The 113,359-nt window shown below is 69.9% G+C and carries 101 protein-coding genes and 2 pseudogenes (1 of these 103 cut by a window edge); 38 read left to right on the plus strand and 65 right to left on the minus strand.

The window, feature by feature from the left end; genetic code table 11:
* The 4 genes from ACIPSA_RS06670 to ACIPSA_RS06685 form a co-directional block, all read left to right on the plus strand.
* A partial coding sequence (locus tag ACIPSA_RS06670; protein ID WP_402629566.1) for an alpha-glucosidase C-terminal domain-containing protein occupies nucleotides 1-246 on the plus strand: 246 nt, incomplete at its 5' end.
* 286 nt (nucleotides 247-532) lie between these two features.
* The gene (locus ACIPSA_RS06675; RefSeq protein WP_402629568.1) at nucleotides 533-1,918 is read left to right on the plus strand and encodes a maltokinase; all 1,386 of its coding nucleotides are present in this window, start codon (nucleotides 533-535) and stop codon (nucleotides 1,916-1,918) included.
* 27 nt (nucleotides 1,919-1,945) lie between these two features.
* Nucleotides 1,946-4,468 (plus strand): 1,4-alpha-glucan branching enzyme, encoded by a 2,523-nt coding sequence (gene glgB / locus ACIPSA_RS06680; protein WP_402629571.1) that lies wholly within the window; start codon nucleotides 1,946-1,948, stop codon nucleotides 4,466-4,468.
* Between the two features lie 26 nt (nucleotides 4,469-4,494).
* Nucleotides 4,495-4,947, plus strand: coding sequence for a hypothetical protein (locus tag ACIPSA_RS06685; protein ID WP_402629574.1), 453 nt, complete (start codon nucleotides 4,495-4,497; stop codon nucleotides 4,945-4,947).
* A gap of 122 nt (nucleotides 4,948-5,069) precedes the next feature.
* Here the strand turns inward: ACIPSA_RS06685 and ACIPSA_RS06690 are convergent, their stop codons facing one another.
* The 4 genes from ACIPSA_RS06690 to ACIPSA_RS06705 form a co-directional block, all read right to left on the minus strand.
* Nucleotides 5,070-7,340, minus strand: coding sequence for a HelD family protein (locus ACIPSA_RS06690; RefSeq protein ID WP_402631636.1), 2,271 nt, complete (start codon nucleotides 7,338-7,340; stop codon nucleotides 5,070-5,072).
* Between the two features lie 120 nt (nucleotides 7,341-7,460).
* A complete protein-coding gene (locus ACIPSA_RS06695) occupies nucleotides 7,461-7,775 on the minus strand; it encodes a thioredoxin family protein (protein WP_402631639.1) in 315 nt (104 codons plus the stop codon).
* Between the two features lie 20 nt (nucleotides 7,776-7,795).
* Nucleotides 7,796-8,218 carry a MerR family transcriptional regulator gene (locus ACIPSA_RS06700; protein WP_402629577.1) on the minus strand — a complete coding sequence of 141 codons (423 nt, stop codon included), beginning with the start codon at nucleotides 8,216-8,218 and terminating at the stop codon, nucleotides 7,796-7,798.
* Nucleotides 8,219-8,247: 29 nt separating this feature from the next.
* Nucleotides 8,248-8,769, minus strand: a complete 522-nt coding sequence (locus ACIPSA_RS06705) for an Lrp/AsnC family transcriptional regulator (protein WP_402629580.1) — start codon at nucleotides 8,767-8,769, stop codon at nucleotides 8,248-8,250.
* Nucleotides 8,770-8,814: 45 nt separating this feature from the next.
* Here ACIPSA_RS06705 and ACIPSA_RS06710 point away from each other — a divergent pair, with 45 nt between their 5' ends.
* Together ACIPSA_RS06710 and ACIPSA_RS06715 are read left to right on the plus strand one after the other, a co-directional pair.
* Complete coding sequence (locus ACIPSA_RS06710) at nucleotides 8,815-9,726, plus strand: NAD-dependent epimerase/dehydratase family protein (RefSeq protein WP_402629583.1); 912 nt, start codon at nucleotides 8,815-8,817, stop codon at nucleotides 9,724-9,726.
* A gap of 1 nt (nucleotide 9,727) precedes the next feature.
* Nucleotides 9,728-10,726, plus strand: a complete 999-nt coding sequence (locus ACIPSA_RS06715; protein ID WP_402629586.1) for an aldo/keto reductase — start codon at nucleotides 9,728-9,730, stop codon at nucleotides 10,724-10,726.
* Between the two features lie 42 nt (nucleotides 10,727-10,768).
* Here ACIPSA_RS06715 and ACIPSA_RS06720 read toward each other — a convergent pair whose 3' ends face one another.
* Both ACIPSA_RS06720 and ACIPSA_RS06725 read right to left on the minus strand, forming a co-directional pair.
* Entirely contained in the window at nucleotides 10,769-11,533 is a 765-nt protein-coding gene (locus ACIPSA_RS06720) for a DUF2127 domain-containing protein (protein WP_402629589.1), read from the minus strand.
* Nucleotides 11,534-11,672: 139 nt separating this feature from the next.
* Nucleotides 11,673-13,352 carry an MFS transporter gene (locus tag ACIPSA_RS06725; RefSeq protein ID WP_402629592.1) on the minus strand — a complete coding sequence of 560 codons (1,680 nt, stop codon included), beginning with the start codon at nucleotides 13,350-13,352 and terminating at the stop codon, nucleotides 11,673-11,675.
* 178 nt (nucleotides 13,353-13,530) lie between these two features.
* Between ACIPSA_RS06725 and ACIPSA_RS06730 the strand changes: the two genes are divergently transcribed.
* Nucleotides 13,531-14,148: a TetR/AcrR family transcriptional regulator gene (locus ACIPSA_RS06730; RefSeq protein ID WP_402629594.1), complete on the plus strand. Its 618-nt coding sequence runs from the start codon at nucleotides 13,531-13,533 to the stop codon at nucleotides 14,146-14,148.
* Between the two features lie 127 nt (nucleotides 14,149-14,275).
* Here ACIPSA_RS06730 and ACIPSA_RS06735 read toward each other — a convergent pair whose 3' ends face one another.
* A complete protein-coding gene (locus tag ACIPSA_RS06735) occupies nucleotides 14,276-15,652 on the minus strand; it encodes a cation:dicarboxylate symporter family transporter (protein WP_402631642.1) in 1,377 nt (458 codons plus the stop codon).
* 244 nt (nucleotides 15,653-15,896) lie between these two features.
* Between ACIPSA_RS06735 and ACIPSA_RS06740 the strand changes: the two genes are divergently transcribed.
* The 4 genes from ACIPSA_RS06740 (at nucleotide 15,897) to ACIPSA_RS06755 (ending at nucleotide 20,493) form a co-directional block, all read left to right on the plus strand.
* Nucleotides 15,897-17,147: an RNA-guided endonuclease InsQ/TnpB family protein gene (locus ACIPSA_RS06740; protein ID WP_402629597.1), complete on the plus strand. Its 1,251-nt coding sequence runs from the start codon at nucleotides 15,897-15,899 to the stop codon at nucleotides 17,145-17,147.
* Between the two features lie 182 nt (nucleotides 17,148-17,329).
* A complete protein-coding gene (locus tag ACIPSA_RS06745; protein WP_402629600.1) occupies nucleotides 17,330-18,970 on the plus strand; it encodes an ATP-binding protein in 1,641 nt (546 codons plus the stop codon).
* Nucleotides 18,967-19,668 (plus strand): response regulator, encoded by a 702-nt coding sequence (locus tag ACIPSA_RS06750; RefSeq protein WP_402629603.1) that lies wholly within the window; start codon nucleotides 18,967-18,969, stop codon nucleotides 19,666-19,668. The genes ACIPSA_RS06745 and ACIPSA_RS06750 overlap by 4 nt, the downstream gene beginning before the upstream one ends.
* Before the next feature lie 111 nt (nucleotides 19,669-19,779).
* Entirely contained in the window at nucleotides 19,780-20,493 is a 714-nt protein-coding gene (locus ACIPSA_RS06755) for a helix-turn-helix domain-containing protein (RefSeq protein ID WP_402629605.1), read from the plus strand.
* A 67-nt stretch (nucleotides 20,494-20,560) separates the two neighbouring features.
* On the opposite strand, the gene ACIPSA_RS06760 is transcribed toward ACIPSA_RS06755, so the two are convergent.
* Complete coding sequence (locus tag ACIPSA_RS06760; RefSeq protein ID WP_402629608.1) at nucleotides 20,561-21,586, minus strand: ATP-dependent 6-phosphofructokinase; 1,026 nt, start codon at nucleotides 21,584-21,586, stop codon at nucleotides 20,561-20,563.
* Nucleotides 21,587-21,785: 199 nt separating this feature from the next.
* Here ACIPSA_RS06760 and pta point away from each other — a divergent pair, with 199 nt between their 5' ends.
* The 3 genes from pta to pyk all read left to right on the plus strand — a co-directional run bounded on the left by pta (nucleotide 21,786) and on the right by pyk (nucleotide 26,749).
* The gene (pta, locus tag ACIPSA_RS06765) at nucleotides 21,786-23,930 is read left to right on the plus strand and encodes a phosphate acetyltransferase (RefSeq protein ID WP_402629611.1); all 2,145 of its coding nucleotides are present in this window, start codon (nucleotides 21,786-21,788) and stop codon (nucleotides 23,928-23,930) included.
* A 38-nt stretch (nucleotides 23,931-23,968) separates the two neighbouring features.
* The gene (locus ACIPSA_RS06770) at nucleotides 23,969-25,201 is read left to right on the plus strand and encodes an acetate kinase (protein WP_402631645.1); all 1,233 of its coding nucleotides are present in this window, start codon (nucleotides 23,969-23,971) and stop codon (nucleotides 25,199-25,201) included.
* Between the two features lie 120 nt (nucleotides 25,202-25,321).
* Entirely contained in the window at nucleotides 25,322-26,749 is a 1,428-nt protein-coding gene (gene pyk / locus ACIPSA_RS06775) for a pyruvate kinase (RefSeq protein WP_402629614.1), read from the plus strand.
* A 552-nt stretch (nucleotides 26,750-27,301) separates the two neighbouring features.
* Here the strand turns inward: pyk and ACIPSA_RS06780 are convergent.
* The 4 genes and pseudogenes from ACIPSA_RS06780 to ACIPSA_RS06795 form a co-directional block, all read right to left on the minus strand.
* Nucleotides 27,302-28,639, minus strand: coding sequence for a hypothetical protein (locus tag ACIPSA_RS06780; protein ID WP_402629617.1), 1,338 nt, complete (start codon nucleotides 28,637-28,639; stop codon nucleotides 27,302-27,304).
* A gap of 120 nt (nucleotides 28,640-28,759) precedes the next feature.
* A pseudogene (locus tag ACIPSA_RS06785) lies at nucleotides 28,760-31,642 on the minus strand (polymorphic toxin-type HINT domain-containing protein); the annotation flags it as partial.
* A 354-nt stretch (nucleotides 31,643-31,996) separates the two neighbouring features.
* Nucleotides 31,997-32,296 (minus strand): hypothetical protein, encoded by a 300-nt coding sequence (locus tag ACIPSA_RS06790; RefSeq protein WP_402629620.1) that lies wholly within the window; start codon nucleotides 32,294-32,296, stop codon nucleotides 31,997-31,999.
* A gap of 316 nt (nucleotides 32,297-32,612) precedes the next feature.
* Nucleotides 32,613-36,992, minus strand: a complete 4,380-nt coding sequence (locus ACIPSA_RS06795) for an RICIN domain-containing protein (protein WP_402629622.1) — start codon at nucleotides 36,990-36,992, stop codon at nucleotides 32,613-32,615.
* 650 nt (nucleotides 36,993-37,642) lie between these two features.
* On the opposite strand from ACIPSA_RS06795, the gene ACIPSA_RS06800 reads away from it, so the two are divergent.
* The gene (locus ACIPSA_RS06800) at nucleotides 37,643-38,080 is read left to right on the plus strand and encodes a glutaredoxin domain-containing protein (RefSeq protein WP_402631648.1); all 438 of its coding nucleotides are present in this window, start codon (nucleotides 37,643-37,645) and stop codon (nucleotides 38,078-38,080) included.
* Here the strand turns inward: ACIPSA_RS06800 and ACIPSA_RS06805 are convergent.
* The gene (locus tag ACIPSA_RS06805; protein ID WP_402629625.1) at nucleotides 38,031-38,447 is read right to left on the minus strand and encodes an ATP-binding protein; all 417 of its coding nucleotides are present in this window, start codon (nucleotides 38,445-38,447) and stop codon (nucleotides 38,031-38,033) included. The genes ACIPSA_RS06800 and ACIPSA_RS06805 overlap by 50 nt on opposite strands.
* Nucleotides 38,447-38,677, minus strand: a complete 231-nt coding sequence (locus ACIPSA_RS06810) for a hypothetical protein (RefSeq protein ID WP_402629628.1) — start codon at nucleotides 38,675-38,677, stop codon at nucleotides 38,447-38,449. The genes ACIPSA_RS06805 and ACIPSA_RS06810 overlap by 1 nt, the downstream gene beginning before the upstream one ends.
* Nucleotides 38,678-38,803: 126 nt before the next feature.
* Between ACIPSA_RS06810 and ACIPSA_RS06815 the strand changes: the two are divergent.
* Nucleotides 38,804-39,490, plus strand: a pseudogene (locus ACIPSA_RS06815) (helix-turn-helix domain-containing protein); the annotation flags it as partial.
* Nucleotides 39,491-39,707: 217 nt separating this feature from the next.
* Here the strand turns inward: ACIPSA_RS06815 and ACIPSA_RS06820 are convergent.
* The 6 genes from ACIPSA_RS06820 to ACIPSA_RS06845 all read right to left on the minus strand — a co-directional run bounded on the left by ACIPSA_RS06820 (nucleotide 39,708) and on the right by ACIPSA_RS06845 (nucleotide 45,039).
* Nucleotides 39,708-39,845, minus strand: a complete 138-nt coding sequence (locus ACIPSA_RS06820; protein WP_402629631.1) for a hypothetical protein — start codon at nucleotides 39,843-39,845, stop codon at nucleotides 39,708-39,710.
* Nucleotides 39,846-40,040: 195 nt separating this feature from the next.
* The gene (locus tag ACIPSA_RS06825) at nucleotides 40,041-40,544 is read right to left on the minus strand and encodes an AAA family ATPase (RefSeq protein WP_402629633.1); all 504 of its coding nucleotides are present in this window, start codon (nucleotides 40,542-40,544) and stop codon (nucleotides 40,041-40,043) included.
* A gap of 203 nt (nucleotides 40,545-40,747) precedes the next feature.
* On the minus strand, nucleotides 40,748-42,073 hold the full coding sequence (locus ACIPSA_RS06830) for a hypothetical protein (protein WP_402629635.1): 1,326 nt from the start codon (nucleotides 42,071-42,073) through the stop codon (nucleotides 40,748-40,750).
* Complete coding sequence (locus tag ACIPSA_RS06835; RefSeq protein WP_402629637.1) at nucleotides 42,063-42,638, minus strand: DUF6114 domain-containing protein; 576 nt, start codon at nucleotides 42,636-42,638, stop codon at nucleotides 42,063-42,065. The genes ACIPSA_RS06830 and ACIPSA_RS06835 overlap by 11 nt, the downstream gene beginning before the upstream one ends.
* Nucleotides 42,639-42,756: 118 nt before the next feature.
* The gene (locus tag ACIPSA_RS06840) at nucleotides 42,757-43,407 is read right to left on the minus strand and encodes a DUF6230 family protein (RefSeq protein ID WP_402629639.1); all 651 of its coding nucleotides are present in this window, start codon (nucleotides 43,405-43,407) and stop codon (nucleotides 42,757-42,759) included.
* Nucleotides 43,408-44,067: 660 nt separating this feature from the next.
* Nucleotides 44,068-45,039 (minus strand): tetratricopeptide repeat protein, encoded by a 972-nt coding sequence (locus tag ACIPSA_RS06845; RefSeq protein ID WP_402629642.1) that lies wholly within the window; start codon nucleotides 45,037-45,039, stop codon nucleotides 44,068-44,070.
* Between the two features lie 221 nt (nucleotides 45,040-45,260).
* Here ACIPSA_RS06845 and ACIPSA_RS06850 point away from each other — a divergent pair, with 221 nt between their 5' ends.
* Entirely contained in the window at nucleotides 45,261-45,887 is a 627-nt protein-coding gene (locus tag ACIPSA_RS06850; protein WP_402629645.1) for a TetR/AcrR family transcriptional regulator, read from the plus strand.
* A gap of 62 nt (nucleotides 45,888-45,949) precedes the next feature.
* Here the strand turns inward: ACIPSA_RS06850 and ACIPSA_RS06855 are convergent, their stop codons facing one another.
* The 5 genes from ACIPSA_RS06855 to ACIPSA_RS06875 form a co-directional block, all read right to left on the minus strand.
* A complete protein-coding gene (locus ACIPSA_RS06855) occupies nucleotides 45,950-46,342 on the minus strand; it encodes a DUF6086 family protein (RefSeq protein WP_402629648.1) in 393 nt (130 codons plus the stop codon).
* Nucleotides 46,343-46,458: 116 nt separating this feature from the next.
* Nucleotides 46,459-48,159 carry a methylmalonyl-CoA mutase gene (locus ACIPSA_RS06860; RefSeq protein WP_402629650.1) on the minus strand — a complete coding sequence of 567 codons (1,701 nt, stop codon included), beginning with the start codon at nucleotides 48,157-48,159 and terminating at the stop codon, nucleotides 46,459-46,461.
* A gap of 75 nt (nucleotides 48,160-48,234) precedes the next feature.
* Nucleotides 48,235-48,573, minus strand: a complete 339-nt coding sequence (locus tag ACIPSA_RS06865; RefSeq protein WP_402629653.1) for a DUF3817 domain-containing protein — start codon at nucleotides 48,571-48,573, stop codon at nucleotides 48,235-48,237.
* Between the two features lie 43 nt (nucleotides 48,574-48,616).
* Nucleotides 48,617-49,126, minus strand: coding sequence for a MarR family winged helix-turn-helix transcriptional regulator (locus ACIPSA_RS06870; protein ID WP_402629656.1), 510 nt, complete (start codon nucleotides 49,124-49,126; stop codon nucleotides 48,617-48,619).
* Nucleotides 49,127-49,136: 10 nt separating this feature from the next.
* Nucleotides 49,137-50,375, minus strand: a complete 1,239-nt coding sequence (locus ACIPSA_RS06875) for an MFS transporter (RefSeq protein ID WP_402629658.1) — start codon at nucleotides 50,373-50,375, stop codon at nucleotides 49,137-49,139.
* A gap of 200 nt (nucleotides 50,376-50,575) precedes the next feature.
* Here ACIPSA_RS06875 and ACIPSA_RS06880 point away from each other — a divergent pair, with 200 nt between their 5' ends.
* Entirely contained in the window at nucleotides 50,576-51,556 is a 981-nt protein-coding gene (locus ACIPSA_RS06880; RefSeq protein WP_402629660.1) for a DUF5937 family protein, read from the plus strand.
* 246 nt (nucleotides 51,557-51,802) lie between these two features.
* Here the strand turns inward: ACIPSA_RS06880 and ACIPSA_RS06885 are convergent, their stop codons facing one another.
* From ACIPSA_RS06885 to ACIPSA_RS06905, 5 genes are all read right to left on the minus strand, one after another.
* Nucleotides 51,803-52,453 carry a TetR/AcrR family transcriptional regulator gene (locus tag ACIPSA_RS06885; RefSeq protein ID WP_402629663.1) on the minus strand — a complete coding sequence of 217 codons (651 nt, stop codon included), beginning with the start codon at nucleotides 52,451-52,453 and terminating at the stop codon, nucleotides 51,803-51,805.
* Nucleotides 52,450-53,130, minus strand: a complete 681-nt coding sequence (locus tag ACIPSA_RS06890) for a DUF4166 domain-containing protein (RefSeq protein ID WP_402629666.1) — start codon at nucleotides 53,128-53,130, stop codon at nucleotides 52,450-52,452. Before ACIPSA_RS06890 ends, ACIPSA_RS06885 begins: the two co-directional genes overlap by 4 nt.
* Nucleotides 53,127-53,888, minus strand: a complete 762-nt coding sequence (locus ACIPSA_RS06895) for a hypothetical protein (RefSeq protein WP_402629668.1) — start codon at nucleotides 53,886-53,888, stop codon at nucleotides 53,127-53,129. The genes ACIPSA_RS06890 and ACIPSA_RS06895 overlap by 4 nt, the downstream gene beginning before the upstream one ends.
* 149 nt (nucleotides 53,889-54,037) lie before the next feature.
* Nucleotides 54,038-54,331, minus strand: a complete 294-nt coding sequence (locus tag ACIPSA_RS06900) for an MTH1187 family thiamine-binding protein (RefSeq protein WP_402629671.1) — start codon at nucleotides 54,329-54,331, stop codon at nucleotides 54,038-54,040.
* Nucleotides 54,328-54,678, minus strand: a complete 351-nt coding sequence (locus ACIPSA_RS06905) for a DUF3817 domain-containing protein (protein WP_402629673.1) — start codon at nucleotides 54,676-54,678, stop codon at nucleotides 54,328-54,330. The genes ACIPSA_RS06900 and ACIPSA_RS06905 overlap by 4 nt, the downstream gene beginning before the upstream one ends.
* 139 nt (nucleotides 54,679-54,817) lie before the next feature.
* Here ACIPSA_RS06905 and ACIPSA_RS06910 point away from each other — a divergent pair, with 139 nt between their 5' ends.
* The 4 genes from ACIPSA_RS06910 to ACIPSA_RS06925 all read left to right on the plus strand — a co-directional run bounded on the left by ACIPSA_RS06910 (nucleotide 54,818) and on the right by ACIPSA_RS06925 (nucleotide 57,471).
* A complete protein-coding gene (locus tag ACIPSA_RS06910) occupies nucleotides 54,818-55,450 on the plus strand; it encodes an AIM24 family protein (protein ID WP_402631651.1) in 633 nt (210 codons plus the stop codon).
* Between the two features lies 1 nt (nucleotide 55,451).
* Nucleotides 55,452-56,102 (plus strand): AIM24 family protein, encoded by a 651-nt coding sequence (locus tag ACIPSA_RS06915; protein ID WP_402629675.1) that lies wholly within the window; start codon nucleotides 55,452-55,454, stop codon nucleotides 56,100-56,102.
* A 44-nt stretch (nucleotides 56,103-56,146) separates the two neighbouring features.
* Nucleotides 56,147-56,902 carry an AIM24 family protein gene (locus tag ACIPSA_RS06920; protein WP_402629678.1) on the plus strand — a complete coding sequence of 252 codons (756 nt, stop codon included), beginning with the start codon at nucleotides 56,147-56,149 and terminating at the stop codon, nucleotides 56,900-56,902.
* A 92-nt stretch (nucleotides 56,903-56,994) separates the two neighbouring features.
* Entirely contained in the window at nucleotides 56,995-57,471 is a 477-nt protein-coding gene (locus ACIPSA_RS06925; protein WP_402629680.1) for a MarR family winged helix-turn-helix transcriptional regulator, read from the plus strand.
* Nucleotides 57,472-57,536: 65 nt separating this feature from the next.
* On the opposite strand, the gene ACIPSA_RS06930 is transcribed toward ACIPSA_RS06925, so the two are convergent.
* From ACIPSA_RS06930 to ACIPSA_RS06940, 3 genes are all read right to left on the minus strand, one after another.
* Nucleotides 57,537-58,748, minus strand: a complete 1,212-nt coding sequence (locus ACIPSA_RS06930) for an MFS transporter (protein ID WP_402629683.1) — start codon at nucleotides 58,746-58,748, stop codon at nucleotides 57,537-57,539.
* A gap of 338 nt (nucleotides 58,749-59,086) precedes the next feature.
* Nucleotides 59,087-60,043: a methylmalonyl Co-A mutase-associated GTPase MeaB gene (gene meaB / locus ACIPSA_RS06935; protein WP_402629686.1), complete on the minus strand. Its 957-nt coding sequence runs from the start codon at nucleotides 60,041-60,043 to the stop codon at nucleotides 59,087-59,089.
* A gap of 50 nt (nucleotides 60,044-60,093) precedes the next feature.
* Nucleotides 60,094-61,296 carry an acetyl-CoA C-acetyltransferase gene (locus ACIPSA_RS06940; protein ID WP_402629689.1) on the minus strand — a complete coding sequence of 401 codons (1,203 nt, stop codon included), beginning with the start codon at nucleotides 61,294-61,296 and terminating at the stop codon, nucleotides 60,094-60,096.
* A gap of 149 nt (nucleotides 61,297-61,445) precedes the next feature.
* Here ACIPSA_RS06940 and mce point away from each other — a divergent pair, with 149 nt between their 5' ends.
* From mce to ACIPSA_RS06975, 7 genes are all read left to right on the plus strand, one after another.
* Nucleotides 61,446-61,886, plus strand: a complete 441-nt coding sequence (gene mce, locus ACIPSA_RS06945) for a methylmalonyl-CoA epimerase (protein ID WP_402629691.1) — start codon at nucleotides 61,446-61,448, stop codon at nucleotides 61,884-61,886.
* Nucleotides 61,887-62,097: 211 nt separating this feature from the next.
* Nucleotides 62,098-65,946 carry a polarized growth protein Scy gene (gene scy / locus ACIPSA_RS06950; protein WP_402629694.1) on the plus strand — a complete coding sequence of 1,283 codons (3,849 nt, stop codon included), beginning with the start codon at nucleotides 62,098-62,100 and terminating at the stop codon, nucleotides 65,944-65,946.
* Nucleotides 65,947-66,130: 184 nt separating this feature from the next.
* A complete protein-coding gene (locus ACIPSA_RS06955) occupies nucleotides 66,131-67,066 on the plus strand; it encodes a cellulose-binding protein (protein ID WP_352224681.1) in 936 nt (311 codons plus the stop codon).
* Between the two features lie 77 nt (nucleotides 67,067-67,143).
* On the plus strand, nucleotides 67,144-68,100 hold the full coding sequence (locus ACIPSA_RS06960) for an ABC transporter ATP-binding protein (RefSeq protein WP_402629697.1): 957 nt from the start codon (nucleotides 67,144-67,146) through the stop codon (nucleotides 68,098-68,100).
* Between the two features lie 3 nt (nucleotides 68,101-68,103).
* Nucleotides 68,104-68,874, plus strand: a complete 771-nt coding sequence (locus tag ACIPSA_RS06965) for an ABC transporter permease (protein ID WP_402629700.1) — start codon at nucleotides 68,104-68,106, stop codon at nucleotides 68,872-68,874.
* A 137-nt stretch (nucleotides 68,875-69,011) separates the two neighbouring features.
* Complete coding sequence (locus tag ACIPSA_RS06970) at nucleotides 69,012-70,343, plus strand: ABC transporter ATP-binding protein (RefSeq protein ID WP_402629703.1); 1,332 nt, start codon at nucleotides 69,012-69,014, stop codon at nucleotides 70,341-70,343.
* The gene (locus ACIPSA_RS06975) at nucleotides 70,340-71,221 is read left to right on the plus strand and encodes an ABC transporter permease (protein WP_402629705.1); all 882 of its coding nucleotides are present in this window, start codon (nucleotides 70,340-70,342) and stop codon (nucleotides 71,219-71,221) included. Before ACIPSA_RS06970 ends, ACIPSA_RS06975 begins: the two co-directional genes overlap by 4 nt.
* Nucleotides 71,222-71,261: 40 nt before the next feature.
* Here the strand turns inward: ACIPSA_RS06975 and ACIPSA_RS06980 are convergent, their stop codons facing one another.
* A complete protein-coding gene (locus ACIPSA_RS06980) occupies nucleotides 71,262-71,603 on the minus strand; it encodes an ATP/GTP-binding protein (protein ID WP_402629707.1) in 342 nt (113 codons plus the stop codon).
* 224 nt (nucleotides 71,604-71,827) lie between these two features.
* Between ACIPSA_RS06980 and ACIPSA_RS06985 the strand changes: the two genes are divergently transcribed.
* Nucleotides 71,828-72,856, plus strand: a complete 1,029-nt coding sequence (locus tag ACIPSA_RS06985) for an LLM class flavin-dependent oxidoreductase (RefSeq protein WP_402629709.1) — start codon at nucleotides 71,828-71,830, stop codon at nucleotides 72,854-72,856.
* 130 nt (nucleotides 72,857-72,986) lie between these two features.
* On the opposite strand, the gene ACIPSA_RS06990 is transcribed toward ACIPSA_RS06985, so the two are convergent.
* Nucleotides 72,987-73,379, minus strand: coding sequence for an SCO5389 family protein (locus tag ACIPSA_RS06990; RefSeq protein ID WP_402629712.1), 393 nt, complete (start codon nucleotides 73,377-73,379; stop codon nucleotides 72,987-72,989).
* A 298-nt stretch (nucleotides 73,380-73,677) separates the two neighbouring features.
* Between ACIPSA_RS06990 and nucS the strand changes: the two genes are divergently transcribed.
* The gene (gene nucS, locus ACIPSA_RS06995; RefSeq protein ID WP_402629715.1) at nucleotides 73,678-74,349 is read left to right on the plus strand and encodes an endonuclease NucS; all 672 of its coding nucleotides are present in this window, start codon (nucleotides 73,678-73,680) and stop codon (nucleotides 74,347-74,349) included.
* A 74-nt stretch (nucleotides 74,350-74,423) separates the two neighbouring features.
* On the opposite strand, the gene ACIPSA_RS07000 is transcribed toward nucS, so the two are convergent.
* The 4 genes from ACIPSA_RS07000 to ACIPSA_RS07015 form a co-directional block, all read right to left on the minus strand.
* On the minus strand, nucleotides 74,424-76,925 hold the full coding sequence (locus ACIPSA_RS07000) for an ATP-binding protein (protein ID WP_402629718.1): 2,502 nt from the start codon (nucleotides 76,923-76,925) through the stop codon (nucleotides 74,424-74,426).
* 271 nt (nucleotides 76,926-77,196) lie between these two features.
* Complete coding sequence (locus tag ACIPSA_RS07005; protein ID WP_402629720.1) at nucleotides 77,197-77,520, minus strand: STAS domain-containing protein; 324 nt, start codon at nucleotides 77,518-77,520, stop codon at nucleotides 77,197-77,199.
* Between the two features lie 177 nt (nucleotides 77,521-77,697).
* Nucleotides 77,698-78,546, minus strand: coding sequence for a 3-hydroxyacyl-CoA dehydrogenase family protein (locus ACIPSA_RS07010; protein ID WP_402629723.1), 849 nt, complete (start codon nucleotides 78,544-78,546; stop codon nucleotides 77,698-77,700).
* A gap of 127 nt (nucleotides 78,547-78,673) precedes the next feature.
* Nucleotides 78,674-79,312, minus strand: a complete 639-nt coding sequence (locus tag ACIPSA_RS07015; protein WP_402629726.1) for a TetR/AcrR family transcriptional regulator — start codon at nucleotides 79,310-79,312, stop codon at nucleotides 78,674-78,676.
* A gap of 92 nt (nucleotides 79,313-79,404) precedes the next feature.
* On the opposite strand from ACIPSA_RS07015, the gene ACIPSA_RS07020 reads away from it, so the two are divergent.
* From ACIPSA_RS07020 to ACIPSA_RS07030, 3 genes are read left to right on the plus strand one after another with little or no spacing between them, the layout of a single operon-like run.
* Complete coding sequence (locus tag ACIPSA_RS07020) at nucleotides 79,405-80,190, plus strand: ATP-binding cassette domain-containing protein (RefSeq protein ID WP_402629728.1); 786 nt, start codon at nucleotides 79,405-79,407, stop codon at nucleotides 80,188-80,190.
* A 19-nt stretch (nucleotides 80,191-80,209) separates the two neighbouring features.
* Nucleotides 80,210-80,959, plus strand: a complete 750-nt coding sequence (locus tag ACIPSA_RS07025; protein ID WP_402629731.1) for an ABC transporter permease — start codon at nucleotides 80,210-80,212, stop codon at nucleotides 80,957-80,959.
* Nucleotides 80,960-80,972: 13 nt separating this feature from the next.
* Entirely contained in the window at nucleotides 80,973-81,545 is a 573-nt protein-coding gene (locus tag ACIPSA_RS07030; RefSeq protein WP_402629734.1) for a cob(I)yrinic acid a,c-diamide adenosyltransferase, read from the plus strand.
* Nucleotides 81,546-81,566: 21 nt separating this feature from the next.
* On the opposite strand, the gene ACIPSA_RS07035 is transcribed toward ACIPSA_RS07030, so the two are convergent.
* Nucleotides 81,567-82,112: a hypothetical protein gene (locus ACIPSA_RS07035; RefSeq protein ID WP_402629737.1), complete on the minus strand. Its 546-nt coding sequence runs from the start codon at nucleotides 82,110-82,112 to the stop codon at nucleotides 81,567-81,569.
* A 152-nt stretch (nucleotides 82,113-82,264) separates the two neighbouring features.
* On the opposite strand from ACIPSA_RS07035, the gene ACIPSA_RS07040 reads away from it, so the two are divergent.
* The 3 genes from ACIPSA_RS07040 to ACIPSA_RS07050 all read left to right on the plus strand — a co-directional run bounded on the left by ACIPSA_RS07040 (nucleotide 82,265) and on the right by ACIPSA_RS07050 (nucleotide 86,020).
* A complete protein-coding gene (locus ACIPSA_RS07040; protein ID WP_402629740.1) occupies nucleotides 82,265-83,437 on the plus strand; it encodes a sensor histidine kinase in 1,173 nt (390 codons plus the stop codon).
* Nucleotides 83,434-84,075: a response regulator gene (locus tag ACIPSA_RS07045; protein WP_402629743.1), complete on the plus strand. Its 642-nt coding sequence runs from the start codon at nucleotides 83,434-83,436 to the stop codon at nucleotides 84,073-84,075. The genes ACIPSA_RS07040 and ACIPSA_RS07045 overlap by 4 nt, the downstream gene beginning before the upstream one ends.
* A gap of 124 nt (nucleotides 84,076-84,199) precedes the next feature.
* Nucleotides 84,200-86,020 carry a glycosyl hydrolase family 18 protein gene (locus ACIPSA_RS07050; protein ID WP_402629745.1) on the plus strand — a complete coding sequence of 607 codons (1,821 nt, stop codon included), beginning with the start codon at nucleotides 84,200-84,202 and terminating at the stop codon, nucleotides 86,018-86,020.
* Nucleotides 86,021-86,087: 67 nt separating this feature from the next.
* On the opposite strand, the gene ACIPSA_RS07055 is transcribed toward ACIPSA_RS07050, so the two are convergent.
* The 17 genes from ACIPSA_RS07055 to rpmE all read right to left on the minus strand — a co-directional run bounded on the left by ACIPSA_RS07055 (nucleotide 86,088) and on the right by rpmE (nucleotide 101,387).
* A complete protein-coding gene (locus tag ACIPSA_RS07055) occupies nucleotides 86,088-86,534 on the minus strand; it encodes a DUF2550 domain-containing protein (protein ID WP_402629747.1) in 447 nt (148 codons plus the stop codon).
* A gap of 143 nt (nucleotides 86,535-86,677) precedes the next feature.
* On the minus strand, nucleotides 86,678-87,052 hold the full coding sequence (locus ACIPSA_RS07060; protein WP_402629750.1) for a F0F1 ATP synthase subunit epsilon: 375 nt from the start codon (nucleotides 87,050-87,052) through the stop codon (nucleotides 86,678-86,680).
* A gap of 110 nt (nucleotides 87,053-87,162) precedes the next feature.
* On the minus strand, nucleotides 87,163-88,599 hold the full coding sequence (gene atpD, locus ACIPSA_RS07065) for a F0F1 ATP synthase subunit beta (protein WP_402629752.1): 1,437 nt from the start codon (nucleotides 88,597-88,599) through the stop codon (nucleotides 87,163-87,165).
* Nucleotides 88,599-89,513, minus strand: coding sequence for a F0F1 ATP synthase subunit gamma (locus tag ACIPSA_RS07070; protein WP_402629755.1), 915 nt, complete (start codon nucleotides 89,511-89,513; stop codon nucleotides 88,599-88,601). Before ACIPSA_RS07070 ends, atpD begins: the two co-directional genes overlap by 1 nt.
* Before the next feature lie 21 nt (nucleotides 89,514-89,534).
* Nucleotides 89,535-91,130, minus strand: coding sequence for a F0F1 ATP synthase subunit alpha (gene atpA, locus ACIPSA_RS07075; protein ID WP_402629758.1), 1,596 nt, complete (start codon nucleotides 91,128-91,130; stop codon nucleotides 89,535-89,537).
* Between the two features lie 135 nt (nucleotides 91,131-91,265).
* On the minus strand, nucleotides 91,266-92,081 hold the full coding sequence (locus ACIPSA_RS07080; protein ID WP_402629760.1) for a F0F1 ATP synthase subunit delta: 816 nt from the start codon (nucleotides 92,079-92,081) through the stop codon (nucleotides 91,266-91,268).
* Nucleotides 92,078-92,620 (minus strand): F0F1 ATP synthase subunit B, encoded by a 543-nt coding sequence (locus ACIPSA_RS07085; protein ID WP_402629763.1) that lies wholly within the window; start codon nucleotides 92,618-92,620, stop codon nucleotides 92,078-92,080. Before ACIPSA_RS07085 ends, ACIPSA_RS07080 begins: the two co-directional genes overlap by 4 nt.
* 42 nt (nucleotides 92,621-92,662) lie before the next feature.
* Nucleotides 92,663-92,893, minus strand: a complete 231-nt coding sequence (atpE, locus tag ACIPSA_RS07090; protein ID WP_055525659.1) for an ATP synthase F0 subunit C — start codon at nucleotides 92,891-92,893, stop codon at nucleotides 92,663-92,665.
* Between the two features lie 77 nt (nucleotides 92,894-92,970).
* The gene (gene atpB / locus ACIPSA_RS07095) at nucleotides 92,971-93,807 is read right to left on the minus strand and encodes a F0F1 ATP synthase subunit A (RefSeq protein WP_402629767.1); all 837 of its coding nucleotides are present in this window, start codon (nucleotides 93,805-93,807) and stop codon (nucleotides 92,971-92,973) included.
* Nucleotides 93,808-94,032: 225 nt separating this feature from the next.
* The gene (locus ACIPSA_RS07100; protein ID WP_402631654.1) at nucleotides 94,033-94,455 is read right to left on the minus strand and encodes a TspO/MBR family protein; all 423 of its coding nucleotides are present in this window, start codon (nucleotides 94,453-94,455) and stop codon (nucleotides 94,033-94,035) included.
* A gap of 301 nt (nucleotides 94,456-94,756) precedes the next feature.
* Entirely contained in the window at nucleotides 94,757-96,115 is a 1,359-nt protein-coding gene (locus tag ACIPSA_RS07105; RefSeq protein ID WP_402629769.1) for an MraY family glycosyltransferase, read from the minus strand.
* 139 nt (nucleotides 96,116-96,254) lie between these two features.
* Nucleotides 96,255-97,493, minus strand: a complete 1,239-nt coding sequence (glyA, locus tag ACIPSA_RS07110; RefSeq protein ID WP_402629772.1) for a serine hydroxymethyltransferase — start codon at nucleotides 97,491-97,493, stop codon at nucleotides 96,255-96,257.
* 226 nt (nucleotides 97,494-97,719) lie between these two features.
* Nucleotides 97,720-98,400 (minus strand): protein-tyrosine-phosphatase, encoded by a 681-nt coding sequence (locus ACIPSA_RS07115; protein WP_402629774.1) that lies wholly within the window; start codon nucleotides 98,398-98,400, stop codon nucleotides 97,720-97,722.
* On the minus strand, nucleotides 98,397-99,044 hold the full coding sequence (locus ACIPSA_RS07120) for an L-threonylcarbamoyladenylate synthase (RefSeq protein WP_402629777.1): 648 nt from the start codon (nucleotides 99,042-99,044) through the stop codon (nucleotides 98,397-98,399). The genes ACIPSA_RS07115 and ACIPSA_RS07120 overlap by 4 nt, the downstream gene beginning before the upstream one ends.
* A 52-nt stretch (nucleotides 99,045-99,096) precedes the next feature.
* Nucleotides 99,097-99,942 (minus strand): peptide chain release factor N(5)-glutamine methyltransferase, encoded by an 846-nt coding sequence (gene prmC / locus ACIPSA_RS07125; RefSeq protein ID WP_402629780.1) that lies wholly within the window; start codon nucleotides 99,940-99,942, stop codon nucleotides 99,097-99,099.
* Nucleotides 99,943-99,983: 41 nt separating this feature from the next.
* Nucleotides 99,984-101,060: a peptide chain release factor 1 gene (gene prfA, locus ACIPSA_RS07130; RefSeq protein WP_402629783.1), complete on the minus strand. Its 1,077-nt coding sequence runs from the start codon at nucleotides 101,058-101,060 to the stop codon at nucleotides 99,984-99,986.
* 105 nt (nucleotides 101,061-101,165) lie between these two features.
* Complete coding sequence (gene rpmE, locus ACIPSA_RS07135) at nucleotides 101,166-101,387, minus strand: 50S ribosomal protein L31 (protein WP_402629786.1); 222 nt, start codon at nucleotides 101,385-101,387, stop codon at nucleotides 101,166-101,168.
* A 155-nt stretch (nucleotides 101,388-101,542) separates the two neighbouring features.
* Between rpmE and ACIPSA_RS07140 the strand changes: the two genes are divergently transcribed.
* The gene (locus ACIPSA_RS07140) at nucleotides 101,543-101,938 is read left to right on the plus strand and encodes a hypothetical protein (RefSeq protein WP_402629788.1); all 396 of its coding nucleotides are present in this window, start codon (nucleotides 101,543-101,545) and stop codon (nucleotides 101,936-101,938) included.
* Nucleotides 101,939-102,009: 71 nt separating this feature from the next.
* Here ACIPSA_RS07140 and ACIPSA_RS07145 read toward each other — a convergent pair whose 3' ends face one another.
* The 8 genes from ACIPSA_RS07145 to nrtL all read right to left on the minus strand — a co-directional run.
* Nucleotides 102,010-103,161, minus strand: a complete 1,152-nt coding sequence (locus ACIPSA_RS07145) for an LCP family protein (RefSeq protein ID WP_402629791.1) — start codon at nucleotides 103,159-103,161, stop codon at nucleotides 102,010-102,012.
* 215 nt (nucleotides 103,162-103,376) lie between these two features.
* Nucleotides 103,377-105,170 (minus strand): trypsin-like serine protease, encoded by a 1,794-nt coding sequence (locus tag ACIPSA_RS07150; protein ID WP_402631657.1) that lies wholly within the window; start codon nucleotides 105,168-105,170, stop codon nucleotides 103,377-103,379.
* Between the two features lie 162 nt (nucleotides 105,171-105,332).
* On the minus strand, nucleotides 105,333-107,390 hold the full coding sequence (gene rho, locus ACIPSA_RS07155) for a transcription termination factor Rho (protein WP_402629794.1): 2,058 nt from the start codon (nucleotides 107,388-107,390) through the stop codon (nucleotides 105,333-105,335).
* A 405-nt stretch (nucleotides 107,391-107,795) separates the two neighbouring features.
* A complete protein-coding gene (gene thrB / locus ACIPSA_RS07160; RefSeq protein WP_402629797.1) occupies nucleotides 107,796-108,713 on the minus strand; it encodes a homoserine kinase in 918 nt (305 codons plus the stop codon).
* A gap of 352 nt (nucleotides 108,714-109,065) precedes the next feature.
* Nucleotides 109,066-110,124: a threonine synthase gene (thrC, locus tag ACIPSA_RS07165; protein ID WP_402629799.1), complete on the minus strand. Its 1,059-nt coding sequence runs from the start codon at nucleotides 110,122-110,124 to the stop codon at nucleotides 109,066-109,068.
* Between the two features lie 6 nt (nucleotides 110,125-110,130).
* Nucleotides 110,131-111,423 (minus strand): homoserine dehydrogenase, encoded by a 1,293-nt coding sequence (locus ACIPSA_RS07170; RefSeq protein WP_402629801.1) that lies wholly within the window; start codon nucleotides 111,421-111,423, stop codon nucleotides 110,131-110,133.
* A gap of 270 nt (nucleotides 111,424-111,693) precedes the next feature.
* Complete coding sequence (lysA, locus tag ACIPSA_RS07175) at nucleotides 111,694-113,085, minus strand: diaminopimelate decarboxylase (RefSeq protein ID WP_402629803.1); 1,392 nt, start codon at nucleotides 113,083-113,085, stop codon at nucleotides 111,694-111,696.
* A 76-nt stretch (nucleotides 113,086-113,161) separates the two neighbouring features.
* A protein-coding gene (nrtL, locus tag ACIPSA_RS07180; RefSeq protein ID WP_402629805.1) for an ArgS-related anticodon-binding protein NrtL crosses the window boundary here: on the minus strand, nucleotides 113,162-113,359 show its final stretch. Its footprint extends 801 nt past the window's final position; only the last 198 of its 999 coding nucleotides appear in the window; its start codon lies beyond the right edge, outside the window; its stop codon occupies nucleotides 113,162-113,164.

Consider the following 113,359-nt stretch of genomic DNA (forward strand, 5'->3'; position numbering starts at 1 on the left):
CAGTCGTCGAACCCCTCGGTCCTCGCCTTCCTGCGCGAGCACGAGGACGACCTGGTCCTGTGCGTGCACAACTTCTCCCGCTTCGCACAGCCGACGGAGCTCGACCTGCGGCGGTTCAACGGGAGGAATCCCGTCGAACTGTTCGGCGGTGTGCGCTTCCCGGCGATCGGGGAGCTGCCGTACCTGCTGACCCTGGCGGGGCACGGCTTCTACTGGTTCAGACTTCGACGGGAGCACGTTGAGTAGTGATACGGTTACGCCGTTCTGGTGATCAGAACCCGAGCCCGCCGGGCGGGCGGCTCGGTTATCAATCGCGCGCGCCTGTCGCGTGAAACCCTTCCGAGCGATCGGAAAGGACATGCCATCGATGCAGGTGGCGTGAGCGCCAATGGTTCAGGTTCCGCAATTCGATTCGCTGGTCGGAGCCCCAAGCCACAATTGAGGGTGGGACGGTTTCCTCCGTCCCACCCTGGGCACCCTTCAACGCAACCCGACGCTCCTCCGCCTCGTGACGCGGAAAGGACGCACGCCCATGTCGGAAGCTGTCATCCAGCCCACAACCAGCCCAGCCCTCCTCGCGTCCCTGGACCCACTGCTGCGCGAGTGGCTGCCGAGGCAGCGGTGGTTCGCGGGCAAGGGCCGCCCGGTGACCGGCTTCTCCCTGGTCTCGGCCACCGAACTGCTGCCCTCCGACGCCCGGCTGGGCCTGCACCATCTGCTCGTCCGTGCCCACCAGCCACCCGCCCCGGGCACCGCGCCACGGCCCGGCGACTGCTACCAGCTCCTCATAGGCGTGCGCGAGGCGCTGCCACCCCGGCTGGCGCCCGCGCTCATCGGACATGTGGAGGGGGGGCCGCTCGCCGGACGCACGGTGTACGACGCCCTGTACGACCCCCGGCCCGCCGAGGTGCTCCTGGAGGCCCTGCGCACCCAGGCCCGCATCGGCGGGCTGCGCTTCGAACGGGACCGGCGCCAGGAGATCCGGGACGGACTCGCGGCCCGTCTGCTGACCGCCGAGCAGTCCAACTCGTCGGTCGTCTACGGGGACACCTTCATCCTGAAGCTGCTGCGCCGGATCGTGCCCGGCGACAACCCTGACCTGGAGATACCGCTCGCCCTGGCCCGTGAGGGCTGCGCCCGGGTGCCCGCGCCGACGGCGTGGCTGCTGGCCGAGCTGGGGGGCGACGCGTATGTGCTGGGCGTGCTCCAGCCCTTCGTGCGGGGCGCGACGGACGGCTGGGAGCTGGCCCTGCGCGAGCTGGCCAAGGGCGAGGACTTCACCGCCGAGGCGCGGGCGCTGGGCCGGGCCACCGCCGAGGTGCACACGGCGCTCGCCCGCGCCCTGCCCGTGGTCACCCTGGGCCACGGTCAGCTGCGGCACCTGGTCGACGGCATGGTCGAACGGCTGGCGGCGGCCGCGCAGGCGGTGCCCGCGTTACGCCCGTACGAGCCCGGACTGCGCTCCGCCTACGAGGCGCTGGCCGACCTGGCCGCCGAGGGCCGCACCTGGACCGCCCAGCGCATCCACGGCGATCTGCACCTCGGCCAGTGCCTGCGCTCGCCCTCCGGGCAGTGGTCGCTGATCGACTTCGAGGGCGAGCCGGCCCGCCCGCTCGCCGAGCGGCGCATGCCGCAGCCGACGGTGCGGGACATCGCGGGGATGCTCCGCTCGTTCGACTACGCGGCGCACTCGGTGACCCCGCCGGCGCCGGGCTGGGCGGCCGCGTGCCAGGCCGCGTACTGCTCCGGGTACGCCGAGGCCGCCGACCGCGACCCGCGTACCGACCCCGTGCTGCTGCGGGCCTACGAGACCGACAAGGCGGTCTACGAGGTCGTCTACGAGGCCCGCCACCGCCCCGACTGGCTCCCCGTGCCGCTGTCGGCGGTACGCCGCCTCGCCATGTCCGACCAGCTCTGATCTCACCCTTGCCCAGGAGGCTCGTCCGTGACCCCCAGCCCCCCGTCCAGCGGTTCGGATCCGAAGAACCCACAGAAGACGGCGGCCAAGAAGGCAGCGAAGAAAGCAACAGCCAAGGGAGCAACAACAAAGGGAGCGGCAGCCGAAGGGGCAGCAGCCGAGGAAACGCCGGTCAGGAGGAAGGCCGTCGCGAAGAAGACGACCGCCGAGAAGGCCGCCACGAAGAAGGCCACGCCCAAGAAGACCACTGCCAAGAAGACCACGGCGAAGAAGACCACCGCCAAGAAAGCACCGGCCAAGAAATCGGCCCCGCGCAAGGCGGCCGCGAAGAAGGTCCCTCCCGTCGAGGTCGCCGTGTCGGTGTCCCCCGCCGTGGACGCCGCCGACCGCGAACGGCTGCTCGTCGGGACGCACCACGCCCCGCACTCCGTCCTCGGCGCCCACCCGGTGACCGGCGGGGTCGCCTTCCGGGCCTTCCGCCCGTACGCGCGGTCCGTAACCGTCGTGTCGGGCAGTCTGCGGGCCGAGCTGCACGACGACGGCGACGGCTTCTTCGCCGGGCTGCTGCCCCTGCGCGAGGTCCCGGAGTACCGGCTGCTCGTGGAGTACGAGGGGTCGGTCCAGGAGACCGAGGACGCGTACCGCTTCCTGCCCACCCTCGGTGACCTCGACCTGCATCTGATCGGCGAGGGCCGGCACGAGCAGCTGTGGAAGGTGCTGGGCGCCGAGCCGATGACGCACCAGGGCGTGACCGGCACCCGTTTCTCGGTATGGGCGCCGAACGCGCGCGGCGTACGGGTGGCCGGCGGCTTCAACTTCTGGGACGGCACAGGACACCCGATGCGGTCCCTGGGCTCCTCGGGGGTGTGGGAGCTGTTCCTGCCGGGCGTCGGCGAGGGCGAGCTGTACAAGTTCGAGATCACCCGCCCGGACGGTTCCCGGACCCTGCGCGCCGACCCGATGGCGCGGCGCACGGAGACCCCGCCGAACACCTCCTCCATCGTGCACGCCTCGCGCTACGAGTGGGGCGACGGGACATGGCTGGCGCACCGCGCGGACATACCGGTCCACGAGGCCCCCTTCTCGGTCTACGAGGTCCACCTCCCCTCCTGGCGGCCCGGCCTGACCTACCGCCAACTCGCCGACCAGCTCCCGGCCTACGTCAAGGACCTCGGCTTCACCCACGTCGAGCTGATGCCCGTCGCCGAGCATCCCTTCGGCGGCTCCTGGGGCTACCAGGTCACCGGCTTCTACGCCCCCACCGCCCGCCTCGGCACCCCCGACGACTTCAAGTACCTGGTCGACGCCCTCCACCGGGCCGGCATCGGCGTGATCATGGACTGGGTGCCCGCCCATTTCCCGCGTGACGACTGGGCGTTGGCCGAGTTCGACGGACGCCCGCTGTACGAGCACGAGGACCCGTTGCGCGCCGCCCACCCCGACTGGGGCACGCTCGAGTTCGACTTCGGCCGCCGCGAGGTGCGCAACTTCCTGGTGGCGAACGCCGTGTACTGGTGCGAGGAGTTCCACATCGACGGCCTGCGGGTCGACGCGGTCGCCTCGATGCTCTACCTCGACTACTCCCGTGAGCCCGGCCAGTGGTCGCCGAACGAGCACGGGGGCCGGGAGAACCTGGACGCGGTGGCGTTCCTCCAGGAGATGAACGCCACGGTCTACCGCCGCGCCCCGGGCGTGGTGACGATCGCCGAGGAGTCGACCGCCTGGGACGGCGTCACGCGCCCGACGCACCACAGGGGCCCGAGCGGCTTCGGCGGCCTGGGCTTCGGGCTGAAGTGGAACATGGGCTGGATGCACGACTCGCTGGAGTACATGAGCCACGAGCCGGTCCATCGCAAGTACCACCACCACGAGATGACCTTCTCGATGGTCTACGCCTACAGCGAGAACTACGTCCTGCCCATCTCGCACGACGAGGTCGTCCACGGCAAGCGGTCACTGGTGTCGAAGATGCCGGGCGACTGGTGGCAGCAACGCGCCAACCTCCGTGCCTACCTGGGCTTCATGTGGGCCCACCCCGGCAAGCAGCTCCTGTTCATGGGCCAGGAGTTCGCCCAGGGCGCCGAATGGTCCGAGGCGCACGGCCCCGACTGGTGGCTGCTCGACCCGTCGTACGGCGCGGCGGCCGACCACCGCGGCGTGCGGGACCTCGTACGGGATCTGAACGCGCTGTACCGGGCCAACCCGCCGCTGTGGCAGCGGGACACCGACCCGGCCGGCTTCCAGTGGATCACCGGGGACGCTGCGGACGACAACGTCTTCGCGTTCCTGCGCCACGACGCGGACGGCACCCCGCTCCTCGCGGTCTCCCACATGGCGCCGGTGGTCCGGCACGACTACCGCATCGGTGTGCCCGAGGACGTACCGGCCTGGCTGGAGGTGCTCAACACCGACGCCGACGACTACGGCGGCAGCGGCGTCACCAACCCGGACGTCGTCAAGCCAGAACCCCAGCCCTGGCACGGCCGCCCGGCGAGCATCCGCCTCACCCTGCCACCACTGGCGACGGTGTGGCTGCGACCGGCCTGGTGACCGGCACTTGAGTGCAGACTGGACGGATGCGCCACGCCCTTCTCACCCCGTTTCTCCTGGTGGCCCTGACCGGTTGCTCGCTGTTCGGCCAGGACACGCCGTGCGCCCAGGCCGACGCGGACTCGCACGTCTCCGTCGTGTGGCGGCCGTCCGACTTCGGCGGTCCGGACGCGGCGAGGATCCGGCTGTGCGTGGACGGCACCTGCAAGGAGCGGGCGTCGGGCGACCCCGGCGACCCGTTCGGCGCGGTGACGGTCCGGCTGTCCGACGGCATCGGCGCGTCGACCGTGCCGGTGAAGCTCACCGTGACGTCCGCGAGGACCGGTGACCCGGTCGTCCAGGACAGCGCCTGGGCCAGGCTGACCGAGCAGCACCCCAACGGCACGTCCTGCCCGCCCACCGTCCGGACGGCGACGTACCGCGCCGATCCCGGCAAGGGACTCACCTCACCGAAGGGGATGTCCCTGCGGGGGAAGTGATCGACGGGAGCCTCAGCGCCGGACAGCGGAATTCGGGCCGTCCGACGCTGAGGACGAGGCCGTTCCGGCCGAGGCGGGGGTCCGGGGCGGGGGTCCGGGGCGGCAGCTCCCGGACCCCCGCCTCACTCGGAGTCGGCCAAGCCCAGCGGCAGCGCCCCCGTGTGCAGCACGCCCAGCCGCTGCGTCGCCCGGGTCAGTGCCACGTACAGGTCGCTCGTGCCGTACCGGCCCGGCTCGACCACCAGTACCGAGTCGAACTCCAGGCCCTTCGACTGGCGCGGGTCCAGGAGTACGACCGTCCGGGTCAGGTCGGGCTCGGCACCCGCCGTCACCCCGTCCAGCCGGGCGGCCAGCCCGCGGTGCAGCTCGCGCGGGGCGATCACCGCCAGTCGGCCCTCCTCGGGGGTCAGTTCGGCGACCGCCTTCTCCACCGCGCCGGGCAGGTCGTCGGCCACGTGCCGCACCCAGGGCCGTACACCGGTGGAGCGGACCGAGCTCGGCGGTTCGAAGTCCGGGTTCTCGGCGCGGACCACGGCCGCGGCGAGATCCATGATCTCGGACGGCGTGCGGTAGTTGACGCCCAGGCGGGTGTGCTCCCAGCGGTCCTCGACATACGGGGAGAGGATGTCCGCCCACGAGCCGACGCCCGCCGCCTCCGCCGTCTGGGCCGGGTCGCCGACCAGGGTCATCGAGCGGGTCGGGCTGCGCCGCATGAGCAGCCGCCACGCCATCGGGGACAGCTCCTGGGCCTCGTCGACGATGATGTGCCCGAACGCCCAGGTCCGGTCGGCCGCCGCACGCTCGGCGGCGCTGCGGAGGTCCTCCTCCTCCTGCCGCTCGGCGAACCGCTCGGCGTCGATGATGTCGTGCGCGGACAGCACCTCGGAATCCTCGTCCTGCTTGTCCTCGAACTCGTAGGTCCTGGAGGCGTACGACACGTCGAGGACGCCCTGGGCATAAGCCACCTGCGTCTCCCGCTCCCGTTCGGCCCGTTCCCTGGCCACTCGCTCGTCCACGCCGAGCAGCTCGGCCGCCTCGTCCAGCAGCGGTACGTCCGCCACCGTCCACGCCCGGGTGACCGGGCGGCGGATCGCGGCCGCGTCCTCGTCGCTCACATAGCCCTCGGGATCGGCCAGGAAGTCGGCGACCAGCCGACGCGGGGTCAGACGGGGCCACAACTGGTCGATGGCGGCCCACACTTCGGGGTTCTCGGCGAGTTCGTCGCGGATCTGGGTGATGTCGGCGGGGTCCAGCAGGCTGGTGCCGTCGTAGGGATCGGTGCCCACGCGCTCGGCGTACAGCTCGGTGAGCGTGTTGAGGATGTGGCCCTCGAAGTACTCACGGGCCACGTTGTGCGGCAGCCCGGCGGCCCTGGTCCGCTCGCGGGCGACGCCCACCAGGCCGTCGTCGAGCATCAGGATCTCGCGGTCGTGCCCGACGGCGATGACCGGGTCGGGCAGCGCCTGCCGGTCGCGTACGACGGCGGCGAGGACGTCGGCCATGCCGGCGCGGCCCTTCACAGCGGCCGCCTCCGGAGTGTCCCGGTCCGTGGCCTTCACACCGGGGAACAGCTCGCCGACCGTCGCGAGGAGCACGCCCGTCTCCCCCAGGGAGGGCAGCACCTCGCCGATGTAGCCGAGGAACGCGGGGTTGGGTCCGACGATGAGGACGGCCCGCTTGGCGAGCAGCTCCCGGTACTCGTAGAGGAGATACGCGGCGCGGTGCAGGGCGACCGCCGTCTTGCCGGTGCCGGGGCCGCCCTCCACCACCAGCACCCCGCGGTACGGCGCCCGGATGATCTCGTCCTGCTCGGCCTGGATGGTCTGCACGATGTCGGTCATGCGGCCGGTGCGCGCGGAGTTGAGCGCGGCGAGCAGCACGGCGTCCCCGGAGGGGTCCTCGTGGCCGGTGCGGGTGGCGTCGCCGAGGTCGAGGATCTCGTCGTGCAGGGAGGTGACCCGGCGGCCGTCGGTGGCGATGTGCCGACGCCTGCGCAGCCCCAACGGGGTGTGCCCGGTGGCCAGGTAGAAGGGGCGGGCGACATCGGCCCGCCAGTCGATGAGGACCGGTGTGCGCTCGGCGTCGTCGGCGCGCAGGCCGATGCGGCCGATGTGGTGGCCGACCCCGGAGGTCAGGTCGATGCGGCCGAAGCAGAGCGAGCCGTCCACGGCGTTCAGCGCGGCAAGCAGCCCGGAACGCTCGGCGACCAGGATGTCCCGTTCGAGCCGGGCCTGCATGGGCTTGTCGCCCTGCGCGAGGGCGTCCGTGACGGAGACCTCGGTCTCGCCGCGCAGGGCGTCCACGCGCGCGTAGAGTCCGTCGATGAATTCCTGCTCGTGCCGCAATTCATCGTCCGGAAATTCGGTGTTTGACAATTCCGCTCCCGCCCGGATATACTGTGCCCACTGGACTTCTCCGCGACTAATACCGTCTCAAGTCGCGAACCATCGAATATACGCAAAGAAATCCCCCGAGCGCAATTGCTCGGGGGATTTCTTTGTACCCGGGTGCCGTCAGAGCACGTCGGAGAGCTCCTCCAGGAGCCGGCGCCTGGGCCGGGCGCCCACCATCGCCTTCACGGGCTCACCGCCGCGGAAGACCATGAACGTCGGCATGGACAGCACCTTGTAGGCGTTCGTGGTCGTCGGGTTGGTGTCGACGTCCAGCTGCACGACCTTCAGGCGGTCGCCCGCCTCTTCGGCCAGCGCGCTGAGCACCGGCCCCATCTGCCGGCACGGCGGGCACCAGTCGGCGGTGAACTCCACCAGTACGGGCAGGTCCGAGCCGATCACCTCCGCCGCGAAGTCCGCGTCCGTCACCTCGGTCACACCGGCCGTCTTGATCACCGCTACCGCCCTCCCAGTTCGCACAGGGGTTCCGGACCTCCCGGAACCAGCGCCTCGGCGTCCAGCTCGTCCCGCGCCCGCTCGGCCCGGATCAGCTGCCCGGCGACCTTCTCGCGCACCGCCCGCAGTTCCCCGATGAGCGCGTCCAGCTCGTCCAGCTTGCGCCGGTAGACCGCGAGCGACGCGGGGCACGAGTCGCCCTCCGGGTGCCCGGCCCGCAGGCACTCCACGAACGGCCGCGTCTCCTCCAGGTCGAACCCGAAGTCCTGCAGCGTCCGTATCTGCCTGAGCAGCCTGAGGTCGGCCTCGTCGTACGACCGGTACCCCTTGTCGTCGCGCCGCGCGGGCAGCAGCCCCCGCGACTCGTAGTAGCGCAGCGCCCGCGTGGTGGTCCCGGCCCGTGCGGCCAGCTCGCCGATTCGCATGGGTACGACCGTAGGTGTTGACGTCGGCGTCAAGGCAAGGCCGGCGGGAGCAGCGGCTTGCGGGGCACCGGCGTCGACAGCACGACCGACGTGGTCGTACGGCCGAGCGCCGAGGTCTGCTCCAGGATCTCCTCCAGGTGGACGGTGTCCGTGACGGCGATCTTGAGGATCCAGCAGTCCTCGCCGACCACGTGGTGGACCTCGACCACCTCGGGGCGGTCCAGCAGCTCCAGGGTGCGGGGATGCTTGAGGGTGTATCCGCCGTGCGGGTCGACCCGGACGAAGGCCTGGATGCCGTAGCCGAGGCGGGCCGGGGCGACCTGGGCGCCGTACCCCGTGATCGCGCCCGCGGCCTCCAGCCGTCGTACCCGCTCGGCCACGGCGGCCGGGCTCAGGCTGACCCGCCGCCCCAGCTCGCTGAGCTTGATCCGCCCGTCGGTCTGGAGGAGTTCCAGGAGCTGTCGGTCCACCGTGTCGAAGGCCACTGATGTTTCGTTGGCGACGGCCCGCAGATGCCGTTGTTCTTTCGGTGCGGCAACCGTATCTCCCATGTCTCCCCCTTCAGGAACGGATGTGACGCCCGGAGAATTATGGTCATGCGAAAGGCACGAGAGGTACTGGTCATCGGCGGTAGCCGCTATTTCGGCAAGCGGCTGATCGCCCGGCTGGTGGCGGCCGGCGATCGGGTCACGGTCCTGAATCGGGGTTCTTCCCCTCCGCCGCCGGGTGTGGTGCAGCTGGTGGCCGACCGCGACGACGAAGAGGCCCTGCGCGAGGCCGTCGGCACCCGCGTGTTCGACGTGGTCCTCGACCAGGTCTGCTACACCCCGCGCCAGGCGGCGATCGCCCGCCGTGTCCTCGCGGGGCGCGCCGGCCGCTATGTGATGACCTCGACGGTGGAGGTGTACGAGCACGAGGACTCCGAACTGCTCGTACCGGAGGGCGCGGTGGACCCGGGCACGGTCGCCGTGGACCTGGAACTCCCCTGGGACGACCCGGATTTCCTCGACTCCCACTACGGCGAGGGCAAGCGTCAGGCGGAGGCGGTGTTCTCGGCGGAACCGGCGTTCCCGTACGTGTCCGTCCGGGTGGCCCATGTCCTGGGCGGTACCGACGACTTCACGGGCCGCCTCCGGCACTACGCCGACCGCATCCGCACCGGCGCCCCCATCGCCGTGGCACCGGTCACGCATCCGGCGACGTACATCCACGTCGAGGAGATCGCCGACTTCCTGTTCTGGGCGGCGGGCGAGGACTTCACGGGCCCGGTGAACGCCGCCTCGGACGGCCTGCTGACGCTGGACGAGCTGGGTACGGCGGTGGCGGCGCGGCTCCCCGGGGGCAGGGCGGTGTTCGAGGTGACCGAGTCCGCCGAGGTCTCCCCCTTCGCCTTCCGCCGCCGCTACGGCATGGACAACTCCCGGGCCGCGCGGCTCGGTTTCGCCTTCGGAGACGTGCGGCGGTGGCTGCCGGAGGCGGTCGCCGAGACGCTCGGAAAGGACGACTGACATGCGTTACCGGATGCTCGGCGGGGTCCGGGTGAGCGCGGTCGGGCTCGGGACCATGCCGCTGTCGATCGAGGGCCGGCCGGACGAGGCACGTGCCCTGGCCACGGTGCACGCGGCCCTGGACGCGGGCGTGACCCTGCTGGACACGGCCGACTCCTACCATCTGCCCGGACAGGACCCCGGGCACAACGAACTCCTCGTGGCCCGCGCCCTCGCCGCCTACGGTGGCGACACGGACGACGTGCTCGTGGCCACCAAGGGCGGCCGCGGCCGCCCGGCCGACGGCAGCTGGACGGTGACCGGCTCCCCACGCCATCTCAAGGCGGCCGCCGAGGCCTCGCTGAAGAGGCTCGGAGTGGAGGCGATCGACCTGTACCAGCTCCACAAGCCGGATCCGGCGGTGCCCTTCGAGGAGTCGGCCGGCGCGCTGCGCGAACTGCTCGACGAGGGCAAGATCCGTCTGGCGGGCGTCTCCAACACGGATGTGGAGCAGATCCGCACGGCCCGCCGCGTCCTCGGGGACCGTCTGGTCTCGGTGCAGAACCAGTACTCGCCCGCCGTCCGTGACAGCGAGGCCGAACTGCGGCTGTGCGCGGAGCTGGGGCTGGCGTTCCTCCCCTGGAGCCCGCTGGGCGGCATCTCCCGCAGCTCCCTGGACGGGCCGTCGAGGATGACGGGCGAGGTGCGCTTCGGCGCCTTCCACACGGTGGCCGCCGAGCGCGGGGCGAGCCCCCATCAGGTCTGTCTGGCCTGGCTGTCGGCCAAGTCGCCGGCCGTCGTCCCGATTCCGGGAGCGAGCCGTCCGGAGACGGTCCGGGACTCGGCGGCCGCGGCGGACCTGGCGCTCGACGCGACGGAGCTGGCCCGGCTGGACGCATCGGTCACGACGGCTCGCCCGGCCGAGGAGTCCGGCGAGCCGTCGCGACCGCCGGTCAGCGCCCCCCGTACCCGTGCTCTTCTTGTTCCTCCTCCTGCGACAGCCACCGTTCCTGAGGACTGAGCGGGAGTGAGCCCGATCAGCCGCACGCCCCGAACGGTCACATCAGGCGGCGACCCCGGCCGACTCCTCCACCTCCATCAGCGAGGCGCTGTGCCGCTCCTCGTCGAAGGCCTTCCGTCCGCCCCGCAACCCGAACAGCCGCTTGGTGACGGCGATGTAGAGGACGGCGAGGATGTTGAGGACGAGGGTCGCGATCTTCAACCAGCTGATGTGCTCGGTGAGTTCGTAGACCTCCAGGGGGAGGAAGGCGGCGGTGGCGACCACCGTCAGGTACTCCGCCCAGCGCTTCGCGTACCAGAGCCCGACCGCCTCGACCAGCTCGATCACCGCGTACGCCAGCAGCAGGGCGGCCACCAGCATCAGCGTGGAGTGCTTGTAGCCGAAGGCCTTCTGGATGGAGCCGACGACCGGTGAGTGGTCGAGGTCGTAGTGGAAGTGCCGGAAGACCGGGCGGAAGACATCGAGGTTCTCGTTGAAGAGCCGCCGCACCGCGTCCTGGCTGTTGCTGAACTTCCACACCGCCACCGCGACCAGCACGATGAAGACCCCGCGCACGGCCCGCTCGATCGCCAGGAACCGCAGGATGAACAGGTCCCTGAGCACCTTCCCGCGCGGCACCAGCGGAGCGTCGGCGGCCGGTCCCGAGCCGTGCGGCTCGCCGAGCACGAAGTCGCCGCAGCGCAGGCAGCGCCACACCTCCCCGAGGGCGGTTTCGGCGTGCAGCCGCACCCGCAGCCGGGGGTCGTCCGGCGCGTAGGTCACATGCCCCTTGCGTGCGCAGTGCCGCCGGTCCCAGTCGATCTTCATCCCCCGTGCCTCCATACATACATACATGCGAGCTGACGAGCATACGGACACGCACGAAGACGCACGAACACGAACGTGCCGTTCCGGTTGATCCGGCACGGCACGTTAGTCGATGTGAGTGACAAAGGGGCGAGAAGGGTCAGCGCGTGCCGCTGTCCACCAGCTCCTTCTCCTCGGCCGGCTCCTCCGGTTCCGGTGCGGCGGCCTCCCGGCCCGGCAGCAGCAGTGCGACCAGAAGCGTGCCCACGCCCAGGATCACCGCGCCGACCAGGCTGGTGTGGGCCACCGCGTCGGAGAAGGAGGACCCGACCGCGTCGGCCATCTGCCGTGCGCCGGTGGCGAGTTGGGCGGCCTGCCCCTTCAGCTGCGCGGCCTGCTGCGGGTCGGCCGTCCGCGCCGCCTGCGCCGCGAGCTGCTGCGCCTTCTCCCCGATGCCCTGCGCGACGGCGTATCCGGCGCCGACCGAGTCCTGCGCGGTGGCCAGGGCGCCCGCCGGGAGCTTGCTGCCGGCGGTGGCGTCCGTGAGGTGGTCACCGTACGACGTCGACAGCAGCGAGCCGAGGATCGCGATGCCGAGCGAGCCGCCGAGCTCCAGCGAGGTGTCGTTCACCGCGCCGCCGACGCCCAGTTCGGACTCGGGGAACGCGCCCATGATGGCGTCCGTGCAGGGCGAGAGCGCGAGGCCGATGGCCAGGCCGAGGACGATGAGCGGGGCGACGAAATCGCCGTACGAGGAACTCGCGTCCACCTGGGTGAGCAGCGCCAGCGCCGCCGTGCCGCCGACCATGCCCGCGGTGACCGTCCACTTCATGCCGACGCGCGGGGTGAGCCAGGCGGTGAGCGCAGAGCCGGCGAAGACGGCGCCGGCGAGCGGGAGCATGCGCAGTCCGGTGTCGAGGGCGTCGTAGCCGAGCACGAACTGGAGATGCTGGGTGAGGTAGTAGAAGGCTCCGAAGACGGCCAGGAAGAACAGGGCCACGGCGAGGTTGGAACCCGCGAACCGGCGGTCGGCGAACCGGCGCACGTCCAGGACCGGGCGCGGGTGGCGCAGCTGCCACAGGACGAAGGCGACGAGTGCCACACCCGCGACGACCGCGGCCGTGACGGCCTTGACGCCCCACCCGAAGTGCGGCCCCTCGATGATCATGTAGACCAGGGCGCCGACCCACACCACAGACAGCAGCCCGCCGACGTAGTCGATCCGGTCGTGGTGGCCGGCCTTGGACGGCGGCACGAGGACGAGGGCGCCGACGATCGCGACGGCGGCGATGGGCACGTTGATCAGGAAGGTCGACGACCAGCCGTGGTCGCGCAGCAGCGCACCCGCGACGACCGGACCGGCCGCGATGGCGAGCCCCGCCGTGGCGGTCCACAGGGTGATGGCCTTGGCCCGCTCGGCGCGCGGGAAGGTCGCGGCGAGCAGGGAGAGCGTGGCCGGCATGATCAGCGCGGCGCCGACGCCCATCACGGCACGGGCGGCGATCACGGCCGTGGCCGAGTCGGCCAGGTAGCCGGAGACGGCCCCGCCGCCGAAGACCAGGAGTCCCAGCAGGAGCGCGCCGCGGCGGCTGTACTTGTCGCCGATCGCGCCGAGCAGCAGCATCAGCGCGGCGTACGGGACCGTGTAGCCGTCGATCACCCATTGCAGGTCGGCGCTGGACAGGCCGAGGTCCTTGGTCATGTCGGGCGCCGCGACCGTGAGGGCCGTGTTGGCCATCACGATGATCAGCAGGCTCAGGCAGAGCACGAGGAGCGCCCACCAGCGCCGGGCGTAGGGGCGGTCCATCCTCTCGACCGGTTCGTTCATGACGAGTCGCATGGGCAGGGGTCGCCTTCCTCACAGATGCGCACGACGGGACTTGCTTGCACCCTGAACTTGCACAGTGGCGCGCAATTGCACAAGCATGTGCAATGTACGGCCACTGCACAGCGTTGTGCAAATAGAGGAGGTGAAGCCCTTGCGGAAGGGCCGTGAGACCCGCCGCGGGGCAGGCAGAATGGCACCCATGACCACGGGTAACAGCTCTCGCGCCGACACCAACCGGCGCCGCATCCTCGACGTGGCGCTCACCGAACTGCTGCGCGACCCCGACGCCTCCATGGACCAGATCGCGCGCGCCGCGGGGGTCGTACGGCGGACGGTGTACGGGCACTTCCCCAGCCGTGAGGCGCTGATCAGCACACTGGTCGACGGGGCGGTGGAGGCACTGGCGGCCGCGCACGCGGCGGGGCGCGAGGGGGTCGAGGACCCGGCCGAGGCGGTGGCCCGGTCGGTGCTCGCGGTCTGGGAGATCGCCGACCGCTACCGGCTGCTGGTCGCGCTGGCCCAGCGCACGGTCACCATGGAGGGCATCCGCGAGCGCCTCACACCGGTGCGCGAGTCCTGCGCCGAGTTGCTGCGAAAGGGCCTGGAACAGGGGACGTTCAGCTCACCGCTCCCGGCGCCGGCGCTGGCGTACGTGCACGAGCAGATGCTGTTCGCGGTGATGGAGACCGTGAACGACGGTCTGCTGACAGCGGAGGAGGCGGGCCGCTCCGCCGCGGTCGCCGTACTCACCGCGGCGGGCGTACCCGCCTCTCTGGCCACCGCGCTGGTGGCGAAGCTGAGCGACTAGACGCCCCTCGACGAACAAGACCGGGCGGCCGAGGTACGGGGGAGTCCTCAGCCGCCCGGGGCGGTGGACCGGGCGGCCGGCTCCGGTTCAGGCGGAGCCGGCCGCCCGGTGGTCGGAAGAGGCCTGGTCAGGCCTTGGCGAGTTCCTTGTCGCCGTTGCCGCCCTGCTCCGGCAGCTCGGCCTCCGGGGCGGCCTGGTGCTCGTCCAGCAGGGTCGTCTCGTCGAACGGCAGCTCGCCGGCGAGGACCCGCTGGACGCGGTCCTTGTCGATCTCCTTGGTCCAGGTGCCGATCAGGACGGTGGCGACGGAGTTGCCCGCGAAGTTCGTCAGGGCGCGCGCCTCGCTCATGAAGCGGTCGATGCCGACGATCAGGCCGACGCCGTCGACCAGCGCGGGCTTGTGCGACTGCAGACCACCGGCCAGGGTCGCCAGACCGGCGCCGCTGACGCCCGCCGCGCCCTTGGAGGCGAGGAGCAGGAAGAGCAGCAGCGGGATCTGCTCGCCGACGGACATCGGCGTACCGAGCGCGTCGGCGATGTAGAGGGACGCCATGGTCATGTAGATCATGGTGCCGTCGAGGTTGAAGGAGTAACCGGTCGGGACCGTGATGCCGACGACCGGCTTGCTGACGCCCAGGTGCTCCATCTTCGCGATGAGCCGCGGCAGCGCGGACTCGGAGGAGGAGGTCGACAGGATCAGCAGGAACTCCCGGCCCAGGTACTTGAACAGCGAGAAGATGTTCAGCCCGGTGACGACCCGCAGCAGGGCGCCGAGGACGATGAAGACGAAGAGGAAGCAGGTTACGTAGAAGCCGAGCATCAGCACGGCCAGGCTCTTGAGCGCGTCCAGACCGGCGGAACCGACCACGGCGGCGATGGCGCCGAAGGCACCGATCGGGGCGGCCCACATGACCATGGCGAGGATGCGGAAGACGAGCCGCTGGATGTGCTCGACGCCGCGCAGCACCGGCTGACCGACCGGCCCCATGGCCTGCAGCGCGAACCCGGTGAGCAGCGCCACGAGCAGCGTCTGCAGGACCTGCCCCTCGGTGAAGGCGGAGACGAAGGTCAGCGGAATGATCGACAGTACGAAGTCGACGGGCGGCAGCGCGTCGGGCGACACCTGGTCGTGCCCGGTCGCCTTGAGCGCGGCGGTGAGGTGCAGCCCTTCGCCCGGGTGCAGGATGTTGCCGACGACGAGACCGATGCTCAGCGCGACCAGCGACATCACGAGGAAGTAGCCGAGTGCGATACCGCCGACGGCGCCGACCTTGGCGGCCTTCCGGACGGATCCGATGCCGAGCACGATCGTGCAGAAGATGATCGGGGAGATCATCATCTTGATCAGGTTCACGAAGCCCGTACCGAGGGGCTTCAGCTCGACCCCGAGGTCGGGCCAGATCAGGCCGACCGCGATACCGAGCGCCACCGCGGCGATCACCGCTATATAGAGGTAATGGGTGCGGTCTCTCTTAACGGCGGGTGCGGCTGGTGCCGTAGGCATCGTCGTCACGGCTCGCCTCCTTGACGTCTTCGTCGGCTTGACCGGCGTGCGGCTCACGTCCGGGGGGATCTGGGGTGCGGCTCTCGAGGACCGGAAGTGCTGGCCGAAACCGGGTGTCCGACTTCCGCACGTTCCTCGATGCGGTGACTATCTCTTGGCCTGTGAGGGCGGTCACCCTTGTGTTCATTGAGTACATCGGACAGTGAACAGGGTGCTTCACACACCAGGGTGCTAGTTTGTGAGCATGCTGGCGCATGTGAAGCGGGCCTTCAGGTACCGCTTCTACCCGAGCGACACCCAGGCTGCCGAGTTGACGCGCACCTTCGGCTGCGTACGAACGGTCTACAATCTGGCCCTCCAGGCCCGCACCACCGCCTGGTTCACAGAGCGGCGCAGGATCAACTACGTCCAGACGTCGACGCTGCTGACCGAGTGGAAGAAGACCGACGAGTACGCCTACCTGGCCGAAGTCTCATCGGTTCCGCTGCAACAGACGCTGCGTCACCTTCAGAGCGCCTTCACCAACTTCTTCGAGAAGCGCTCCTCCTACCCTCGGTTCAAGTCGCGCAAGAAGTCCCGTAACAGCGCGGAATACACTCGTTCGGCATTCACCTACCGCGACGGCCGACTGACCCTGGCGAAGATGCGGGAGCCGCTGAACATCGCATGGTCCAGGCCCCTGCCGCAGGGGCAACAGCCTTCGACGGTGACGGTGTCGCGGGACAGCGCGGGACGTTGGTTCGTCTCGATGTTGTGCGAAGACGCTTCGGTGAAGGCGCTCCCGGCCAGCGGCACGGCAGTGGGTATCGATGCGGGCATCACCTCGCTGGTGACCCTGTCGACCGGAGAAAAGGTCACCAATCCGAAGTTCGAGAAGAAGGACCGGGCAAGGCTCGCCCATGCCCAACAAGAACTTTCCCGCAAGGAGAAGGGTTCCAGAAACCGCGAAAAGGCCCGCGCCCGAGTCGCGCGCATCCATGCCCGGATCACCGACCGGCGCCGGGATTTCCTGCACAAGCTGTCCACACGTCTCGTTCGTGAGAACCAAACGATCGTGATCGAGGACCTCGCCGTCCGGAACATGCTGAAGAACCGCACACTCGGCCGTGCGATCTCCGATGCGTCATGGGCCGAACTGCGCCGTATGTTGGAGTACAAGGCCCAGTGGTACGGCCGTGAACTGATCGCGGTCGACCGCTGGTACCCGTCGAGCAGGACCTGTTCGGCCTGCGGCCACATGGTCGCAAAACTTCCGCTGAGCATCCGGGAATGGACCTGCGCCGCGTGCGGGGCTATCCACGACCGGGACGAGAACGCAGCGAAGAACGTTCTGGCCGCCGGGCTGGCGGTGTCGGCCTGTGGAGCCGGCGTAAGACCTCAACGGAGAAACTCCGGGCGGGCTGTCGGCGTTGAAGCAGGAAATCTTCGAAGGAGCTCCGGACCACGGAGCGGAGTCGGAGAATCCCCCTCTTCGGAGTGGGGAGAGGTCAATTAGTTCATGCTTACCCGAACCCCCGAACCCGAACCCGAACCCGAACCGCGAACCGAACCCAAACCCGAACCGACCACCACCGGCGCGCGCATACACATACATAAACACGTCCAAATACAACGGACGAAGCAATACAGCAGCCACCGGAAGGTAGGCCACCGAGCCGGGCGCGGCACACTGAGTCCATGCACATCCCCCGTATCCCGAGACCCCGCAGCCTGGCCGGCCAGCTCTTCGCCATGCAGGCCGTGCTGATAGCGGTGGTCGTGGCCGGGTACGCGCTGTTCACCTACGTCAGCGACCAGCGGCAGGCCGAGGACGCGGCGACCCGTCACGCCGAGGCCGTGGCCCGCTCGATCGCGGACTCCCCCTCGGTCCGCTCGGCCATCCACACCGCCGACCCCACCGCGGAGCTGCAGCCCTACGCCCTCCAGGTGATGCGGGACGCGGACGTCGACTTCGTGACGATCATGAACCCGTCCGGCATCCGCTGGACCCACCCCGACAAGAAGCAGATCGGCAAGCACTTCCTCGGCCGCATCGGCCCCGCCCAGCACGGCCGCACCTTCACCGAGACGTACACCGGCACGCTCGGAGCCTCCGTCCGCGCGGTCACGCCCGTGAAGGAGAACGGCCGCATCATCGGCCTGGTCAGCGCCGGCATCAAGGTCGAGGCGATCAGCAAGCGGGTCCAGGACCAGGTCACGGCACTGCTCGCGGTGGCGGGCGGCGCCCTGCTGCTGGGCGCGGTCGGTACGTACGTCGTCAACGCCCGCCTGCGCCGCCACACCCACGGCATGAACGCGACCGAGCTGAGCCAGGTGCACGACTACCACGAGGCCACGCTGCACGCGGTGCGCGAGGGGCTGCTGATGCTGGACGGCCAGTACCGGGTGGCGCTCATCAACGACGGGGGCCGGGAGCTGCTGGGCGTGTCGTCCGAGGAGGAGGACGTGATCGGCAGGTCGGTGGCGGACCTCGGGCTGCCGGCCCCGCTGACGGGTGCGCTGCTCGCCTCCGAACCCCGGGTGGACGAGGTGTATCTGACGGCGGACCGGGTGCTGGCGGTCAACACGTCGCCGGTGTCGGGCGGCGAGCGCCGAGGCACGGTCGTGACTCTCCGGGACGTGACCGAACTCCAGTCACTGATGGGCGAGTTGGACTCCGAACGCGGCTTCACCCAGGCGCTGCGCTCCCAGGCGCACGAGGCGGCGAACCGGCTGCACACGGTCGTCTCCCTGATCGAACTGGGCCGCGCGGAGGAGGCGGTCGACTTCGCCACGGCGGAACTGGAACTGGCGCAGGCCCTGACGGACCAGGTGGTGGCGGCGGTGAGCGAGCCGGTGCTGGCCGCCCTGCTGCTCGGCAAGACGGCGCAGGCGAACGAGCGGGGCGTGGAACTGGTGGTCTCCGAGGAAAGCCGCCTGGACGACGGTGTCCTGCCGCCCGGTCTCCCGGCCCGCGACCTGGTGACCATCCTCGGCAACCTGATCGACAACGCGGTGGACGCGGCGCAGGGCAGCGTACCGGCGCGGGTGACGGTGACGGCGTACACCCAGGGCCCGGAGCTGGTCCTGCGGGTGGCGGACACCGGCAGCGGTGTGGATCCGGCCCACGCCGAACTGGTATTCCAGCGGGGGTTCTCCACCAAGCCGGCGGGACCGGGCGGGCGCGGGCTCGGCCTGGCCCTGGTCCGGCAGGCCGTGCACCGCCAGCAGGGGACGCTGACGGTGACGGAGGCCGACGGTGGTGGGGCGGAGTTCGAGGTGCGGTTGCCGTTGCACACGGCAACGGGGCCCTCCCCGGCGTCTGGAGGCGACGCATGACGAACGAGCAGTCCATCCGCGTCCTGGTGGTGGAGGACGACCCGGTGGCGGCGGACGCGCATGTGATGTACGTCGGCCGGGTGCCCGGGTTCGTCGCCGTGGGCAAGGCGCACACGGGGGCGGAGGCGCGGCGCCTCCTGGACCGTACGCCGGTGGACCTGCTCCTGCTCGATCTGCATCTGCCCGATGTGCACGGCCTGCAGTTCGCACGCTCCTTGCGGGCGGCCGGTCATCACGCCGACGTCATCGCGGTGACGTCGGCCCGGGATCTGACCGTGGTCCGGGAAGGGGTCTCACTCGGGGTCGTGCAGTACGTCCTGAAGCCGTTCACCTTCGCGACGTTGCGGGACCGGCTGGTGCGGTACGCCGAGTTCCGCGCGGCGGTGGGCGAGGCGAGCGGTCAGGACGAGGTGGACCGGGCACTGGCTTCGCTCCGGGCGCCGGGGCCGGCGGCGCTTCCGAAGGGGTTGAGCGCGCCGACGCTGGAACGGGTGACGTCCGCCTTGCGGCAGGCGGAGGCGGGTCTCACCGCGGCCGGGGTTGCCGAGGCCGTGGGAATTTCCCGGATCACTGCCCGGCGGTACCTGGAGCATCTGGTGGAGGCGGGGAGGGCCGAGCGGAAGCCTGTTTATGGGCAGGTGGGGAGGCCCGAGTTGGTTTACCGGTGGGTTCGGGGGGTTTCGGGTTCCGGGCGGTGAAGGGTTCGGCTGCACCGCGCAGCCGAACTCCGAAGCCGTACGTTCCTACAATCCGTGTTTGTGGCCGAACAGACCGTAGTCAGTCCAGCCCCGCGGCCCTAGCTTGTGCCCGTGCGCCGACCCCGAGCCTTACCGAACCAGCCAGGCCCTCCGTTCAACGCCCCCGCCGCCCGCGGACTCCGTGCCGCTCTCGGCATGGGACCCGAGCACGTCGCCCACGGCATGCGCGTCTCGTACGGGCTGCCGTACGTCACCGCTGATCTCGTCATCGCCTGGGAGCGCGGGACCGCCGCCCCCAGCAGTCCCGAACTCACCGCGCTCGCCCGGGTGTTGTGGTGTTCGCCGGGCGAACTCGTCGGCAGGCCGCGGACCCTGCGGGAGCACCGCGTCGCCCGCGGCCTCGCGCCGGAGGACGTCGCCCTCACCGTCGGGCTCGAACTTCTCGCCTATCTGCGGATGGAGGAGAACGACGAGTGGCGCGGCACCGAGCGGCAGTCCGCCGCCCTCGCGGACCTGCTGGAACTGAACCTGCCCGACTTCGTCACCGCCACCGGCCGCAACGGGAAGCTGGCCGAACTGCTGCGCGGTGCGGTCACCACGCGCTGGCAGGCCTATGTGCGGCCGGTGAGCCGCATGGTGCCGCTGAACCGGCGGCTCCTGGAAGGCACCCTCCAGGAGTTGCACCGGGACTACCAGGGGCAGATGGCGGCCACGCCGAGTTGGGGCGGCACCAGTGCCGCGGAGAACTCGAGCGGCGACGGCCGGGACTTCCTCGACCGGATCGTGGAGCACTTCTGGTCGCGGGTGGAGGCCAGTACGGCCTGAAGCCACAAGGCCTGGAAGGGTCCGGAACGGCCTGGAAGGCTTAGAAGGCTTAGAAGGCCTAGAAGGCCTAGAAGACGGACTCCGTCTCGTCCATCCGGTCCTTCGGGACCGTCTTCAGCTCGGTCACCGCCTCCGCGAGCGGCACCATCACGACGTCGGTGCCGCGCAGCGCGGTCATCCTGCCGAACTCGCCCCGGTGCGCGGCCTCCACCGCGTGCCAGCCGAAGCGGGTGGCCAGGACGCGGTCGTACGCGGTCGGGGTGCCGCCTCGCTGGATGTGGCCGAGGATGACGGGCTTGGCCTCCTTGCCGAGCCGCCTCTCCAGCTCGTACGCCAGGGCCGTACCGATGCCCTGGAAGCGCTCGTGACCGAACTGGTCGATCTCGCCCTTGCTGTAGTCCATGGTGCCCTCGGCGGGGTGGGCGCCCTCGGCGACGCAGACGACGGCGAACTTCTTGCCGCGGGCGAAGCGCTCCTCGACCATCTTGACCAGGTCGGCGGGGTCGAAGGGGCGCTCGGGCAGGCAGATGCCGTGGGCGCCGCCGGCCATGCCGGACTCCAGGGCGATCCAGCCCGCGTGACGGCCCATGACCTCGACGACCATCACCCGCTGGTGGGACTCGGCGGTCGTCTTCAGGCGGTCCATGGCCTCCGTGGCCACGCCGACCGCCGTGTCGAAGCCGAAGGTGCGGTCCGTGGAGGAGATGTCGTTGTCGATCGTCTTCGGCACGCCCACGACCGGCAGTCCGGCGTCGGAGAGCATCCGGGCCGCGGTCAGGGTGCCCTCGCCGCCGATCGGGATCAGCACGTCGATGCCGAACTCGGCGGCCATGTCGGTGGCCTTCTCGCAGGCCTCGCGCAGCCGGTCGCGCTGCAGACGGGAGGAGCCGAGGATGGTGCCGCCGCGGGCCAGGATGCCGCTGACCGCGTCCAGGTCGAGGGTGCGGTAGTGGCCGTCGAGCAGCCCGCGGTAACCGTCCTCGAAGCCGATGACCTCGTCGCCGTACTGCGTCACGGCCCGGTGCACGACCGACCGGATCACTGCGTTCAGGCCGGGGCAGTCGCCGCCTGCGGTGAGAACTCCGATGCGCATCGTGCTGTGTCTCCTGGTCGATGTTGATACCGGTGAGCAAGTCCGATTGTTTCATGTCCGGGAGGTGCGTGCTGCCCCCGACCTGACGGGCGCCTTATCCGCGCCCAGGGGTACTGTCAAGAGGGTTCTGCTCACCTTGGTGGGCGATTTTTGTGCACGGCCGACCCCTTGTCGGACATGGACGGAACGGAGAGCACGCGTGACGCGCAGCGTGTACGTGACCGGGATCGACCGCGGCGACGGCCGCCAGGTCGTCGAGCTGGGAGTCATGGAGCTCCTGACCCGGCAGGTCGACCGGGTGGGCGTGTTCCGCCCACTCGTCCACCACAGCCCCGATCGCCTGTTCGAGCTACTGCGTGCCCGCTACCGGCTCACCCAGGACCCGGCGACCGTGTACGGCATGGACTACCACGAGGCGTCCGCACTGCAGGCCGAACAGGGGACGGACGAACTGCTGTCCATCCTCGTCGACCGGTTCCATCTGGTCGCCCGGGAGTACGACGTCGTCCTGGTCCTCGGCACCGACTTCGCCGACACCCAGCTCCCCGACGAGCTGTCCCTCAACGCCCGGCTCGCCAACGAGTTCGGCGCGTCCGTGATCCCGGTCGTGGGCGGCCGCAAGCAGACCGCCGGATCCGTGCTCGCCGAGACGGCCAACGCGTACCGGGCGTACGAGAGCCTGGGCTGCGACGTCATCGCCATGGTCGCCAACCGGGTGGCCCGCGAGGACCGCGACGAGATCGCCGGGCGCCTCGACAACCGGCTGCCGGTCCCCTGTTACGTGCTGCCCGACGAGCCCGCGCTGTCCGCGCCGACGGTCGCCCAGATCACCCAGACTCTGGGCGGCAAGGTGCTGCTCGGGGACGACTCGGGGCTGGCCCGGGACGCGCTCGGCTTCGTCTTCGGCGGTGCCATGCTGCCGAACTTCCTGACCGCCCTGACCCCGGGCTGCCTGGTGGTGACCCCGGGCGACCGCGCCGATCTGGTCATCGGCTCGCTCGCCGCGCACAGCGCCGGCACCCCGCCGATAGCCGGCGTGCTGCTCACCCTGAACGAACGGCCCACCGACGAGGTCCTCACCCTCGCCGGCCGGCTCGCCCCGGGCACCCCGGTCATATCCGTGCCCGGCACCAGCTTCCCCACCGCCGAGCAGCTGTTCTCCCTGGAGGGCAAGCTGAGCGCGGCCACCCCGCGCAAGGCGGAGACCGCGCTCGGTCTGTTCGAGCGGTACGTCGACACCGGCGACCTCCTCAAGCGGGTCTCCGCGCCGAGCAGCGACCGGGTCACCCCGATGATGTTCGAGCACAAGCTGCTCGAACAGGCCCGCTCCGACAAGCGCCGTGTCGTCCTCCCGGAGGGCACCGAGGAGCGCGTGCTGCACGCCGCCGAGGTGCTGCTGCGCCGGGGTGTGTGCGACCTGACCCTGCTCGGTCCGGTCGACCGGATCCGCAAGACGGCCGCCGACCTGGGCATCGACCTCGGCGACGCCCAGCTGATCGACCCGGCCACCTCCGAGCTGCGCGACTCCTTCGCCGAGAGGTACGCCCAGCTGCGGGCCCACAGGGGCGTGACGGTGGAGCTGGCGTACGACGTCGTCTCGGACGTGAACTACTTCGGCACCCTGATGGTCCAGGAGGGGCTGGCGGACGGCATGGTCTCCGGGTCCGTGCACTCCACGGCCGCCACCATCCGGCCCGCCTTCGAGATCATAAGAGCAAAGGGGGCCGCGCGAAGCGCGTCAGGCAGGGCGGTGGTGGGCGACGGGAGGGCAGAGCCGGGCTCCTCGATCGTGTCGTCCGTGTTCTTCATGTGCCTCGCCGACAAGGTGCTGGTCTACGGCGACTGCGCGGTCAACCCGGACCCGAACGCCGAGCAGCTGGCCGACATCGCCATCCAGTCCGCCGCCACCGCCCAGCAGTTCGGTGTGGAGCCGCGGATCGCGATGCTGTCGTACTCCACCGGCACCTCCGGCTCGGGCGCCGACGTCGACAAGGTGCGCGAGGCGACCGAGCTGGCGCGCTCACGGCGGCCCGATTTGAAGATCGAGGGACCGATCCAGTACGACGCGGCCGTGGAGCCGTCGGTCGCGGCCACCAAGCTGCCGGGCTCCGAGGTGGCCGGGCAGGCCAGTGTGCTGATCTTCCCCGACCTCAACACCGGCAACAACACGTACAAGGCCGTGCAGCGCTCGGCCGGCGCCATCGCCGTCGGCCCGGTCCTGCAGGGTCTGCGCAAGCCGGTCAACGACCTGTCCCGGGGTGCCCTCGTCCAGGACATCGTCAACACCGTCGCCATCACGGCCATCCAGGCCCAGAACCCGAGCGAGAAGGCAACCGCCCAGTGACATCCCACCCGTCGCCCACCACCGCCCTGTCCGACGAGCTGCGCTCGGCCCCCCTTGCTTCTCGCGTCCTCGTCCTCAACTCCGGCTCCTCGTCCTTGAAGTACCAGCTGCTGGACATGCGCGACAGCACCCGGCTGGCGACGGGCCTCGTCGAGCGCATCGGCGAGCAGACCTCCCGGCTGAAGCACACCTGCCTCGTCTCGGGCCGTACCCACGAGCTGAACGGGCCGATCGCCGACCACGACGCCGCCCTGAAGGCCGCCGGCGAGGAGCTGGTCAAGGACGGTCTCGGCCTGGACTCGCCGGAGCTGGCCGCGATCGGGCACCGCGTGGTGCACGGCGGCATGTTCTTCACCGAGCCCACCCTCGTCGACGACGCCGTGCTCACCGAGATCGAGCGGCTGATCCCCATCGCGCCGCTGCACAACCCGGCGAACCTCACCGGCATCCGCACCGCGCAGGCGCTGCGCCCCGACCTGCCCCAGGTCGCCGTCTTCGACACGGCGTTCCACACGACGATGCCGGAGTCCGCGTCGCGCTACGCGATCGACGTCAAGATCGCCGACCGGCACCGGGTCCGGCGCTACGGGTTCCACGGGACGTCGCACGCGTACGTCTCCCGGGCGACCGCCCAGCTGCTCGGCAAGGCACCCTCGGAGGTGAACGTCATCGTGCTGCACCTGGGCAACGGGGCGTCCGCCTCGGCGGTGCGGGGCGGCCGGTGCGTGGACACCTCGATGGGGCTCACTCCGCTGGAGGGGCTCGTGATGGGGACGCGCTCCGGCGACCTGGATCCCGCCGTCATCTTCCATTTGCAGCGTGTTGGCGGAATGTCCATGGACGAGATCGACACTCTTCTCAACAAGGGAAGCGGTCTGTTCGGCCTGTGCGGTGACAACGACATGCGGGAGATCCGCCGCCGCATCGACGAGGGTGACGAAGAGGCACAGTTGGCCTTCGACATCTACATTCACCGCTTGAAGAAGTACATCGGCGCCTATTACGCGGTGCTCGGCCGGGTGGACGCGGTCGCCTTCACAGCGGGAGTCGGGGAAAACGCGAGTCCTGTGCGAGAGGCTGCCCTGTCGGGCCTGGAGGAGCTGGGCCTGGTGGTGGACAGCGAGCTGAACGCCGTACGCGGCGACGGGCCGCGGCTCATCTCGCCCGAGCACGCGAGGGTGGCCGTCGCCGTGGTGCCCACCGACGAGGAACTGGAGATCGCCACGCAGACCTACGCACTTGTCGGAAAGAACAGCCGAGTGAACAGCTGAGCATTTAGGCGAACAGCTGAGCAATTACACGGCGGTAACACGACTGAGCGCACGGCCGCCCATTTGTATCTTCCGCCAGACGGAATATTCCGGAGCGAAACAAACCGATAGGATCGCCCCATGCGCCGTTCGAAAATCGTCTGTACTCTCGGCCCCGCGGTCGACTCCCACGAGATGCTCGTCTCCATGATCGAGGCCGGCATGAACGTGGCCCGGTTCAATTTCAGCCACGGCACGCAGGCCGAGCACCAGGCGCGGTACGACCGCGTCCGGGCCGCCGCCAAGGAGACCGGCCGTGCCATCGGTGTCCTGGCCGACCTGCAGGGCCCGAAGATCCGTCTGGAGACCTTCGCCGAGGGTCCGGTCGAGCTCGAACGCGGTGACGAGTTCGTCATCACGACCGAGGACGTGCCGGGCGACAAGCACGTCTGCGGTACGACGTACAAGGGGCTGCCGGGCGACGTCTCGCGCGGCGACCAGATCCTGATCAACGACGGCAACGTCGAGCTGAAGGTGCTGGACGTCGAGGGCCCGCGGGTGCGGTCGATCGTCATCGAGGGCGGTGTCGTCTCCGACCACAAGGGCATCAACCTGCCCGGCACGGCCGTGAACGTGCCCGCGCTGAGCGAGAAAGACATCGAGGACCTGAGGTTCGCGCTGCGCATGGGCTGCGACATGGTCGCCCTGTCCTTCGTCCGCGACGCCAAGGACGTGAACGACGTCCACCGGGTCATGGACGAGGAGGGCCGCCGCGTCCCGGTCATCGCCAAGGTGGAGAAGCCTCAGGCGGTGGAGAACATGGAGGACGTCGTGATGGCGTTCGACGGCGTGATGGTCGCGCGCGGCGACCTGGCCGTCGAGTACCCGCTCGAGAAGGTCCCCATGGTGCAGAAGCGCCTGATCGAGCTGTGCCGGCGCAACGCCAAGCCGGTGATCGTGGCGACCCAGATGATGGAGTCGATGATCACCAACTCCCGCCCGACCCGCGCCGAGGCCTCCGACGTGGCCAACGCGATCCTGGACGGCGCCGACGCGGTCATGCTGTCGGCCGAGTCGAGCGTGGGCGCGTACCCGGTCGAGACCGTCAAGACGATGTCGAAGATCGTGCAGGCGGCCGAGGAGGAGCTGCTCAGCAAGGGCCTGCAGCCGCTCGTGCCGGGCAAGAAGCCGCGTACGCAGGGTGGTTCGGTCGCCCGTGCCGCCTGTGAGATCGCGGACTTCCTGGGCGGCAAGGGCCTGATCGCCTTCACCAAGTCCGGCGACACCGCCCGCCGGCTGTGCCGCTACCGCGCGGCCCAGCCGATCCTGGCCTTCACCACGGACGAGGGCACCCGCAACCAGCTGTCGCTCAGCTGGGGTGTGGAGTCCCACGTCGTGCCGTTCGTGAACACCACGGACGAGATGGTCGACATGGTCGACCAGGAGCTGGCCAAGCTCAACCGCTTCACCCCGGGCGACACGGTGATCATCACCGCCGGCTCGCCCCCCGGCGTCCCCGGCACGACCAACATGGTCCGCGTCCACCACGTCGGCGGCGACGGCAAGTGACGGCCCACTGAAGGGTCTTGTACGACGCTGAGGGCGCCTCCTGTGATCAGTGGGCGCCCTCAGTTTCTCTTCGTAGCTTGTGCCCCATCCTCTGTGCCTGCTCGCCCTCCCACTTGCTGAGCTCCTGCAGGTGCTTCGGGCTGTGCTCGAGCCACTGGGTAATGGCCTTGTTGACAGCATCCTGGGCGATGTCGGCACTGAACCAACGGGTGGCCACACCCCTCGTGGTCCTCGGGTCGAGAGCCTTCGCCTCCATCTGGGCGCTGGACTTCTGCCCTTAAGGGCTTCACCCCTTCGACCCCGCCAGGGCTGTGCCTCGGGACCGCTGTGGGGCTTTGCCCTTGCGCCCCAGTGGGGGCTTCGCTCTCGGATCCTCTGCTGGGGCTGCGCCCCCGCAGTCCGTGGGGCCTCGCCCCTTGGCCCGGGGCCTGTGCTGGCTCCGCTCTCTGCCCACCCGTCCTGGTTGGTTCAGGGGGCGGGGTGGGGTGCGTCTCGTGGAGTTACGGCCCGGGTAGCCGGGCCGCTCACGGGGTACATGCGTCGTCTGCTCCCTCAGGGAGTGACGTGAAGCTGTTCCAGTGCCTCGGTGACGTGGTCCTCGCCGTAGCCGAACCGCCTCCCGAGTGCCTGGAAGTGGCCGTACTGCTCCTCGGTGAGAGTAGGGGAGGCCACATGGAGCAACCGCAGCAACAGCCGGAAGCCCAGGTCGGCGTCCACATCGGTGACGACCTCCTCGACGGCGGCCAGCGCGCTCGTACCGGGAATCGGCTCCCAGTGCGGGCTGATGCTCACATCCGCCAGGAGCGGTGTCGCCTCTCGCACCACCCGCAGCACGGCGTCCCGCAGATCGGTCCGGGGAGGCGAGGCGGCACGGCGGTACCGGGGGGCGACCTGCCTCAGATGCTCTTCGCACACGTCCTCGATCAGCCGGAGCCAGTCCCTCGCGTCGATTCCGATCCGGTCGATGTTGTAGCCCCGGCCCGTGGCGGAGAGCCACAGCACCTCGATCGTCTCGCTGGGCAACGAGGAGTCGAGCAGGCGGTGTGTGTCCGCGAGCAGCAGTGCCGCCGCCGATCCCGGGGTCTGGGCGCTGTCGTCGGCGGCCGCGGCTCGCCGGACACGTTCGCGTGCGGTGTCCTCCTGCCAGGCCCGCTCGAACCACGACGAGAGCGCTGAGAGACCGAAATCGCCCGCGGCCTCGCGGCGCAACGGGTCGATGGGGGGCCACATCACGTTGAGGCCGTCGTACACCAGCGGTCCGGGAAAGCCGAGGGCGGTGTCCAAGGCCATGAGACGGTCGAACTGTTCCTTGCCGACCGGTACGCCGTACACCTTCAACACGCGCAGGAAGAGCCGGAGTCCGAGGTCACCGTCGCCTTGTCGGGTGACAGCCTCCAGCGATGCGGCGACCGCGCCGGACGGCAGTGTGACGTGGTCGCTCTGGGCAACGCGCTGGCCGAGTGGCCCCGCCGATGCGCGGATCTCCGCGACGACGGCCGTGCGGAGTTCCTCCTCGTCGATGCTCGGTCGGACGCCCCACTGCCCGGGGGCCCGCTTGCGCTCGGGTTCCGGCCAGCGCTCGGCGAGCCGGCGCAGCCAGCCTCGGACGCCCGACTCGCACTCCGCCGGATCGAAGCGCCCGTGCGTGGCAGCGAGCCACGCTGTGCGGATGATGTCGTCCGGCAACGGGGAGTCCAGGAGACAGCGCACGTCGACGCCCAGCTCGACCGCGCCCTCGCCCTCGGCGACAGCGGCGACCTCGCACGCGAGGCCCAGCGACTGTGCCTCGCCGGGGCCGCGGTCCGTCACGGACAGCAGTTTTCCGGCGAGCGCGCTGAGGCCGAAGTCGCCCTCGTAGAGAATGCCGTACTGCTCACGCTGTCTCGCCATGGTGAGTTGCCCTGCCTTCGAAAGACGTCGACGGGTGGGTCCGTCCCGTTGCCAGGACGGACCCACCCGCGGTGGATGTCAGCCGTTCACGCCGTGTGTCTCAGTGCCCGTCGGGCTCCGTTACTTGGGTTGCTTGGGCAACGGATACGCGTCGTACACGATGAAGCCCCCATGGCCCTTCTTACCCGGAAACCTCTTCAGGACCACTCGTACCTCGTTCCCCGCGGCCTCCGGGGGACCACTCGCCTTGTATACGGTGCCCAGTGATTCGTACATGTCCCACTTGCCGGGGATCGGGAACTCGGTCACCTCTTTCCACTTTCCCCGCTTGGCCAGGAAGTTGTCCAGCGCCGCTTGCCTGGCGGCATTCTTCTTGCCGTTGGGGAAGAAGTACTGGGAGAGGACCCGGTCGACGGCCTGCTGAGCGATGTCGGCGCTGGTCCACAGCGTGCTGATCGGGGCCAGGCCCATTTCCAGGTTCTTCTGGGCGTCCTCGACAGCCCCTGCGGGGGAGCGCTCGACGTGCTTCTCGAGGGTGTGCGCACCCGTTTCCGGGTAGTCCTTCTCGTCCTGCAGGTTCACGCAGTTGTGGACCAGCAGGTCCGCCGCGTGCCGCCCCTCGGAGTGCACGTAGAACGTGTGCAGGTCCTCGACGGTCAGGTCATAGACCCGTTGGGAGGCCACGCCGACCCGGTCGTGCAGAGCGGTCACGGTCTGCAGGGAGCCGTCGGCTGCTCGCAGTTGTTCCCCGACGCGCAGCTCGGAGACGCGGACCCAGCCACGGCCGGCCACGTAGACACGGTGTCCGATCGTGCTCGTCAGCGTGCCGTCGCCGGCCAGGGTGATGTCGACCAGATGGTTCGTGTCATGCCGGAAGGTATCGGTGACCGGTTCCGGCCGTGCCTTGCCGGAGGCAGGGTCGGTGGCCAGCACCAGGTCTCCGACGCCGACGTCCTCGATCGGCCTGCGTGTCCCGTCGGCCATCAGCACCTGGGTACCGCCCGGGAAGCTGTTCCGGGAGCACGAGGTCGCGACCTCCTCGTAGAGTTCGACCTCCCTCTCGATCGCGGCGACCGCCGCCGCGTCTATGCCGTCGATGGCCTTGAGCGCCTTGAACGCGTCCCGGACGCCGATGCCGGTGACGAACGCGGCGTCCACAGCGCGCAGCGCTTCCGCAATGGGCCGGATGATCTTGCCCGCGAACAGGCTCGCGACGTCCAGGGACGCCCAGGCGCAGCCGCCCCAGCTTCCGCTCTCGAAGCCGGAGGTGAACTTCTGGGCGCACTTGATCCAGCTGCCGAAGAGGATGTCGATGGGATCGACGCCGTCCTGCCACTCGGCGATCGTGATGGTGTGCGTGACCTCCTGGGACAGTTCGTCGGTCTTGACCTCGCCCAGATACGTCGTGGCTTCGGTCGGGCACATGAGCTTCTGCGGGTCGATGCCCTCGGCGGCGCACAGGTACAGGCTGAGAACGGCCTTGTACCGGATCTTTGAGGTGATCGTGCAGTTGCCCCGGTAGGCGAGGTGGTCCCACCAGTGGTCGCAGCCGCCCGACTTGCTGACGACCTCCGGATCGCCGATCTTCTCGATGTGATCGACGACGTAGAAGACGTTCCCGATGGAGCCGCGCTCGTCGGTGATGGTTCCGTCGTCGATCTGCTTGGCCTTGGCCGCCTTCTCGGCCCGGTCGGCCGCTTCCTGGGCTTCCGTGGCGTACTTGTCAGCGTCCTTGGCGGCTTGTTCGGCTTCGGTCGCTGCCGTGTCGGCGCGGGTGGCGGCCGCGCGGGCGTCCTTGGCGTCCTGTTCGGCCTGGGCGGCTGCGGAGCGGGCGGCTGCGGCGTCGAGTTCGGCTGCGTCGGCGGAGTCGCGGGCGTCCTTGGCATAGCCCTCGGCGTTGCCGGCTGCCTTGTCGGCGGCTGCGGCGTCCTCGGTGGCCTGCTTGTCGTACTCGATGGTGCGGGCCAGGGAGGCCTGCGCCGCTGAGGCGGCATTGGCGGCGTCGGCGGCGTAGCCGAGGGCTTCCTTGGAGTAGGTGCGGGCGTCGGCCGCGTACTGGGCGGCGTTGGCCGCGTGCTGGTAGGCCTCCTTGGCGTCGCCCTTGGCCTGGTCGGCGAGGTTCTTGGCGGCCTGGGCCTCGGCGGCGGCGTTCTTGGCGTGCGCGTCGGCGACGGCCTGCTGCTGGTCGGCGATGGACTTCGACGCCTGCCCGGTCAGGACCACCAGGCCGGCGGCGGAGTCGGTGTCGACGTAGGCCGAGCCGAGTTGGATGGCGTCGTTGGCCGGGTTGGCGACCTGCTTGGCCGCTTCCCCGGCGTCCACGGCGGCCTGGGCGGTGACGTGGGCGAACCCGGCCGCCTTCGCCGCGGCCGCCAGTGCCTTGCCAGCCTCCGCGTTCGCCGCGTTCGCCTGGGACTTTGCATCCTTGGCGTGCTGCTCGGCCTCGTCGGCGAGCTTGACGGCCGACTTGGCCTCGGCTGAGGCGTCCTGGGACGCCTTGATGGCGTCCGCGGCGGCGCTGGTGGCCGTCCTGACGGCCGCGTCCGCCTTCAGCTTGTCGGCCTGGGCGGCGTCCGCGTCGGAGCGGGCCCGCTTGGCCGCGGCTTCCGCGCGGGTCGCTGCCGCATCGGCGTCGGCTGCCGCCTGGGTGGCGGCGTCGGCCTCGGAGCGGGATCTGTCGGCGGCGGCTTCGGCGTCGTCGGCGGCGCTGTCCGCCTCGTTCGCCGCCGCGCGGGCGTCCTCGGCTGCGGAACCGGAGCTGAGCTTGTCGGCGTAAGCCTCCTTGGCGTCGGCCTTCGCCCGTTTGGCGTTGGCTTCCTGCCGCGCGTCCCAAGCGTCGTCGCGCATGGCCTTGGCGTGATCCTTGGCCTTGACCGCGTCGTCGCGCCGGTCCTCAGCGGTCTTCTCCGCCGTCTCGGCCCGGGACTTGGCGTCGCTGGCCTTGGTGGCCTCAGACTCGGCGTTCTTGCGGTGCTCGGCGGCCTCGGCCTGCTTGGCCGCGGCGTTCAGGGTCCAGCAGTTCTTCCGCGGCAGGTCCGACAGCAGCCCAAGCACCAACGCCGTTGCGCGACGTCGGGGTTCGACCCGAGCGAACCGGCCCGCCACGCGGCCCATCAGTTGGTCGAACATTGCCCGCCACCGGGCAGGCACTACGCTGTGCCCTGCGGCCACCGCCTGATCTTCGTTTGTCCACACAACTCACGATGATCAACGGTGGCCGCAGCCATCTCCGCGCCAGCCCTGACCAGCAAGATCACGATCTACGGCTGGAATACTAATGGCCCTTCGCGCGCTTGAGCACAACCCGGTAGGCGGCCAATTCGGGGTCAGCGAGCATGTCCTGGATCATGAGGGTGTTCACGAAGACGAGGGCGTATCGGCGTAGACGTACACATCACCCTTGGCGATGTCGTCGACCTCCTCGGCTCGTACGGCGGAGAAGCCGGCCAGCCGCAGGATCCCGATCAATGCCGTCTGCATGAGGACAATGACCTCGGCGTAGCGCTTCCACTCCGGCGCCGCCGGGTCCTGCCGTTCTGCCACTGACCGCGCAGCGGCCTCCGCCAGTTCTGGAGCGCTCCAGCGTACGTAGAGGCCGCCGGCGTATTCCCCGTGGCTGTCGTTGACCTCCACCCCGACGCCGGGCTGACTCGGCACCTCCGGACGCTGGACATGCGCGGGAAGACCGGCTCGGTGGAGTTCTCGGCAGACCCGGTCTGCCAGTTCGTACCCAGCAGCGATGACTTCCTCCGAAGCATACAGATGACCGTGGGCCTCAGCTTTGGCTCGAGTCTCGGGGTCTATGTACGTCACTAAGCATCTCCTGGTGTGAGGTCATATCTGATGTCACGGACGTCGGAAGCCGCAGTGCCTACGGTTGGCCAGGAGCTTAGTTCCATGGCCAACCGTGATGCATATATACACATAAGGGGGCCCGCCGGCGTTTAGGCTTTCCGGTGGCCCCCCTTCTGCGTCACTCAGACAGGCTCAGTTGTGTGGAGCGAGCGAACTTTCCACGCTCGAACGTGTCGAGCATGTACTGGAGCATATAGTATGCGCCAGGTCCGTCTGGAGTTGAGTAGGTTACCGGGATGCCTTCCACGAGAGGAGAGCAGATTTCCTTGCAAGGGCTGCGTTCGCTGTAGAGTTCCGCGATCTGGCTCTTGCTGAATCCCTTTTCTTCCAGCTTTTTTACGATCAATTGCTCGGAGTGAAGCCCCTCGGGGATATTCGCAAAGACGACAAAGTCGTCCTTCGCGCCGGTGGCCTTGGCCCATCCCGGAACCCTTGCGACCGCGACGTTCCGTCCGAACTTGTACCTGAGTCCGCTGGCTATCCGGAACTTGTAGGCAACAACAGCCAATTCCGAACCGGCGTACGGAATCATGCCCTCGCACGCGCTGCCTGCAGAGAGTGCGAATGCTGCCCTGCTGCGCTTCGTGCACGTCTCGTACAGCTGTCGGAGGACCTTGGCGCCGATTCCTTCCTTTGCCAGCGGTGACAGACCCTCCAGGCTGCGTAGTGCCTTGAAGGCGTCTTCGAACCCGATGCCTGTCCTTGCGGCGGCGTCGAGTGCTTTGACGGCGCGCGCGATCGGGGCGAGCAGGCTTTCGACCGGAACGTACGTGACGAGGCTCCAGGCGCAGGCGGTTTTGCTGCCGTGCCAGCAGTCCATCAGGTCTTCGGCGAAGAAGGAGAACAGGATCGATCCGGCCACATCACCGAAGAGGCTCTGCCATCCGGCGCGGACGATGTCCTTGCCGGAGAACTTGTGCGTCCAGCCGTCGATCTTGATGTTCTTCAGAGTCGCCCGCTGAAGGAACTCCCACGCCGCCTTCGGGCACCCGTCCGCCGTGGCCTGGGCCTGGTCGTCGGTGCACAGGTAGAAGTCGGCCTCGTAGGTGACGACCAGGTCGTACATCGCGTTGCAGCCTTGGAAGGCCGCCTCCGGCATCCCCGGGCACGTGCCGATCTGCTTGGAGCTGACGATCTCGACGGTGGACTCGTCCGGAACGGCGAACACACCGGGAATGCCCGTACCGGACCCCTCGGAGCGTCCCTTGTTGGCCTCCGCCTTTTCCGCCCTGTCGGCGGCGTCCTGGGCTTCCTTGGCGTACTTGTCGGCGTCCTTCGCCGCCTGTTCCGCCTCGGTCGCGGCTGCGTCGGCGCGGTCAGCGGCGGCGCGGGCGTCCTTGGCGTCCTGTTCGGCCTGGGCGGCGGCGGAGCGGGCGGCTTCGGCGTCGAGTTCGGCGGCGTCGGCGGAGTCGCGGGCGTCCTTGGCGTAGCCCTCGGCGTTGCCGGCGGCCTTGTCGGCGGCTGCGGCGTCCTCGCTGGCCTGCTGGTCGTAGTCGACGGTGCGGGCCAGGGAGGCGGCGGCGGCTGAGGCGGCCTTGGCTGCGTCCGCTGCGTAGCCGAGGGCTTCCTTGGAGTAGGTGCGGGCGTCGGCGGCGTACTGGGCGGCGTTGGCCGCGTGCTGGTAGGCCTCCTTGGCGTCGCCCTTGGCCTGGTCGGCGAGGTTCTTGGCGGCTTGTGCCTCGGCGGCGGCGTTCTTGGCGTGGGCGTCGGCGACGGCCTGCTGCTGGTCGGCGATGGACTTCGACGCCTGTCCGGTCAGCACGACCAGGCCGGCCACCGAGTCGGTGTCGACGTAGGGGGAGCCGAGCTGGACGGCGTCATTGGCGGGGGCGGCGACCTGCTCGGCCGCCTTGCCGGCGTCCACGGCGGCCTGGGCGGTGACGTGGGCGAACCCGGCTGCCTTCGCCGCGGCCGCCAGTGCCTTGCCGGCCTCCGCGTTCGCCGCGTCGGCCTGCGCCTTGGAGTCCTTGGCGTGCTGTTCGGCCTCGTCGGCGAGCTTGACCGCGGTCTTGGCCTCGGCGGAGGCGTCCTGGGAGGCCTTGATGGCGTCGGCGACGGCGCTGGTCGCGGTCTTCACCGCCGCGTCGGCCTTCAGCTTGTCGGCCTGGGCGGCGTCCGCGTCGGAGCGGGCCCGCTTGGCCGCGGCTTCCGCGCGGGTCGCTGCCGCATCGGCGTCGGCGGCTGCCTGGGTGGCCGCGTCGGCTTCGGAGCGTGCCTTCGTGGCGGCGGCTTCGGCGTCGTCGGCTGCCTTGTCGGCGTCGTTGGCGGCGGCGCGGGCGGCGTCGGCGGCGTCACCGGAGTCGAGGGAGTCGGCGTAGGCATCCTCGGCGTCGGCCTTGGCGCGGGCCGCGTCCGCCTTCTGCTTGGCGTCCCAGGCATCGTCCCGCATGGCCTTGGCGTGGTCCTTGGCCGTGACCGCGTCGTCGCGCTTGCTCTCGGCGGTCTTCTCCGCCGTCTCGGCCTTGTCCTTGGCGTCCTTCGCCTTCGTCGCCTCGGATTCGGCGTTCTTGCGGTGCTCGGCGGCTTCGGCCTGCTTGGCCGCGGCCGTCTCCTTCTCCGCCTTGGCCGTCTTCTCCTCGGCCTCGGCCGCGAGCCGCTTGGCGTGCGCGTCGGCGGCAGCCGCCTTCGCGTCGCCCTCCGCCTTCAGCGCGTCGGTGAGCTTGGCCTCCGCTATCTCCTTGTCCTTCTTGGCGTTGTCCCGGTGGATCTTCGCGGCGTCGGCGGCTGCCTTCGCCTGCCATTCCGCCCGGGCGGCTGCCTCCTTGCGGAACTCCGCGTTGGACTGGGCGGCTTGGGCCAGGGCACGCTGCGTGATGGTCTGGCTGTCGCCGGCGGAAGCGCGGGTGGCGGCCTCGGCGGTCTCGGCGGCCTTCTCCGTCGCCGTCAGCGCGGCGACCGACCCCTTGGTCACCTGGTCCTTCTGCTGACCGACCAGCAGACCCCGGCCGCGGGGCGCGCCGTTGGTGTCGGCGATGCCGTAGGCGGCCTGGAGCGCCGTGTCCGAGGTGGTCGCGGCCTTCTGCGCCGTGGCGAGCTGCGCCTTGACGACGGCGAGCTGCTTCTTCGCCTCCGACTGCGCGTTCGTGACGTTCGCCTTGGCCTTGTCCACGTCGGCCTTCGCCGGCGCGGTGCCGGTGTGGCCCTTGGGGACGATGCGGATCTTCTGCGCGGTGGAGCCGTTGCACGTATTGAGCAGGGCGTCCTTGCCGTTGTCGAACGCGGCCAGGTCCAGACACTTGTCCGTGGCGATGTTGCGCAGCTCGCCCGCGGCGCGCACGTTGAACGTCCACTGCTGCGCCTTACTGCTGCCGCAGTCCCGAATCTGGATCTTTGTGCCGTTGGCGTTGGCGCCGTTCAGCACCTCCAGACACTTCTGCGCGTTGACGTTGAGCAGGGTGTAGTGGCCGTCGTAGACCCCCCACAACTGCCACTTCTGCGCCTCGGAGCCGTTGCACGTGTAGATCTGGACCGGGGTGCCGTTGGTCTTGCCGGCTCCCTGGGCCTCCAGGCACTTGCCGGTAGCGCCCGGCACCTGGATCTCCAACGGAGCGTCGCCGATCCAGTTGAGGCCGCCCTCGGTGTAGTGGTCCAGCCAGCGGGTGGAGTAGTCCGCGATCCACGACTGGCCCAGGACCTTGCCCAGGGCGAACGTGCCGTCCTGCAACGCCTTCGTGGCGCTGACGTTGGCCGTCAGGATCTGCTGCCGCTGCGTGGCCTGGGAAGCGATCTCCTGCTGCCATTCGGTGGATGCCTGGGCCACTTCCTTGCCGAGAACCCGGTCCGGGTCGATCGGGTCGTGCCACGCACATGCGGCGAAGCGGGTCTTCAAGTCCTCGACCGCGATACGGAACTCCGGGCTGTCCGGAGCCGGGGCCGTGCGCGGGAATCCGCCCGAGGACAGGAAGACACGGGCGTCATCGGCGAACACCCGGGGAACGAACAACTGATTGGGTTCGATCTTGCCGGAGTTCTTCTTCCACAGCGCCCACGCCTGCTGCTCCTCCGGAGTCCCCCCGGTGGTGTACAGCTGGTCGCCGATCGCGAGCGCGGCAGCCTTCGTGCCGTCGTCAGCGGTGGGCGATGTCTCGTAGAACGGGGAGAAGAGGTCGACCGACTTGAAGTACGACTGGTACAGCCACGGAAGCAGCCCGACCTGGTCGAAGATCTTGTTCGCTCCCTGCGGTGCGCCAGGGTAGGAGTCCAGGCCGCTGACCGTGCTGGACCAGGCCTGTCCCTGGTCACCGACCTTCTTCACCCACTGGTCGCTGTTGGTGTCGTCCGCGTAGAACGCCTGGTGCAGGGGGGTGTTGTTGTTGGAGAGGTCCCGGTCGAGTTTTTGGTGGAGCTGATCGGGCGGCAGTCCGATGGAGTTCTGCGCCAGGGCGAACAAGTTGGGCCCGCCCTTGCGCAGGGCATCAGCGGCCACGCACTGATCCCCGCGCAGCTGTTCAGCCGCCTTGGTGTCGTAGCCGTCGTAGGAATTCCCGACCAGGCTCATATCGTCCCGGTCGGTGAGGCCCGCGAGGTCGGGCCGGACAGCAAGGCCGGCGATGACCGCAACTGCGGTCAGGAGAAGCAGGACCCTTGCAACCAGCCCTGAACGTCCGGGTCTTGGTATGAAAGATCCTGGTGGTCTGGAACGCAAAACCGTATCCCCCTCTTCGATGACGGTGGTGTGGGCCGGATGGACGGCCGGACAGCAGCGGTGGGGGTTCGGTGTCCTGAGGGCTCAGAAGCCCGGACGCCCGGTGGGGTTGACGCGTACGGACGGCCGGTACGACGGCATGGCGATGCAACCTCCCCCGTGAGCGACGGCGTTCCCCCGGTCGCTGACTGACGCGCGTGGGCGAAGTGGTCAGGCTCCGCCATGCGCGCGCGACACACTACGCAGGCGTGACCCATTTCGCACAGGAGTTCACCTTTGAGCGGGCGGCACGGTGGCGTGAATCCTCCGGGTGGTCGGTCCGCCGCGAGGCTGCACAATGTCCGGCCTGTTGCGAGGCATTCATGTTTTTCTTGTGCGTTTCTTGTGCGTGCGGACGGTCGGCGGGCTGTGGCAGTCGATCAGGGATGGCTGATTTCCGATCCCGACGTGCCGCGCCGCCGGGCGTGACGGCTGTCTCCGGCCGGGCGGTAGCCTTCGTCTTCGTGACCCGGGCTTGGATCCTGCCGATGCTGTTCGTCCTCTGTGGCTCAGTCGTTGCGGCTGGGCTGGTCTTCAGGGGGAGTACCGGCACAGCCGCAGTTCTTCTCCTGATCTTTGCGCTGCTCGGAGGCCTGAACTCGCCTCTTGTCTTCCCTCGGTCGATCGGTGCGCTGGAGGCGGAACGCCGTAGTGCGGCCGATGGCCGACCGGTCGTCTTCTGGCGGCCGGGCTGTGCGTACTGTCTGCGCCTGCGCATTCGGCTGGGCCGTCGCGCCCGCCAGTTGCACTGGGTCAACATCTGGCGTGACCCGGCCGGAGCCGCGGCGGTGAGGGCGGCCAACGACGACAACGAGACCGTGCCGACCGTCGTCGTGGCCGGCCGGTCTCACGTCAATCCCGATCCCGCATGGGTGCGCGAACAGCTTTCTCGTTCCGCGTGACCGACTGCTGCCCGGGTTCGGCCAGCTCGCACCAGACCGTCTTGCGGTCCGCTCCCTGGTCCACGCCCCAACGCCGGGCGAGTACGTCGACCAGTGTCAGGCCGCGGCCGGACTCGGCCGTTTCGGAGGCGGGCAGGAGGGTGGGCAGCGTGCGTGGGTCCGGATCGGTGACCTCGATACGGGTGAGGCCGAGGTCCGTGCCGGTGACGCGGACGGTCACCGGGGTGCCCTCGCCGAGGTGGTCGATCACGTTGGTCAGCAACTCCGTCGCACACAGGCGGACGTCGAAGTCGTGGTCGCGGAGCTGGGAGCGCAGCTTCGGTGCGGCCTTGGGCGTGGCGAGCAGACGGAATTCCAGCGGCGTCATCACCCGGCCGCCGACTTCCTGAGCACTGCGGCGAGAGCGCGTGCCGTGGCCGTATTGCAGTTCCCGAGCGTGACGAGTCCGGCGGGCGGTGCGTACGTACCCGCGAAGCCCGGCAGGTCCACGCGGAGTGAGGGCAGCGTGATGCCGTGCAGGGCGAGGGCGGAGCGGAGGCCCTCGACGCAGAGGGTGACGTGCAGGCGGTAGGGGAGGGGTGGTCGGGCATGGGGCATTTCAGCCTTCTGTGCACTGCGTGACGAATCGCTCACAGAATGTCGCCGGACTCGCTAGCGTGGAAGACGGTTCGCGTCCGCGACGTGAACCGTGGAAACGGGACGGTGAGTTTCGGCGGTGAGCGCGTGGTCCGACGCAAGGACATCGACGGTTCGATGAGCGTCCCCGACTTCTACGGCAAGGAGTTGCGGTGGAAGAGGGAGGTGGCGGGTCTGTCGTTGGAGAAGCTGGTCGAGGGCAGCTTCTACGGCAAGTCACACCTCAGCGACATCGAGCACGGCAAGCGGCGCATGCCCATCGATCTGGCTCGGCACGTGGATCAGGTGCTGGGCACCGACGGTTACTTCGAGCGGCACTGTGACGACGTGCGGCGGGCGCGGAGGGCTGGGCACGCCGAGTACTTCGAGAAAGTGCTGGAAGCGGAGAAGCACGCCAGGTCCATCGAGGAGTGGAGTCCCACCGTGTTTCCGGGGTTACTCCAGACACCGGAGTACGCGCGGGCCGTCGTGCGGGCCACGCACCCCCTGTCGCTCGATGATGAGGTGGAGCAGAAGGTCAGCGCACGGATGGCGCGCGCCGCGCTTTTCGAGAAGGATCACCACACCCCGTCGTACTGGGTGATCCTGCACGAGTTGCTGCTCACCGACGCGATCCTGCCCCCGCCCGAGATGGCCGAACAGCTTGCGCGAGTTGTGGAGTTGGTCGAACGCCGGCGCATCGTTACGCAGATCATTTTGCGGAAGTGCAGCCCGCATCCGTTCATGCTCGGCAATGCCCTGCTCATGACCTTCCCGGACGCCCCGCCCCTCGTGCGTAGTCCAACATGAGCGCGATATCGACCACAGGCTTCCCAGCAGGCGCACACTGAGGTCCACGCCGTGGACGACGAGCCGCAGATCTGCCTTGAAGTACTTCAGGCAGAAGTCCGAGGAGTTCAGGTCTGAATTCTCCGGCCGCCAGTCCGACGACCAGGAGACGTCATCCGCGCGGGGCTCGAAAGAGAAGATGATCAACTGTCCTCCCTTCCAACTACCAGACGTTCTTGGACATCGCGGTGTCTAGGTTGCCGATCGCGTCGACAACGGCGTGCGCCAGGGTGTCGAAGTTCTCCCGGTAGAAGCCCAGCCGGATGTGGAACGGCTCCTCCGCGAACACGCCCGCGCGCACGAGGAACATGGTGGGCGCGGCGGTCAGCGGCGGCTCAGCGGGTGGCCGGGCAGCCGGACCCGGCGGCCCGGGCGGCCCCGCACGCCCGACATCCTGACGTCCTCGCCGCGCAGAGGAAGGAGCGCGCTCGCATCCGCAGTGAGAGGGGCATCCGCTGGGGCGGGCGACCCCTCTCGACCGAAGGGCTTCAGATCCTCAAGTCGAGGACTGCATGACGACCTGCTCGCCCTCTCCGTTCGGTTCCTCGAAGTTGGCCAGGTAACGGCTGAACAGCGTGTCATCCACGGTGATGGAGTTGGCGCCTTCCTCGCTGTTCCGCACTTCGAGGCGACGTTCCAGTGTCGTCCGATCGGCCTTGAGATGGACCAGTTCCCAGCGGCAACCGTGGCTTTCAATCAGCGCCTTGTAGTCGTCGCGGGCGGCGCGACTCCAGAAGCTGTAGTCCACCACCACGTCGCGCCCGGCCAGCATCAGTTCGACCAGTTCCTGCCGCTGCTGGCGGCGGACCTCTTCCTTGAGCTGGTCAAACGCCTTAGCCCCCAGTACCAGGCCGGCGTCGCGTTGCCCGAGTCGTTGCCAGACCACCTCGTCGATCGACAGCCGAGCGAAACCGCGTCGCACCAGCTCCATCGCATAGGTGGTCTTGCCCGCTCCCGGAAGACCGCACATCAGCACCACCGTGCTCAATCGCTGCGTCACGCAGCCAGGTTAGACCCGAAAGCACGCTCTCCTCCGTGGCTACAAGGCCGCCGAGTGGCAGCGGACATGCCGCGGCCTCCAGACCCGGCGAACCTATGTGGTCAGAGCACTAGCCCATGTAGACCCATGGCCGTGGCCCGGCCCTCACAGATGGAGGGCCGGGCCACGGTGTTGCGGCTCCCGAACGGGCTTCGGGTGGTTGTTCAGTCGGTCGTGTACACGTGCATCCCTGGTATGTGCAGGTTTCCGCCGAACTGGCCGGCCTGCGTCACCTTCACCTTGGTCATGTAGATCTCGGGGAGGTTGAGCGGTGGCGGGCTGTCCGGGGTGAACGTCAAGGGGATCAGGCCGAGCAGGTTGCCGGAGATGCTCTCGGTGTACATCACCGTCGTACCGCCGGTGATCGTGGACTCCGAGTCGGGGGCCGCCTGCACGTGGTAGGTCTTGCCCGACTGCTTGTCCTTCACCGTCTGGTGCAGGTCACCGATCTTGGTGCCGCCGGAGATGACGAACTTCAGCACCTTCTTCTTGGTGCCGTTGGCCGTCTTCACCTCGACGACGCCCTTGTAGTCGGCGCCCTTCAGCGTCAGCGAACTCGCGCTCAGGTACCAGGGGTCGTCCGCCACCAGCGTCTTGTTGTCGACGCCGCTCTCGTCGTCGGTGGAGGCCGGGCAGTCGTCCGCGGCCGTAGTGGAGCTCGCCGACGGGCTCGGCGTGGCGGTGGCCGTCCCGGCCGCCGTGGTCGCCGTGTCCGTGGCGTCCTTCGCGGTGCTCTCGGCCGCCTTGGTGGCCGTGTCGACCGTGTCCTTGACGGTGTCGGTGGCGCTGCTCCCGGACGTCTTGCTGTCGCTCGACGAAGACGACGAGGACGAAGAAGACGACGACGTGGACTCGGAGGCCGACGGCGTGGGGCTCGCGCTCGCGGTGGCGGTCGAGTCGTCGCTGCCGCCGGTCAAGACGTCCTTGATCGCGTCACCGATCGTGTCGAGCAGGTTCCCACTGCTCGCGGACGCCGACGGAGTCGCGGTGGCCGTGTCGCCGCCACCGGAGGACGACGTGTCCGACGAGCCCGACGAGGACGTGGCGGACGGCGTGGGCGTGGCCTTGTCGCCGGAACCCGAATCCGACGAGGAGGTCTTGCCGGACGACGAGTCCTGCGCGGTGGTGGACGCCGTGGGGGTCGGCGTGGCCTCGTCCGCGGACGTGCTCGGGCTCGGGCTCGCGCTCTCCGAGGCGGAGGGCGACGGCGTGGCCGAGGACTCGTCCAGGGCCTTGACGCAGTCCTTGTACTCGTCGGCCGTCAGGCTCTTCGAGGAGGACGGCGTCGAGTTGTTGTCGGCGAGGGCCAGGCTGGACGTGAACCCCATGCCCATGAGGACCGCGGTCGGCATCGCCACCGTGGCTATCGCCTTGCCTGCCGGCATCTGGAACCTGGTGAACAGCGGCTTCTTGGGTGCCGCATGGCGCGGCCCGGTTCTCACACGGGACTCGTCCACATCAGTCCCGTGGGTCACCTCGTCAGCCGGCACTTTGCCTCCCGTTCGCCCCGTTCACCGGGCTCGTTCCTGACAGGTCGTTCGACTCGCTCACGCCGTCCGTGTCCTTGACGAGCGCGACCTCGGGCGCCGGCTCGCGGACAGCCTCGGGCGCGCCGCCCTCACCCGGGACGACCCCCTGCGCCGGCTCCGGCTGCGGGGGCACACCCGGCACCCACGCCACGGCCATCGCTCCACCGACGAGGGCGAGCAGGAAGCCCATGAGGAAGCCGCCGAAGTTGGCGACGGGGAGGGACACCAGCCCCAGCAGGATCGCGGCGACACCCGCGAAGGTGCGCACGTGCTGCTGGAACCAGAGGCTGATGCCCAGTACGACGAGCAGAACGCCGATGATCAGGGAGCCGGCCCCGGCCGTGGTCGACATCGCCAGCGTCAGATGCCCGACCTGGAGGTTGAAGTACGGGAAGTAGATGACCGGAAATCCGCTGAGCAGGACGAACAGACCGGCCCAGAACGGACGAGTGCCCCGCCAGGCGCGGAACTGCAGCCTCCGGCGGGTGAACTGGCCGGCTACGACGGCAGGAGTCTCGGCGCTCATGGAAAACAGCTCCCTGGTACGGCGTTGCTGTGGTGGTGATGTGTGCCGCGCGTGGAGGCGCGGCCCGAGGGTGGAGCGGGCGGGGGCGCCGTCGGCTCCCCCGCCCGTCAGCGAGTGACTAGTAGCACTCGATTCCGTCGCCGCTGCCCTTCTTAAGGGCCATGTGCAGACCGCTGAGCTTGAAGGTTCCGGCGGTGGTCGCCCACGCCGTCTGCTTCACGTTGGTCAGCACCGCCGAGTCCGCCTGCTGGGCGAAGCCGAACGGGTTGGCCTGCTCACCGTTGCCCTTCATGCCCGGACCCTTGCTGGCGTCCTTGGCGGCCACACCGATGTCGATGTTGGAGAAGGTGGCGTCGGCGTCGAGGGTGTCGACGTCGATGTACAGCTTGTCCGCGTGGACCTGCTTGGCCTCGTCGGTACTGTCACCCGCCTCCAGCCGCAGCGTGAAGTCGCCGAGGACCGGGACCGAGGTGACGACCGACTGGCACATCTTCTGGATCCTGGCCGACTGGAAGGCCGAGACCGCGACGGCGTGAGCCGTCTTGCCGCCGGACAGGGTGTAGCCCTGGTCGATCGCCCCGTACTGCGCGAAGCCCTCACCGTGGAGCTCCTGCGCCGTCACCTTGAACGACTGACCCGAAACGCTGAACGACGCGGCCAGAGCGCCCTGCGCGAGGGCGACACCTATACACGCCGTGGCGGCGACGCTGGGCACCATGACCACAGCGAACCGCTTCCATCTGGTCCCGCCACGCACCTGGGACTCCATATTTCCTCCTTCTCGGACGTACATCTCCTGGCCCTGACTAGCCTCCAGACGGCGGCCCAGCCGGGCAGGGATGGGAGAAGTGCTACGTCCTCGGAAGGGGAGCGCCCGCACTCGGTGGCGCGAACCGCGCCCGAATCACCGGCGATCACCCCCGAGCGACAACCACTGGTCGCGCCTGACACGCATCACGCACAACCCTGCTGGACAGGCTTCGCCTTGATGGCGAAGACCCCCCTGTCCAAGAGCCGGCGCCACTGCCGCCGGCTCTGCTCGGTGGGGACCCAGATGAACCCGTGCGCCCGACCGGCTGTCGGGGTGGGGGAATGGACCGAGCGTGGCCGATCGTGGTGCATTCTCGCCGCCGACACAAGGGGGTTCGTTACTGGCTAGTAACGGCCGGATAACCGAACAACGACCCGCCGGTCTCGGAACGCGACGCTCGGTGGCTTTCAGGGGCGGAACAAAACTATTGATTCTTGGACAGAACCAGACAGATCAGAGCCCAGAATGTACTCCGAGTAACAGCGGCCGCGATTACCAAGATTTGGTAAAGCGCGGCCGCTCTGACGCCCCGTGGGCAAATCTTTCACTTGGGCATCACATTGCGTGGCGTTTAGCAACTGGTCAGAACCGGCCCGCCACCCTGGTCGAGGCCCCCTGTCAGAACAGCGCGCGGGCCAGCGCCCGGCGCGCCCCGATCACCCGTGGGTCCTCGGCCCCGACCAGCTCGAAGAGGTCCAGAAGGCGACGACGTACGGCATCCCGGTCGTCACCCGCCGTACGCGACACGGTCTCGATGAGCCGGCCGAAGGCGTCCTCCACATGCCCGCCGACCAGATCCAGGTCGGCGGCGGCGATCTGCGCCTGCGCGTCCGCCAGCTTCTCGGCCGCGTCCTTGCGTACCTGCTTCGGGTCCAGACCCTGCACCCGTTGGAGCAACTCGGCCTGCGCCAGACCCAGTTTGGCCTCGCTGTTGCCCGGGTCGTCGCTCAGTACGTTCTTGTACGCCTGGATCGCCCCGCCCAGATCACCGGCGTCCAGGGCCTCCACGGCGGCTTCGAGGAGCGCGTCGTACGGCCCGGCCGGCACCTCGGGGGCCGTACGCCCGCCCGGCTCGGCATCGGGATCGACGATCAGGCCGGTCAGGCCGAAGCGCTGCTCGGCGACCTGCACCAGCTGGTCGAGGGTCTCCCGGATCTGCTGCTCGCCGGCGGCCCCCTGGAAGAGCGGCAGGGCCTGCCCCGCGACGACGGCGAAGACAGCCGGGATTCCCTGCACCCCGAACTGCTGCATCAGCATCTGGTTGGCGTCGACGTCGATCTTGGCAAGCAGAAAGCGCCCGTTGTACTCGACCGCGAGCCGCTCCAGGACGGGGCTCAACTGCTTGCAGGGCTGACACCACTCGGCCCAGAAGTCGATGACGACGGGCACCTCGGCGGAGCGCTGCAGGACATCGAGTTCGAAGGTGGCCTCGTCGACGTCGATGACGAGATCGGCCGGGGAGACGGCCCCCGCCCCACCCTGGCGGGCCGCTTGGGCGCGCGTCTGCTCGGCCTTGGTCTTGGCCTCCTGGGCCGCCTTCACCGCGGCGAGGTCGACGACGCCGCTCATGGACATGTTCCGTGGCTGCATGCGTCTATCCTCCCCCGTTCCCGCGCGTGAGTGAAAAACGATCCGAGGGCGCCGGGTCCCCACCCCACGCCACGTGGTCGTCGTGCGTGTGCGTCACCCGCGCACGTCCCGCGCAGGCTTTCGCTACGACTCGTAGCGTAATACCCTCCGGGGCTCCCGCGACACCACGCCCCGGTGATCTCCCTCACGGCCTCACAGGAACCGCCGGTTATCGTCATGGGATGCAGAGCCGCACCCCCGCCAGCCGTACCGGACGCCCGCGCAGCGCCGCCGCGGACACCGCGATCCTGGCCGCCACGCGCGAGGCGCTGGTGGAACTGGGGTGGTCCGGACTCACCCTGGGAGATGTGGCGACGCGGGCCGGGGTTGCGAAGACGACGCTGTACCGCCGCTGGGCGGGGAAGCACGAGCTGGTGGTGGACGCGGTCGCCGAACTCTTCGACGAACTGGAGCTGCCCGACCGCGGCAGCCTGGCCGCCGACATCGAGGGCGTGGTCCTCCAGTTCGCCGCGATCCTGGCCCGACCGGAGGCCAAGAGCGGCCTGATGGCGGTGGTCGCGGAGTCCACCCGCGACGACGCCCTGCGCGAGCGCATCCGCGACTCCATCGTGGACCGCCAGAAGTGCCTGGTCCTGGAGGGCCGCGCGCGGGCCCAGAGGCGCGGCGAGCTGCCCCCTGAGGCCGAACCGGAGGAGGCCGCCCGCACGGTGGACCTCATCTTCGACATGGTGGCGGGCGCGGTGGTGCACCGCACCCTGGTCAGCGCGGAGCCGGCGGACGAGGAGTGGGTGCACAGCTTCACGCGGGTGCTGCTGCTGGGCCTGGCGGGAGCGTCGCAGGACGCCTAGCGGCAGGGGTACAGCGCGGATGCGGTGCCCTGCCGGCTTTCTGACGTACCGGCGTCAAGGGATCACGTCTTGCGAAGGCCTCGCTGTCCGAACGGCTGGTTGCGGGCCCACTCCACGTAGGAACGCTTCTCCTGGGTGTCGGCGTTCAGCCGGACCCCCACGTTGTCGGCCAGCATGATCATCAGCGGAACGACACCGCCCAGCAGACAGCCCAGCTCGCCGTGGGGTCTGTCGCACTTCAGGTCCAGGGCCGCGTCGACGAACGCGGCGTACGGGCCGGGGTCGACCTTGACCCAGTTGATCGGCACCTCTTGCAGCCCGGTCGGCATGTTCAGGACCGAACCGAGCGTGGTGGCGGCTCCCATGAACAGCTCGCCCGTCATCGCACCCGGCCACCACACCCACTCGTCGTCGTCCTCACGGGAGGTGAACTCGTACCCCACTACAACCCCCACAGCTTGATCTCGTTGTCGAGCGCACCGGCGGCGTCGCTCCCGGCGAACGTCACACAAGGGTGCGCGCTGCACACGAGTCGGTGTGCAGCGCGCGTTCCCCATGCCGCTCGGGCGCCTCAGAAGCCCGCGGGCTCCGTGTAGACACCCCACTCGTCCCGCAGCACCCCGCAGATCTCGCCCAGGGTCGCCTCGGCGCGTACGGCGTCCAGCATGGGCTCGATCATGTTCGAGCCGTTCCGGGCGGCGGCGAGCATCGCGTCCAGGGCCGTACGGACGCGGGCCTCGTCGCGCGCGGTCCTGCGCGTGCCCAGCGCCCGGACCTGCTCCCGCTCCACCTCGTGGCTGACGCGCAGGATCTCCAGGTCCCCGGTGACGGAGCCGGTGTTGACGTTGACGCCGACGACCTTCTTGTCGCCCTTCTCCAGGGACTGCTGGTAGCGGAACGCGGACTCCGCGATCTCGCCCGTGAACCAGCCGTCCTCGATCCCGCGCAGGATCCCGGAGGTGATCGGACCGATCGGGTGCCGCCCGTCGGGGTGGGCGCGCAGCCCGCGCTCCTTGATCTGGTCGAAGATCTTCTCCGCGTCGGCCTCGATCCGGTCCGTCAGCTGCTCGACGTACCAGGAACCGCCCAGCGGGTCGGCCACGTTGGCGACGCCGGTCTCCTCCATGAGCACCTGCTGGGTGCGCAGGGCGATCTCGGCGGCCTGCTCGCTCGGCAGCGCGAGGGTCTCGTCCAGGGCGTTGGTGTGCAGCGAGTTGGTCCCGCCGAGCACCGCCGCGAGCGCCTCCACAGCCGTGCGCACCACGTTGTTGTACGGCTGCTGGGCGGTCAGCGAGACACCGGCGGTCTGGGTGTGGAAGCGCAGCCACTGGGCCTTGTCGGTCTTCGCGCCGTACACGTCCCGCATCCAGCGGGCCCAGATCCGGCGCGCCGCGCGGAACTTGGCGATCTCCTCGAAGAAGTCGAGGTGGGCGTCGAAGAAGAAGGACAGGCCGGGGGCGAAGACGTCCACGTCGAGTCCGCGCGACAGGCCCAGCTCCACGTAACCGAAGCCGTCCGCGAGCGTGTACGCCAGCTCCTGGGCGGCCGTCGCCCCGGCCTCGCGGATGTGGTAGCCGGAGACGGACAGCGGCTTGTAGGCGGGGATGCCGGCCGCGCAGTACTCCATCAGGTCGCCGATCAGCCGCAGATGGGGCTCGGGCTGGAAGAGCCACTCCTTCTGGGCGATGTACTCCTTGAAGATGTCCGTCTGGAGCGTGCCGTTGAGGACGGACGGGTCGACGCCCTGGCGCTCGGCGGCCACGAGGTACATGCAGAAGACGGGGACCGCCGGTCCGCTGATCGTCATCGACGTCGTGACGTCACCCAGCGGGATGTCCTTGAACAGGACCTCCATGTCCGCCGCCGAGTCGATCGCCACCCCGCAGTGCCCGACCTCGCCCAGCGAGCGCGGGTCGTCGGAGTCGCGCCCCATGAGCGTGGGCATGTCGAAGGCCACGGACAGGCCGCCGCCGCCGGCGGCCAGGATCATCTTGTACCGCTCATTGGTCTGCTCGGCGTTCCCGAACCCGGCGAACTGCCGGATCGTCCAGGTGCGGCCCCGGTAGCCGGTCGGATACAGCCCGCGGGTGAAGGGGTACTCACCGGGCCAGCCGATCCGCTCGAAGCCCTCGTACCTGTCCCCGGGTCGGGGTCCGTACACCGGCTCCACGGGGTCTCCGGAGAGCGTGGTGAAGTCAGCGTCGCGCTTGCGCGCGGCGTCGTACCGGGCCTGCCAGCGGTTGCGGCCCTCATCGATGGCGTCAGCGTCCATACCGTCGAATTTACTAGGACGTCCTAGTAAATGTCGATGGCAAACCGCCGCGCGGGAGTCGCGCGGCGGTGGAGCCTACGCCTTGGCGACGGCCGGGACCTGGTCGGCGACCTTGGCCTCCAGCTCGCGGCTGACCTTCCGCTCGACGAAGAACGCGGCGGTCGGGATGGTGCCCGCGAGCAGCACCCACAGCTGCTTGCCGACCGGCCACTTCGCCTTGGAGCCCAGGTCGAAGGCGAAGACGAGGTACACGACGTACAGCCAGCCGTGTGCGATGGCCACGACCCGGGTGAAGTCCGCCGCTCCGTCGACGTCCATCCCGTACTTGGCGATCATGCTCAGGCACAACAGCACGAGCAGCACACCGGTGACGTAGGCCAGGACGCGGTAGCGGGTCAGCACGCTCTTTTTCATGCCGAAGAGCGTAACCGCCCGTTCCGGGAGATCTCGTCCCGGGTCACTCGTCGGTGAAGTCGTGTGCCGCGACGCGCAGCGGGCGCAGCATCGCGAAGATCTCCGCGCACTCCTCCGCGTCGTACACCCCGAGCCCGAAGTCCATCCCCATCAGGTCGCGGGTGGCGGCCTCGACCACCTCGCGGCCCTTCTCCGTGATGACGGCGAGCGTGCCGCGCCCGTCGTTGGGGTTGGGCCGCTTGGTCACCAGGCCCGAGCTCACCAGCCGGTCCACGGTGTTCGTCACGGACGTGGGATGCACCATGAGCCGCTCACCGATCTTCGACATCGGCAGCTCGCCGGCCTTGGAGAAGGTGAGCAGCACCAGCGCCTCGTAGCGCGCGAACGTCAGTCCGTACGGCTTCACCACGGAGTCGACCTCGCCGAGCAGGATCTGGTGCGCGCGCATGATCGAGGTGATCGCGGCCATCGACGGCACGTTTCCCCAGCGCTGCTTCCACAGGTCGTCGGCACGGGCGATGGGGTCGAAGGGAAGACTGAGAGGCTTCGGCACGCCATCGACCCTACCGGCCGGTCACAACCTGTTCAGCCCTGTCTCGGCTTTCGGTCCGGCGGACCGCGGCGGCCAGGACGCAGCAGCACAGGACGCCCAGCGCTCCGGCCCCCGCGACGGTGGCGGGCACGCCGACGGCCTCGGCCGCCACGCCCGCCAGAGCCATGCCCACGCCCTGGAGCGTCATCAGGCCCGCGCTGAGCACGGTCATGGTCCGTCCGCGCAGCTCATCGGGTACGGCCCGGACGAGCCACTGGTCCAGGCCCAGGGTGTACGCGGATCCGGCGCCGGACAGCAGCAGGAGGAGCAGCGAGGTCGCGAGGCCGGGGTGCAGCACGTACCCGAGGTACGGCAGGAGCGTGAGGCAGACGAGCGGGAGCGTGATCCGCTCCCGGGTCACGGGCCGCAGCCGTGACCCGGCGAGCACCTCGCCCGCGACCGTACCGACGGGCAGGGCGCACATCAGCAGGCCGAGGCCGGTGGATCCGGCGCCGAGCTCGTCGGCGTACGGGGCTACCAGTGCCTCCGGCGCGACGGCGAACATGGGCGGCACCCAGAAGAGGAGCAGCAGGACCCGGATCCGCCGGTCGGCGAACACCTGCCGGGTGCCCGTGGGGCCTTGGTACTCCCCGGCCCGGGCGGGCCGCCGCCGGGTGCCGAAGCGCAGCAGCGCGGCCGAGGCCAGGAAGGTGCCCACGGTGATCAGCAGCGCATGCCGTGGTGCCACGACGGTGAGCAGCAGCCCGCCGAATCCGTACCCCACCAGCAGCGCGCTCTGCGAGACGATCCGCAGCAGGGAACGGCCCAGCACGAACAGCTCGCCCCCGCCCAGGACGTCGGCGAGGGTCGCCATGCGCGTCCCGGCGAACGCCGGGGAGACGAGCGCGAGGAGGCAGCGGAGCGTGAGCAGTACGGCGATGTCCGCACCGGGGAGCACCATCAGCGCGACACACCCCGCGCACACCAGGTCGCACACCACCAGCACGCGCCGGGCGGGGAAGCGGTCGGAGACGCCCGCGAGGAGCGTGCCGCCGATCAGGTAGGGCAGGAAGCCGAGCGCGAAGGCGAGCGCGCTCATCAGGGGCGAGCCGGTGAGGTCGTAGACGAGCACGGACAGCACGATCTCGCTGACCATCACACCGAGCATGGACAGGGTGTGGGCGGCGAACACGGCCCGGAACTCGCGGACGGCGAAGACGCGGGCATAGCCGGTGGGCTGCGCCACCGGGGCCTCTGGGACGACTGACATGGACGGCAGCGTGCACGCGCGGGTGCCGGTGACTGTAGAGATTCGGACCGAGCCGAATCCCGAGCCGGAACTGCTGGGTGACCGCCACGACGGTGATCGCGGCCCAGGTCACGTCCCGCTCGTCCGCGCGTGCGAAACAGCAGTCGTACTGTCGTCCCACCGGTATGTCCGCATAGTTGTACGAGAGGAAGAGGTCCCCTGTGCCGTCGCGCCTGTATTTCGGGGAGGGCGACTTCCTCAGGTGCCGGTTCGCCGTGTCCCCCCTGTGGGAGACGCAGGAGGCGGTGCGCACGCTCAAGCGGCCGGACCGGCAGGGCTATCACGCGCCCTGGCTGCGCCGGATCCGTACGGCGGCCACCGGACTGGACCTGGCGCCGCTGTGGCTGCTGATGCCGCGGCACGGCCACTCCCCCGACTGGCTCGGCGCGCCCCCGATCGGCCCGGCGGCCACGTTCGAGGAGGAGATCGCCGCGGTGCGCGCGGCCGATCCGGAGGCGGCCCGCGAGGACACGGCCCGTTCGCTCGCGGACACCCCGGGCGCGGAGGACTCGCCGTACGCCCGTGCCTGGCTGGCCGACCCCGAGCGGATGATCAGGAATCTGGCGGACGCGATGGAGGAGGCCTGGCACGTCCTCGTCGAACCGGACTGGCCCCGGCTGCGCGCCCTGCTCGAAGCGGACGTCGCCTTCCACTCCCGGCGGCTCGCCGAGGTCGGCCTGGGCGGCCTGCTGCCCGAGCTCAGCCGACGCTGCGGCTGGCACGCCGGGACGCTGACCGTCGAGTCGAGGGGTGATTACGAGCGGCACCTCGGCGGGCAGGGCCTGGTGCTGATGCCGAGCGTGTTCTCCTGGCCGGACGTGGTCACCGGCTTCGAGCCGCCCTGGCAGCCCGCCCTCGTCTATCCGGCCCGGGGCATCGGCGGCCTGTGGTCCGAGGCCGCCGACCACACCCCCGACACCCTGGTACGTCTCCTGGGCCGGGGCCGGGCCGCCGTCCTCACCGCCCTCGACGAACCGTCCAGCACCACCGCCCTCGCCCACCGCCTCGGACTCGCCCCGTCATCGGTCTCCGCACACCTGACGGTGCTGCGCGACTCGGGCCTGCTGACCGCGCGCCGGTACGGGCACCAAGTGCTCTACGAGCGGACGCCGTTGGGAATCATGCTGGCGTCGGGCGGCTAGTAGCGCAACGGAGGACTCGTCGCGAAAGTCCCGTCGTCCGCCCGGAGGACGGGCCCGGCGGCGCCCCGGGGATCCCCTGCCCGAGCGCAGCCGAGGGCTTGGGCGCAGCCGAGAGCCTGGGCGCAGCCGAGAGCCTGGGCGAGCGCGCTCTCGGGGTGCCGGGTACAGGCCTCGCACCGGACGTACGGACGTACCTGGCCGGACTTCCGCAACAGAGCCCGGCCATGGCCAGGCTCCGCCGGCCGGTCAGCGTCGGCCCGTGCGGCGTAGTTGGTGGCGGATCGCTCGCTGTGCCACGGGGCCGAGTTCCTCCAGGGCGGCGACCAGGGCGCCGAGCTGTTCCAGGGCGTCGAGGGCGGCGTGGGCGCCCGTCTCGTCGACGCCCTCGTACAGCTCGATGCCGACGAAGGAGGCGGCGACGGCGCGCGCCAGGCCCGCCGGGTCGGTGAACTCTCCGAACGGCGTCGTCGACAGGACCCTCGTCAGCACCCGCTCGATCTCGGTGATCCAGAGGTCGAGGCCCGCGGTGGTGGCCGGCCGGAGGGCCTCGTGGGTCTGGGCCCCGGCGAGCAGCTGGCCGAGGAGGGCCACATGGCCGCCCGCGCGCTCCTGTTCGTGGATCGCGCGGCCCACGGCGAGGAGTTCGGAGAGGGAGGTGACGGCGGCGAGGCGGGCACGGTACTGGGCCACCACCTTCTCGGCGCCGTAGCGGCAGGCGGCGGCGAGGAGTTCGTCCACGGATCCGAAGTGGTAGAAGACCAGCGCCTGGTTGACCCCGGCGGCCGCCGCGACCGTACGCGCGGACGTCTTGGCGATGCCCTGTTCGGTGAGCGTCCGCAGCGCGCCCTCCAGGAGCTTGGTCTTGGTCTCCTGGGACTTCGCCGTCTCCGGGCTCATGCGCGGGACTCCTCGCGGACCGGGCGCAGTCCGGGCCGTACGCCGCAGGTCCGTATGTTCGTGTACGACGCGGTGAACGAACCCTCGTAGCCGAAGAGCGGGCCGAAGTACTTGTTCACCACCCGGACGCGGATGCGGAAGCGGCCCGCCGCGTCGTCGTAGGACTCCCGTACCTCGGCCGTGGCGCCGATGAGTTCGGGCACGCGGACGTCGACCGCGCCCTCCCGGAAGCGGTGTTCGCCGGAGCGGATGAGCAGGGAACCGTCGGGCTCGGCGCGGAAGTGGAGCTCGCTGGCGAGGTGCTGGTGGGTGCCGAGGTAGTCGAGGACACGGTCGCCCTTGGGGCTCAGCACCATCTGGGCGTCGAAGCGGCGGGAGCGGCCGGGCAGGTCGAAGGTGCGCACGAAAGTCACCGTCTCACGACCGAAGGTGTCCACGTAGGGAACATTCTCGATCATGAAGGGGATGTTCCTGCCCTCGCGCGGAACCAGGATGTTGCGGGTGGTGCCGAGGGCCAGTAACGGCTTCACAAAGGCGCCGCCGTGCCAGATCCGGTCCATCACACCCTGGCCGGTGCAGGCCTCGCCGCTCGCCAGGCCCACCGAGAACCGGCGTCGCAGCTGGGGGTGGAGGCGGTCGAAGCCGGGGCCCAGCACGGTGCGGAACATCGAGCTCATGACCAGTTCTCCAGGGTGCGCAGGAGCCGGGGGGCCCGCACGCGCACGGGCGGGGTGCGCCGGCAGCGGCGGGCGGCCGGGGTGCGGGAGAGGGGTGTCTTGAAGAGGGCCAGGGAGATGGCGACGAGGAGGACCGGCGGGCACAGGTAGGCCACGGCGGGCGCGAGCGGGCCGAGCAGGCCGACGCGGGAGCCGAGGCCGAGCCCGGAACAGCCGACGGTGAGCACGAGCGCGCGGACCGCCAGCTCGGTCAGCCAGTTCAGCAGCGCCCGCTCCGGAGTGATCCCCCGCTCCAGCCACAGCCGCAGCCGGTCGAAGGACCAGGCCGTCGCCCATCCCATCAGCGGACGGAAGAGCACGCGGTCAGCGAGCGCGCCGAAGACGCCCCAGCGGGGGCGGTAGTCGTAGCCGGTGAGGAAGCGGACGCCGTCGGCGTCGGGGACGTAGCGCCAGTAGCCGCTGCCCTCGGCGATCAGCGAGAGCGGGTGCGGGGAGGAAAAGCGCAGGGCGGAGGTGCGGGTGCCGTCGGGGCGCTCCTTCTCGCCGGCGGAGACCCCGGTCCCGGAGACCGTGAGGAAGGGCAGGACGCGCGTCGCGTACCGGAAGCGCTGCGGCTCGTCCGCCGCGCGCGGGAGGTAGTCGATCCGGGTGAACCGGAGGTCCCAGCGCTGGTGCCGGGCGGGGTCCTGGGTGCGGGCCCACAGCTCGTCGAGGTCGGCGCGTATGTGCGCCTCGATATAGAGCGCCTTGCTCGTCATTCGGTGTTCCCCCTGCCGGCCGGGTGTTTGAGCGATCGCTCAATTGATCTCGGCAGGAAGGTACACCCGTTTGAGCGACCGCTCAAAGAGTGGGCACGAGAGAACCCCGGCCCCTGGGGACCGGGGTTCTCTCCGCAAGCCGGGTGCGGCTACCCGCCCAGATGACGCTCGACCGTCTCCACCTTGGAGGTGAGGCCGTCGGTCACGCCGGGACGGATGTCGGCCTTGAGGACCAGCGACACGCGCGGTGCGCGCTGCTCCACGGCGGCGACGGCACGCCTCACGACGTCCATGACCTCGTCCCACTCTCCTTCGACGGAGGTGAACATGGCGTCGGTGCGGTTGGGCAGCCCCGACGCGCGCACGACACGGACGGCGTCGGCGACGTACTCCCCCACGTCCTCGCCGACACCCAGCGGCGTCACGGAGAAGGCGACGATCATGCGTTCACGATCCCTTCCTTACGGGCACGGTCGGCGATGACCGCGTCCTCGGACTCGCGGCGCAGCTTGCGCTCGGCGACGAAGCCACCGCCGGGGATGATCGAGTACGCGAAGTAGCGGGCAGCCGTCTTCCGGTCCCACTTGGCGCGCTTCATGGCGTCCAGCCAGAAGATCACGTACAGGATGAACAGCACGCCGTGGATCGGTCCCAGCCACCGGGCGACGTCGACGCTGGAGGTCACCGTGTACTTGATGACCGTGCAGGTGGCGAGCACGATCCAGGAGATGCCCTCCGGCACGGAGACCAGGCGGAGGCGGCGGATGGCGGAGGCTGTCTTGAGGTCCACTGGTCACCTTCGGTGGGAGACGTCGACGGTTTGTGAACGCGCGCACAAACTTCGCCCCATTGTGACAAACCTCGGAACGGCCTCCGGGAGCGGGGTCTGTCCGCCACCGCCCGCCCGCCGCTACCTTCACCCCGTGGCGATGTTCCGACTTCAAGGAAGCAAGGTGCTCGCCGTCGACATGACCGGGGACGCCGTGAAGGCGAAGAACGGCTCGATGGTCGCGTACGACGGGCAGATGGCCTTCAAGAAGCTGAGCGGTGGCGGTGAGGGGATCCGGGGGATGGTGACCCGGCGGCTCACCGGCGAGCAGATGACGGTGATGGAGGTGAAGGGACACGGGACCTGCTGGTTCGCGGACCGTGCGTCCGAGATCAACCTCGTGAGTCTCCAGGGGGACAAGCTGTACGTGGAGTCGAGCAATCTGCTCGCGACCGACGCCGGACTGCGGACGGGGACGACCTTCACCGGTCTGCGCGGGGCCTCCCAGGGCAACGGGCTCTTCACGACGACCGTCGAGGGGCACGGGCAGGCGGCCATCATGTCCGACGGGCCGGCCGTCGTGCTGCGGGTCAGCTCGCAGTACCCGCTGATCGTCGACCCGGGGGCCTACATCGCCCACCAGGGGAACGTTCGGCAGTCCTTCCAGTCCGGTGTGACGTTCCGCACGTTCCTCGGGGAGGGCGGCGGCGAGGCCTTCCAGATCCGGTTCGAGGGGGACGGGCTGGTGTACGTGCAGCCGAGCGAGCGGAACACGATCGCGGGGGACGTGTGAGATGGGGCTGCGGGAGATCAATTCCAAAATGGTCGAGGCGACGGTCGTGCCCGGCCAGCGGCTGTTCAGTCAGCGCGGGGCGATGCTCGCCTACCGGGGCGACGTCTCCTTCACGCCCAACATCCAGGGCGGCCAGGGCGGGATCATGTCGATGCTCGGGCGGCGGGTCGCCGGTGAGGCCACCCCGCTGATGACCGTCGAGGGCAGCGGCACCGTCTTCTTCGGGCACGGCGGCCACCACGTCCAGGTCATCAACCTCGCCGGCGACACCCTCTACGTCGAGGCGGACCGGCTGCTCGCCTTCGAGGGCACGCTCCAGCAGGGGACGATGTTCATGGGCTCGCAGGGCGGGGTCATGGGGATGGTGCGGGGACAGGTGACGGGGCAGGGGCTGTTCACGACCACCCTGAAGGGGCACGGGGCCGTCGCCGTCATGGCGCACGGGGGTGTCTTCGAGATCCCCATCACTCCGCAGCGCCCGGTTCATGTCGATCCGCAGGCGTACGTCGCCCACCACGGTGACGTGCGCAACAAGCTCTCCACCGCGCTGGGCTGGCGCGACATGGTGGGGCGCGGCTCCGGCGAGGCGTTCCAGCTGGAGCTCAGCGGCAGTGGCACGGTGTACGTCCAGGCCTCGGAGGAGAAGCTGTGACGACCTATCCGGGGACCGGGGCCGGTCCCGTGGTGTACGACCCGATGACGCTGCCGGTCGACGACAACGTCAACAAGTACACGTTCTGCGTGGAGCTCAAGAGCGGGCAGTGGTTCCTGCAGAAGGGGAAGATGATCGCCTACTACGGGGCGATCGAGTTCAACGGGATCGGGCACGGTCGACTCGACCGACTTGTCCGTACGTCCTTCCATTCGCCTCTGCACGCCAGCGACTGGGTCGTGGCGGAGGGCTCGGGCAAGATGCTGCTCGCCGACCGGGCCTTCGACGTGAATTCGTATGACTTGGACGAAGGCAACCTGACCATTCGCTCGGGCAACCTGCTCGCTTTTCAGCCAAGTCTTGCGCTCAAACAGTCGATCGTGCCGGGTTTTCTGACCCTTATCGGAACCGGCAAGTTCGTGGCCGCGTCTAACGGCCCGGTGGTGTTCATGGAACCTCCCATCCGGGTGGACCCTCAGGCACTGGTCGGGTGGGCAGACTGCCCCTCGCCGTGCCACCACTACGACCACGGTTACCTGACGGGCGTAATGGGCGGTCTACGTGCAATGACGGGCCTCGGAGGGGCCTCCGGGGAGGAGCATCAGTTCGAGTTCGTGGGAGCCGGAACGGTCCTGCTCCAGTCGACCGAGACCCTCATGGCCGAGCAGGCCACGGGAGCGGTCCCGCAGGAGCCCGGCGTACCCGGCGCGGGCGGGGTACCCGGGGGTCACGGACAGCCTCCGGGCACACCGCGCCTTCCCGGACAGCTGGGGGACCTCCAGCGTCGCTTCGGGCTGTGAGCGGTAGTCTGCGGAGTGTGACGTCGAACGCGTGCGCACAGTCACACCACCCTCACTAGTTCGTATTTCAACTTCTTAGGTAGACTTCATTCATGGAGACCGAGACGGCCACGCGCTGGCTGACCGATGCGGAGCAGTGCGCCTGGCGCACCCACCTGGAGGTCAACAGGCTGTTGACGTACCAGCTCGAAAAGGACTTGCAGCCGTTCGGACTGACAATGAACGACTACGAGATCCTGGTGAACCTGTCCGAGTCGGAGGACGTACGGATGCGGATGAGCGATCTCGCGTCCGCCACCCTCCAGTCCAAGAGCCGCCTCTCGCACCAGATCACGCGGATGGAGAACGCGAACCTGGTGCGGCGCGAGAACTGCGAGTCCGACCGCCGTGGGCTGTTCGCTGTGCTCACCGACCACGGCATGGAGACGATGCAGAAAGTCGCGCCGCATCACGTGTCGTCCGTGCGGAGGCACTTCATCGATCTGCTGTCGCCCGAGGCGATGACGGAGCTGGACAAGGCTCTGAAGCCGATCGCCGAGCATCTGCGGGGGCAGCGGGGGCGGCCCTGACCTGAGCGAAAGCCGAGCGGCAGGCGGGGCGGTTCAGGCCCCGCCTGGCGCTCGGCCGTCCGGCACTATCGGGGTGCCGCCACGGCCACCGCGGCCGAGCCGGCGGCCACCGCGCCCGCCAGCACGAAGCACAACCCGAGCGGCAGTTGCCCGACCAGCAGCCCCGCCGCCACCGAGCCGACGGAAGTCCCCGCGTTCACGGCCGCGTTGACCCACGCACCCGCCCTGGTCCGGGCCCCCTCCTGCGCCGTCTCGTCGGCCAGCAGATACGCCGTCGTCAGGGTCGGCGCGACGAACGCCCCCGTGCAGGCCATGACGGCCGCGAGCGTCCAGGGGCCGCGGGCGAGTCCCGCCGCCGACAGTGCGAGCCCCAGCCCCACCAGAAGCCACGGCAGACGGACACGCGCCGGCGCCCGCCACTCGACGGCCCCGTTCAGCAGCCCGCCGACCGCGCTTCCCGCCGACAGGGCGCCCAGGATCCAGGGGACCACGGCATCGCCGTACGACCGTTGCGCCGCGAAGGCCAGCACCAGCAGCTCGACACCGCTCAGCGCCAGCCCCAGGCCCGCCGCCGCGACGACCGGCCGCAGCAGGCCCGCCGGGAGACGGCGGCCCCGCCGGGCGGCCCCCGGCTTCGGGTGCCCGGTGCCGGACATCGCCGGGGAGGTCACGAAGGCGCGCGTCCCCGTCACCATCAGCACCGCGCTCAGCAGCACTCCGGCGGCCGGCGGCCCGAACCGCAGGAGCACGCCGACGAGGGCCGGCCCCGAGACGTACAGCAGCTCCTCGGCCACGCCGTCCATGCTGTACGCGCGCTGCAACAGCCGCCGGTCGTCGACGAGTTCGGCCCACACCGCGCGCATGGCCGGGCCCAGCGGGGGCGCGCAGGCGCCCGTGAGGGCGGCGGCCGCGGCGAGCACCACGGGGGATGCCCCGGGGCGCCAGGTCAGTGCCGCCAGGACACAGAGCAGGGCGCCGTACAGCGCCGCCATGGGGAACAGGGTGCGACGGGGGCCGTAGCGGTCCACCAGGGCGGCCCGCAGGGGCATCAGGAAGACCGCCGAAGCACCGAAGACGGCCATCACGGCACCCGACGCGGCGTACGAACCCGTCGCCCGGGTCACCGACAGCAGCACGGCCAGGGAGACCGTGCCGTAGGACAGGCGCGCCGCCAACGCGGCGGTGAAGGTACGGCGCGCGTGCGGGACGCGCAGGACGGCGGCGTACGAGGGGCGCCGCGGGGCGTTCGGCGGGCATGGCGAAATGGTCGCGGACATGCGTGATTTCCTCGGCTGGAGGCGGAGAGCGGACACCTGAGCGCGCCATGGCACACGGCGGCCGGGGACCGGCGGCCGTGTGCGGGGCGCGGGGTGCGCTCTACGCCAAGCAGAGGAACATGCGGATCAAACTAGCAGCCGCGCGCCAGGGGCGACCTGGGTTTTCGGGCACCGTGGGCCGCGGTGCCGACCTGGGGGCTCCGCCCCCGGACCCCCGTTTCCCACCCGCCCGCCGGACTCGGTCGCCCGAGGGCCCGACGCCACGGGGCTCCGCCCCTGACACCGGCCTCGTCGGCCCAGCCGTGCGGCACGACGCGGCCGGGATCAGACCGGCGCGGTCAGGACTCCGTCAGGCTCGACACCAGTTCGTCCGCCGCTCGGTACGGGTCCAGTTCACCCGCGACGACTCGTTCCGCCAGGGCGCCCAGGTGGCGGTCGCCGTGGAGGTCGCCGATGCGTTCACGGAGGGCCGTGACCGCGATCGTCTCCACCTCGCGGGAGGCGCGGGCGAGGCGGCGCTCGGCCAGGACGCCGTGCTCCTCCATCCACGCGCGATGCTTCTCCAGGGCCTCCACGACCTCGTCGATGCCCTCGGCGCGGGCGGCGACCGTCTTGACGATGGGCGGGCGCCAGTCGCCGGGGCCGCGGGCCTCGCCCAGCCCGAGCATGTGGTTCAGTTCGCGGGCCGTGGCGTCGGCACCGTCCCGGTCGGCCTTGTTGACGACGTACACGTCGCCGATCTCCAGGATTCCCGCTTTGGCGGCTTGGATGCCGTCGCCCATTCCGGGGGCGAGGAGGACGACCGAGGTGTCCGCCTGGGAGGCGATCTCGACCTCCGACTGGCCGACGCCCACCGTCTCGACCAGGATCACGTCGCAGCCCGCCGCGTCCAGCACGCGGATCGCCTGCGGCGCCGACCAGGCCAGGCCGCCCAGATGACCACGGGTGGCCATCGAGCGGATGTAGACGCCGGGGTCGGAGGCGTGGTCCGACATGCGGACGCGGTCACCGAGCAGGGCCCCGCCGGAGAAGGGGGACGACGGGTCGACGGCCAGGACGCCGACCCGTTTGCCCTGTTTGCGGTACGCGGTCACCAGCGCGGACGTGGAGGTGGATTTACCCACCCCCGGGGACCCCGTCAGACCGACCACATACGCATTGCCCGTCAGCGGGGCCAGCGCCGCCATGACCTCCCTGAGCTGCGGGGACGCCCCCTCCACCAAGGAGATCAGCCGGGCCACGGCCCGCGGCCGGCCTTCCCTGGCCTGGGCCACCAGAGAGGAGACGTCCTGCATCACAGCTCCGTTCGCTTACGAGACGTACCGTTTGCGTGCCGTACGGGGACTCAGGCCTTGGCCACCCGCACGATCAGCGCGTCACCCTGGCCGCCGCCACCGCACAGCGCGGCCGCGCCGACACCACCGCCACGCCGCTTCAGCTCCAGCGCCAGGTGCAGCACCAGACGGGCGCCGGACATGCCGATCGGGTGCCCCAGCGCGATGGCGCCGCCGTTGACGTTCACCTTTTCCGTGGACACCCCGAGGTCCTTCATTGACTGGACCGCGACCGCGGCGAAGGCCTCGTTGATCTCGATGAGGTCCAGGTCGGAGACCTCCAGGCCCTCCTTCTTGAGGGCGTGCAGGATGGCGTTGGAGGGCTGGGACTGCAGGGAGTTGTCCGGGCCGGCCACGTTGCCGTGGGCGCCGATCTCCGCGATCCACTCCAGGCCGAGCTCCTGGGCCTTGGCCTTGCTCATCACGACCACGGCGGCGGCGCCGTCCGAGATCTGCGAGGCGGTGCCGGCGGTGATCGTGCCGTCCCGGGTGAACGCCGGGCGCAGCTTGCCCAGGGACTCCACGGTGGTGTCGCCGCGGATGCCCTCGTCCTTGCTGAAGAGGACCGGCTCACCCTTGCGCTGCGGGATCTCGACCGGAGTGATCTCCGCCTCGAAGATGCCGTTCTTCTGCGCGGCGGCGGCACGCTGGTGGGAGAGCGCGGCGATCTCGTCCTGCTCGGGGCGCTTGATGCCCAGACGCGTGTTGTGCTTCTCCGTGGACTCGCCCATCGCGATGCCCTCGAAGGAGTCGGTCAGACCGTCGTACGCCATGGCGTCGATCATCTCGACCGCCCCGTACTTGAAGCCCTCGCGGGACTTCGGGAGCAGGTGGGGGGCGTTGGTCATGGACTCCTGGCCGCCCGCGACCACGATGTCGAACTCGCCGGCGCGGATCAGCTGGTCGGCGAGCGCGATCGCGTCGAGGCCCGACAGACACACCTTGTTGATCGTGAGCGCCGGAACGCTCATCGGGATGCCGGCCTTGACCGCGGCCTGACGCGCCGGGATCTGCCCCGCGCCGGCCTGCAGCACCTGGCCCATGATCACGTACTGCACCTGGTCGCCACCGATCCCCGCACGGTCGAGGGCGGCCTTGATCGCGAAGCCGCCCAGATCGGCCCCGGAGAAAGACTTGAGCGAGCCGAGCAACCGTCCCATCGGAGTGCGGGCACCCGCGACGATGACGGAGGTCGTGCTGTTCGTTCCTGACATGAGGTGCGATCCCCTTCCAGCTGCACAAAGCTGAGGAGTGAACGAGGGTTTACTTCGAATGTACTGAGCGGTAGTCCACCCCGTCACCGCCCCTTCAGTGTGATGGCGCGCACGTTGCGTAACCACCTCCGGAGCGCTGCACTGAATCCATGCTGACGCGAATCGACCACATCGGGATCGCCTGCCACGACCTCGACGCGACCGTCGAGTTCTACCGGTCCACGTACGGCTTCGAGGTTTTCCACTCCGAGGTCAATGAGGAGCAGGGCGTGCGCGAGGCCATGCTCAAGATCAACGATACGTCCGACGGCGGGGCCTCGTACCTCCAGCTGCTCGAACCGACCCGTGAGGACTCCACGGTCGCCAAGTGGCTGGCGAAGAACGGGGAGGGCGTGCACCACATCGCCTTCGGTACGGCGGATGTGGACGCCGACGCCGCGGACATCCGCGACAAGGGCGTACGCGTTCTGTACGAGGAGCCCCGGCGCGGCTCCATGGGGTCGCGGATCACCTTCCTGCACCCGAAGGATTGCCACGGTGTACTGACAGAACTGGTCACATCGGCACCTGTTGAGTCGCCTGAGCACTGACCCTCGTACATAAGGGCCGGTAGGGTTGGGGGCGGTCGCCCTGGAAGTCCGGGGTGACCGCATGCCGGGGTCCGGATTTCGGGGGACGAGCGTCGGGGCAGCAGCCCGTGCTCCGCCGTTGATCTGACACCATTCCCCGGGGGCCCCGTTCGGCGGATGGACGGAGCTCGTTTGGACAGGCCTGCTACCAGGGGACGGATGGGACCGCGCAGTGCGGGGCTACGAGAGCCAGGAGCGAGAGCCGGCGGCTGACGTCGACCACCTCTCTCGGTTCGAGGCCGAGATGAAGCGGCTGAAGACCGAGCGGGAAAAGGCGATCCAGCATGCCGAGGACCTCGGCTACCAGGTCGAGGTGCTGCGCGCCAAGCTGCACGAGGCGCGGCGCACCCTCATGTCCCGGCCCGCGTTCGACGGCGGTGACATCGGCTATCAAGCCGAGCAGTTGCTGCGGAACGCGCAGATGCAGGCAGATCAGCTGCGCATGGAGGCCGAGCGGGAGCTGAGCCAGGCCCGCGCGCAGAACCAGCGCATCCTGCAGGAGCACGCCGAGCAGGCCGCCCGCCTGCAGGCCGAGCTGCACGCCGAGGCCGTGGCCCGCCGCCAGCAGCTGGACCAGGAGCTGGCCGAGCGCCGGCAGACGGTCGAGTCGCACGTCAACGAGAACGTGGCGTGGGCGGAGCAGCTGCGGGCCCGTACGGAGTCCCAGGCCCGGCGCCTGCTCGACGAGTCGCGTGCGGAGGCCGACCAGGCCATGGCCGCCGCGCGCGCCGAGGCCGAGCGGCTGACCGACGAGGCCCGGCAGCGGCTGACGAATGACGCCGAGGCCGCCCGTGCCGAGGCCGAGCAGCTGCTGCGCCGCGCCCGCACGGACGCCGAGCGCCTGCTGAACGCCGCGTCGACGCAGGCCCAGGAAGCCACCGACCACGCCGAGCAGCTGCGCAGCTCCACCGCGACGGAGTCGGACACCGCGCGCCGGCAGGCGACCGAGCTGAGCCGGGCCGCCGAGCAGCGCATCGCCGAGGCCGAGGAGTCGCTGCGCAAGGCGCAGTCCGAGGCCGAGAAGCTGGTCACCGAGGCCAAGGAGGCCGCCGCCAAGGCTCTGGCGAGCGCCGAGTCGGCCAACGAGCAGCGCACGCGGACGGCGAAGGAGCAGGTCGCCCGGCTGGTCAGCGAGGCCACGAAGGAGGCCGAGACCACCAAGGCGGACGCCGAGCAGATCGTCGCCGACGCCCGCGCCGAGGCGGAGAAGCTCCTCGCCGAAGCCGGTGAGAAGGCCCGCAGCGTCACCGCCGAGGAGGCGGCCTCCCAGCTGGGCAAGGCCGCGAAGACCGCTGAGGACGTCCTCAACAGGGCCTCGGAGGAGGCCCGGCAGACCACCAAGGCGGCCGCCGAGGAGGCCGAGCGGATCCGCCGTGAGGCGGAGACCGAGGCCGACCGGCTGCGGGCCGAGGCGCACGACATCGCCGAGGAACTCAAGGGCGCGGCCAAGGACGACACCAAGGAGTACCGCGCCAAGACGGTCGAGCTGCAGGAGGAGGCCCGTCGGCTGCGCGGCGAGGCCGAGCAGCTGCGGGCCGACGCGGTCGCGGAGGGCGAGGGCATCCGCGCCGAGGCCCGGCGCGAGGCCGTCCAGCAGATCGAGGAGGCGGCCAAGTCCGCCGAGGAGCTGCTGGCCAAGGCGAAGGCCGACGCGGACGAGCTGCGGCAGAGCGCCACGACGGACAGCGAGAAGGTCCGTACGGAGGCCATCGAGCGCGCCACCGCGCTGCGCCGGCAGGCCGAGGAGACGCTGGAGCGCACCCGTAAGGAGGCCGAGCAGCTCCGCGCGGAGGCCGATGAGCAGACCGAGGCGCTCAAGGAGGACGCCGAGCGGGCCGCGCGCGAGCTGCGCGAGGAGACCGAGCGCGGGGTCGAGGCCCGGCGCGCGGAGGCCGCCGACGAACTGACCCGGCTGCACACCGAGGCCGAGGACCGGCTCACGTCCGCCGAGCAGGCGCTGTCCGACGCCCGCGACGAGGCCTCCCGCATCCGTCGCGAGGCGTCCGAGGAGACCGACCGGCTGCGCGGCGAGGCCGCCGAGCGGATCCGTACGCTCCAGCAGCAGGCGGAGGCGGAGGCCGACCGGCTGCGCACCGAGGCCGCGGGGGACGCGTCCGCGTCCCGCGCGGAGGGCGAGATCATCGCCGTACGCCTGCGTTCGGAGGCGGCGGCCGAGGCGGAGCGGCTGAAGTCGGAAGCCCAGGACACCGCCGACCGGGTACGGGCGGAGGCGCAGGCCGCCGCCGAGCGGCTGAGCACCGAGGCGTCCGAGACGCTGGCCGCCGCCCAGGAGGAGGCCACCCGGCGCCGCCGCGAGGCCGAGGAACTCCTGGGTGCCGCGCGCGACGAGGCCGGCCAGGAGCGCGAGCGGGCCCGCGAGCAGAGCGAGGAGCTGCTGGCCTCCGCGCGCAAGCGGGTGGAGGACGCGCAGGCCGAGGCCGTACGGCTGGTCGAGGAGGCCGACCGGCGCGCCACCGAGATGGTGTCGGCGGCCGAGCAGCATGCCCAGCAGGTGCGGGACTCGGTCGTCGGGCTGCACGAGCAGGCGCAGGAGGAGATCACCGGCCTGCGCTCCGCCGCCGAGCACGCGGCGGACCGTACGCGCCGGGAGGCTCAGGAGGAGGCGGACCGGGTCCGCGCCGACGCCTACGCCGAGCGGGAGCGGGCCAGCGAGGACGCGAGCCGCGTCCGGCGCGAGGCCCAGGAGGAGTCCGAGGCGGCCAGGGCGCTCGCCGAGCGCACGACGACGGAGGCGATCGCCGAGTCCGAGCGGCTGCGTTCGGACGCGGCCGCGCACGCCCAGCGGGTGCGCACGGAGGCCTCGGACACCATCGCGCAGGCCGACCAGGACGCGGCCCGCACCCGGGCGGACGCCCGCGACGACGCCAACCGCATCCGCTCGGACGCGGCGACGCAGGTGGACACGCTCATCACCGAGGCACGCGCCGAGGCGGAGCGGCTCCAGACGGAGACGATCGCGGAGGCCGACCGGGTCCGGGCGGACGCCATCGCCAAGGCCGAGAAGCTGATCACGGACGCCACCGGTGACGCCGAGCGGCTGCGTGCCGAGGCCGCCGAGACCGTCGGCTCCGCGCAGCAGCACTCCGAGCGGATCCGGATGGAGTCCGAGCGGCTCAGGGCGGACGCGGAGGACGCGGCCGAGCGGCTGGTGGGCTCCGCCCGCGAGGAGGCCGAGCGGACGCTGGACGAGGCCCGCAAGGATGCCAACAAGCGGCGTTCGGAGGCGGCCGAGCAGGTCGACACGCTCATCACGGAGACCACGGCCGAGGCGGACAAGCTGCTCACCGAGGCCCAGCAGCAGGCGCTGAAGACCACCGCGGACGCGGAGTCCCAGGCCGACACGATGGTGGGCGCGGCCCGCAGCGAGGCCGAGCGGCTCGTCTCCGAGGCGACCGTCGAGGGCAACGGGCTGGTGGAGAAGGCCCGCACGGACGCGGACGAGCTGCTGGTCGGCACCCGCCGGGACGCGACCGCCATAAGGGAGCGGGCGGAGGAGCTGCGGGACCGCATCACGAGCGAGATCGAGGCGCTGCACGAGCGGGCCCGCCGCGAGGCCGCCGAGACCATGAAGTCCACCGGCGACCGCTGTGACGCGCTCATCAAGTCCGCCGAGGAGCAGCACGCCAAGGCGCAGGCGAAGGCCAAGGAGATCGTGTCCGAGGCCAACTCGGAGGCGGGCAAGGTCCGTATCGCCGCCGTGAAGAAGGCCGAGGGTCTGCTCAAGGAGGCCGAGCAGAAGAAGGCCACGCTCGTCAGGGAGGCCGAGGAGCTCAAGGCCGAGGCGATCCGTGAGGCCAGGCGGACGGTCGAGGAAGGAAAGCGCGAACTGGAGATCCTGGTGCGCCGCCGCGAGGACATCAACGCCGAGATCGCCCGTGTCCAGACCGTGCTGGAGGCGTTGACCTCATTCGAGGCGCCGGGCGCGGGCAAGGACGGCGGAGTCAAGGCCGGAGCGTCCATCGGAACGCCTCGTTCGGGTGGCAAGTCCTCGGACGACTAGCCAGACCAGTCGATTCCGTCACCTTCTGGGGCGTTTGTCCAATTCAGTTGACAAGCGCTCCACAGGTGGACCACTCAAAAGAGGTGTCATTCTCCAGATCAAACACGTATCCGCTCGATGACACACCGCTTCGGCCCCTAGGATTCCATCTATCACCTCACCGGTCTCATTCGACAGGAACCCCATGAGCGACACTTCCCCCTACGGCTTCGAGCTAGTGCGGCGTGGGTACGACCGCGCTCAGGTGGACGAACGGATCTCCAAGCTCGTCTCCGACCGTGACAGCGCTCTCGCCCGCATCACCGCTCTGGAAAAGCGCATCGAAGAGCTCCACCTCGAAACGCAGAACGCCCAGGCCCAGGTAAGCGACGCCGAGCCGTCGTACGCCGGTCTCGGCGCGCGTGTCGAGAAGATCCTCCGCCTCGCCGAGGAAGAGGCCAAGGATCTGCGTGAGGAGGCCCGGCGCGCGGCCGAGCAGCACCGCGAACTCGCAGAGTCGGCGGCGCAGCAGGTCCGCAACGACGCGGAGTCGTTCGCCGCGGAGCGCAAGTCCAAGGCCGAGGACGAGGGCGTCCGGATCGTCGAGAAGGCCAAGAGTGACGCCTCGCAGCTGCGTTCCGAGGCCCAGAAGGACGCGCAGTCCAAGCGTGAGGAGGCCGACGCCCTCTTCGAGGAGACCCGTGCCAAGGCCGCCCAGGCCGCCGCGGACTTCGAGACCAACCTGGCCAAGCGCCGCGAGCAGTCCGAGCGCGACCTGGCCTCGCGTCAGCAGAAGGCCGAGAAGCGCCTGGCGGAGATCGAGCACCGCGCCGAGCAGCTGCGCCTGGAGGCCGAGAAGCTGCGCACCGACGCCGAGCGCCGTGCCCGTCAGACGGTCGAGACGGCCCAGCGCCAGGCCGAGGACATCGTGGCCGACGCCAACGCCAAGGCCGACCGGATCCGCTCGGAATCCGAGCGCGAGCTCGCCGCGCTGACCAACCGCCGCGACTCCATCAACGCCCAGCTGACGAACGTCCGCGAGATGCTCGCCACGCTCACGGGCGCCGCGGTGGCCGCCGCCGGTTCGCCGGCCGAGGACGAGCCGATCTCCCGGGGTGTCCCGGCCCAGCAGTCCCGGTAACACCTGGGACCAGCACGCGGACGAAGCCCCCTGCCGCTCCGGTGGCAGGGGGCTTCGTCCCGTCTTAGCGTGGCCGCATGATCGAGCTGAAGGGGCTGACCAAGCGGTACGGCGAGAAGCTGGCGGTGGACCATCTCACCTTCGGTGTGACGCCGGGCGTCGTCACGGGGTTTCTCGGACCCAACGGGGCCGGGAAGTCCACGACCATGCGGATGATCCTCGGGCTCGACCACCCCACCGCCGGCGACGTCCGGATCGACGGCAGGCACTACGACCAGTTGAAGGACCCGCTGACGTACATCGGGGCGCTGCTGGAGGCGAAGGGCGTGCACGGCGGGCGGAGCGCCTTCAACCATCTGCTGTGCCTCGCGCAGAGCAACGGGATCCCGAAGAGCCGGGTGCACGAGGTGCTGGACACCGTCGGGCTCACGGCGGTGGCGCGGAAGAAGGCCAAGGGGTTCTCGCTGGGGATGGGGCAGCGGCTCGGGATCGCGGCGGCGCTGCTCGGTGATCCGCGGATCCTGATGTTCGACGAGCCGGTCAACGGGCTCGACCCCGAGGGGATCCACTGGATCCGGAACCTGATGAAATCGCTGGCCGCGCAGGGACGGACCGTGTTCGTGTCCAGTCACCTCATGAGCGAGATGGCGTTGACCGCCGAGCACCTCGTCGTCATCGGGCAGGGGCGGCTGCTCGCCGACACCTCCATGGCCGACTTCATCCGGCAGAACTCGCGCTCGTTCGTCCGGATCCGCACCCCGCAGCGCGAACGGCTGCTCGACGTGCTGCACGGGGCCGGGATCACGGTCGTCGAGTCCGGCAGCGGCGCACTGGAAGTGGACGGCGGCAAGGCCGAGCAGATCGGCGAGCTGTGCGCGCGGGGCGGGATCGTGCTGCACGAGCTGAGCCCGCAGCAGGCCTCACTGGAGGAGGCGTTCATGCGACTGACGGCGGAGTCGGTGGAGTACCACGCGCACGCCGACACCGGCGGCCCGGTCCGACAGGGCTGGGGCGCCGGCTGGAAGGAGGCCTGAGCCGTGGTGGTCACGCACGTCGTCCGGTCCGAGTGGACGAAGATCCGGTCCGTCGCGTCCACCGTGTGGACGCTGTCCCTCGCCGTGGTCGTCACCGTCGCCCTCGGCATGCTGATCGCGGCGCTGTCGAGGAGCCAGTTCGACCGGATGCCCGTCCGTGAACGGCTCTCCTTCGACCCCACCTACATCAGCTTCGCGGGCATGACCCTCGGACAGCTCGCCATGATCGTGTTCGGAGTGCTCGTCGTGTCGAACGAGTACAGCACCGGCATGATCCGCAGCTCGCTGTCCGCCGTGCCGCAGCGCGGCACCTTCCTGTTCAGCAAGATCGCGGTGGCGACCGGGCTCTCGCTCGCCGTCGGCATGGTCACCAGCTTCGCCGCGTTCTTCCTCGGGCAGGCGATGCTCGGCTCCCACCGGACGGAGATCGGCGACCCCGGGGTGCTGCGGGCGGTCATCGGCGGCGGCCTCTACATGACCCTCATCGCGATGTTCTCGATGGGTGTCGCCACGATGCTGCGCTCGCCGATGCTGTCGCTCGGCATCCTGATGCCGTTCTTCTTCCTGATCTCCAACATCCTCGGCAACGTCGACGCCACGAAGAAGATCGGCCGGTTCCTGCCCGACCAGGCCGGCAGCCGGATCATGCAGGTGATCCCGCGGGTCGACGACGACACCCCGTACGGCCCCTGGGGCGGGCTCGGGATCATAGGGCTGTGGGTGGTCGCGGCGATCGCGGGCGGATACGCGCTGCTGCGGAAACGGGACGCGTGACCTCGCGTGACCTGGTGCGTGGCCTGATGCCTGACCTTTTACCTCCCCTTGGGCGGAACCGTCAGCGCCCGGATATCCTCCTAACCCTTACGGGGGCGTCTGCCCTGCTGTCCTGATCCTTTCGATGGGTGCGGAGCATGATCGAGGCTGTCGGCCTGACCAAGCGATACGGCGACAAGACCGCCGTGTACAACCTTTCCTTCCAGGTGCGGCCCGGAGCCGTTACCGGCTTCCTCGGGCCGAACGGCTCGGGCAAGTCGACGACCATGCGGATGATCCTCGGTCTGGACAACCCCACCGCCGGGACGGTGACGATCGGCGGCTACCCGTACCGCAAGCTGCCCAACGCCCCGCGCCAGGTCGGCGCGCTGCTCGACGCCAAGGCCGTGCACGGCGGCCGGCACGCCCGCAACCACCTGCTGTGCCTGGCCCAGCTGTCGGGCATCCCGGCCCGGCGGGTGGACGAGGTGCTCGGGGTCGTCGGCCTGCAGGACGTGGCGAAGAAGCGTTCCAAGGGCTTCTCCCTCGGCATGGGGCAGCGGCTCGGCATCGCCGCCGCGCTGCTCGGCGACCCGCAGGTGCTGCTGTTCGACGAGCCGGTCAACGGCCTCGACCCCGAGGGCATCCTCTGGGTCCGGAACCTGATGAGGGCGCTCGCGGCGGAGGGGCGGACGGTCTTCGTCTCCAGCCACCTCATGAGCGAGATGGCCCTGACCGCCGACCACCTCATCGTCATCGGGCGCGGTCAGCTGCTCGCCGACATGAGCGTGAGGGACTTCATCTCGGCCAACTCCGCCGACTTCGCGCGCGTCCGGACGCCCGACACCGAGCCGCAGCTGCGCGAGAAGCTGACGTCCGCGCTCACCGAGGCGGGCGGCCATGTGCTGCCGGAGCAGGACGGCGCGCTGCGGGTCACGGGACTGCCGCTCCCCCGCATCAGCGACCTGGCGCACGAGGCCGACGTACGCCTGTGGGAGCTGTCGCCGCACCAGGCCTCCCTGGAGGAGGCGTACATGCGGATGACGCAGGGCGCCGTGGACTACCGCTCGACCGTCGACCAGAAGGCCGGTCTCCAGCAGCTCCTGCCGCCCGGTGCCCAGCCGCCGATGCCGGTGCCGGGCCAGGGCCAGCCGGGCTGGTACGCCCCACCGCCGCCCCAGCAGGGTGGCCAGCCGTTCGCCGCGCAGGGCGGAGCACCCGCGGGACCGTACGGCGGTCCGGGCGCCCCCAGCCCGTACGGCGCTCCCGCCGGTGCCCCCGGCACCGGACAGCCGAACCCGTACGCGCAGCCCGCCCCGAGCGCGCCCCAGGACCAGGCCCCGGCCCAGCCCGCCGCGGCCCCGGCCGCGCCCCCGCAGCCGTCCGCCCAGCCGACGCCCGAGGCCCCGGCCCCCGCTGCCGAATCGTCACCGCAGCCGACCGCCACCGCCGCCCCCGCCGACCTGACCAAGCCCGAGGACGCCCGATGAGCACCCACCAGCCCCCGATGCCGCAGGCACCCGCGGCCGCGCCGAACTGGCAGGCGGCGCCCGGCGGACCGTACCCCGGCTACACCTCGCCGATCCCCGTGGTGCGCACGCACCTCGGACATGCGCTGGCCTCCGAGTGGACGAAGATCAAGTCGGTGCGCTCGACGATGTGGACGCTCGGCGTGTTCGTTCTCCTCGTCGTCGGCATAGGCCTCCTCGCCGGTGCCGTGGTCAGCAACTCCGAGTCCTCGGACATGTCCGGCGAGAGCCCGCTGGGCCTCGGCTTCTTCGGGCTGCTGCTGGGCAGCATGTGCATCATCACGCTCGGCGTGCTGACCACGGCGTCGGAGTACGGCACCGGAATGATCCGTACGACGATGACCGCCTGCCCCAGCCGGGGGCGGGTGCTCGCGGCCAAGGCGATCGTGTTCTTCCTCGTCGCCTTCGTGGTCACGCTCGCGGCCGCGTCGTTCGTCGCCATGGTGCAGGCGTCCATGCTGGAGGGGAACGGCGCGCGGACCCCGTCCGGCGGGGAGTGGCTGAAGGGCACCGTCGGTGTCAGCCTCTACATCGCCCTGCTCGGACTGCTCTCGCTCCTCGTCGGCTCGATCATCCGGCACTCGGCGGGCGCCATCACGATCATGATCGGCTTTTTGCTCGCCCCGCTGGTGATCGCGCTGTTCATGTTCTCGTCGTCGCTGGAGAGCGTGCGCACGGCCCTGCTCGAGTACTCGATCCCGAACCAGCTGAGCGTCTTCTACTCCAACTCCCTCAGCGAGTCCGGCCCGTCCGGCTGGGACCCGCTGTGGATCGTGCTGGGCGTGACGGCGGCAGCCTTCGCGGGGGCCTACGCGCTGCTGCAGCAGCGGGACGTCTAGCTCGCACCAAGTAGCTCGTACGAAGCTGCTCCTACGAAACTCAGAATCTCGGCGCGTTACGGGACCGCTGCACCCGCGTGGTGCGGCGGTCCTTCGCGTTCCAGCACGCCTTGTGCCAGTGGCGGCGGTCGTCGACGCCCGAGTGGTCCGGCCAAGCCACGACGTGCGGGACACCGGAGGAGATCACCTGGTCGCAGCCGGGGCAGCGGTACGTCTTGCCCTGCGTGCTCGCCCCGGCCACATGGCGCACGTTCCACTCCTCCCCCTGCCAGCTCTCCGTGGACTGCCAGCCGCCGTAACGGTCGGCGCGGTCGTCCTCGGCGCTCCGGCCGGACGGAACAGCGCCCTTGCCGGCCTGGGGACGATTGCGACGCGGGGACACGGGACACCTCTCGGGGCTATACAGGATGCGCGGGCTGTGTCCAGCCTACGCGGCGCGCAGGGGGGTACGCGTAGGGCGCCAACCCGCACAAGTCCCCCTCCAGAACGAGCCGTTCTGCAGACAATCCGCAAATCTCTTCGCCAGGCCGTGTCCTCGGCACGTGTCGGACGGTTATGCCGGGTGGGGGAGCTCCGCGTCGGAGCCAAGGAAGCAGGAAAAGAACCATGCACGTCGGAAGTTTTGTGCTGGCGGCCCAGTTCCCGGGCCAGGGCCAGGGGGAGGCTCTGCACCGGGCGGTCCGCTCGGCGGAGGTTGCCGAGGAAGCGGGGCTCGACGCCGTCTGGCTCGGCGAACACCACTTCGTGCCGTACGGCACGTGCCCGTCGGCGGTCACCCTGGCCGCCCTGCTGCTGGGCCGCACCCACCGCATCCGGGTCGGCACGGCGGTCAGCGTACTGTCCACCGTCCACCCGGTCGCCCTCGGCGAGCAGGCCGCGCTGCTGCACGTGACGAGCGGGGGGCGCTTCACGCTGGGCGTGGGGCGCGGCGGGCCGTGGGTGGACCTGGAGGTGTTCGGCTCGGGCCTGGGGGCGTACGAGCAGGGGTTCCCGGAGTCACTCGATCTACTGGTTCGCTGGCTGCGCGAACCGGCGGTTGCGGCCGCGGGGGAACGGTTCTCCTTCCGTGAGGTCCCCGTCGTGCCCCGGCCCTCGGAGGCGCTGACGGACACCCCGGGACCCGAGGTCGTCGTCGCCTGCACCTCCTCGGCGAGCGTGCGACTGGCGGCTGAGCACGGGCTGCCGATGCTGCTCGGGATGCACGTCGGGGACGAGGAGAAGGCCGAGATGGTGGCCTTGTGGCGGGAGTACGCGCGCGCGGCGGGACGGCCGGCGGACGAGATCGTCGGCGCCGCCCATGTCTCGGCGGGCGTCTGCCAGATCGCGGACCGGCGCACCGACGCGGCGGAGACGTTGCTCAAGGCGATGCCGGGCTGGCTGAGGCAGGGCCTGGAGGCCCATGTGACGGTGGACGGACGCAAGCGCGCGATGCGCGACCCGCTGGCGTACACGGAACTGCTCTGCGGACTGCACCCGGTGGGCACCCCCCGCCTGTGCGTCGACCGGCTCACGGCGACCTCGGAGCGGACCGGAATCAACCGCTTCGCGCTCCTTGTCGAGGGTTCCGGAGACCTGGCGGCGACAGAGGAGAACCTACGACGGCTGGGTGCGGAGGTGCTCCCGCAGCTCCGCTGAGCGGACCCTGCGCCGTGCCGGTCGACGCTTCTGCCGCGCGGGGAGCTTGCCGCCCCTGTACTGATTGCACCTCCCGCGTGTGGAGCGGCAAGCAAGCGGGTCACTGTGTCAGCAGTCCCGGAGCTCCGTGTCAGCAGTCCCGCAGCTCCGGGGACTGGTTCAGCAGCTGATTGCGCACCGAGGTGAAGCGGGCCAGCGTCTCGTCGACCGAGGCGTCCAGCGGAAACACCGCCACCCGGTGGCAGTTCTGGAAGGCCAGCCGCACACCGAAGTGCCGTTGCAGCGCACCGCGGATGGCGTCACTCGCGAGCGCGCGCAAGAGCTGGCCCCGTGCCTGCTCGTCCGGCGGGGGCGTCTGGTTGTCGGCGAATTCTCCGCCGTCCACCTTCAGCTGGGCCACCAGGGAGCTGATCATCTCCCATGCGTAGGGCAGGGAGGTCCGGACGCAGTCGACGAAGGCAGCTTCGTCGACCTCGCCTCGCTCGGCCTGTTCGAGTAGGGCCGGTGAGACGTCGAGCGACATGGGTTCTCCTCTCGCACCCCCGAAGAGCAGGGGTTGCCGGACAGGTAAGGGAGTTCGCGATATCGAACACTCTGAGTACATACATCGCGACCTCCCGTTTACTACGGTAGGCAACGGACGGTGACCGCACCAGAAGAATGCGTACATGCGCCGGTCCCTTTAGGCACACAATCGGCCAAGGATGAACACCAGTTTCCAAAGCAAAAGGGGCGACCCGAAGGGTCTCGATTGAGGGTGGTGGCGGGAGACGGGTGGGCGAATCGCGGGAGGGGCGGGACGTCGAGTAGCGTTGCCGACCATGCGTCTCGTCATTGCCCGGTGCTCGGTCGACTACGCCGGCCGGCTCACCGCCCACCTCCCCTCGGCCCCCCGCCTGATCCTGGTCAAGGCGGACGGCAGCGTCTCGATCCACGCGGACGACCGGGCCTACAAGCCCCTCAACTGGATGTCGCCGCCCTGCACGCTGAAGGAGGGGTCCGGCGACGAGGAGGGCGTCTGGACCGTCATCAACAAGGCGGGCGAGAAGCTCATCATCACGATGGAGGAGATCCTCCACGACTCCTCGCACGAACTCGGCGTGGACCCCGGCCTGATCAAGGACGGCGTGGAAGCGCACCTCCAGGAGCTGCTCGCCGACCGCATCGAAACCCTCGGCGACGGCTACACCCTGATCCGCCGCGAGTACATGACCGCCATCGGCCCGGTCGACATCCTGTGCCGGGACGCCGAGGGGCAGACCGTCGCGGTCGAGATCAAGCGGCGCGGCGAGATCGACGGCGTGGAGCAGCTCACGCGCTATCTGGAGCTGTTGAACCGCGATCCCCATCTCGCCCCGGTGCGCGGTGTCTTCGCCGCCCAGGAGATCAAGCCCCAGGCCCGCGTCCTCGCCACCGACCGGGGTATCGGCTGCCAGGTCCTCGACTACAACGCGCTCAGGGGCATCGAGGACGACAAGCTGCGGCTGTTCTGAGGAGCGGCCGCGGTACGTACGACGGTGAGGGCCGGGTCCTGACGAGGACCCGGCCCTCACGTGCCGTACGCGACTCAGATCACCGAACCGGAACCGCTGCTCCCCGGCGCGCCCGCCGAACTGCTGGACGCGGCGGGGGCACTGGAGGCGGGGCCGCTGGCGGTGTCCGAGGTCGACGGGGTCGCCGACGGGGTCGGTGTCGGTGTGGGCGTGACCGACGGGGTCGGCGTCGGTGTCGGCGTCGACGAGTTCGTCGGCGGACGCGACGTGGGCGGCTTCGTCGTGGGCGGCTTGGTCGTCGGCGGCTTCGTCGTCGGCGTGCTCGACGAACCGCCGCCCGACCCCTTCGTGCCGCTCGGGTCGTCCGACGGCTCGGCGGTGTCCGACGGAGGTGCCGGGTCGTCCGACGTGCCCAACGTGCCGTCGGGGCCCGGGTCCGTCGGGCGGCTGGTGGCCGTGCCCGTGTCGCCCTTGCTCCCGCTGCCCTCGTTCGGGTCCGCACCGAGGCTGCCGTCGTCGGTGCCCTGGCTGGCCGACGGGTTGACGCTCACGTTGTTCGACGGGTCGTCGGCACTGTCGTGGGACGTCATGCCGAGCGTGACCACCGTGCCGAGCACGGCGGCGAGCAGCGCGCCGGAACCGGCCGCGACGAGGTTGCGCCGGGCCAGACGCCGGATGCCGCCGCCCTGGGGCTTCGGCGCCGGGGCCGGGGCCTGACGGGTCACCAGCGTGTCGCCGCCGGGCGGCAGCGGGGGCAGGAAGGCCGCGGGGACCCCGCCCGGAGGCGACGCCGACTCCTCGTGGCGCGCGTCGGGCACCTCCTCGCCCGCCGTGGCCCCCACCCCGGGCACGTCGCCCGCGCGGTCCGCTACCAGGGCGAGCGCGCGACGGCCGGCGACGGTGCCGCGCTTGTCCGTGAGGGCGCCGCGCAGGCCGGTGGCGGCCTCCAGCTCCGTGCGGGCCTGGTCGAGCTGTCCGCCGCAGAGCGCGAGGATGCCCAACTCATGGTGGAAGTAGGCCTGTTCGGGGACCTCGTCGGCCAGCCGGGAGGCCTCGGAGCCGAGGTGCAGCGCCCGGTCCCAGGCGCTCCAGTGGAGGCCCGCGGCGAAGGCCGGGGCGGCCGCGCGGGCCAGCTGTACGGCGGTGCTCTCCGCACCCTCGGCCGGCGGCGTCGTCTCGGGCACCACAAGGCCCAGTGCGGTGAGCACGGCGTCGGCCTCGGCGCACACCCGCTCGGGGGTGACGGAGGGATGTCCGGCCCACCACGAGTAGTGCTGGGCGGCGGCGAGGGCGGCACCGGCGACGTCGTCGGCGTATCCGGCGGCCTCCAGCTGGGCCTGCACTCCGGCCGCGAGGCGGTAGCGGGAGCCGACCGGCGAGACCAGCCCGCCGGCGGCCAGTTCGCCCAGCGCGGCGTCCGCGTGGGTGTCGCCGACCAGGGCGGGCAGATGGGCCTGGTGCGGCACCTCGCCGTCGAGGGCGACGGCGAACCGCAGGGCGGCGCGCGCGGAGGCGCCCAGCCGCGAGGCGATCAGCGGCGCGGGCGCGGCGGCCTCGCCGAGGGACGGCAGGGGCACCTCCTCCTCGGCGACGGGTTCCGCGTCGACGGGGGCGTCGACCGGGAGCCGTACGTCCTCGAAGACCCCCATCAAGTCGACCGCGCCGGCGCCGGCCCGCAGCCGGTCGCGCTGCCGCAGCAGCGCCCCGGCCTGGACGAAGCGCAGGGGCAGGCCCTCGGACTCGAACCAGAGGTCGCCGGCCCAGTTGGCCTCCTCCTCGGTGAGGACGCGGCCGACGGCGCGCTCCAGCAGGTCCACGCACGTGGCACGGTCCAGGCCGCCGAGGAAGACCTCCTCGATCGCGGAGCCGGAGGACGGCGCGGGCACGTCCGGAGTGGCGCTGATCAGGAAGGCGCACTCGGGGGTGGCGTCGATGAGCTCGTCGAGTGCGGCACCGCCGAACTCGACGTCGTCGAGGACGACGACCGCGCCGATCTCCCTGACCAGTTCGCGCAGTTCGTCGCGATCCGGACGGTGCAGGGGGGCGTTGAAGACGGCGTAGAACAGCTCGTACAGCAGCTCGCTCGCCGTGCGGTGGAAGCCGGTGAGGCGGACCACGCCGTCGGGGGCGAGGTCCGAGCAGTCGTCGGCGACGAGGTCGAGGAGGGCGGTACGACCCGAACCGGCCGGGCCCGTGAGACGCACGGAGCGGCCGCGGGCGAGCAGCCGCACCAGGCTCTCGCGCTCGTCCTGGCGTTCCAGGAGCGGCAGCGCGAGCTGCGCGGGTCCCGGCGGGACGGGCGGCCGGGCGGCGCGCTCGGTCTCGGCACGCTCGGCCTCGGTGAACTTCTCGGGCCGGCCGGGCCGCTCGGTCGGCGGGCAGGCCTCGATCTCGCTGCCGTCAACGGGGTTGACGGTCAGCAGGAGGTCGCCCGAGACGAGCTGTACCGTGCGGGCGAGTGCGGGTGTGCTCGTGCCGAAGTCTGATGTGAGGGATTCCCGGGGCGGGCGCTGGCGCGGCGTGCTGCCGTCACCGTCCTGGCCGTATCCTTCGGGTCCCCGGTCGATCGGGTCCATAGGTTCCTAGCCCCCCAAAAGCGTCGTGTGCGTGCCCGTGTCCGGCCCCTCCCGGCCTGCTGCACACCGCGCTGTCGCTTCTGGTCCGGGCCCGCTCGAGGGTTGCTTGGCAGCGGGCGACCGAACCTTAAACCTTTGCACAGTATCTCCGACAGGGCGGGGTACCGCGCCGTCCGAGACGTCACAGTCTCGTGATGATTGCGTGTGACGTGCGGTTCGCCGACGTCCGCCCGGGTCTCGCCGGCACCCCGAAGCACACCCGTTCGAGGGGTCACACGCGAGGCAGCGACTCCACCCCGATGCCCCCCTCGATGGCCAGGATCCGGTGCAGCCGGGTGGCCACCAACAGGCGCTGCATCTGCGGCGGTACGCCGCGCAGCACCAGGCGGCGGCCGCAGCGGCCGGCCCGCCGGTGGGCACCCATGATCACGCCGAGTCCGGTGGCGTCCCAGGAGTCCAGCTCGGACAGGTCGAGCACCAGGTCGCCGACTCCGCCGTCGACGGCCGAGTGCAGGACCGTACGGGCGTCCGCCGCGCTGCGGACGTCGAGGCGGCCCCCGACGACCAGCCCGGCGTGGTCGCCCCTGATGTACATATGCGCTCCCCGTGAGTGCGGCTTCGTGCTCCAGGTACTCCAAGACGGTGCGTCGCAACGTCTGACTGCTCCAGCGGCGACGAGGTTGCCGCCTGTAAGCGAACCGATACCGAATTCACCCCCAGGGGTGATACCCCTGGGGCCTGTGCGGCTTCAGTGGCGGTACGTACGCGAGCTTCAGTACTTGTAGAAGCCCTGCCCGCTCTTGCGTCCGATGTCACCGGCGTCAACCATCCGGCGCATCAGCTCCGGCGGCGCGAACTTCTCGTCCTGCGACTCGGTGTAGATGTTGCTGGTGGCGTGCAGCAGGATGTCGACCCCGGTGAGGTCCGCAGTGGCGAGCGGGCCCATGGCGTGACCGAAGCCCAGCTTGCAGGCGAGGTCGATGTCCTCCGCCGTCGCGACGCCCGACTCGTACAGCTTGGTCGCCTCGACGACGAGCGCCGAGATGAGCCGGGTGGTGACGAAGCCGGCCACGTCCCGGTTGACGACGATGCAGGTCTTGCCGACGGACTCGGCGAACTCCCGTGCGGTGGCGAGGGTTTCGTCGCTGGTCTTGTAGCCGCGGACGAGTTCGACGAGCTGCATCATCGGTACCGGTGAGAAGAAGTGCACACCTACGACCCGCTCGGGGTGCTCGGTGGCCGCCGCAATCTTGGTGATCGGGATGGCGGAGGTGTTGGAGGCGAGCACGGCCTCCGGGCGCACGATCTTGTCGAGCGCGCGGAAGATCTCGTGCTTGACCTCCAGCTTCTCGAAGACGGCCTCGACGACGATGTCGGCGTCGGCGGCGGCGTCGAGGTCGGTGGTCGCGGTGATGCGGCCGAGGGCGGCGTCGGCGTCGTGCGCCTCCAGCCTGCCCTTGCTGACGAACTTGTCGTACGACGCTTTGATGCCGTCGGTGCCACGCTTGAGCGCCTCGTCGGTGACGTCACGCAGGACGACGTCCCAGCCCGCCTGAGCGGAGACCTGGGCGATGCCGGAACCCATGAGACCGGCCCCGATGACGGCAAGCTTCCGTGCCACTCCGACTCCCCTTACACGCTGTTTACGTATGCCTCTTTCGCGGACGATAGCGCTCGTGAGGGGCCGTGTGACCGGTAAGTAATGCGCGTCACGTCTCAGCTGACGGACATCACACCGGGAGGGGTCATTACAAGCCTCGGACGGCGTAGTTGAGCACCTTTTCACTCAACAGATCCTCTATGTCCTCAAGGAGGACCAGTATCTCTCGGGACACTTCACGCGGATCGCGATCTTTGATCATCTCGCAGGCGATGGCGGACATGACGGCCGCGTGCGCCCAGTTGATCTGACCCGCCATCAGAGCGGGGAGCGGATCGTCCTCCGCCGCACCGGCCTCCTCGCGCAGAACCGCCTCCAGATTGGCCTGGATCTCCTGCTGGATCGCCCACAGCCGGGAGCGCAGCGCGGGCGCCTCCTCGATCACCCGCATGAAGCGGGCGTAGCCCGGGATCAGCCCGACCCGGGGCGAGACCGCCTCGACCTCCTCGCGCAGCTCGCGCAGCACCGCCACGGCGGCCGACTCGCCGCCGGCGCGGCCGCGCACCCAGCGGGCCAGCCGGTCGGTGATGCCGGAGGAGCGGTCGAAGAAGAGGTCCTCCTTGGCCGGGAAGTAGTTGTAGACCGTGTTGACGGAGACATTGGCCGCATCGGCGATCTCCGCCACCGTCACCGCGTCGAACCCGCGCTCGACGAACAGGCCCGTGGCGACATCCGAGATGTACTGCCTGGTCTGCCGCTTCTTCCGCTCCCGGAGTCCTTCTGCCATGTCCGAATCCTAGCCTCGCCGAACCGCTTCACTGGGCAGAGTGAAAACTTGGTGTCATTGCAAAATTTCAGGGACTCTGTTTTTCTGGCGACATGACAGCAGTCATCAGCGCGGCCGGACTGGCCCGCACCTTCCAGACGAAACGCGGCCCCGTGGAGGCCGTGCGCGGCATCGACCTCACCGTCCGCGAGGGCGAGATCCTCGGTTTCCTCGGCCCGAACGGCGCCGGCAAGACGACCACCCTGCGGATGCTCACCACCCTGCTGAAGCCCACCGGCGGGGCAGCGACCGTCGCCGGCCACGACCTGGCCACCGACCCGGCCGGGGTGCGCCGCGCATGCGGCTACGTCGCCCAGTCCGGTGGCGTCGACGGGCAGATCGGCGTGCGGGAGGAACTGGTCACCCAGGGCCGCCTGTACCGCCTGACAAAGATTCGGGCCGTCGAGCGCGCCACGGAGCTGGCCCGCGACCTGGACCTCACCGGCCTGCTCGACCGCAGGACATCCGCGCTCTCGGGCGGTCAGCGACGACGCCTGGACATCGCGATGGCACTCACACACCGCCCGAAAGTCCTGTTCCTCGACGAGCCCACGACCGGTCTCGATCCCGGCAGCCGCGCGGACCTGTGGGCCCTGATCCGCCGACTGCGCGACGAGCACCGCACGACGGTCTTCCTCACCACCCACTATCTGGACGAGGCCGACGCCCTCTCCGACCGCCTGGTCGTCGTCGACCGGGGCGTGGTCGTGGCCGAGGGCACACCGAGCGCGCTGAAGCTGGAGCACGGCGGCTCGATCGACGCCTCGCTCCAGGACACGTTTCTCGCCATCACCGGCCGCGGGCCGGCCGCGGACGACGCCGCCCCCGTAGCCGTATAGGACACCGAGGACGGAACCGATGCTCCTTCACGACACCGCACTCATCTACGGCCGCTATCTGCGCCAGTCCCTGCGCTCCCGTTTCGCGCTGCTCTTCGGCGTCCTGATGCCGCTGCTGTACCTCTTGTTCTTCGGCCCGCTGCTCACCGGTCTCCCGCTGGGCGCGCGGGGCAGCTCCTGGCAGGTTCTCGTCCCCGGGCTGCTGCTCCAACTCGGCTTGTTCGGGGCCGCCTTCGCAGGGTTCGCGATCATCATCGAGAAGGGCCAGGGGGTGGTGGAGCGCATGCTCGTCACTCCGGTCAGCCGGCTCGCCCTGCTGCTCGGCAGGGTGCTGCGCGAGGCCACGGTCTTCGTCTTCCAGGCGGTGCTGCTGGTGCTGGCCGCGGTGGCGATGGGACTGCGCGCGCCGCTGCCCGGCATCCTCATCGGTTTCGCGTTCGTCGCCCTGCTCACCGTCTCCCTCGGCTCGCTGTCCTACGCGATGGCGATGAAGGTGAGCACCCCGCAGGAGTTCGGCCCGCTGGTCAACGCGCTGACCATGCCGTCGATGCTCCTGTCGGGTCTGATGCTGCCGATGACCCTGGCCCCCGGCTGGCTGGACGTCCTCTCCCACTTCGTCCCGTTCCGCTATCTCGTGGACGCGGTGCGGGACGCGTACGTCGGCTCCTACACGACGGACCACATGCTCTACGGCGTCCTCGTCGCCGTCGCGTTCGCGACACTGGCCGTGACGGTGGGCACACGCGTCTTCCGAACGGCCGGAGGGTAACTACGCTGGCCACATGGTCAATCTGACGCGCATCTACACCAGGACCGGCGACAAGGGCAGCACCGCCCTCGGCGACATGAGCCGGGTCGCCAAGACCGATCTGCGGATCTCGGCCTACGCCGACGCCAACGAGGCGAACGCGGTGATCGGTACGGCGATCGCGCTGGGCGGCCTGGCGGAGGAGATCGTCAAGGTCCTCACCCGGGTGCAGAACGACCTGTTCGACGTGGGTGCGGACCTGTCGACGCCGGTGGTGGAGAACCCGGAGTTCCCGCCGCTCAGGGTCGAGCAGTTCTACATCGACAAGCTGGAGGCGGACTGCGACCGCTTCAACGAGGAGCTGGAGAAGCTGCGCTCCTTCATCCTCCCCGGCGGCACCCCCGGCGCGGCCCTGCTCCACCAGGCCTGCACGGTCGTACGCCGTGCCGAGCGCTCGACGTGGGCGGCCCTGGAGGTCCACGGCGAGATCATGAACCCCCTGACGGCGACCTACCTCAACCGGCTCTCGGACCTACTCTTCATTCTGGCCCGCACCGCCAACAAGGAGGTCGGGGACGTGCTGTGGGTGCCGGGCGGGGAGCGCTAGGGCCTGTCCACCGGACAGGCCCTAAGGGAGCTTGGCCGGCTCCCGCCGGGGAAACAGGGTGTAGCTCGCGGCGATGATCACGTTGATGCCGATCACCCACACCATCCTCAGCTGCCACGCCCGCAGCGAACCGGTCCCGCCCTCGTCGCCGACGTACCAGACCGCGGCCTGAAGCAGGGCGATGGCCACCACGGACGCCAGGATCCAGCGGCCCGCGACCTTCCACTCGTGAACGGCGCGGGCCGTGCCGTACTTCGGCGGCCTCACCGGCGGCGGGCCCCCGGCAAACCGGTGCGCGACACGGGCGTCGGCCCACTTGATGGTGGAGTGCCCGAGGCCCACCGTGAAGCCGATGTAGACGGCCGCGAGGCCGTGCCGCCAGTCGGGCTCGGCGCCGTTCTTGAGGTCGATCGCCGTGACGGCGAACAGCACGAGCTCCAGCAGCGGCTCGCACAGCAGCAGGGCCAGCCCGGTGCGCGGCATCTTCAGCAGATAGCGGAAGGCCAGTCCGGCCGCCAGCAGCACCCAGAAGGCCACCTCACAGGCCACGATCAACCCGACGATCACGTCTCGCTCCTCTCGGTCACCCTTCCAGGCTCCCGTCGGTCCGCGCGGGCCGCGTCGTCGGCGGTGACGAACTCCCAGTACATCGAAAGATGCAGTTCGGGACCGTTCCGGAGGGGCACGCGGGCCATGTCCGCGCCGTGTTGGATGGGGGCATGGCCCTGACGCTTCCGCGCCCGCACCGCGACGACATACGCATCGCCGTGGGCGGCTTCCTCGGAGGTCTGCTGATGTGGGGGCTGGGGCTCAGCCCCCGCGAGGTCACGGACAGCCTCGTGCTGTGGCCGCAGCGGTGGGCCGTGCTGTTGCCGCTGGCCGTGACAGCCGCCTGCGAGCTGCTGCGCCGCACCCGGCCGAGGTTCGCCATGCTGGTCGGCACCGCCATGCTGACCGTGGACACGGTGACGCAGGGCAGCGTGGTCACCGTCGTCCTGTTCACCGACCTCATGTACGCGGCCGTCCTGTACGGCACCCCGGCCGCCGCCCGCCGCATCCCCTGGATCACCGGGCTGCTCACGGTGATCGGCGGGGTGGTGCCGGCCGCGCTCTGGCGTGACCCGGGGGGCCTGCTGATCGGTGTCGGCGTCGGCGTGGTGGCGTTCGCCCCGGCCGCCACCGGCTCGGTCGTGCGCGACCACCGTGACGCGGCCGAGGCCGCCCGGCTGCGTGCCGAACAGACCGCGCTGCTCGCCGAGATGGACCGCGTCCAGGCGGTGACCGCCGAGCGGGCGCGGGTGGCCCGCGAGTTGCACGACATGGTCGCCAACCATCTGTCCGCGATCGCCATCCACTCCACGGCCGCACTGTCCATCGACGACCCCGGAACCAGCAGGGAGGCCCTCGCCGTCATCCGGGAGAACAGCGTCGAGGGGCTCGCCGAGATGCGGCGGCTGATCGGGATCCTGCGGGACCGCGGCGGCGGACACGAGCCGTCCGCCACCCCCACCCTCGACGGCCTCACCACTCTGGTCGACGGCGCCCGTGCCAACGGTCTCGACGTCACCCTGGACACCGACCACGGCCGGGTGCCCGCCCCGGTCGAGCTGGCCGCGTACCGCATCGTCCAGGAGGCCCTGACCAACGCGCTCAAGCACGCCTGCCCGGGCCGTGTCACCGTCCGCCTGGCCCAGCGGGACGGCACGCTCGACCTCCGTGTGACCAGCCCCTACGGCCATCGGGACGCCCCCCGCGCCCCCGGCTCCGGCACCGGGCTGATCGGGATGCGGGAGCGGGCGACCCTGCTCGGCGGCCGGTTCGACGCCGGCCCCGAGGACGGGCTCTGGGCCGTACGTGCCACCCTCCCCGTGACCGAAGGAGACCCCGAATGATCCGCGTCCTGGTCGCCGAGGACCAGTCCGCCGTACGCGCCGGGCTGGTGCTCATCCTGAACAGCGCGCCCGACATCGAGGTGGCCGGCGAGGCGGCGGACGGCGAGCGGGCGGTGGCGCTGGCCCGCGAGCTGCGGCCGGACCTGGTGCTGATGGACGTTCAGATGCCGCGCCTGGACGGGGTGTCGGCGACCCGGAAGGTTGTCAAGGAGGGGCTCGCGGATGTCCTCGTGCTCACCACCTTCGACCTCGACGAGTATGTCTTCGGGGCGCTGCGGGCCGGTGCTGCCGGGTTCCTGCTGAAGAACACGGAGGCGAAGGACCTGCTGGAGGCGATCCGTACGGTCGCGCGCGGGGAGGGCATCGTCGCCCCGGCCGTCACCCGGCGGCTGATCGCCGAGTTCGCCGCGCGGCCGATCCGGGAGTCGAGTGCCGATCCTGCGGTCCTGGAGTCGCTGACCCCTCGTGAGCGCGAGGTGCTGTCCTGCCTCGGGGAAGGGCTGTCCAACGCGGGGGTCGCGGAGCGGCTCGACATGGCGGAGGGGACCGTGAAGACGCACGTCAGCCGGTTGCTGGGGAAGCTGGAGCTGCGCAGCCGCGTGCAAGCGGCCGTACTGGCACAGGAGTTGGGGATCTAGCCGCCCAGCAGGCAAGTGGTCCAGACCTATTGACCCGTGGTCCAGACCTTTCTATTCTCGCGGCACCGTGGGCGTGAAGGCTCAGTCATGCCCGTGACACCCCCGATAAAGAGGGAGGCGCAGCATGCGCTTCAGACACAGAGCCGCGGCAGGGTTCGCGTCCCTGTTGCTCCCGCTGGCAGGACTGGTCGGCCTCGCGAGCCCCGCCCAGGCCGCGACGACCGCGACAGCCACCTATGCCAAGACCCAGGACTGGGGCACCGGCTTCGAAGGCAAGTGGACCGTCAAGAACACCGGTACCACCGCGATCAGCTCGTGGACGATCGAGTGGGACTTCCCCTCCGGCACCTCGGTCACCTCGGCGTGGGACGCCGACGTCACCTCCTCCGGCACCCACTGGACCGCCAAGAACAAGTCCTACAACGGCTCCATAGCCCCGGGCGCCTCCGTCTCCTTCGGCTTCAACGGCGCCGGCTCCGGCTCGCCCTCCAACTGCAAGCTGAACGGCGACAGTTGTGACGGCACCACCGTGCCCGGCGACGCGGCGCCCTCCGCGCCGGGCACGCCGACCGCGTCGAACATCACCGACACCTCGGTGAAGCTCTCCTGGTCGGCGGCGACCGACGACAAGGGCATCAAGAACTACGACGTGCTGCGCGACGGGACGAAGGTCGCCACGGTGACGACCACGTCGTACACCGACACCGGCCTGACCGCCGGCACCGACTACTCCTACACCGTCCAGGCCCGCGACACCGCCGACCAGACAGGCCCGGTCAGCGGCGCGGTCGCGGTGCACACGACCGGCGGCGGCACCAATCCCCCGCCCACCGGCAACAAGGTCAAGCTCGGCTACTTCACCGAGTGGGGCATCTACGGCCGCAACTACAACGTCAAGAACCTGGTGACGTCCGGCTCGGCCGCCAAGATCACGCACATCAACTACGCCTTCGGCAACGTCACCAACGGCCAGTGCGCGATCGGCGACTCCTACGCCGACTACGACAAGGCCTTCACCGCCGACCAGTCGGTCAGCGGCGTCGCCGACACCTGGGACCAGCCGCTGCGCGGCAACTTCAACCAGTTGCGCGAGCTGAAGGCCAAGTACCCGAACATCAAGGTGCTGTGGTCCTTCGGCGGCTGGACCTGGTCCGGCGGCTTCGCCCAGGCGGCGGCCAACCCGACCGCCTTCGCGCAGTCCTGCTACAACCTGGTCGAGGACCCGCGCTGGGCCGATGTCTTCGACGGCATCGACATCGACTGGGAGTACCCGAACGCCTGCGGGCTGTCATGTGACACCAGCGGGGCGGCGGCCTTCAAGAACCTGATGTCCGCGCTGCGCGCGAAGTTCGGCTCCAGCAACCTGGTCACCGCGGCCACCACGGCCGACGGCTCCTCCGGCGGCAAGATCGACGCGGCCGACTACGCGGGCGCGGCGCAGTACGTCGACTGGTACAACGTGATGACGTACGACTTCTTCGGCGCCTGGGCGGCGCAGGGCCCGACGGCCCCGCACTCCCCGCTCACCTCGTACAGCGGCATCCCGACCGCCGGCTTCACCACGGCCGACGCGATGGCCAAGTTCAAGGCGAAGGGCGTGCCCGCGAGCAAGCTGCTCATCGGCATCGGCTTCTACGGCCGCGGCTGGACCGGCGTCACCCAGGACGCCCCGGGCGGCACGGCCACGGGCCCGGCGGCGGGCACCTACGAGCAGGGCATCGAGGACTACAAGGTCCTCAAGACGTCCTGCCCGGCCACCGGCACGATCGCCGGCACGGCGTACGCGCACTGCGGCAGCAACTGGTGGTCCTACGACACCCCCGCCACCATCGCAAGCAAGATGGCATGGGCCAAGAATCAGGGCCTGGGCGGCGCGTTCTTCTGGGAGTTCAGCGGTGACACCAGTAACGGTGAGCTGGTGAGCGCCATCAACAACAACCTGTAAGCGAGCGGTTCCCGCTCAGAGCCACATTCGCTCCCCCTCGGCTTCGGCTGGGGGAGAGTGAATGTGGCTACGCCACATTCACTCTCTGTCCGGGCGGGGCTGCTTCCAGCCACGCGAGGAAACCGGTCAGCGCGTCCTCGCTCATGGCGAGTTCGAGACGCGTGCCCCGGTGGGTACAGGCCAGGACGACCGCGTCGGAGAGCAGCGCCATTTCCTCCTCGCCCTCGGGGAGCCGGCGGCCGGCCACCTCGATCTGCGAGCGTTCCAGGACGCGGCGCGGGCGGAAGGCGTAGGAGAAGACGCGGTACCACTCGATGCGGTCACCGTTGTAGCGGGCGACGCCGTAGCTCCAGCCCTTGCCGCCGGCGTCGGGTTTCTCCGGTACGTCCCAGCGCAGGCTGCAGTCGAAGGTGCCGCCGGAACGCTGGATGAGTCTGCGCCTCAGGCCGAACAGGAAGAGTCCCACCACCACTAGCGCGACCAAGACTCCGCACACAGTCAGAGCGAGGACCATCGGCACCGACCTCCTCGTCTTCCCAGGTGATGGAACTAGGTAATGAAACTGAAAAAACACCCACATCTGCCTCAGCCGCGGCTGGTGCCGGATTGCTCCGGTACCAGCCGCGGCTGAGTTACGTCATCACGCAGCGCGCTGGCTCAGCGCGCCGCCGCCGCACGCAGTCGGACGTCCGCGCGACGCTCGGCGAAGGCGTCGGCCTCCGACTGCGCGCGCTCGAGCGCTCGCTCCGCGCGCTGGACATCGATCTCGTCCGACAGCTCGGCGATCTCGGCCAGCAGCGACAGCTTGTCGTCCGCAAACGAGATGAAACCGCCGTGCACCGCGGCGACGACCGTTCCACCATCACTCGATCGGATGGTCACCGGGCCCGACTCCAGCACACCGAGCAGCGGCTGGTGACCGGGCATGACGCCGATGTCGCCGGACGTGGTGCGCGCGACGACCAGGGTGGCCTCGCCGGACCAGACCTGGCGGTCGGCGGCGACCAGCTCGACGTGCAGCTCAGCAGCCAAGGGTGGCTCCTCGGGTCACCACCCGGCGGTAGTGCCGGGTGTTGGGGTCAATTCTAATGGGCGTGAATGAGGGGGCGGGACGCGCCCGCCCCCTCACACGAGCGCGAGGCTCAGGAGACGCCGAGCTCCTTGGCGTTGGCCTTGAGGTCCTCAATGCCACCGCACATGAAGAACGCCTGCTCCGGGAAGTGGTCGTACTCGCCGTCGATGATCGCGTTGAAGGCCGCGATCGACTCGTCCAGCGGGACGTCCGACCCGTCGACGCCGGTGAACTGCTTGGCGACGTGGGTGTTCTGGGACAGGAAGCGCTCCACGCGACGGGCACGGTGGACGACGAGCTTGTCCTCCTCGCCGAGCTCGTCGATACCGAGGATCGCGATGATGTCCTGGAGGTCCTTGTACTTCTGGAGGACCGTCTTGACGCGCATGGCGGCGTTGTAGTGGTCCGCCGTGATGTAGCGCGGGTCCAGGATCCGGGACGTGGAGTCCAGCGGGTCCACGGCCGGGTAGATGCCCTTCTCGGAGATCGGACGGGAGAGAACCGTCGTCGCGTCGAGGTGGGCGAAGGTGGTGGCCGGGGCCGGGTCGGTCAGGTCGTCGGCGGGGACGTAGATCGCCTGCATCGAGGTGATCGAGTGACCGCGGGTCGAGGTGATGCGCTCCTGGAGGAGACCCATCTCGTCGGCCAGGTTCGGCTGGTAACCCACCGCGGACGGCATACGGCCGAGCAGCGTGGAGACCTCGGAGCCGGCCTGCGTGAAGCGGAAGATGTTGTCGATGAAGAACAGCACGTCCTGCTTCTGGACGTCACGGAAGTACTCGGCCATGGTGAGGCCGGCCAGCGCGACGCGCAGACGGGTGCCCGGGGGCTCGTCCATCTGACCGAAGACCAGTGCGGTCTTGTCGATGACGCCGGAGTCCGACATCTCCTCGATCAGGTCGTTGCCCTCACGGGTGCGCTCACCGACACCGGCGAACACGGAGACACCGTCGTGGTTGTTGGCGACACGGTAGATCATCTCCTGGATGAGCACCGTCTTGCCGACGCCGGCGCCGCCGAACAGGCCGATCTTGCCGCCCTTGACGTACGGCGTGAGCAGGTCGATGACCTTGACGCCCGTCTCGAACATCTCGGTCTTGGACTCGAGCTCGTCGAAGTTCGGGGCCTTGCGGTGGATCGGCCAGCGCTCGCCGTCGTAGGTCTCGTCGACGTTCAGCACCTCACCGAGGGTGTTGAACACCTTGCCCTTGGTGAAGTCGCCGACCGGGACGGAGATGGCGGAGCCGGTGTCCGTCACCGTGGCCTGGCGGACCAGACCGTCGGTGGGCTGCATGGAGATGGTGCGGACCAGGCCGTCACCCAGGTGCTGGGCGACCTCCAGGGTCAGCGTCTTCTTCTCGCCCTCGTTCGCCGGGTCGGCGACCTCGACGTGCAGGGCGTTGTAGATCTCCGGCATCGCGTCGACGGGGAACTCCACGTCGACGACCGGGCCGATGACCCGGGCGACGCGGCCCGTAGCCGCCGCGGTCTCAACAGTGGTGGTCATTAGCGGTCACTCCCCGCGGTCGCGTCGGCCAAGGCGCTCGCGCCACCGACGATCTCGCTGATTTCCTGGGTGATTTCGGCCTGGCGGGCCGCATTGGCAAGACGGGAGAGCGTGTTGATCAGCTCGCCCGCGTTGTCGGTGGCCGACTTCATCGCGCGCCGCGTGGCGGCGTGCTTCGAAGCGGCCGACTGGAGCAGCGCGTTGTAGATACGGCTTTCCACGTAGCGCGGCAGCAGGGCGTCGAGGACATCCTCCGTCGACGGCTCGAAGTCGTACAGCGGAAGGAGCTCGCCCTGGGGCTTCTCCTCCGCCACCTCTTCGAGGCGCAGCGGCAGCAGTCGGGCGTCGAGCGCCGTCTGCGTCATCATCGACACGAACTCGGTGAAGACGATGTGGAGTTCATCCACGCCGCCGTCCGCGGTCTCCTTCTCGATGGCCTCGATCAGGGGCGCCGCGACCTTCTTGGCGTCCGCGTACGAGGGCTCGTCGGTGAAGCCCGTCCACGACTCCGTGACCTTGCGCTCACGGAAGTTGTAGTGGGCGAGACCGCGGCGGCCGACGATGTACGTGTCGACCTGCTTGCCCTCGCGCTCCAGGCGCTCGGTCAGCTGCTCCGCCGCCTTGATGGCGTTGGAGTTGAAGGCGCCGGCCAGACCGCGGTCGCTCGTGAGAAGCAGGACCGCGGCGCGGGCCGGGTTCTCCGCCTCCGTGGTGAGCGGGTGCTTGGTGTTCGAACCGGTACCGACCGCCGTGACCGCGCGGGTGAGCTCGGTCGCGTACGGCGTGGAGGCCTTCACCTTGCGCTGCGCCTTGACGACGCGCGAGGCGGCGATCATCTCCATCGCCTTGGTGATCTTCTTGGTCGCGGTGACGGATCGGATGCGACGCTTGTAGACCCGGAGCTGGGCTCCCATGAGTCAGGTCCCTTCCTTACGTCACTTGGACACGGAGACAGCCGGAGCTTCCTCGCCGAGCAGCTTGCCGTCGGAGGTCTCGAACTGCTTCTTGAAGTCCACGATCGCGTCGGCCACGGCCGTCAGCGTGTCGTCGGACATCTTGCCGCCCTCGCGGATGGAGGTCATGAGGCCCTGCTCCTTGCGGTGCAGGTACTCCAGGAGCTCCTTCTCGAAGCGGCGGATGTCGGCGACCGGAACCTCGTCCATCTTGCCGGTGGTGCCGGCCCAGACGGAGACGACCTGGTCCTCGGTGGACATCGGCTGGTACTGGGCCTGCTTCAGCAGCTCGACCATGCGCTGACCGCGCTCCAGCTGCGACTTCGAGGCGGAGTCCAGGTCGGAACCGAAGGCGGCGAACGCCTCCAGCTCGCGGAACTGGGCCAGGTCGACGCGGAGACGGCCGGAGACCTGCTTCATCGCCTTGTGCTGCGCGGAACCACCGACTCGGGAGACGGAGATACCGACGTTCAGCGCGGGGCGCTGACCGGCGTTGAACAGGTCCGACTCCAGGAAGCACTGGCCGTCGGTGATGGAGATGACGTTGGTCGGGATGAACGCCGAGACGTCGTTGGCCTTGGTCTCGACGATCGGCAGACCGGTCATCGAGCCCTTGCCCATGTCGTCGGAGAGCTTCGCGCAGCGCTCCAGCAGACGGGAGTGCAGGTAGAAGACGTCACCCGGGTAGGCCTCACGGCCCGGCGGGCGGCGCAGCAGCAGCGACACGGCGCGGTAGGCGTCGGCCTGCTTCGACAGGTCGTCGAAGATGATCAGGACGTGCTTGCCCTGGTACATCCAGTGCTGGCCGATGGCCGAGCCGGTGTACGGGGCGAGGTACTTGAAGCCGGCCGGGTCGGACGCCGGGGCGGCGACGATCGTCGTGTACTCCAGCGCGCCGTTCTCCTCCAGCGCGCGGCGGACCGACGCGATGGTGGAGCCCTTCTGGCCGATGGCGACGTAGATGCAGCGGACCTGCTTGTTCGGGTCGCCGGTGCGCCAGTTGTCACGCTGGTTGATGATCGTGTCGACGGCCAGGGCGGTCTTGCCGGTCTGGCGGTCACCGATGATCAGCTGACGCTGACCGCGGCCGATCGGGGTCATCGCGTCGACGGCCTTGTAGCCCGTCTCCATCGGCTCGTGCACCGACTTGCGCTGCATGACCGTGGGGGCCTGCAGCTCAAGGGCGCGGCGGCCGTCGGTCTCGATCTCGCCGAGGCCGTCGATCGGGTTGCCGAGCGGGTCGACGACGCGGCCGAGGTAGCCCTCGCCCACCGCGACGGAGAGGACCTCACCGGTGCGCTGCACCGGCTGCCCCTCCTCGATGCCGCTGAACTCACCGAGGACGATGGCGCCGATCTCGCGCTCTTCCAGGTTCAGCGCGAGGCCGAGGGTGCCGTCCTCGAACTTCAGCAGTTCGTTGGCCATGGCCGAGGGCAGGCCCTCGACCTTCGCGATGCCGTCGCCGGCAAGGGTGACCGTACCGACTTCCTCGCGCGAGGCCGCGTCCGGCTTGTACGACTGGACGAAGTTCTCCAGCGCGTCCCGGATCTCCTCCGGCCGGATCGTGAGCTCCGCCATCTGGGTTCCCTGCTCTCCTTGTTGGGCCCGAAGTTTCACTTGGGGGGATGGGGACTCCCCCCTGAAAGAGGTGAATCCTCTGCACGGCCCAACCAGGGCCGTAATTACGTACTGCTTTTGATTACCGCGTTGCTGCTAGCTCGCCATGCGGCGGGCGACGTCCTCAAGGCGGTCCGCGATGGAACCGTTGATGACCTCGTCACCGACCTGCACCCGGATCCCGCCGAGGACCTCGGGGTCCACGTCGAGGTTGAGGTGCATCTTGCGGCCGTAGAGCTTCGCGAGGGCGGCGCCCAGGCGCTGCTTCTGCGGGTCGCTCAGCGGCACCGCCGACGTGACGACGGCGACCATGCGGTCCCGGCGCTCGGCGGCGAGCTTGGACAGGGACTCCAGTCCCGCTTCCAGGCTACGTCCCCGCGGCGCGGTCACAAGGCGCGTCACCAGACGCTCGGTGGTCGGCTTGGCACGGCCGCCGAGCAGCCGGTGCAGCAGCTCGATCTTGGCCGCGGTGCCGGCCTTGCGGTCGGTCAGTGCGGCGCGCAGCTCGGTGTTCGAGGAGATGATCCGGCCGAACCGGAACAGCTCGTCCTCGACGTCGTCGAGCGTGTTCGCCTTCTCCGCCGCCGTGAGGTCGGCGATGTTCGCCAGCTCCTCCAGCGCGTCCACCAGGTCGCGGGGCTGCGACCAGCGGGAACGGACCATGCCGGACACCAGGTCGGCGGTCTCGCCGCTGACCTGGCCGCCGATCAGGCGGCGGACCAGCTCGGCCTTGGCCTCGCCGGCCTGCGCCGGGTCGGTGAGGACCCGACGCAGCGACACCTCGCGGTCGAGCAGCGCGGTGACGGCCGCCAGCTCGCCGGCAAGCCGCGTCGCGTCCACGGACGTGGTGTCCGTCAGCGCGTCGAGACGCTCACGTGCGGCTGCCAGTGCCTCGCGGCTCGCTCCGTTCATCGCGTGGCCTCGGCCTTCTCCTCGAGCTCGTCGAGGAAGCGGTCGATCACACGGCTCTGGCGGGCGTGGTCCTCGAGGGACTCACCGACGAGCTTGCCGGCCAGTTCGGTGGCGAGCTTGCCGACGTCCTGACGCAGTGCGGTGGAAGCGGTCTTGCGGTCGGCCTCGATCTGGGAGTGGCCGGTGGCCACGATCTCCTCACGCTGCCGCTGACCCTCGGCGCGCATCTCGGCGATGAGCGCGGCACCCTGCTCCTGAGCCTCCTGGCGCAGGCGCGCGGCCTCGTGCCGGGCCTCGGCGAGCTGGGCCTTGTACTGCTCGAGGACGCTGTGGGCCTCGGTCTGCGCGGCCTCGGCCTTCTCGATACCGCCCTCGATGGCCTCGCGACGCTCGTCCAGGACCTTGTTGATGGTCGGGAGGAGCTTCTTGGCGAGGAAGCCGAAGACGATGACGAAGGCGATCAGGCCGATGACGAGCTCCGGCCACGGCGGAACGAGAGGGTTCTCCTTCTCGGCCGCCAGCTGAACCAGGGGGTTCACATCAGTGCCTTTCGTCGAATGGGGCTGTCGCTGTCGTTCGTCTTAGTAGACGAACGGCATGACGAGGCCGATGAGGGCCAGCGCCTCACAGAACGCGAAGCCGAGGATCTGGTTGGCACGGATCAGGCCGGCAGCCTCGGGCTGGCGGGCGAGGGCCTGCGTGCCGTTACCGAAGATGATGCCGACGCCGACACCCGGGCCGATCGCGGCGAGGCCGTAACCGATGGAGCCGAGGTTGCCTGAGACCGCGGCGAGGGTCTGGAGAGCGGACATGCCGGTTCTTCCTTCTCTTTCAGTGACCGGTGGGGGTTGGCCACCGGTGGTCTGGTGGGTGAGGTGAGGGGCGGGGCTCAGTGGTGCTCGGCGAGCGCGCCCTGGATGAAGGTGCAGGTCAGGAGGACGAACACGTACGCCTGAACGGCCTGGATGAAGAGCTCGAACGCCGTCATGACGATGACCATCACGAACGAGACACCCGAGTACGCGATGCCGATGCCGTTGAGCATGTACCAGCTGGCGACCGTGAAGAGCACCAGCAGGGTGTGACCGGCGAACATGTTCGCGAAGAGTCGCACGGCGTGGGTGAACGGGCGCACCAGCAGGTTCGAGGCGAGCTCGATCGTCATGGACAGCGGGAGCACCGGGCCCAGCGTCTTGTCGTAGCCGGTGAAGTTCTTGAAGGCGCCGACGAAACCGTGCCGCTTGAAGGTCAGCGAGACCCAGGTGACGTAGACGATCGCGGCCAGGACGATCGGGTACGCGATGATCGACGTCACCGGGAACTGCGCGAGCGGGATGATGGACCAGAGGTTCATCATCCAGATGAAGAAGAAGAGCGAGACCGCGAGCGGGACGTACTTCTCGCCGTCCTTCTTGCCGATCGTCTCGTAGACGATGCCGCGGCGTACGAAGTCGTAGCCGGCCTCGGCGATCATCTGGAGCTTGTTCGGGACGACCTGGGGCTTGCGGAAGGCGGCCCAGAAGAAGCCCACCACGATGATGGAGCCGAGCAGGGCCAGCAGCATCGGCTTGTTGAAGTAGAAGCCGTTGCCGTCCGCGTTGCCCCAGAGCGGCTCGAAGAGGAACGAGTGCAGGCCCGGAGCGACGGTGTCGAAACCGCACCCGTCGTTTCCGAACAGGTGGCAGCTCGAGTCGAAGGCGAGCGTCTGCGTCGGGTCAGCACTCACCGCGGGCTCCTTCAGCGTGGCGCATAGGTACGGCAACCTCGTTGTGTCGGCGCGGCATGCGGCCGCGGTTCGGCACGGGACTGGTGTTACGGATGTGGGGGCGGCTGTGGGGCATCTCGCCTCGCGATTGAGCAGGCGTCAGCTCGGATGCCCGCGCCCGCGATGCCGCAGTTGGCACCGGACGATAGCAGCATCTGTCGTGCGCCTTTATCCCGGCCCTACCCCTCACGACGAATGCCCGGTCTTCTCGGACTTGTCGGGCTCGACGTAAAGGATCTTGGCCTTCATGTGGGCGCGGGTCTGTGCGGCGATCCACGTGAGTGTGGCGACCACGAGCGCGATGGCGAAGGCCCGGGGGTTGAACAGCGTCGTGTTCTTGAACAAGGCCATGAAGATGAACAGCAGCAGAAGCTGGGCCGCGTAGAGCATCAGGCCCATCATCTGGAAGAGCTGCGGCATGGATTTGGCCGTGCGCTGCAGAACGTAGAGACCGATCCCCATGAAGAGGATCACGATCACCGTCCCGACGACCGCCCCGATCGCCCCCTTGCCGCCCGCGACCACTCCGCTGACGACGGCGGCAAGCGCGCCGACGGCAGCCGTGGGCACGGCGGCCTGGGCCAGGATCCGGACGTCATTGGACGGCATGGCGGCAACTCCGCTTTCGCAGGGGGGCAGGGGTGTCGTCATGGACGAGCGTAGTCCCGGTCTGAGTACTTGAGATCTCACGCCAATGGACCGTGCTTCACGGTCCTTCGGCTCCATCCGGGGTTCTCGTGAACCGTATCACAAACTATTTGATGAGGTCTTTACCTGGTAGGTGTGCCGGCTGTCACACATGAGAGTGACAGTGCCCGTCTGTGCAAAAACAGTGCCGACTTGTCTGGTATTAGGGAGCTTTGCTCCCCCACGAGTTGGCAATGCTCTAGTCAGATTCTTACCTTGGGCGTCAGCGCGACGTTCCGGCTTTGCGCCCATCCAGGAAGCGCGAACGGGGGCCGATCGCGGTCGCGCCGTTGACTCCCGTCAGGCCCGCGGGGACCGGAGGGTGCTGTTCCTCGTCGGCCGCCGACGCAGGCTCGCAGGCCGCGGTGGGCACCGCGCCGGGCGTCACGGCAGAGGCCTGCTCGGCGGCCCCGCGGCGACGGCGGTAGCGCGGCGGCACGAGGTGCTCCGCCCACCGCGGGGCACGCGGGGTGAAGCGCGGCAGCAGGAGCAGGATCAGGCCGATCGCACTGAAGAACACGACGCCGAGCACGATCCACATCGACGCGGAGTTCACCGAGTACGCCAGCGCGCCGAAGCCGATCAGCGCCGACCAGAAGTACATGATCAGCACGGCCCGGCTGTGCGAGTGGCCGATCTCCAGGAGCCGGTGGTGCAGGTGTCCGCGGTCCGCGGCGAACGGCGACTGACCGCGCCAGGTGCGGCGCACGATGGCCAGCACCAGGTCCGCGGCCGGCACCGCGATGATCGTCAGCGGCAGCAGCAGCGGGATGTACACGGGCACCGTCTGGTGCACGGCCGCCTTCTCGGAGCCGGTGAACAGCGCGAGCGCGTCCGGGTCGACCTGACCCGTGATCGAGATCGCGCCCGCGGCCAGCACCAGCCCGATCAGCATCGAGCCGGAGTCGCCCATGAAGATCCGCGCAGGGTGCATGTTGTGCGGCAGGAAGCCCAGGCACATGCCCATCAGGATCGCCGCGAACAGCGTGGCCGGGGCGGCGGCCTCGATGCCGTACGAGTACCAGATCCGGTAGGAGTACAGGAAGAACGCGGTCGCCGCGATGCACACCATGCCCGCCGCGAGGCCGTCCAGGCCGTCCACGAAGTTCACCGCGTTGATCGTGATGACGACGAGCGCGACCGTCAGCAGCGTGCCCTGCCACTGGGTCAGCGCCACGTTGCCGACGAACGGGATGGGCAGCCACAGGATCGTCAGACCCTGCATGACCATGACGCCCGCGGCAATCATCTGACCGCCCAGCTTGATCAGGGCGTCGATCTCGAACTTGTCGTCCAGGACACCGATCAGCCAGATCAGCGCCGCCCCCGAGAGCAGCGCCCGCGGCTCGTTGGACTTGGCGAAGACCCCGTTGAGGTTGGTGAGGTGGTCGGCGACCAGCAGACCCGCGCACAGGCCGAAGAACATCGCGATACCGCCGAGACGCGGAGTGGGTTCCCGGTGCACGTCACGTGCCCGGATCTCCGGCATGGCTCCGGCCACGATCGCGAACTTCCGTACCGGCCCTGTCAGCAGATACGTCACCGCGGCCGTGATGCAGAGCGTCAGCAGGTATTCACGCACGGGCTTCCCCACAGGTCTCGCTGGCCATCACAGCCCCACACCCTAGCGACGTACGCATATCAATGGGGACTTCCGGGTAGCGACGATGGTTGCACGTGTGGCTGTGTACAAGGGTGTACTTCCGTGCGACTACCCGCGCTCACCCGGGATACGGCGGAAATCTACCGGCCAGCTCCCGCACCTCCTCACGCGCCCCCGTGGGGTCGATCTCACTCCGCAGCACCCCCGCCATCAGCACGGCGATCCGCGCCATCTCCGGCTCGCCCATGCCCTGCGTGGTCAGCGCCGCCGTGCCCAGGCGCAGCCCGCGGGCGTCGCCGTGCGGGAGGGCGCAGCAGTCCAGCACCATGCCCGCGGCGGCCAGCCGGCCGCGTGCGGCGCGTCCGTCGACGCCGAGCGGTGCCGGGTCGACGGTGATCAGATGGGTGTCCGTGCCGCCCGTGGTGACGGCGAGCCCCTCGTCGGCCAGCTCGGACGCCATGACCCGCGCGTTGGCGACGACCTGATGGGCGTACGTGGTGAACGCCGGCGTCGCCGCCTCCCCGAACGCGACGGCCTTGGCCGCGATGGTGTGCATCTGCGCGCCGCCCTGCGTGAACGGGAACACGGCCCGGTCGACGCGCTCCGCCAGCTCCGCGCCGCACAGGATCATTCCGCCGCGCGGCCCGCGCAGCACCTTGTGCGTGGTCGCGCACACGACGTCGGCGTACGGCACCGGGTTGGGCGCCGCTCCCCCGGCGACGAGCCCGATGGGGTGCGCCGCGTCGGCGATGAGATAGGCGCCCACCTCGTCGGCGACGTCCCGGAAGAAGGCGTAGTCGATGTGGCGCGGGTAGGCGATGGAGCCGCACACGATCGCCTTGGGCCGGTGCGTACGGGCCAGCGTGCGCACCTGGTCGTGGTCGATGAGCTCGGTCTCCGCGTCGACCCCGTACCCGACGAAGTCGAACCAGCGCCCGGAGAAGTTCGCGGGCGAGCCGTGGGTGAGGTGCCCGCCGTACGGCAGTCCGAGGGCGAGGACGGTGTCGCCGGGCCGGAGCAGGGCGGCGTACGCGGCGAGGACGGCGGACGAGCCGGAGTGCGGCTGGACGTTGGCGTGGGAGGCGCCGAACAGCACCCTGGCCCGCTCGACCGCGAGGCGCTCGGCGACGTCGACGATCTCGCAGCCACCGTGGTAGCGGGCCCCGGGATAGCCCTCGGCGTACTTGTTGGCGAGCGGCGAGCCCAGCGCGGCCAGCACGGCCGGGGAGGTGAAGTTCTCGGCTGCGATCAGCTGCAGCGTCGTCGACTGCCGGTCGACTTCCCCCAACAGGATCTCGGCCAGCTCGGGGTCCTGCCGCCGCAGGACATCGGCCTCGAGGGTATGGGTGACCGACATGGCGGGCTCCCGGGCGGTCGACGGTGACGTAGGTCCAATGTAGGCCCGGGGCGGGTGGGGTGCGCGGTGTTGTCCGCCGCTGGTGCGACGACCACCGCGGGCAGCCGCTCCGCAGGACGACGGGCCCCCGGAAGAACGTCAGGGACACACCGCACGGGCCCCCTCGGCCCCGACGGGCCTCCCGGCCGCCACGGCGGACTCCGTCCGCCGGCTCGTGCCGCCCGCATCACGTGCGCGCGGCGACCCCCGTCAACGCCGTGACCACCGGGTCCAGCGCCTGATGTATCTCGTCCCCGACCGAACGAAAAAACGTCAACGGCGCACCGTACGGGTCATACACCTCGTCCGCCTCCGCCGTGGGCGCCAGCAGCCAGCCGCGCAGCGCCGCCGCCGCCCGGACCAGCGCGCGCGCACGGGCGACGACGCCGTCCTCCAGGGGCGGCAGGGTCGCCGGGTCTATCGCGCGGACGAGGCGGGTGAACTCCTTCAGCGTGAACGTGCGCAGGCCCGCCGAGTGGCCCATGGAGATGACCTGGGCGCGGTGGTCGCGGGTGGCCGTCAGGACGAGGTCGGCCATGATGACGTGCTCGTCCAGCAGCTCCCGGCCGGTGAAGCCGGAGGCGTCCGCGCCGAACTCGGCCAGCACGGTCTCCGCGTTGGCCTCCATGGGCGCGCCCTCGTGGCCCCAGGTGCCCGCGCTCTCCACGATCAGCGAGCGGCCCAGCACGCCGAGCCGCTGCGTCACGAAGTGGCGGGTCAGCCGCTCGGTGATCGGCGAGCGGCACACGTTGCCGGTGCTGACGTGGAGGATGCGGAAGCTGTCGCGCGGAAGCCCGACGAATGTGGTCGTGATCTCCGCCGCACGTTCCCGGTTGCCTATGCCACGCCCCGCGTCAGGGGCTGTCAATTCGCCACCTCAAGGTCGGGTACGACCTTCCGCAGCTCCTCCGCCGAGATCGCGCCCGCGCGCAGCAGCAGCGGCACGTCCCCCGTGACGTCGACGATCGACGACGGCACGTTGCCGGGGGTCGGGCCGCCGTCGAGGTAGACGGAGACGGAGTCGCCGAGCATCTGCTGGGCGGCGTCGCAGTCCTCCGGCGCCGGGTGGCCGGTGAGGTTCGCGGACGACACGGCCATCGGGCCGACGTCGGTGAGCAGCTCGATGGCGACCGGGTGCAGCGGCATGCGCACGGCGACGGTGCCACGGGTGTCCCCCAGGTCCCACTGCAGGGACGGCTGGTGCTTGGCGACGAGCGTGAGGCCGCCCGGCCAGAACGCGTCGACCAGCTCCCAGGCCAGCTCGGAGAAGTCGGTGACAAGACCGTGGAGCGTGTTCGGGGAGCCGATCAGCACGGGGGTGGGCATGTTGCGGCCCCGGCCCTTGGCCTCCAGGAGGTCGGCGACGGCCTCCGAGGAGAACGCGTCGGCGCCGATGCCGTACAGCGTGTCGGTCGGCAGCACCACGAGTTCGCCCCGGCGGACGGCGGACGCGGCCTCACGCAGACCCGTCGCGCGGTCGGTCGCGTCGTTGGTGTCGTATCGCCGTGCCATGTCTAGCGGGCCTCCTCGTACACGTACTGCTGGCTGGAAGTCTGGGGCGTGCTCACGGCAGCGCCCTGCGGGCGGTCGCGAAGCGCGGGCGCTTGTTGAGGTCCGGGTGGTCGGCCGCGTCGGCCCAGCCCCGTTCCTCGGTGAAGATCCACGGCACCTGACCGCCCTGGGTGTCGGCGTGCTCGATGACGACGACGCCGCCGGGCCGCAGCAGCCGGTGCGCGGTGCGCTCCAGGCCGCGGATCAGGTCGAGGCCGTCCTCACCGGAGAACAACGCCATCTCCGGGTCGTAGTCGCGGGCTTCGGGGGCGACGTACTCCCATTCGGTGAGCGGGATGTACGGCGGATTGGAGATGACCAGGTCGACCTGGCCGTCGAGGTCGGGGAAGGCGTCCAGGGCGTTGCCCTGCCGCAGGTCGACCCTGGACCCCTCCACGTTCTTGCGGGTCCACTGGAGTGCCTCCTCGGACAGCTCCACGGCGTGCACACGCGAGCGCGGGACCTCCTGGGCGAGGGCGAGCGCGATGGCACCGGAGCCGGTGCACAGGTCGACGATGCAGGGCTCGACCACGTCCATGGCGCGCACGGCGTCTATGGCCCAGCCGACCACCGACTCGGTCTCGGGGCGCGGCACGAAGACGCCCGGCCCCACCTGGAGTTCGAGATAGCGGAAGTAGGCCCGCCCGGTGATGTGCTGGAGCGGCTCGCGCTGCTCACGCCGGGCGATCACTTCCCAGTAGCGGGCGTCGAAGTCGGAGTCCTTCACGGAGTGCAGCGCGCCCCGCTTCACGCCGTGCACGAACGCGGCGAGCTCCTCCGCGTCGTTGCGCGGCGAGGGCACGCCGGCGTCGGCCAGCCGCTGAGTGGCCTGGGCCACCTCTGCGAGCAGCAGGTTCACGCAAGTCCTCCGTGTCGTACTGGGTCGTGCGTACGTGCGCCTTACGCGGCCGCCAGCTTCGCCGCCGAATCCGCGTCGACGCAGGCCTGGATCACCGCGTCGAGTTCACCGTCCAGGACCTGGTCCAGGTTGTACGCCTTGAAGCCGACGCGGTGGTCCGAAAGGCGATTCTCCGGGAAGTTGTACGTACGGATCTTCTCGGAGCGGTCGACGGTGCGGACCTGGCTGCGGCGGGCGTCGGCGGCCTCACGCTCCGCCTCCTCCTGCGCCGCTGCGAGCAGCCTGGAGCGCAGGATACGCAGAGCCTGCTCCTTGTTCTGCAGCTGGCTCTTCTCGTTCTGGCAGGAGGCGACGACTCCGGTGGGAATGTGCGTAATGCGCACCGCGGAGTCGGTCGTGTTGACGGACTGCCCGCCGGGCCCGGAGGACCGGTAGACGTCGATGCGGAGGTCGTTCGGATTGACCTCGACGTCCACCTCCTCGGCCTCCGGGGTCACCAGGACACCGGCCGCCGAGGTGTGGATACGGCCCTGGGACTCGGTGGCCGGCACGCGCTGCACGCGGTGCACACCGCCCTCGTACTTCAGCCGGGCCCACACGCCCTGGCCGGGCTCGGTGGCGCCCTGGCCGCCCTTGGTCTTCACGGCGACCTGGACGTCCTTGTAACCGCCGAGCTCGGACTCGGTGGCGTCGATGATCTCGGTCTTCCAGCCGACGCGCTCGGCGTAGCGCAGGTACATGCGCAGCAGGTCACCGGCGAACAGGGCGGACTCGTCGCCGCCGGCGCCCGCCTTGATCTCCAGAATGACGTCCTTGTCGTCACTCGGGTCGCGCGGGACCAGCAGGAGGCGCAGCTTCTCGGTCAGTTCCTCGCGCTGCTTCTCGAGGTCCTTGACCTCCGCGGCGAACTCCGGTTCGTCGGCGACGAGTTCGCGCGCGGTCTCGATGTCGTCGCCGGCCTGCTTCCAGGAGCGGTACGTGGCGACGATCGGGGTGAGCTCCGCGTAGCGCTTGTTCAGCTTGCGCGCGTTGGCCTGGTCGGCGTGGACCGACGGGTCGGCGAGCTTCGTCTCCAGGTCGGCGTGCTCACCGACGAGTTCCTCGACGGCCTCGAACATCTTGGGCTCCTGAATACTGCGGGTGGAGGGGTGGCGGCGACCAAAAACGCCGGTCCCGGCGCGCCCATGGAGGAGCGCGGCCGTGGACCGGCGAAATGGGGCTCGCTACTTCTTGGAGCCGGCAGCCTTGCCGAAGCGGGCCTCGAAGCGGGCCACACGGCCACCGGTGTCGAGGATCTTCTGCTTGCCCGTGTAGAACGGGTGGCACTCGGAGCAGACCTCGGCCCGGATGGTGCCGGACGCGATGGTGCTACGGGTGGTGAACGACGCGCCACAGGTGCAGCTGACCTGCGTCTCGACGTACTCGGGGTGGATGTCGCGCTTCAAGGTGTCTCCTAGGTTCCGGAGGGCACCGGGTCGCAGCCGCGGGATGCGGAGGCGTGAACCGGGGCCGACGTACCAGTCTGCCAGGACTGGCCGCATCCCCCAAAACCGGGGGGTGAAGTGTTCTATTCCCGGACGTCCGGGAACAGGGAGCGAGGATGAGTTACGAGCTGCGGGCGGTGATCGCCGGCGAGGCGCTGCTGCGGGCGGTCGCGGGTGACCGGGTGGCGCCGCTGGGGCAGGGCCTGTCCCTGATGCCGATGCGGGACGACCTGGGCGGGGCACGTCTTGCCGAGTGGTCGGCCCGGGGGCCGGTGGCCCTTGTGGAGGCGGAGTACTTCGGCGGTGTGGGCGAACAGCAGGCCGCCGTGTGGGACGGCGGCGCCCTCGCGCTCGGGCCACTGCGGGTCGAGGAGGGGGAGCCCTTTCCGGCGGACGGCAGCCCGATCTCCCAGGCTCTGCGGAGGCTGGGAGTGCAGGCGGGGGACGGGCAGGACGAGTTCGCGGCCGTGGGGCTGGGCCGTCACCGGTCCACCGGCCGGTGGCTCGCCTGACCCACAGCCCCTCAGACACCCCGGAGATGCCCCCGGGCGTCCCCAGGACGCCCCGGGACGCCCGGGGACCCCTAGGATGCCGTCACCACGCCCTTGGCCTGGCCCGTGGCCGTGCCCTTCGTCGCGCTCGCCGGGATCGGGCGGTCGTTCTTCAGGGCGGTCCACACCTGCTCGGCCTTGGCCTTGGCGACGACGACCCGGTTCGGGTCGGCCGGGTCGTACCGCACCGGCATCGTGACCATCTTCATGTGCGACGAACTGATGCCCTTCAGACCGTCCACGAAGTCCATCAGGGAGTTCACCGAGCCCAGGTCGGAGTCGGCGGTGACGGCCTTGGTGGCGGTGTCGGCGAGGTCGTACAGCTTCTTCGGGCTGGTGAGGAGGCCGACGTGCTTGACCTGGTCGACCAGGGCCTTGATGAAGGCCTGCTGGAGCTGGATGCGGCCGAGGTCGGAGCCGTCGCCGACGCCGTGCCGGGTGCGGACCAGGCCGAGGGCCTGCTTGCCGTCGAGGGTGTGCGTGCCGGCCTTGAGGTTCAGGTGGCTGTCGGAGTCCTCGATCTTCTTGGTCGTAGTGACCGTGACACCACCGAGGTCGTCGATGAGCTTCTGGAAGCCGGAGAAGTCGACCTCCAGGTAGTGGTCCATGCGGATGCCGGTGAGGGACTCGACGGTCTTCACCGCGCAGGCCGCGCCCCCGGTGGAATAGGCCGAGTTGAACATCACGCCGGACGCCGCGGGGTATGTGTTGCCGCGGGTGTCGGTGCACTTGGGGCGGTCGATGAGGGTGTCGCGCGGTATGGACACCACACTGGCCTTCTTGTGCCCCTCGTACACATGGATGATCATCGCCGTGTCGGAGCGGGCACTGCCGTCGTCGGTGCCGCCGCCGAGCTTCTTGTTGGAGCCCGAGCGGGTGTCCGAACCGAGGACCAGGACGTTCTCGGAGCCGTTGTCGACCTTCACCGGCCGCTCACTGCCGAGGGCCTGGTTGATGTCGACGCTCTTGAGGTTGCCGTTGAGCTTGAAGTACACGTATCCGGCGCCGACGCCCCCCAGCACGACGACGCCCGCGGCCGTCCAGGCCGTGACGAGCAGGGCCTTGGAGCGCCCGCTGCGGGCCTTGCGGCGGCGCCCCTTGCCGCTGCGGCGCGGACCGTTCATGCCGGGCTCGGTTATGCCGGTCGCGGTCGTGCCGGGCTCGGGCATGCTCTCGACGGACATGTGCTCCTCGGTTCTCGAACGGTCGGTGTGCCCCCTGCTTTTCGCGGTCAGACCGGGTCGCTCGGGACCTGAGCGCCCATACCGCACCATCGTCACTCTTCCGGTCAGACGGAGGAACTCGGCAAAGGGTTGCACAACGCAAAGTGCCCACCGCGTGAAGCGATGGGCACTCTGCGTGAGTATGCAAACGGGATGAACCCCGCTCACCTGCGATTTCAGCCGAAAATGTCGTACTGCTTGAAATCGGTGCCGACCGAGATCCTTGTGGCGAAGATCTCGCTCGTCGCCTTGCCGGTGCCCTTGTACAGGTAGAGCGTGCCGCCGGGCGTACGGGCCAGGAAGTCGGCCTTGCCGTCGCCGGAGACGTCACCGACGGCGTCGAAGGCGTTGTAGCCGGTCCAGGCCGAGCGGACCTTCACGCGCGCCGAGAAGGCGCCCGTGCCGGACTTGCCGGTGCCCTTGTACAGGTACAGGTCACCGGTGCTGCTCTTGCGGGCGAGCAGGTCGGCCTTGCCGTCGCCGTTGAAGTCGCCGTGGCCGCGCACCATGTTGTACTGGCTCCAGCCCGTGCCCACCTGCACCCGGGCGGCGAAGGTGCCGTTGCCCTTGCCCGGGTAGATCCACAGGACGCCGGCGGAGTCGACGGACAGGACGTCGGGCAGGTAGTCGCCGGTGACGTCGCCCGGGGTGATGATGCGGGTGCGGGTCTTCCAGCCGGTGAAGATCTTCGTCTGCGACCAGGAGGCGCTGGCCGGGACGTAGTGGACCCAGTAGACGTCACCGGTGCCGCTGTCGCGGACGACGAGGTCCTGGAAGCCGTCCCGGTTCAGGTCGGTCTGCAGGACGACGTTGACGCCGTCCCAGTTGCCCCAGGAGATGCGGGAGCCGAGCGAGCTGCCCTTGGAGTCCTTCTCGTAGCCGGTCTTGGTGGAGGCGTTGCGCACCCACAGGTCGGCCTTGCCGTCGGTGTAGCTGAGGTTCGAGTCGGCGATCTGCGCGTAGGCGGCACCGATGTACGTGCTCACCTTGGTGAAGACGCTGTAGGCGCCCTTCTCCACGCAGTCCACGACGCCCCAGGAGACGACACCGACGATGCGGCCGTTCACGACGAGCGGGCCACCGGAGTCGCCGTTGCAGGCGGAGGTGGTGCCGGTGTCGCTGCCGGTGGCGGGGGTGCCCGCGCAGACCATGTGGCCCTTGATGAAGTCGGCGGGGTACTCCCCGGAGCAGGTGCCGTCCGACTGGATGGGCAGCGTGGCCGTCTTCAGCGTCTCGGAGATGTCCTGCGTGGTGGAGCTGGTGCGCCCCCAGCCGTAGACCTTGGCGTTGACGCCCGCGGCGTACGAGGCGGTGTCACCGGACGTCGTCGGACGGATCGGCGTGGCCTTGACCGGGGCGCCCAGGGTGAGGACGGCGATGTCGTTGTCGATCGTCGCCGAGTTGTACGACGGGTGGTTCCACTGGCGCAGTACGGCGGTCGCGGTGCCGCCGTGCAGGTCCGTGTTGCCGGCGCTGTCGCTGGTCGGCAGCTGGGAGGTGCCGGTGAGGACGGCGCCGTTGGCCGCCCAGTTGTAGCCCTTCACACAGTGCGCGGCGGTCAGGATCTTCGTCGGCGAGACGACCGAGCCGCCGCAGAAGAAGCCGATGTCGTCGCTCTCGTCGGTGGTGCCCTTGTCGTCGTAGTACCAGAGCTGGGCCATCCACGGAGCCGTCGTGATGGTCGTCTCGCTGCCGCCGATGATCTTCGGGTCGACGGAGGCGGTGTTGGTGCTGGTGCTGGTGCTGGTGCTCGCGCTCAGGGACGACTTCGTGGTCGTCTGGCCCGCGGTGTCGTCACCGGCGAGGGCGCCCGCGACGCGCTTCTCCAGCGTGGCGAGCGAGGGCGAGCTGATCGCGGGCTTCACCTTCGGCGTCGGCACGGCGGTGGCGGCGCCCGCGGACGTCGTCACCAGCGCGGCGGCGACGGCCGCGGCGACACCGGCGGCGGCGACGGGCAGGGCGATGCGTATCCGGCGTCGGTGACGACCGCCGGACGGAGTCGTGGTCAAGAAAGTCCCCCCAGAGGAACATGAGTCGGAAGGGACGCGAGCTGCGTCCACTCCTTTCAGCGCCAAAAGGCCGCCCCCCGTCACTCTCGTGACGGGGGGCGGCCTTTTTCAGAAGGCTGTGACTCAGTCGCCGTTGCCGGGCGTCGGGGTCGTCTTCTGGATCTGCATCAGGAACTCGACGTTCGACTTCGTCTGCTTCATCTTGTCGAGGAGCAGCTCGATCGCCTGCTGCTGGTCGAGCGCGTGCAGCACCCGGCGCAGCTTCCAGACGACGGCGAGCTCCTCGTTGCCGAGCAGGATCTCTTCCTTGCGGGTGCCGGACGCGTCGACGTCCACCGCCGGGAAGATGCGCTTGTCCGCGAGCTTCCGGTCGAGCTTGAGCTCCATGTTGCCGGTGCCCTTGAACTCCTCGAAGATCACCTCGTCCATGCGGGACCCGGTGTCCACCAGGGCGGTGGCGAGGATGGTCAGCGAGCCGCCGTCCTCGATGTTGCGGGCCGCACCGAAGAAGCGCTTCGGCGGGTACAGCGCGGTCGAGTCGACACCACCGGACAGGATGCGGCCGGAGGCCGGGGCGGCGAGGTTGTACGCACGGCCCAGACGCGTGATCGAGTCGAGCAGCACGACGACGTCGTGACCCAGCTCCACCAGACGCTTGGCGCGCTCGATGGCGAGCTCGGCGACCGTGGTGTGGTCCTCGGCCGGGCGGTCGAAGGTCGAGGAGATGACCTCGCCCTTCACCGACCGCTGCATGTCGGTGACCTCTTCCGGACGCTCGTCGACGAGGACGACCATCAGGTGGCACTCGGGGTTGTTGTGGGTGATCGCGTTGGCGATCGCCTGCATGATCATGGTCTTGCCGGTCTTCGGCGGGGCCACGATCAGACCGCGCTGGCCCTTACCGATCGGCGACACGAGGTCGATGATGCGGGTGGTCAGCACGCCCGGGTCCGTCTCCAGACGGAGGCGGTCCTGCGGGTACAGCGGGGTCAGCTTGTTGAACTCCGGGCGGCCGCGGCCGTGTTCGGGCGCCATGCCGTTGACGGAGTCGAGGCGGACCAGCGCGTTGAACTTCTCGCGGCGCTCGCCTTCCTTGGGCTGACGGACCGCGCCGGTGACGTGGTCACCCTTGCGCAGACCGTTCTTGCGGACCTGGGCGAGGGAGACGTACACGTCGTTCGGGCCCGGCAGGTAGCCCGACGTACGGATGAAGGCGTAGTTGTCGAGGATGTCCAGGATGCCCGCGACGGGGATCAGGACGTCGTCCTCGGCGAGCTGCGGCTCGTTGCCGGCGAACTCCTCGCGGCCACGGCGGCCACGGCGGTCGCGGTAGCGGCCGCGCCGGCCACGGCGTCCGCCGTCGAAGTCGTCGTCGTCCTGCGGACCGACGTTGCGGTCCTGACGGCCGCCGCCCTGCTGCTGGCCCTGCTGCTGACGGTCCTGGCGGTCCTGACGCTCCTGGCGGTCCTGACGTCCACCCTGGCCACCGCCCTGGCCGCCGCCCTGCTGCTCGTCGCCCTTGCTGCGACGGTCACGGTCGCGGCCACGCTCGCCACGCTCGCGGCGGTCGCGACGGCCGCGGCCCTCGCCGTCACCGGCGTCCGCCTTGGCCTCGCCCTGCGCCTGCGCGGCCGGCGTCTCGGCCTTGGTCTCGCTCTTCGCCTCGGCGGCGATCGTCTCGGTGCTGCCCGCCTGAGCACCCGCCGGGCTGCCCGCCTCCGCGGTGGCACGGCGACGGCGACGCTCGGTCGGGACGTCATCGCTGGCCGGCTGGCCGGGGATCTCGATCTGCTGCTGGGCCACGGCCTTCTCGGCGGGCGCCTCGGACTTGGCCTCGGCCTTCTTCTCCGCCTCGTCGCCCGTACGGGTCCGAGAGGTGGTCCGGCGCTTCGGCTTGGTCTCGGCAGCGTCCCCGGCGGGAGCCGCGGCCTTGGGGGCGGCTCCCCCACCGGCCTGCGCCTCCTTGATGACCTCGATCAGCTGGCTCTTGCGCATACGCGCGGTGCCCCTGATACCGAGGCCGGATGCGACCTGCTGCAGCTCGGCCAGCACCATGCCCTCGAGGCCGGTACCGCGGCGCCGCCTGGAGCCGGCACCGGTGGCAGGCGCGGAGGCGTCCGTGGAGGGCGCGGCAGCGGTCTCCTCGACACGTGCGCCCATCAGATCGGTGGTGTCGCTCACGAAGGGTCCTTCCCTGGAGCGGACGTCGGCCTGTCTGGCTCGGCGACCGGTTGTGCTGTCCGGCGTAGGTCCTTGCTGTGTGGACCAAGCCGGGGCGGTGGTCCGCCAAAGCGGCGGAAGAGATATCTGGTGATGGCGCTTCCCCGACGGGCCGTGGCACCCAGTGTCACGCGGCGCGGTCGCACCGATTCCGGAGCGTGCCCAGCGGCCCGCTCAGTGTCCGCGTACGACGTACTGACCAGGTACGACATACGGCACATTGAGTGGCTTGGGAGACTCCCGGAAGAATGTCTGTCCCGGACGGGGACACGAAGCACCTCGCCATGGTGGGGTCGGGTGCAGACTTGAGGTTAACACTACCGGATCCAACAAACATTCCCCCTCTTCAAATCCGGCAACCGTGTGTCAGGTCGCAAGCGGTAGCACGCTCGCTCCCTGGACATCCAGGTTCAGCCGGTTGGCGGCCCAGTCGGCGCCGGCCAGTGCTTCCACCTTTTCGGCGGTGCCGGCGTCGGCCAGTGCCATGACGGTGGGCCCGGCGCCCGAGATGACGGCCGGGATTCCGTCGGCTCGCAGCCGCTCCACCAGCGCGGCGCTCTCCGGCATGGCGGGGGCGCGGTACTCCTGGTGAAGACGGTCCTCGGTGGCGGGCAGCAGCAGCTCGGGACGCCGGGTCAGGGCCTCGACGAGCAGGGCGGCGCGGCCCGCGTTGGCGGCGGCGTCGACGTGCGGAACGGTGCGCGGGAGCAGGCCGCGCGCGGTCTCGGTCAGGACCGGCTTTCCGGGCACGAAAACCACCGGAACGATGGAATCGTTGGGCTCCATCCTGATGGCCCGCGCAGCGCCGCCCTCCATCCAGGAGAGCGTGAAGCCGCCGAGCAGACACGCCGCCACGTTGTCGGGGTGGCCCTCGATCTCGGTGGCGAGTTCGAGCAGGGCCGTGTCGTCGAGCTTCGCCTCCCCGCCTATGGTCACGGCACGTGCGGCGACGATTCCGGCGCAGATCGCGGCGGAGGAGGAGCCCAGGCCACGACCGTGCGGGATGCGGTTCGCGCAGACGATTTCCAGGCCGCGCGGCTGTCCGCCCAGCAGGTCGAAGGCGGTGCGCAGGGAGCGTACGAGGAGGTGACTTTCGTCTCGCGGCAGCGTCTCGCTGCCCTCACCCGCGATGTCGATGTGCAGCCCGGAGTCGGCCACCCGGACGACCACGTCGTCGTACAGCCCCAGCGCGAGGCCTAGGGCGTCGAAGCCCGGGCCGAGGTTGGCGCTGGTGGCGGGGACGCGCACCCGGACGGCGGCGGCGCGGAAGGCTGGACCGGCCATCGCTCGATGACTCTCCTTGAGCTGCGTGATTGTCGAATGACATTCGATGCGTACGTGAGGACCCTCAGGCCGCGGAGACGGCGCGGCGCCGTGCCTTATGCGGCGGCATATGCAGCGGGCGGGTTCAGTACAGCCTATCGAAGGAAGGTTCTGTGGCGACATAGGGCGCACAGGCGGCGCACGATGCGTGTCGCAAGCCCCTTGTGCCCCCCTTCCAGGGACTTCCCTGGCTAGGACGCCACGAGGAGGTCTCCGGTTGCTCGGGGGCGCTCCCCGAGCGCGGTCGGAGCGCGCCTCGGGCGAACCCCGAGCATGCCTCGGGCAGGCCCGGCGGGCCTGCCCGACGCGTGCGTCAGGCCAGGCCCAGTCGCTCGGCCGCGGCGGCCGCGTCGACCGGGACGGTGACCGGCTGCGGGGCACCCGCGACGGCCCAGTCCGGGTCCTTGAGGCCGTTGCCGGTGACCGTGCACACGATCCGCTGGCCCGGGTCGACCTTGCCCTGCTCGGCGGCCTTCAGCAGACCGGCCACGGACGCGGCGGACGCGGGCTCCACGAAGACACCCTCCTGCGCGGCCAACAGCCGGTAGGCGCGCAGGATTTCACGGTCCGTCACCTCGTCGATGAGGCCACCGGACTCGTCCCGCGCCGCCAGGGCGTACTGCCAGGAGGCCGGGTTGCCGATACGGATGGCGGTGGCGATGGTCGACGGGTCCTTCACGACCTCGCCCCGCACGATCGGGGCACTGCCCGAGGCCTGGAAACCCCACATCCGAGGAGTCCTGGTGGCCACGCCGTCGGCGGCGTACTCCCGGTACCCCTTCCAGTACGCGGTGATGTTGCCCGCGTTGCCCACCGGCAGCACATGGATGTCGGGGGCGTCGCCCAGCATGTCCACGATCTCGAAGGCGGCCGTCTTCTGCCCCTCGATGCGCACCGGGTTCACCGAATTGACCAGCGCCACAGGGTAGTTGTCGCTCAGATTGCGGGCGAGCGTGAGGCAGTCGTCGAAGTTGCCGTCGACCTGGAGGATCTTCGCGCCGTGCACGAGGGCCTGGCCCATCTTGCCGAGCGCGATCTTCCCCCGCGGAACCAGCACGGCGGAGACCATCCCGGCACGCACGGCGTACGCGGCGGCGGAGGCGGACGTATTGCCCGTGGAGGCGCAGATGACGGCCTTGGCCCCCTCCTCCTTGGCCTTGCTGATGGCCATGGTCATGCCGCGGTCCTTGAAGGACCCGGTGGGGTTCGCGCCCTCCACCTTGAGGTGGACCTCGCAGCCCGTGCGCTCGGAGAGCACCTGCGCGGGCACGAGGGGCGTGCCGCCCTCGCGGAGCGTCACGACCGGCGTGGTGTCGGATACCGGCAGCCGGTCCCGGTACTCCTCGATGATTCCGCGCCACTGGTGAGTCATTGCTGGTTACTCTCCTTCAACCCGCATGATGCTGGCGACACCCCGCACGGTGTCGAGCTTGCGCAGCGCCTCGACGGTCCCGGAGAGGGAGGCGTCGGACGCGCGGTGGGTGACGACGACGAGGGACGCCTCGCCGTCCTTGCCCTGCTGTCGAACCGTATCGATCGACACCCCGTGCTCGGCGAACACAGTCGCCACCTGGGCGAGAACACCCGGTTTGTCGGCGACGTCGAGGCTGATGTGGTAGCGCGTGACGACGTCGCCCATGGGCGAGACGGGCAGCGCGGCGTAGGCCGACTCGCCGGGCCCCGTGGCCCCGTTGAGCCGGTTGCGGCACACGGCGACGAGGTCGCCGAGCACGGCGGAGGCGGTGGGAGCGCCGCCGGCGCCGGGGCCGTAGAACATGAGCTGCCCGGCGGCGTCCGACTCGACGAACACGGCGTTGTACGCGCCGCGCACGGAGGCGAGGGGATGGCTCAGCGGAATCATCGCGGGGTGCACGCGCGCCGTGACGGACCCCCCGTCCGCCGCCCGCTCACAGATGGCGAGCAGCTTGATGGTGCAGCCCATGTTCTTGGCGGAGGCGAAGTCCGCCGCCGTCACCTCGGTCATGCCCTCGCGGTAGACGTCGTCGAGGCGCACGCGCGTGTGGAAGGCGATCCCGGCGAGGATGGCCGCCTTGGCGGCGGCGTCGAAGCCCTCGACGTCGGCGGTGGGGTCGGCTTCCGCGTACCCGAGCGCGGTGGCCTCGTCGAGGGCCTCCTGATACCCGGCCCCGGTCGAGTCCATCTTGTCGAGGATGAAGTTGGTCGTGCCGTTGACGATCCCCAGCACCCGGTTGACCTTGTCGCCGGCGAGGGACTCGCGCAGCGGCCGGACCAGCGGGATGGCACCGGCGACGGCGGCCTCGTAGTAGAGGTCCTTGCCGTTCTCCTCGGCGACGGCGTGCAGGGCGGCCCCGTCCTGGGCGAGCAGCGCCTTGTTGGCGGAGACCACGGACGCGCCGTGCTCGAAGGCGGTGGTGATGAGCGTCCGGGCGGGCTCGATCCCGCCGATGACCTCGACCACCACGTCGATGTCCCCGCGTTTGACGAGGGCGGTGGCGTCGGTGGTGACGAGGGCGGGGTCGATGCCCTCACGGACCCTGCTCGGGCGTCGTACGGCGACCCCGGCAAGCTCCACCGGGGCGCCGATCCTCGCGGCGAGGTCGTCGGCGTGCGTCGTCATGATGCGCGCCACCTCTGAGCCGACAACCCCACAGCCCAGCAGCGCCACCTTCAGCGGACGCGTACGCATCATCCGACCTCGTTTCCTCATACCGTCTACGGTTGGACCAGTCTCACTCACCGGACGGGAGTTTCTACCCTTCGTCCGGATCGTGAGACATGTATTTCATTTTGCCGGGACAGGGAGACCGGAGATCTTCCGGTCGCCGTTTCTTGGCTCTTCCTTCTGTTTCTGTGCTCTTTTTCCGTGCTCTTCCGCACGCTTCTTCTGTCAGGTTCCGTCAGGTCTGTCTTCTGTCAGGTTCCGTCAGGTCTTCTGTCAGGTTCCGTCAGGTCGGAGATCTCATCCGACGTCGAGGCGCAGGAGGTCCTCCTCCGTCTCGCGGCGGACGATCACCCGGGCCTCGCCGTCGCTCACCGCGACGACGGGGGGCCGGAGCACGTGGTTGTAGTTGCTGGCCATGGACCGGCAGTACGCGCCGGTGGCCGGCACCGCGATGAGGTCACCCGGTGCCAGGTCGGCCGGCAGGAAGGCGTCCTTGACCACGATGTCCCCGCTCTCGCAGTGCTTGCCGACGACACGCACGAGCATCGACTCGGCGTCGGAGGTGCGGGAGACGAGGGCGACGCTGTACTCGGCGTCGTACAGCGCGGTGCGGATGTTGTCGGACATGCCGCCGTCGACGGAGACGTACGTACGCAGCCCGTCGAGCGGCTTGAGGGTGCCGACCTCGTAGAGCGTGAAGGCGGTGGGCCCGACGATGGCCCGCCCGGGCTCGACGGAGATACGGGGCGTCCGCAGCCGCGCGGCCTCGCACTCGCGGCTGACGATCTCGGTCAGCGCCTTGGCGATCTCGTGGGGTTCGCGGGGGTCGTCGGCACTGGTGTAGGCGATACCGAGACCGCCCCCGAGGTCGATCTCGGGCAGCTCGACCCCGTGCTCGTCACGGATGTCCTTGAGCAGCCCCACCACCCGGTGGGCCGCGACCTCGAACCCGGACATGTCGAAGATCTGCGACCCGATGTGGCTGTGGATGCCGATGAGTTCGAGCCCGTCGAGCTGAAGCGCGCGCCGCACGGCTTCCGCCGCCTGCCCCCCGGCCAGTGGAATCCCGAACTTCTGGTCCTCGTGGGCGGTCGCGATGAACTCATGCGTATGAGCCTCGACGCCGACGGTGATACGGATCTGCACACGCTGCCGCTTCCCCAGGGACTGAGCGACATGGGCGACACGCACGATCTCCTGGAAGGAGTCGAGAACGATCCGCCCCACACCCGCCTCGACGGCCCGCTCGATCTCGGCCACGGACTTGTTGTTGCCGTGGAAGGCGATGCGGTCGGCGGGCATACCGGCGGAGAGGGCGGTCGTCAGCTCACCGCCGGAGCACACGTCGAGGTTGAGCCCCTCCTCGTGCAGCCACCGCACGACGGCCCGCGAAAGGAAGGCCTTCCCGGCGTAGAAGACGTCGGCGTCGTGCCCGAAGGCGGTACGCCATGCACGGGCGCGGGAACGGAAGTCGCTCTCGTCGAGAATGTACGCCGGGGTACCGAACTCCTCGGCGAGCCGCTTGACGTCGATGCCGCCGACGGTGACGACGCCGTCGGCGTCGCGGGTGACGGTCTGGGCCCACACCTTGGCGTCGAGGGAGTTGAGGTCGGCGGGCGGGGCCGAGTAGTGCCCCTCAGGGAGTACGTCGGCGTGACGGGGCCCGGCGGGATGTGCGGAACGGCTCATGGCTATGGCTCTCTGTGGGCTCTCTGAGCGTTGCTTCAGCTCTGCTGCGGTCTTCTGCGGTCTTCTGCGGGCGTACTCAGAGATGGTCGGGTGCGTCGATGCCGAGCAGGGACAGGCCACCGGCCAGCACCGTCCCGGCGGCTTCGGCGAGGGCGAGCCGGGCGTGGTGGGCGGCCGAGGGTTTCTCCTCGCCGTACGGAAGCACGGCGGACAGGAAGGGCAGGGCGGCATCGGCGACGGTGACGAGATGCCGGGCGAGCCGGTCCGGGGCACG

The organism is Streptomyces sp. NPDC086549, from assembly GCF_044746205.1.
Taxonomy (GTDB): domain Bacteria; phylum Actinomycetota; class Actinomycetes; order Streptomycetales; family Streptomycetaceae; genus Streptomyces.

Excerpts from the sequence above, each read along its gene's own strand:
- ACIPSA_RS06675 (WP_402629568.1), top strand. The coding sequence starts at position 533 with ATGTCGGAAGCTGTCATCCAGCCCACAACCAGCCCAGCCCTCCTCGCG.
- ACIPSA_RS06685 (WP_402629574.1), top strand. The coding sequence starts at position 4,495 with ATGCGCCACGCCCTTCTCACCCCGTTTCTCCTGGTGGCCCTGACCGGT.
- ACIPSA_RS06700 (WP_402629577.1), bottom strand. The coding sequence starts at position 8,218 with ATGCGAATCGGCGAGCTGGCCGCACGGGCCGGGACCACCACGCGGGCG.
- ACIPSA_RS06705 (WP_402629580.1), bottom strand. The coding sequence starts at position 8,769 with ATGGGAGATACGGTTGCCGCACCGAAAGAACAACGGCATCTGCGGGCC.
- ACIPSA_RS06710 (WP_402629583.1), top strand. The coding sequence starts at position 8,815 with ATGCGAAAGGCACGAGAGGTACTGGTCATCGGCGGTAGCCGCTATTTC.
- ACIPSA_RS06715 (WP_402629586.1), top strand. The coding sequence starts at position 9,728 with ATGCGTTACCGGATGCTCGGCGGGGTCCGGGTGAGCGCGGTCGGGCTC.
- ACIPSA_RS06720 (WP_402629589.1), bottom strand. The coding sequence starts at position 11,533 with ATGAAGATCGACTGGGACCGGCGGCACTGCGCACGCAAGGGGCATGTG.
- ACIPSA_RS06725 (WP_402629592.1), bottom strand. The coding sequence starts at position 13,352 with ATGCGACTCGTCATGAACGAACCGGTCGAGAGGATGGACCGCCCCTAC.
- ACIPSA_RS06730 (WP_402629594.1), top strand. The coding sequence starts at position 13,531 with ATGGCACCCATGACCACGGGTAACAGCTCTCGCGCCGACACCAACCGG.
- ACIPSA_RS06735 (WP_402631642.1), bottom strand. The coding sequence starts at position 15,652 with ATGCCTACGGCACCAGCCGCACCCGCCGTTAAGAGAGACCGCACCCAT.
- ACIPSA_RS06740 (WP_402629597.1), top strand. The coding sequence starts at position 15,897 with ATGCTGGCGCATGTGAAGCGGGCCTTCAGGTACCGCTTCTACCCGAGC.
- ACIPSA_RS06745 (WP_402629600.1), top strand. The coding sequence starts at position 17,330 with ATGCACATCCCCCGTATCCCGAGACCCCGCAGCCTGGCCGGCCAGCTC.
- ACIPSA_RS06750 (WP_402629603.1), top strand. The coding sequence starts at position 18,967 with ATGACGAACGAGCAGTCCATCCGCGTCCTGGTGGTGGAGGACGACCCG.
- ACIPSA_RS06760 (WP_402629608.1), bottom strand. The coding sequence starts at position 21,586 with ATGCGCATCGGAGTTCTCACCGCAGGCGGCGACTGCCCCGGCCTGAAC.
- pyk (WP_402629614.1), top strand. The coding sequence starts at position 25,322 with ATGCGCCGTTCGAAAATCGTCTGTACTCTCGGCCCCGCGGTCGACTCC.
- ACIPSA_RS06780 (WP_402629617.1), bottom strand. The coding sequence starts at position 28,639 with ATGGCGAGACAGCGTGAGCAGTACGGCATTCTCTACGAGGGCGACTTC.
- ACIPSA_RS06795 (WP_402629622.1), bottom strand. The coding sequence starts at position 36,992 with ATGAGCCTGGTCGGGAATTCCTACGACGGCTACGACACCAAGGCGGCT.
- ACIPSA_RS06805 (WP_402629625.1), bottom strand. The coding sequence starts at position 38,447 with ATGACGCCGCTGGAATTCCGTCTGCTCGCCACGCCCAAGGCCGCACCG.
- ACIPSA_RS06810 (WP_402629628.1), bottom strand. The coding sequence starts at position 38,677 with ATGCCCCATGCCCGACCACCCCTCCCCTACCGCCTGCACGTCACCCTC.
- ACIPSA_RS06835 (WP_402629637.1), bottom strand. The coding sequence starts at position 42,638 with ATGAGCGCCGAGACTCCTGCCGTCGTAGCCGGCCAGTTCACCCGCCGG.
- ACIPSA_RS06840 (WP_402629639.1), bottom strand. The coding sequence starts at position 43,407 with ATGGAGTCCCAGGTGCGTGGCGGGACCAGATGGAAGCGGTTCGCTGTG.
- ACIPSA_RS06845 (WP_402629642.1), bottom strand. The coding sequence starts at position 45,039 with ATGCAGCCACGGAACATGTCCATGAGCGGCGTCGTCGACCTCGCCGCG.
- ACIPSA_RS06850 (WP_402629645.1), top strand. The coding sequence starts at position 45,261 with ATGCAGAGCCGCACCCCCGCCAGCCGTACCGGACGCCCGCGCAGCGCC.
- ACIPSA_RS06860 (WP_402629650.1), bottom strand. The coding sequence starts at position 48,159 with ATGGACGCTGACGCCATCGATGAGGGCCGCAACCGCTGGCAGGCCCGG.
- ACIPSA_RS06865 (WP_402629653.1), bottom strand. The coding sequence starts at position 48,573 with ATGAAAAAGAGCGTGCTGACCCGCTACCGCGTCCTGGCCTACGTCACC.
- ACIPSA_RS06875 (WP_402629658.1), bottom strand. The coding sequence starts at position 50,375 with ATGTCAGTCGTCCCAGAGGCCCCGGTGGCGCAGCCCACCGGCTATGCC.
- ACIPSA_RS06885 (WP_402629663.1), bottom strand. The coding sequence starts at position 52,453 with ATGAGCCCGGAGACGGCGAAGTCCCAGGAGACCAAGACCAAGCTCCTG.
- ACIPSA_RS06890 (WP_402629666.1), bottom strand. The coding sequence starts at position 53,130 with ATGAGCTCGATGTTCCGCACCGTGCTGGGCCCCGGCTTCGACCGCCTC.
- ACIPSA_RS06895 (WP_402629668.1), bottom strand. The coding sequence starts at position 53,888 with ATGACGAGCAAGGCGCTCTATATCGAGGCGCACATACGCGCCGACCTC.
- ACIPSA_RS06900 (WP_402629671.1), bottom strand. The coding sequence starts at position 54,331 with ATGATCGTCGCCTTCTCCGTGACGCCGCTGGGTGTCGGCGAGGACGTG.
- ACIPSA_RS06910 (WP_402631651.1), top strand. The coding sequence starts at position 54,818 with ATGTTCCGACTTCAAGGAAGCAAGGTGCTCGCCGTCGACATGACCGGG.
- ACIPSA_RS06915 (WP_402629675.1), top strand. The coding sequence starts at position 55,452 with ATGGGGCTGCGGGAGATCAATTCCAAAATGGTCGAGGCGACGGTCGTG.
- ACIPSA_RS06920 (WP_402629678.1), top strand. The coding sequence starts at position 56,147 with ATGACGCTGCCGGTCGACGACAACGTCAACAAGTACACGTTCTGCGTG.
- ACIPSA_RS06925 (WP_402629680.1), top strand. The coding sequence starts at position 56,995 with ATGGAGACCGAGACGGCCACGCGCTGGCTGACCGATGCGGAGCAGTGC.
- ACIPSA_RS06930 (WP_402629683.1), bottom strand. The coding sequence starts at position 58,748 with ATGTCCGCGACCATTTCGCCATGCCCGCCGAACGCCCCGCGGCGCCCC.
- meaB (WP_402629686.1), bottom strand. The coding sequence starts at position 60,043 with ATGCAGGACGTCTCCTCTCTGGTGGCCCAGGCCAGGGAAGGCCGGCCG.
- ACIPSA_RS06940 (WP_402629689.1), bottom strand. The coding sequence starts at position 61,296 with ATGTCAGGAACGAACAGCACGACCTCCGTCATCGTCGCGGGTGCCCGC.
- mce (WP_402629691.1), top strand. The coding sequence starts at position 61,446 with ATGCTGACGCGAATCGACCACATCGGGATCGCCTGCCACGACCTCGAC.
- ACIPSA_RS06955 (WP_352224681.1), top strand. The coding sequence starts at position 66,131 with ATGAGCGACACTTCCCCCTACGGCTTCGAGCTAGTGCGGCGTGGGTAC.
- ACIPSA_RS06960 (WP_402629697.1), top strand. The coding sequence starts at position 67,144 with ATGATCGAGCTGAAGGGGCTGACCAAGCGGTACGGCGAGAAGCTGGCG.
- ACIPSA_RS06970 (WP_402629703.1), top strand. The coding sequence starts at position 69,012 with ATGATCGAGGCTGTCGGCCTGACCAAGCGATACGGCGACAAGACCGCC.
- ACIPSA_RS06975 (WP_402629705.1), top strand. The coding sequence starts at position 70,340 with ATGAGCACCCACCAGCCCCCGATGCCGCAGGCACCCGCGGCCGCGCCG.
- ACIPSA_RS06985 (WP_402629709.1), top strand. The coding sequence starts at position 71,828 with ATGCACGTCGGAAGTTTTGTGCTGGCGGCCCAGTTCCCGGGCCAGGGC.
- ACIPSA_RS06990 (WP_402629712.1), bottom strand. The coding sequence starts at position 73,379 with ATGTCGCTCGACGTCTCACCGGCCCTACTCGAACAGGCCGAGCGAGGC.
- nucS (WP_402629715.1), top strand. The coding sequence starts at position 73,678 with ATGCGTCTCGTCATTGCCCGGTGCTCGGTCGACTACGCCGGCCGGCTC.
- ACIPSA_RS07000 (WP_402629718.1), bottom strand. The coding sequence starts at position 76,925 with ATGGACCCGATCGACCGGGGACCCGAAGGATACGGCCAGGACGGTGAC.
- ACIPSA_RS07005 (WP_402629720.1), bottom strand. The coding sequence starts at position 77,520 with ATGTACATCAGGGGCGACCACGCCGGGCTGGTCGTCGGGGGCCGCCTC.
- ACIPSA_RS07015 (WP_402629726.1), bottom strand. The coding sequence starts at position 79,312 with ATGGCAGAAGGACTCCGGGAGCGGAAGAAGCGGCAGACCAGGCAGTAC.
- ACIPSA_RS07020 (WP_402629728.1), top strand. The coding sequence starts at position 79,405 with ATGACAGCAGTCATCAGCGCGGCCGGACTGGCCCGCACCTTCCAGACG.
- ACIPSA_RS07025 (WP_402629731.1), top strand. The coding sequence starts at position 80,210 with ATGCTCCTTCACGACACCGCACTCATCTACGGCCGCTATCTGCGCCAG.
- ACIPSA_RS07030 (WP_402629734.1), top strand. The coding sequence starts at position 80,973 with ATGGTCAATCTGACGCGCATCTACACCAGGACCGGCGACAAGGGCAGC.
- ACIPSA_RS07040 (WP_402629740.1), top strand. The coding sequence starts at position 82,265 with ATGGCCCTGACGCTTCCGCGCCCGCACCGCGACGACATACGCATCGCC.
- ACIPSA_RS07045 (WP_402629743.1), top strand. The coding sequence starts at position 83,434 with ATGATCCGCGTCCTGGTCGCCGAGGACCAGTCCGCCGTACGCGCCGGG.
- ACIPSA_RS07050 (WP_402629745.1), top strand. The coding sequence starts at position 84,200 with ATGCGCTTCAGACACAGAGCCGCGGCAGGGTTCGCGTCCCTGTTGCTC.
- ACIPSA_RS07055 (WP_402629747.1), bottom strand. The coding sequence starts at position 86,534 with ATGGTCCTCGCTCTGACTGTGTGCGGAGTCTTGGTCGCGCTAGTGGTG.
- atpD (WP_402629752.1), bottom strand. The coding sequence starts at position 88,599 with ATGACCACCACTGTTGAGACCGCGGCGGCTACGGGCCGCGTCGCCCGG.
- ACIPSA_RS07070 (WP_402629755.1), bottom strand. The coding sequence starts at position 89,513 with ATGGGAGCCCAGCTCCGGGTCTACAAGCGTCGCATCCGATCCGTCACC.
- atpA (WP_402629758.1), bottom strand. The coding sequence starts at position 91,130 with ATGGCGGAGCTCACGATCCGGCCGGAGGAGATCCGGGACGCGCTGGAG.
- ACIPSA_RS07080 (WP_402629760.1), bottom strand. The coding sequence starts at position 92,081 with ATGAACGGAGCGAGCCGCGAGGCACTGGCAGCCGCACGTGAGCGTCTC.
- atpE (WP_055525659.1), bottom strand. The coding sequence starts at position 92,893 with ATGTCCGCTCTCCAGACCCTCGCCGCGGTCTCAGGCAACCTCGGCTCC.
- ACIPSA_RS07100 (WP_402631654.1), bottom strand. The coding sequence starts at position 94,455 with ATGCCGTCCAATGACGTCCGGATCCTGGCCCAGGCCGCCGTGCCCACG.
- glyA (WP_402629772.1), bottom strand. The coding sequence starts at position 97,493 with ATGTCGGTCACCCATACCCTCGAGGCCGATGTCCTGCGGCGGCAGGAC.
- ACIPSA_RS07120 (WP_402629777.1), bottom strand. The coding sequence starts at position 99,044 with ATGGCACGGCGATACGACACCAACGACGCGACCGACCGCGCGACGGGT.
- prfA (WP_402629783.1), bottom strand. The coding sequence starts at position 101,060 with ATGTTCGAGGCCGTCGAGGAACTCGTCGGTGAGCACGCCGACCTGGAG.
- ACIPSA_RS07140 (WP_402629788.1), top strand. The coding sequence starts at position 101,543 with ATGAGTTACGAGCTGCGGGCGGTGATCGCCGGCGAGGCGCTGCTGCGG.
- ACIPSA_RS07145 (WP_402629791.1), bottom strand. The coding sequence starts at position 103,161 with ATGTCCGTCGAGAGCATGCCCGAGCCCGGCACGACCGCGACCGGCATA.
- thrB (WP_402629797.1), bottom strand. The coding sequence starts at position 108,713 with ATGGCCGGTCCAGCCTTCCGCGCCGCCGCCGTCCGGGTGCGCGTCCCC.
- thrC (WP_402629799.1), bottom strand. The coding sequence starts at position 110,124 with ATGACTCACCAGTGGCGCGGAATCATCGAGGAGTACCGGGACCGGCTG.
- ACIPSA_RS07170 (WP_402629801.1), bottom strand. The coding sequence starts at position 111,423 with ATGATGCGTACGCGTCCGCTGAAGGTGGCGCTGCTGGGCTGTGGGGTT.
- lysA (WP_402629803.1), bottom strand. The coding sequence starts at position 113,085 with ATGAGCCGTTCCGCACATCCCGCCGGGCCCCGTCACGCCGACGTACTC.